Consider the following 114,037-nt stretch of genomic DNA (forward strand, 5'->3'; position numbering starts at 1 on the left):
GACATCTCGCAGCCCAACAACCTGGTCGGGCTCATCGCCGGCGCGGCGGTCGTCTTCCTCTTCTCCGGACTGGCCATCAACGCCGTGTCGCGGTCGGCGGGTTCGGTGGTCTTCGAGGTGCGGCGGCAGTTCCGCGAGCACCCCGGGATCATGGACTACACGGAGCAGCCCGAGTACGGCAAGGTCGTCGACATCTGCACCAAGGACGCCCTGCGCGAGCTGGCCACGCCGGGACTGCTTGCCGTGATGGCGCCCATCTTCATCGGGTTCACGCTCGGTGTCGGCGCCCTCGGTTCGTACCTCGCGGGCGCGATCGGCGCGGGCACCCTGATGGCCGTCTTCCTGGCCAACTCCGGCGGTGCCTGGGACAACGCCAAGAAACTCGTCGAGGACGGTCACCACGGCGGCAAGGGCAGCGAGGCCCACGCCGCCACGGTCATCGGCGACACGGTCGGCGACCCCTTCAAGGACACCGCAGGGCCCGCGATCAACCCGCTGCTCAAGGTCATGAACCTGGTCTCCCTGCTCATCGCGCCCGCGGTGATCAAGTTCTCCTACGGACATGACAAGAGCATCGGCATCCGGATCACCATCGCGGTCCTCGCGTTGATCGTGATCGTCGGCGCGGTCTACGTCTCCAAGCGTCGCGGTATCGCCGTCGGCGACGACGAGGACAGTGCCGAACGGGTGGCCAAGTCGGCCGATCCCGCGGTGGTTTCGTAGGCGGTCTTACGACGCCCACCGGCGCCCTCGCGAGAGGGGGCCGGTCAACGAGCGGGCGGACGGCGTGTGCTGACACGTCGTCCGCCCGTTTCGTACGCCGGGGGCGCCTGCGGCCTGTCGCGCGCCGGACGTGCGGTGTGTGGCGTGTGTCTGCGTGTGCCGGAGGGTGTCGGCATGCGCCGGAGAGTGCGCTCGGGACCGGGATGTGCGCGTCGTCTCGTCGTGAGCCTTCTCTCCTTGGCGCAAATGTACCCAAAAGCTTATTTAATGGGTGCTTCCATGGGGGTGCTGTCCGTCCGCCGTGTAAATTCCGGGGGCCGAGAGCCATGGAAGGGACCGATCCGGTGAACAAGAAGCTCGCGGCCGCACTGTCCGGCGGTGCGGTACTGGTAGTGGCGCTGTCCGGGTGCAGCAGCAACAACAAGGGCACCGACCCCAAGCTGATCGCCTGGGCCAAGACCGTGTGCGACGCGGTGCCGGCGCAGGACGCGAAGATCAAGGCGGCGAACGAGGCGATCTCCACGACGGCCTCGGACACCACGAGTTCGGCCGCGACCATCCAGAAGACCGACTCGAAGGCCTTCCAGGACATGTCCGACGGCTACAAGGCGCTCGCCGCGGCCATCAGCAGCGCCGGCGCGCCCCCCGGGGTGGACGACGGCGCCAAGCGCCAGCAGAACGTCGTCACGACCCTCAACAGCCTCTCCGCGTCCTACGCGGACCTGAAGAAGAAGGTCGACGCGCTCGACACCAAGAACCAGGCGAAGTTCGCCTCCGGTCTGCAGGACGTCGCCTCCCAGACGACGCAGCTGGAGGCGCAGAGCAAGAGCGGCACGGCGGCGCTGAACGCGCTGGAGCAGGGCGAGGTCAAGGACGCGATCGCCGAGCAGGCCAGCTGCAAGAAGGTCTCCTCGACGACGTCGACCGGTGCGTCGTCCCCGGCGTCGTCCCCGGCTTCGACCTCGACGTCGTCGACCGCGGGCTGAGGCAGGGGCAGAACCTCGGAGGCCGGGGCCCGGCCGGTGTCGGGGAGGGTACCGGCGCTGGGGCCGGGTCCGTGCGCCGGGCGGAGTTCTGCGGTCCGCGACCGTGTGCTGAGCCCGTGGCCGGGCCTGGCCGCGGGCCACAATGGAGGGCGTGACTGACTCCGGCCTCGCCACCCTGCCCGCCTCCGACCGCCCCGACGTCGCCGCCCGGCTGCGCACCGCCCTGCTGGGCTCCTCCTTCACCGCCGACGGCCTGCTCGACCTGCTCGGTGCCCCCGCGTACGCGGCGCTGGCCCGCAGCGAGACGGTGCCCGCGCTGCGCGCGACCCGCGGGGACACGCCCCTGGAGACGCTCGTCCGGCTGTTCCTCCTCCAGCAGCCCGTGCCGCATGCGCGCGTGGCCGGCGTCCTGCCCGTCGACGACCTCCTGGACAGCGGCTGGCTGACCCGCGCGGGGGGCGACGAGGTCGCGGCCACCGTGGACGTACGGCCGTACGGCGGGCCCGACGGCGAGGACTGGTTCATCGTCTCCGACCTCGGATGTGCCGTCGGCGGCGCGGGCGGCATCGGCCGACGGCACGAAGAAGTCGTCCTCGGGGTCGGCGGCGCGTCCACGACCCTCGCCGGTATCACCGTCCGCACGCCCGTCGCCGCCGCCCTCGACCTCGGCACCGGCTCCGGGATCCAGGCACTGCACGCCGCCCAGCACGCCACGCGGGTGACGGCGACCGACGTCAACCCGCGTGCGCTGCACATCACGGCGCTCACGCTGGCGCTCTCCGGCGCACCGGCGGCCGACCTGCGCGAGGGCTCGCTCTTCGAGCCGGTCAAGGAAGGGGAGACGTTCGATCTGATCGTCTCCAACCCGCCGTTCGTGATCTCTCCCGGCGCCCGGCTGACGTACCGGGACGGCGGGATGAGCGGGGACGATCTGTGCCGCTCGCTCGTTCAACAGGCCGGGGAGCGGCTGAACGAGGGCGGGTTCGCGCAGTTTCTCGCCAACTGGCAGCACGTCGCGGGGGAGGACTGGCAGGACAGGGTCAGGTCGTGGGTGCCGCGCGGCTGCGACGCGTGGGTCGTGCAGCGCGAGGTGCAGGACGTCAACCAGTACGCCGAGCTGTGGCTCAGGGACTCCGGTGACCACCGCGAGGATCAGGCGGAGTACCAGGCGCGGTACGACGCCTGGCTCGACGAGTTCGAGGCGCGCAAGGTGAAGGGGGTGGGATTCGGCTGGATCACGCTCCGGAAGACGGGCGCCGCCGTGCCCTCGGTCACCGTCGAGGAGTGGCCGCATCCGATCGAACAGCCGCTCGGCGAGACGATCCGCGCGCACTTCGACCGCCTCGACTACCTCCGTGACCACGACGACGCGGATCTTCTGGAAAGCCATTTCAGGCTCGCCGTCGAGGTGGTCCAGGAGCAGGTCGGACTGCCCGGCGCCGAGGACCCCGAGCACGTGGTGCTGCGCCAGCACCGCGGGATGCGCCGCGCGACCAAGGTGGACACGGTGGGTGCCGGCTTCGCAGGGGTGTGCGACGGCACGCTGAGCGCAGGGCGGATTCTCGACGCCATCGCGCAACTGACCGGCGAGGACCCGGTGTTGCTGCGTGACCGCACGCCAGCGCAGATCCGGCTGCTGGTGGAGCAGGGGTTCCTGGAGCCGGCCGTCTGACGGTCCGGAAGACGTGCCCGGCCGCCGCGCCGGGGGACGACCGTGGGCCGGCCTGCGTGACACGCCGGAGAAGAAAAAGGCCGGAAAAATCTGGCCGGAACGTTTGCTCCGTCTTCCAGCGGCGGGCCACTGACGATCCATCGGCGGTCCGCCGCTGGTCCGCCTCTCGTCCGCCGATCGGATGTTCGAGGGTGTTCCGGCCGCTCGTTCACCTCGATTTCGCCCGTCGGCCTCCCGCCCGCCGCCCGTACGTGCCAGTCTCCGGGCGCTGGGCAGTCACGGGCGGCAGGGAAGGGGAGCGCGGGCCATGGAGAGCGCACCGGTGATCTTCGCGGGGCTGGTGTTCGCCCTGTTCGGAGGCGCGCTGCTGGCGTGGACCGGCGTCCGGCTCCGGCGTGGCGAACCCGTCGCCCAGGGTGTGAGTCAGGTCGCATCGGCGACCCTCGCGAGCCTAGCCGCGGTGATCGCGCTGGGCCTCGCGGCGTACTGCCTGACCCGGCTCTGAAGGCGTCCCTCCGGTAATCGGAGCATCACGCTCCGGACAGGGCCCGGGGGGCCACCGGGGACTCCGGGCGGCAGGAATGGCGGTAGTCGGGTTACCGTTCGAGTGGCCGTTGTGGGCTTTTCCCGTTTGACACGGGGGCGGGATGTACCGTCACACTCCGCAGCGTCACCAAGTGAGCGGGCGTCCCTGCCCGTGCCACGACCCCGGGAGCAAGGCCTGGGGAGGCCCCAGCGTCGACCGGAGAGAAGAGCGAAGTTGTCCCCGACCAGCGAGACCGCACAGGGCGGCCGCCGACTCGTCATCGTCGAGTCCCCTGCCAAGGCGAAGACGATCAAGGGCTATCTGGGCCCCGGATACGTCGTCGAAGCGAGCGTCGGGCACATCCGTGACCTTCCCAACGGCGCCGCGGAGGTGCCCGAGCAGTACACCGGCGAGGTCCGGCGCCTCGGCGTGGACGTCGAGCACGACTTCCAGCCCATCTACGTGATCAACGCCGACAAAAGGGCGCAGGTCAAGAAGCTCAAGGACCTGCTGAAGGAGTCCGACGAGCTCTTCCTCGCCACCGATGAGGACCGCGAGGGCGAGGCCATCGCGTGGCACCTCCAGGAGGTCCTCAAGCCGAAGATCCCCGTCAAGCGGATGGTCTTCCACGAGATCACCAAGGACGCGATCCGGGCCGCCGTCGCCAACCCGCGCCAGCTCAACCAGAAGCTCGTCGACGCCCAGGAGACCCGCCGCATCCTCGACCGCCTCTACGGCTACGAGGTCTCGCCGGTCCTGTGGAAGAAGGTCATGCCGCGCCTGTCGGCCGGCCGAGTCCAGTCCGTGGCGACCCGGCTCGTGGTGGAGCGGGAGCGGGAGCGCATCGCGTTCCGGTCCGCCGAGTACTGGGACCTGACCGGCACCTTCGGGACCGGCCGGGCCGGTGACCCGAGCGACCCGTCGTCCCTGGTCGCCCGCCTGCAGGCCGTCGACGGCAAGCGGGTCGCCCAGGGCCGCGACTTCGACTCGCTCGGGCAGCTGAAGTCCGCGAACACCCTGCACCTCGACGAGGCGAACGCCCGCGCGCTCGCCGCCGCCCTGGAGAACACCCGGTTCTCGGTCCGCTCGGTCGAGTCCAAGCCGTACCGCCGCTCGCCCTACGCCCCGTTCCGTACGACGACCCTCCAGCAGGAGGCCTCGCGCAAGCTCGGCTTCGGCGCGAAGGCCACCATGCAGGTGGCCCAGAAGCTGTACGAGAACGGCTACATCACGTACATGCGTACCGACTCCACGACGCTGAGCGACACCGCGATCGCGGCCGCCCGCGCCCAGGTCACGCAGCTCTACGGCGCCGACTACCTGCCCCCGGCCCCGCGGACGTACGCCGCGAAGGTCAAGAACGCGCAGGAGGCGCACGAGGCGATCCGCCCCTCGGGTGATCGTTTCCGCACCCCCGCCGAGACCGGGCTCACCGGTGACCAGTTCAAGCTCTACGAGCTGATCTGGAAGCGGACCGTCGCCTCCCAGATGAAGGACGCGACCGGCAACAGCGTGACCGTCAAGATCGGTGGCGCCGCCGCCGACGGCCGGGACGTCGAGTTCAGCGCCTCCGGCAAGACGATCACCTTCCACGGCTTCCTCAAGGCCTACGTCGAGGGTGCCGACGACCCGAACGCCGAGCTGGACGACCGCGAGCGCCGGCTGCCCCAGGTCGCCGAGGGCGACCCGCTGTCCGCCGAGGAGATCACGGTCGACGGGCACGCCACCAAGCCCCCGGCCCGCTACACCGAGGCCTCGCTGGTCAAGGAGCTGGAAGAGCGCGAGATCGGCCGCCCGTCGACGTACGCGTCGATCATCGGCACGATCCTGGACCGCGGCTACGTCTTCAAGAAGGGCACGGCCCTCGTGCCGTCCTTCCTCTCCTTCGCCGTGGTCAACCTGCTGGAGAAGCACTTCGGCCGGCTGGTCGACTACGACTTCACCGCCCGCATGGAGGACGACCTCGACCGCATCGCCGCAGGTCAGGCGCAGGCCGTGCCGTGGCTGAAGCGCTTCTACTTCGGCGAGGGCGGCGAGGACACCGCCCCCGGCGGCGCGGCCGACGCCGGCAACGGCGACGGGGACCACCTCGGCGGCCTCAAGGAGCTGGTGACCGACCTGGGCGCGATCGACGCGCGCGAGGTGTCGTCGTTCCCGGTGGGCAACAACATCGTGCTGCGGGTCGGCCGCTACGGCCCGTACATCGAGCGCGGCGAGAAGGACTCCGAGGGCCACCAGCGCGCGGACGTGCCGGAGGACCTGGCCCCCGACGAGCTCTCCGTCGAGCTCGCGGAGGAGCTGCTCGCCAAGCCGAGCGGCGACTTCGAGCTGGGCGCCGACCCGGAGACCGGCCACCAGATCATCGCCCGGGACGGCCGCTACGGCCCGTACGTCACCGAGGTGCTCCCCGAGGGCACCCCGAAGACCGGCAAGAACGCGGTCAAGCCGCGCACGGCCTCGCTCTTCAAGACCATGTCCCTGGACACGGTCACCCTGGCGGACGCGCTGAAGCTGATGTCGCTGCCGCGGGTCGTCGGCACCGACGCCGAGGGCCAGGAGATCACCGCGCAGAACGGGCGCTACGGGCCGTACCTGAAGAAGGGCACGGACTCGCGCTCGCTCACCTCCGAGGACCAGCTCTTCACGATCACCCTCGAAGAGGCGCTGGCGATCTACGCCCAGCCCAAGCAGCGCGGCCGGGCCGCCGCCAAGCCGCCGCTGAAGGAGCTGGGCACCGACCCGGTCAGCGAGAAGCCGGTGGTGGTGAAGGACGGCCGCTTCGGCCCGTACGTCACCGACGGGGAGACCAACGCGACGCTGCGCTCCGGCGACAGCGTCGAGACGATCACCCCGGAGCGCGGCTACGAGCTGCTCGCCGAGAAGCGGGCCAAGGCGCCCGCCAAGAAGACGGCGAAGAAGGCGCCCGCGAAGAAGACCGCGGCCGCCAAGAAGGCCGCACCGGCGAAGAAGACGGCGGCGAAGAAGACCGCCGCGAAGAAGACGACGACGGCCGCGAAGAAGGCACCCGCCAAGAAGGCGACGGCCTCCAAGACGGCCGCGGAGGACTGAGCCGGGCTTCCCGGGACCGGCTTCGGGCTTCCCGGGGACGGCTTCGGGCTTCCCGAGAACGCTGAGGCGCCTTCAGGTCCTCACATCGGCTTCGCATTGTGCACGCCCCGGCATCAACTTGGTGTCGGGGTGTGCGTACCTGTGGACGGTCGCGGCGGGCTGTCGGCGGCTGCCGATAGGCTGAAAGCATGACGCGAGCCGAGCAGCCAACGGCCCCCCAGACAGACCCGGACGACGCGCTGGTAGCGGATTCCCGCGAGCGCGCCGTCCGCTCTCTGCTGCGCCGACCCGAACTGAGGCGGTTGTGGAGCGCCCAGCTAGTGAGCGGGATCGGCGACAGCCTGGCACTGCTGGTGCTTGTCGTGCTCACGCTCCAGGCAGCCGTGGCCCAGGGCTCCTTCGGCGGCGGCTACCGCGGGGCGGCGCTGGCGGTGACGGTCGTCTTCGGGGTACGCGTTCTCGCCACCCTGCTCTTCGGCGCGGTCCTGCTGGGCCCGCTCACCACGCTGACCGCACAGGACGGCCCGCTCGACCGCCGCTGGACCATGGTCGGCGCCGACGGCCTGCGCACGGTCCTGCTGATCATCGCGCCCCTGTGGATCGACTGGACCCCGGCGAACGCGCTGACGCTCGTCCTGGCGACGGCCTTCGTCACCGGGGTCGCCGAGCGCTTCTGGACCGTCTGCCGGGAGAGCGCGGCCCCCGCGCTGCTGCCCGCCCCGCCCCCGGAGGGCGCCACGGTACGACCGCTGCCCGACCACCTGGACGCCCTGCGCCGCCTCTCGCTGCGGACGACGTTCCTCACGGTCCCGCTCGCGGCCGCCGCCCTGGTCGGCGCGTCGCTGGTCAACAACTTGCTGGGCACGGGCATCGCCTGGTTCGCCCAGCACCAGGCGGCCCTCGGCTCGTACCTGGCGGCGGGCCTGTTCGCCGCCTCCCTCTCGGTGCTGGTCTCCCTGGAGGTGCCGGGCACCCGCACCCCCCGCGCGCGGTCGCCGCTGGAGGGCCTGCGCCGGCCCAAGACCGCCGACGGCACCGACACCGGCCGCACCGGTGCCATCCCGCTCCTCGTGCCGGCCTGCGCCGCGATCGCCGGTGCCATCTCCGCCGCCGTCGCCGTCTCGGTGCTGCACGCCAGGGACCTGGGCGGCGGGCCGGTCCTGTACGGCCTGCTGGTGCTGGCCCTGACCGGCGGGGTCGCCGTCGGCATCCGTACGGCGCCCGCGCTGCTCCCGACGCTCTCCCGCCGCCGCCTGCTGTCCCTGGCGATCGCCTTCACCGGCATCGCGCTGCTGGCCGCGGGCCTGGTTCCCGACGTCACCACCGTGCTCCTGATCGTCGCGCTGGCCGGCATCGGCGCGGGTGTGGCCGCCAACACCGGGCACACCCTGCTCGACCAGGAGACCGAGGACTCCCGCCGGATCCGGACGACCGAGCACCTGCACGCGGTGGTCCGGGTCGCCATGGCGCTCGGCGCGCTCGTCGCCCCCCTGGTGGCCGCGCTGATCGGACCGCACCGCCTGGAGAACGGCAAGTTCGTGTTCGCGCACGGCGGCGCCGCGTTCACGCTGATGCTGGTCGGCGCGCTGCTGCTGCCGGTGGCCGCGGTGGTGCTCGCCAAGGTCGACGACCGCGCGGGCGTACCGCTCCGCCACGACCTGCGGGACGCGCTGCTCGGCGGCGACGACCCGGCGCAGGCACCCACGGCCAACGGTTTCTTCATCGCCCTGGAGGGCGGCGACGGCGCCGGCAAGTCCACCCAGGCCGAGGCCCTCGCCGAGTGGATCCGGGCCAAGGGCCACGAGGTCGTCCTCACCCGTGAACCCGGCGCCACCCCGGTCGGCAAGCGGCTGCGCTCGATCCTCCTCGACGTCTCGTCCGCCGGTCTGTCGCACCGGGCCGAGGCCCTGCTGTACGCGGCCGACCGCGCGGAGCACGTCGACACCGTCGTCCGGCCCGCCCTGGAGCGCGGCGCGGTCGTCATCTCCGACCGGTACATCGACTCCTCCGTCGCCTACCAGGGCGCGGGCCGCGACCTCTCCCCGACCGAGGTCGCCCGCATCAACCGCTGGGCGACCGCAGGACTCGTCCCGCACCTGACCGTCCTGCTGGACGTGGAGCCCGAGACCGCCCGCGAGCGGTTCACCGAGGCGCCCGACCGGCTGGAGTCCGAGCCAGCCGAGTTCCACGCGCGCGTACGGGCCGGCTTCCTCACCCTCGCCGCCTCCGACCCCGGCCGCTACCTGGTGGTCGACGCCGGCCAGGAGCCCGAGTCGGTCACCACCGTCATCCGGGCCCGGCTCGACACCGTGCTGCCGCTCTCCGAGGCCGAGATCAAGGCCGCCGAGGAGGCCCGCAAGGCCGCCGAGGAGGAGGCCCGGCGCAAGGCGGAGCTGGAGGCCGCGCGCAAGGCCGAAGAGGAGCGCGTCGAACGCGAGCGTCAGGAACAGCTCGCCAAGCTCCGTGCCGAGGAGGAGGAGCGCAAGCGCCGCGAGCTGGAGGAGGCGCAGCGCCGCGAGGCCGAACGGCAGGCGGAGGAGGCCCGGCTGCGGGCGGAGGAGGCGCGCAGGCGGGCCGAGGAGGAGCAGGCCCGGCTGCTCGCCGAGGAGAAGGCCCGCGCGGAGGCCGAGGCCCGCCGCAAGGCCGAGGAGGAACAGCGCCGCAGGCAGGCCGAGGAAGAGGCCCGGCTGCGCGCCGAGGCCGAGGAACGGCGCCTGGAGAAGCAGCGCAAGGCCGAGGAGGCACTCCTCAAGGCCGAGCAGGCGCGGCGCGCCGCGACGGAGGCGGCGGCAGCGGCCGACGTGGCCGCCCGGCAGTCCGCCGCACGGCAGCCGACGGCTCCGGGCGTCACACCGGAGGCGACGACCATGCCGACGCCGGTGCTGAAGCCGGACGCCCGGGACGACGAGACGACGGTGCTGCGTCCGGTACGGGACGAGCAGGCACCCGCGGCCCACGAGTCCGACGCCGAGGTGACGGCACAGCTGCCGCAGCCGCCGGTGCGGCCCGCGGGCGCCGCGGACGAGACCGCCGTGCTGCCTCCCGTGGGCGCGGCCGACGAGACCGCCGTGCTGCCGCCGGTGCCGCCGGGCGCTGCGGACGAGACCGCCGTGCTGCCTCCCGTGGGCGCGGCCGACGAGACCGCCGTGCTGCCCCCGGTGCCGCCGGGTGCCGCGGACGAGACCGCCGTGCTGCCTCCCGTGCGGGACGACGCCGGGGCGCCCACCGACGGCCCGGCGGACCGGATGCCGCCCGGCTTCTTCCGGGACGAGCGTGCGGGCGCGAACCCCGACGGCTCCGAGGACCGCACCCGCGAGATGCCACAGGTCGATGCGGACGGCGCCGCCGACGGCCCGGCGCGGCGCCGGCGCCCCCGGCCCGACTGGGCCGAGGAGACCCCGCTGGACGACCTGCCGTCGCTGGCGGACGAGCTGCTGGGGTCGTACGAGGAGCCGGAGCACGACGACGAACGCGGCCGCCGAGGTCGCGGTCGGCGCGGCTGAAGGCGGGGCTGACAGCTCGGGTGCGGCGGGGGCGGTGCGGGTCGGGATGCCGGCCGGCGCCGCCCCTCGTTGTCAGTGGGCACCCGCACAATGGAGTCCGGACCGCAGAACCGGCGGACCTCGACAGCGGAAGCAGGAGCGCCGGGATCTCCGAACCGGCACGTACGGCGATCGCGACATGCCGAACATGACGCGTGACGAACATGACGCGTGACGAACATGACGAAAGGGCGGCGTGACCCATGACCGTGTGGGACGACCTCGTCGGGCAGGAGCGGGTGAGTGAGGTGCTCACCGCCGCCGCCCGGGACGCCGACGCCCTGGTCACCGCCGCCGCGACCGACCGGCCGCCGCCGGAGTCGTCGAAGATGACCCACGCCTGGCTGTTCACCGGCCCGCCCGGCGCCGGCCGCAACCAGACGGCGCGGGCCTTCGCCGCCGCCCTCCAGTGCGTGAGCCCCGACCGCGCCCTGGGCGGCGCCCCCGGCTGCGGCTTCTGCGACGGCTGCCACACCGCGCTGATCGGCACCCACGCGGACGTCACCACGGTCGCGGCCGTCGGCGCCGAGATCCTGGTCAGGGACATGCGCGACACGGTCCGCAAGTCGTACACCGCCCCGGCGACCGGACGCTGGCAGATCATCCTGGTCGAGGACGCCGAGCGGCTGAACGAGAAGTCGGCCAACGCCGTCCTCAAGGCCGTCGAGGAGCCCGCCCCCCGCACGGTCTGGCTGCTCTGTGCGCCCTCGTTGGAGGACGTGCTGCCCACGATCCGCTCCCGCTGCCGCCACCTGAACCTGCGCACGCCCTCGGTGGACGCGGTCGCGGACATGCTCGTCCGGCGCGAAGGCATCGAACCCCAGGTGGCCGCGGCCGCCGCCCGCGCCACCCAGGGGCACGTCGACCGGGCCCGCCGGCTGGCCACCGACCCGGCAGCCCGCGAGCGCCGCGCGGCCGTGCTGAAGCTTCCGCTGCGGCTGGACGAGATCGGCGCGTGCCTGAAGGCCGCCCAGGAGCTGGTGGACGCGGCGGCGGAGGACGCCAAGCAGCTCGCCGAGGAGATGGACGGCAAGGAGACCGAGGAGCTGAAGGCGGCGCTGGGCGCGGCCCAGGGCGGTCGTCTGCCGCGCGGCACGGCGGGGGTGATGAAGGACCTGGAGGACATGCAGAAGCGACGCCGCACCAGGACCCAGCGCGACAGCCTCGACGTCGCCCTCACCGACCTGACCGGCTTCTACCGCGACGTCCTCGCGCTCCAGCTGGGCTCCAGGGTCGCGATCGCCAACGCGGACGCCGAGGACTCCCTGGAGCGGCTGGCCCGCGCCGGTTCGCCCGAGGCCACGCTGCGCCGGATCGAGGCGATCGCGGCCTGCCGGGACGCCCTCGACCGGAACGTGGCGCCACTGTTGGCGGTGGAGGCGATGACGATGGCGCTCAGAGCGGGCTGACGGCGGCGTCCGGCGCCCTGGACGTGCATGGCGTTGACCGGGGTCACCCGTACGAGCCACAGTCGCCGTGCGCGGCACGGAGATCATTTCCCGGCGTTACGCTCGATTGATGCACATCAGGCGAATCACCCGCCGGACCTCAATTCGATCCCGTGCCCACACCCGGACGATGGCGGCCGCCCTGCTCTCGGCCGCCGCCCTGCTCGCCTCCGCGTGCTCCTCCGCGGGGAGCGCGTCGACGGCGACGTCGGCGTCCACGCCGGCCGGCACCGCCCAGCTGGCCGCGCTGCCCCGCTCGACACCGTCCGCGCTGGCGTCGTACTACGCCCAGAAGCTCACCTGGCGGGACTGCGGTGTTCCCGGTTTCCAGTGCACGACGATGAAGGCCCCACTGGACTACGCCGAGCCCGGCGCGGGTGACGTCCGGCTGGCGGTCGCCCGCAAGAAGGCCACCGGCAAGGCGAAGCCGCTCGGATCGCTGCTGGTCAACCCCGGCGGGCCGGGCGGCTCCGCGGTGGACTACCTCCAGCAGTACGCGGGCATCGGCTACCCCGCCGAGGTGCGGGCGCGCTACGACATGGTCGCCGTCGACCCGCGCGGAGTCGCCCGCAGCGAGCCCGTCGAGTGCCTGGACGGGCCGCAGATGGACACGTTCACCGAGACCGACATGACCCCCGACGACCAGCAGGAGACGGATCGCCTGGTCGCGGAGTTCAAGACGTTCGCGGAGGCCTGCGGGAAGCGTTCGGCGCAACTGCTGCGCCATGTCTCCACCGCCGACTCGGCTCGGGACATGGACATCCTGCGGGCGGCGCTCGGCGACCAGAGGCTGAACTATGTGGGGGCGTCCTACGGCACCTTCCTCGGCGCGACCTACGCCGGCCTGTTCCCGGCACGCGTGGGACGGATGGTCCTGGACGGCGCGATGAACCCGTCCCTGTCCGCGCGCGAGCTGAACCTGCAGCAGACGGCGGGGTTCGAGACGGCGTTCCAGTCCTTCGCGAGGGACTGCGCGAAGCGCACCGACTGCCCGCTCGGCGACAAGGGCAGCACGCGGACGCAGATCGCCGACAACCTCGGAACGTTCTTCAAGAAGCTGGACGCGCACCCCGTCCCGACCGGCGACCCGGACGGCCGCAAGCTGACCGAGTCCCTGGCGACGACCGGCGTGATCGCGGCGATGTACGACCAGGCCGAGTGGGAGCAACTGCGCGACGCCCTGCACACGGCGATGAAGGACAACGACGGCGCGGGCCTGCTCGCCCTCTCCGACAGCTACTACGAGCGGGACGCGGACGGCCGCTACTCGAACCTCATGTTCGCCAACGCCGCGGTGAACTGCCTGGACCTGCCGCCCGCCTTCACCAGCCCCGAGGGGGTCGAGAAGGCACTGCCCGAGTTCGAGAAGGCGTCCCCGGTGTTCGGCCCGAACCTGGCGTGGGCCTCGCTGAACTGCGCGTACTGGCCGGTGCGGGCCACCGGCGAGCCGCACCGCATCGAGGCGAAGGACGCCGCCCCCATCGTCGTGGTCGGCACCACCCGCGACCCGGCGACCCCCTACCCCTGGGCCCAGTCCCTGGCCGGCCAGCTCTCCTCGGGCCGCCTCCTCACCTACGTCGGCGACGGCCACACCGCCTACGGCCGGGGCAGCACCTGCATCGACTCCGCGATCGACACCTACCTCCTCAGCGGCACCCCACCGGCGAAGGGAAAGCGCTGCTCATAACCCCTGTGGCCGTCCCCGGAGCCCCCGCTCCGGGGCGTGTACGGAGCACCCCCGGAAACTGTGTAGACTTACCGAAGTCGCTGATCGCACCATAGTGCGGGTGACGCGCCGCTTTAGCTCAGATGGCCAGAGCAACGCACTCGTAATGCGTAGGTCTCGGGTTCGAATCCCGAAAGCGGCTCCGGCAGAGGCCAGGTCACATAGCCCGTGACCTGGCCTTTTTGCTGCTTCGAGGGGTCTGTGCGCCTGTCTCCGTCAGAAGCTCGGCCGTGACCCGCAAGGTAAGTCTGCAGGCCTTGACGGTCGGAGGCTGCGCTGCATGGCCGCGCAGGTGTCGGGCCCGAACCGGCTGTCCACGGCGAGCGGTGCGGCGGGTGCGACGAGGGCCCTGGGCTTGATGACATCGCTGCCGTCGGGAGGACGGCCGACGCGACGAGACCGTGCGCAGGGACGATCCGCGGTTGATCGAGAAAGCGAACGACGGGTGGTTCCGGCTGGCACTCGACCACGGGTTCCTGGGGGACGACCGGGAGTTCCTGCTGGGGGTGAACCATGCCGACGACGACTCGGTACCCGTACTGCGCTGGGCGCGCGTCCGGCTCGTCGAGGAGTGGGACATCATGGGGGCTGGTGTCGCGACCGGAATGCTGGGGTCGGCGGCCGGCTTTCCCGAGTTCGCCATGCTCTCGCTCGACGGCAGCGTCATCCTGCGCGGCACCACATGGCAGGAATTTATCGGCTCTCTGGTGGTTCCCGACCCGCATCGGGTGCAGATCATCCGTGACTACGTGGCGCGGCGCTCCGCCAGTCCGCGCACTCCCGCGGCGGAGCGCGCCGAGGGCGAGGCCTGGCTCAGGGCGTTCCCCCGGAGCAAGCACCCGAACAGGAGCGATACTTCCGTGGGTGCGTCGGCGGCGGCCCGCTCATGGATCCGCACACGGCGATCGACCCGTCCACCATCCGGTCCGGCGACTACCGGCCGTAGGCGAAGAGCAGAGGCATGACGGTGAAGGTCTTGCGCGGTGATTCGACCGGGGAACTGGAGCTCTCCGGAATCCGCTCCGAACTGCGGCCCTGGGGCGGCAGTTGCGGAGCGGGCGGGGAGAGATTCTCCTGGAGGTCTCTGATTCGTTTCCGTACAGCAGGTGGTTGTCACGGATGACATTCCGGCAGACGAGCGGGAAGATCACGATCTCGTCGTCCGGGGACAGTCCGTGGGTCTGCGGGGCGGCCCGGAGTTCTTTGCGCTCCTCGCCGGGAACATCGAGGGCTTCGCCGCGGCGGCGGATCAGGACGACCATCTGCACGTGGACTACTTTCCGGACCATGACTGTCTGGCCGAGGGATCGGGATCAGTGGTCGTCGCCCTCGACGGCGACGTGATTCCGACGTCCTGAGACAGAGAGCCCCCGGCCGAAGCACTGAGCCCACTTCGCCTCCGGGGATTCGCCGGGTATGTCTCCGTTGCGCTACAACCACCTCAGGGTCCTGGGTGGGCTTCCCGTTCGTTCGGTACAAGGAAAAATCACCGTAAAAGGGCTGCAAACTAAATCGACGTCAGGATCAGCGGCGCACCTGGGGCAACATCTTGGTGAACGACGAGTGTCGCGCGGCCAGGGCGTGGGCACCGCCGTCGGCCGGATGAGGTGAGGGACATGGCGGAGCCGAGGCTCGCGGTTGCCGTGGTGACCATGGGGAACCGGCCCGACGAAGTCGACGCCCTGCTCCGGTCCGTCGCCAAGCAGGACCTCGCCCCGGCCCGCATCGTGATCGTCGGCAACGGCTGCCGGCTGCCCGAGTTCGCCCGCCGACTCGACCTGCCCGGCGAGGTCACCACCGTCGACGTCGAGGACAACCTCGGCTGCCCCGGCGGCCGCAACGTCGCCCTCGCCACCCTGCGCGCGTTCGGCGACGTGGACGTCGTCGTCGAACTGGACGACGACGGCCTGCTCGTCGACGTCGAGGTGTTCCGGCAGGTACGGGACCTGTTCGCCGCCGACCCCCGCCTCGGCATCGTCGGCTTCCGCATCGCGGACGAGCACGGCGTGACCCAGCGCCGGCACGTGCCGCGCGTCGGCAACGCCGACCCCATGCGCGGGGGTTACGTCACCGGGTTCCTCGGCGGCGGGCACGCCCTGCGCATGGCCATGCTCGCCGAGACCGGCGACTGGCCCGCCGAGTTCTTCTTCGCGCACGAGGAGACCGACCTCGCCTGGCGCGCCGCCGACGCCGGCTGGCGGATCCTCTACGCGCCCGAGCTGCTCCTCCAGCACCCGCGGACCTCGCCCGCCCGGCATGCCGTCTACTTCAGGGTCACCGCCCGCAACCGCGTCTGGCTGACCCGCCGTCGACTGCCCCTGCCGCTCATCCCGGTCCACCTCGGCGTCTGGATACTGATCACGCTCCTGCGCACCCGTTCGACGGGCGGCCTGCGGGCCTGGTTCGCCGGCTTCGCCGAGGGGCTGCGCGAGCCGGCCGGGGAGCGCCGCCCGATGCGCTGGCGCACGGTCTGGCGGCTCACCCGGCTCGGGCGCCCGCCCGTCGTCTGAGGCAGAGGAGCGGAGGGAGCAGGGGAGCGGGGGAGCGGGTCGTAGTTCGGTCCGGTTGCGTCCGGTCCGGAAACGGGACGAGGGCCCCGGTCGATCACCTCCGCCGACCGGAACCCTCTCGCGTCCCCGGACCCTGGCCTGCGGCGACACTCCCCCGAGTCACGCGATTCACGCGTGCGCCGTCGGACCCGGTCCGATATGAAGATCACATCAGGGCTCGCCAACGGATCGCTAACATGTGGCCAGCGGTTCTCCCGGAGGTCGCCAACCGGTTGGCGCGAAGACGTCGTTCGGCTCGGGGAGCAGGCGGGAAACCCAGCGGATTCCGGCTCCGGCCGGCACAGAGAAGGTGGCGGGAAGTCATCCCCTATGGGATGCGATTCCGCCAGGATCCAGGACCGGCGGACACCTCCGCCGTGCGGGGAGGCGAAGGGTGGAGTGATGCAGCGGTACGAGCTGCGGTTCGGACTGCTGGGACCTCCGGTCCTCTACGACGCGGCCGACGTACGCCCCATCGGCAGCCCCAAGGTACGCGCGCTGCTCGCCGCGCTGCTCCTGGAGGCCGGGCGGGTCGTCTCCGTCGAGTCGCTGCGGGAGGCGCTGTGGGGCGGGGCGCCCCCGGCGTCGGCGCGCGCCTCGCTGCACAACCACGTCACCCGGCTGCGCCGGCTCCTCGACGACCCGGAGCGGCTGCGGGCCGTGCCGCCCGGGTATCTTCTGCGTGTCGACGACGGTGAACTGGACGTCGACGTGTTCGAGGTCCGGGTGTCCCAGGCGCGCGCGGCGCACGGGCGGCGGGAGTGGGACCGGGTGTTGCGCGCCTGCGCCGACGGGCTCGTGCTCTGGCGTGGCAGCCCGCTCGGCGGCCTCCCCGCCGAACTCGGCGGCTACGCCTTCGTGCAGCGCCTGGAGGAGGCCCGGCTGCTGCTCCTGGAGTGGCGCTACGACGCGGAACTCGCCCTCGGCGGGCCCCGGCTGGGGGGCCTCGTACCGGAACTGGCCGCGCTCGTCGCGGAGTACCCGCTCCGCGAGGCCTTTCACCGCCAGCTGATGCTCGCCCTCCATCGCGGCGGGCGGCAGGCCGAGGCCCTCGCCGTCCACCGCGACCTGCGCAACCGCCTGCGCGAGGAACTCGGCATCGAGCCCGGCCCGGCGGTACGCCGGGCCCATGTGGAGGTGCTGCGGGGCAGTGGCGTGGTGGGGGGAGAGCTGACGCGCGAGGGTGCCTCGGCCGGTGGGCCGGATGCGGGTGCGTTGTGGCCGGTCGCGCAGTTCCCCACGCTCCCGGACGGCGCGTCTCCCGACCGTCGGCCGGAAGCCGGAGGCGCTGATCCCTACCAGCCCCTTGGTGCTGATCCCGACCAGCCCCTGGGTCGTGATCCCGACCTGCCCCTTGGTGGTGATTCCGACCAGCCCCTTGACCCGGGTTCTACGCGCGACGACTCCCCGTCCCTCCGCCCCGCCCAACTTCCCCCGCCCCCGGCCCACTTCACGGGCCGCACCGCCACGCGCGAAGAACTGACTCTCGCCCTCACCCGTCCGCCTGCGGCTGCCCCTGTCCTCGTCGTCCTCAGCGGCATGGCCGGCGTCGGCAAGAGCGCGCTCGCCCTGCACGTGGCACACCAACTGCGGGATCGTTTCCCCGACGGCCAGCTCTACGTCAACCTGCACGGCGCCACCCCCGGCATGCCCCCGCTCACCCCCGGCCAGGCGCTCGCCGCGCTGCTGCGGGACCTCGGCGCCGATCCCCGGCACATCCCCGAACACCCGGACGCGGCCGCCGCGTTGCTGCGATCCCTGCTCGCGCCGACGCGCACCCTGCTGCTCCTCGACGACGCCGCGAACGCCGCGCAGGTGCGCCCGCTGCTCCCCGGCGGCCCCGGCTGCGCGGTGATCGTCACGAGCCGTTCGCCGCTCGCCGCGCTCGACGGCGCCCGCCGCTTCCCACTCGGGCCGCTGACCGGCGAGGACAGCGCCGCGCTGCTGCGCGCGGTCAGCGGGCGTGCGGAGATCGACGCCGGTCACCCGCTCGTCGGCCTCACCGGACGGCTCCCGCTCGCCCTGCGCGTGGTGGCCGCCCGGCTGGCCGCCCGCGGTGCCCTCACCCCCGAGGTGCTGGCCGGTCAACTGGCCGCCACCGAGGACAGGCTGCGCCACCTCGAATACGACGACCTCAGTGTCCGGCGTTCCCTCGCCGTGGCCCATGACGCCCTGGCCGGCTCCGACCGCGTCCCCGACCGCGACGCCGCCCTCGTCCTGCGCCGCCTCGGCGCCCTCGACCTCCCCACCTACGGCGCCCCCTTGATCGCCCGGCTCACCGGCACCGACGAGCGCCGCGCCGAGGTCGCCCTGGACCGGCTGGTCGACGTCGCCCTCCTGGAGGAGACGGCGTACGGCCGCTACACCCCGCACGACCTGGTACGGGACTTCGCCCGCGAGCTGGCCGACGGGAGCGATGGGAGCGAGGGGAGCGATGGGAGCGAGGGGAGCGAGGGGAGCGGTCGGGCCGGCGGCACCGATGGCACCGGCGGCACCGACGGCATCCATGGCGCCGACCGAACCGAGGCGGCTCTCACCGCCCTGCGCTGGTTCGCCGCCGTCGCCGAGCGTGCCCTCCTCGCGATCCTCGAACCGGGACGCGACCAGGGCGACCGCCGCCGGCCCACCACCGCCCAGCCGCCCGAACACCAGCAGTACGCCGCCGCCCTGCCGTCCTTCGAGTGCGCCGAGCAGGCCTTCGCCTGGGGCGACACGGAACTGGAGAACATCGTCGCCCTGGTGGAGCGCTACGCCGACACCGCCGACGCGCGGATCAGCGCCTACCTGTCCACGCTCGTCCGGCTCCTCTACCCCTACGTCCTGCGCAGCGGCCGGGTCGCCGAGATGGAGGTGCTCGGCACCGCCGCGCTGGCCGCCGCCCGGCGCCTCGGAGACGAGCCCGCCGAGGCCTACGCGCTGGGCGACCTCGCCGGCCTGCGCTTCCTCACCGGCCGCCAGCGGGAGGCCCTCGCCCTGACCGACGGGGCGCTGGCCCTGTGGCGGCGGCTTGGCATGGTCTCCTGGATCCGGCGCGCCCTGAACAACCGGGGGCTGCTGCTTGAGGGGCTCGGCCGGTACGAGGAGTCGGGCGAGGCGCTGCGGCAGAGCCTGGACTACTCCCGGCAGCTGAACGATCCCTACGGCGAGGCCGTCACCCACAGCCATCTCGGCAACCTGTACGAACACACCGACCCGCGCGCCGCCATCGAGCAGCACCGGCGCTCCCTCGCGATCGGAGACGCCATCGGCGCCGTGATCCTGCAGCACTCCGCGCACTGCAACATCGGCTACGCCCAGCTCCGCCTCGGTGAACCGGCGGCCGCCGCCGGGCACTTCGAGAAGAGCCTGCGCATTCTCGGCGGCCACGGCGACTGGCACGGGGAGTCCCAGACCCGGCTCGGTCTGGTCCGCGCGCTGCGCGCCCTCGGACGGACCGACCGCGCCCACCACGAGTGCGCCGAGCTCCTGCGCCGCGCCGACGCCCGCGCCGACCGCTACAGCGGCGGTCTCGCCCGCCACCAACTCGGTCTGCTCCTGCGCGAGCAGGGGCGCACCGAGGAGGCGTACGGCGTCTGGCGCGAGGCCCTCACGGCCCTGGACGGGACGGACGAGCCGGACGTCCTCGCGGAGCTGCGCACCCTGCTGGCGTCCGGCGGCTGACCGGACCGGTCACTTCGCGTCGGCATAGCACTCCACCACCGCCGTCGTGAACGGGAACCGTACCGGCGTCTGCCCGAACGTCAGCCGTCCGGCCAGGTCGGCCGCCTCCCGTATCGCCGCCACGACCGTGTCGGTCTCCTCCTCGGGGCAGTGCACGATCACCTCGTCGTGCTGGAAGAAGACCAGCTCGGCCGCCAGGTCCGCGCAGGTCCGGCGCAGCGCCGCGAGCATCAGCAGGGCCCAGTCGGCGGCGCTGCCCTGGACCACGAAGTTGCGTGCGAAGCGGCCTCTGGCCCGGGAGTTGCTGGAGGCGTAGCCCGGCACCCAGCCCTCGGCCGCCTGCTCCTCCGGCTCCTCCTGGGGCATCCCCGCCTCCTCGGTGCCGTCGCCCGCACCGGTCGCCGGCGGGCAGGTCCGGCCCAGCCAGGTGCGCACCAGCCGCCCCTCCTCGCCGGCCCGCGCCGCCTCGTCGACGTAGGCGACCGCCTTGGGGAAGCGGCGTCTGAGCGCGGCCAGGTTCTTCAGCCCGTCGCCCGAGGTCTGGCCGTAGACCGCGCCGAGGACGGCGAGCTTGGCCTGGGCGCGGTCGCCGGAGAAGGCGCGGTCGGAGACGGACTGGTAGAGGTCGGTCTCCCGCCCGGCGACCTCCATCAGCCCGGGGTCGCGGGAGATCGCCGCCAGCACGCGGGGTTCCATCTGGTCGGCGTCGGCCACGACCAGCCGCCAGCCGGGGTCGGCGACCGCGGCCCGCCGGATCACCTTGGGGATCTGCAGTGCGCCCCCGCCGTTGGTCACCCAGCGCCCGGTGACCGTGCCGCCCGCGTGGAACTCGGGCCGGAAGCGGCCGTCGCGCACCCAGTCCTGGAGCCAGGTCCAGCCGTGCGCCACCCAGATGCGGTACAGCTTCTTGTATTCGAGGAGCGGTTTCACGGCCGGATGATCGATGCCGGAGAGCTCCCAACGCCGGGTGGACTTCACCTTGATCCCGGCCTGGGCGAAGGCCTTGACCACGTCGGCCGGCAGGTCCGGGCGCACCCGCCTGCCGAACGCGGCCGACACGTCGTCTGCCAGCTCGGCCAGCCGGCGCGGCTCGCCGCCGCCCGCGTACCGCTCGCCGAGCAGTTCGCGCAGCAGCTCGCGGTGGACCTCGGCGCTCCAGGGCAGGCCCGCGCGGTTCATCTCGGCGGCGATCAGCATCCCGGCCGACTCGGCGGCGGTCAGCAGCCGCATCCGGTCCGGGTGTTCGGCCCGGTCGTGCCGGCGCTGCTGCTCGGCGTAGACCGCGAGGAGCTCGTCGAGCGTCAGGCGGGCGGCGCCCTGCGGCTCGAACAGCGGGGACTGCGCGCCCGGTTCGGCGGCGCGCTGCGGCGGGTCGGGCGGTACGGGGCCGCCGCGGAGGCGGGCCAGGGCGGCGGCGGCCGAATGCGGCTCGCCGGAGCGTCCCTCGTGGCCCAGCAGAAGTGTCTCGGCGTCCTCGATGTCGTAGCACCGCTCCACTCGCACCCCCGTGGCGAGCAGACGCGGGTAGACCTCGGCGGTCGACCGCCACACCCAGCGCGTCACCTCCGGGCGGCCCCTGACCGCCCCGGCGAGATCGGGCTCCCGCCGCACCGGCCCGGCGGGCAGCCCGTCCGGACCGAGGGGGGCGACGTCCACGCCACCGTCCTCGGCCGGAGCGAGAGCCCACCGGTCGGTCATGCTGCGAGTGTGGCATCCACCACTGACAATCGCTGTGAGCTGCGGATTCGCCGTTGCGGCGGGCCTTCAGCCCGCCCCCGTGCCTGCCCCGGTCCCCTCTCCGTCCGAGTCGCCCGCGGCCTCCGCCGCGCCCGCTGCCTCGGCCGCCGCGTTCTTCTGCTCCAGCAGCAGCGACAGCACCTTGGTCATGTACTCCTCGGTCGCCGGTTTGGTGATGCCCAGTCCGCTGAGGACGCCGTCGCCGTTCTCGTGTTCCAGGAGGGCCAGCAGCAGGTGTTCGGTGCCGATGTAGTTGTGGCCGAGGCGGAGCGCCTCGCGGAAGGTGAGTTCGAGGGCCTTCTTGGCCTCCGGGCCGTAGGGGACGAGGTCGGGGGCGTCGTCCGAGGCCGGCGGCAGCGCGGCCGTCGCCGCCTGGCGCACGGTGTCGAGCAGGACGCCTTGCGCGAGGATCGCCTTCGCCGCGATGCCGTCCGGTTCGGCCAGCAGGCCGAGGACCAGGTGCTCGGGGCGGCCCTCGGAGTTGCGGGCCGCGACCGCCTCGTTGTGGGCCGCCATCACCACGTTCCGTGCGCGCGGGGTGTAGCGGTCGAAGCCCTGACCGGGGTCGAGGGCGGCGGACTCCTTGGGTACGAAGCGCTTCTGTGCCGCCTGCCGGGTCACGCCCATGCTCTTGCCGATGTCGGACCAGGACGCGCCCGAGCGCCGGGCCTGGTCGACGAAGTGGCCGATCAGGTGGTCGGCCACGTCGCCCAGGTGGTCGGCGGCGATCACCGCGTCCTGGAGCTGGTCGAGGGGTTCGGGGTGAACCTTCTTGATCGCCGCGATGAGGTCGTCGAGGCGTACGGATGCCGTGATGTTCGGGTCGGTAGCCATGTGTCAACCGTAGGTTGACACCCTCAGCGTGTCAACCCTCGGTTGACACCGCATCGTCGGGCGGCGCCCCGCGACGGGGGATCGGAGCGTTGTCCACAGGGTGTGGACGGCCACCGCCCGCTGTCGTGGCCGCATGGCACGATCGACACGTGACCAGCAGCCAGCCCAGCACCGTCGACCGAGCTTTTCAGAGCGCCCTGTACGACGACACCGACACCGGCCTCGACACGGGCGCGTCCCTCCTCGCGGCCGACTCCGGCGCCGACGCGGAACTCGCGCGTCGGGGCCGGGAGTTCGCCGCCGCCGCCTGGCGGCGCGGCTGGCAGCCCGCCGATGTCGTACGGCTGGTGCGGCGCGAGCTGGACGACCCGCACGTCAGGCTCGCCGCCGGGCTGATCCGAGCGCAGGCACCGGACGACCGGCCGCGCGGCCCCCGCTGGCGGGCGCAGCTCGACGCTTTGCCGCAGGCGGACGGCCACGCACGCGTGGGTGACCGTTTCTCGCACGCCACCGCGGTCCTGGAGCTTTACCGCCTGCTGCTGCGGCTGCCCGCCCTGGAGCCCCTGGAAGAGCCCCGGCCCACCGCGACCGGGCACCGCCCGGAGTCCCGCATGCTCACCCGGATCCGCGCGCTGCTCGCCAAGGCGGAGGCGACCGGCTTTCCGGAGGAGGCGGAGGCGCTCAGCGCCAAGGCGCAGGAACTGATGGCCCGGCACAGCGTGGACGAGGCGCTGCTCGCCGCGGGGGCGCCGGCGCCGGACGCGCCGGGTGCCTGCCGGATCGGCGTCGAGCCGCCGTACGAGCAGGCCAAGGCGGTGCTGCTGGACGCGGTGGCCACGGCAAACCACTGCCGCGCGGTGTGGAACGAGCCGCTGGCCTTCTCCACGGTCGTCGGCTTCGAGGCGGACCTGGAAGTGGTGGAGCTGCTCCACACCTCGCTGCTGGTGCAGGCCACGCACGCGATGGCCAAGGCGGAGGCGGCGCAGCGGGCGGGCGGCCGCAAGCGTACGAAGACCTTCCGCCAGTCCTTCCTGGCGGCCTACGCCCACCGGGTCGGCGACCGCCTCAGGGCAGCGGCCCGGTCGGCCCTGGCGGACACCGAGCCGTCCCGGGACCTGCTCCCGGTCCTGGCCACGAGGGAGCTGGCCGTCACCGACCGCATGGCCCAGATGTTCCCGGAAACCACCACGACCCGCCTGCGCGGCATAACCGACGAAGCCGGCTGGACAGAGGGCACAAAAGCAGCCGACCAGGCCCAGGTCCACTCCCACACCCAACTCCCCTGACCCACAACACGCCCCCGTCAGGGGCGCGGGGAATCGCGCGAGAACCCCCACGGCGCGGCACGGAACCACGGCGCGGGCCCCCGTCAGGGGCGCGGGGAACTGCGCGAGCCACCCCCACCGGCGGTGGGCCGAAGCACGACCGTGAGTGCCCCGTCAGGGGCGCGGGGAACTGCGCGGGAACCCCCACGGCGCGGCACGGGACCACGGCGCGGGGCCCCGTCAGGGGCGCGGGAACCCCCCACCCACCGGTCGGCCGAAACGCGACCGCACCGCCCCGATTCAGTCACCCGCCTGCTGAAACGCCCCCACCGAGGCGTTCGGCTTCTCCGCCGTCCCCTTGCCCGCCACCGCCCCGTACTTCCACGGGAAGCTCTCCGTCGCGTCGCCCCCCGGCAGGGACACCGTCAGAGACGTGGCCGCGAGGCTCGCCTTGTCGCCGTCCTTGCCGCGCACGTAGCTGATGGAGAACGTCGCGGAGTCGCCCTTGGCGAGCTTGAGCTGCACGCTCTTCGCACCCGCCTGCGTGCCGACCGCCGCCGACGTACCGCCCGCCTTCAGCGTGACGCCGGCGAAGCCGTCCAGCGTGCACGGCGCGCTCTGGTTGGTGATGCTCACCGGCACCTCGCCGGTGTCCCCCGCGGCGGGCGCCACGCTCGCGGAGCCGACCTGGACGGAGACCTTGCCGATCTCGCAGGCCGAGCTGTTCTTGCCGCTGGAGCTGGAACCGCTGCCATTGCAGGCGGTCAGGGCCAGGGCGGCGGCGACGGCGGTGACGGTGAGCGGAATGGCGCGCATGTGCAGATCCCCATCGAGGTCGTGACGGTGTCCCAGCATCATCACGCCCCAGCCCGGGCCCCGCGCGCCCACCCCCACTTCCGACCGCTTCCCGGCGTGCCCCCGCCGCCGCTCCGGCCCACCGCGAACACGCCGAGCACCGGTCGGAAACGGCACTTCCGGGCCCTATTGCCCGAGGCCCGCCTTCGGCAGCCCCGAAGGCAGCTTGCCGCCCTCGGCCTTGGTGTAGGTCTCCTCGCCCGATTTTCCGGACCAGGTGACCTTCATGCCGCTCTTGCTGACCGCGTCCACCATTCCGGTGACCCGGTCCTTGCTGCCGTCCGTGCAGGTGAGATGGATCATCCGCATCCCGGCCTCCTCACCGGCGGACCCGGTGCACACGGCCCCGCCGGTCTCGAAGAGCCCGGCCTCCTTGCCGGTGACGACCAGCGCGACGATCTTGCCGCCGCTCGTGGTGATCCAGCTGCCCTGCAGCGCGTCGGAGGAGGCCGTGGAGCCGTCCGAACCGCCCGTGGCGGTGGCGCCGGCGGACGACGTGCCGGACGGGGTGGCCGAGGGGTCGCCGCCGGACCCGCCGCCCCCGCTGCACGCGGTCAGCGCGAGCGCACCCGCCAGCCCCGCTGCGGCGGCCACGATCCGCCGAGCCCGCCGCCGGGCCGCCGGCGGCCGCGAGCCGGCTCCAGCCGCCACCGCCGAAGCGGTCCGCCCCGCAACGTTCCGCCCCACAGCCGCGGGCGGGACCGAAGCCGTCGCCGTCTCCATGCCCGCCGTCTCCATACGCGTCGTAGTCGTACTCGCCGTAGCCGTGGTCACCGCAACGCTCCCGGGTTCTAGGGGGTCGGCCGCCCGGCCGCCCGGACGACAGCGGCAAGTTACCAGCACTCACCAGGAGGACTTGCGTACGCCGGGTAGGTATCCGCTGTGGGCCTGGTCCCGCAGATTCAGCAGGATCCGCAGCCGGCGCGTCACCCGCGTCTCCGCCCGGCAGCAGCGGCTGCCGGCCAAGGCGGATCAGGAACGCGCGGAAGATGGCACTGCCGGCGTACGGGACCACGCGACAGATCGTCCGGTCCTCCGGAAGATCGTCATGGTCCTCCGAAACCGTCGATGAGGCCGTGCGCGGGCAGTCGTACGACCGTGCACCGGCCTCGGTCGTGCCGCTTCCCCGGTGTCGTCGATGTGCCCGTCCTCGTCTACGGCAGGTGGCGGACGGCGTCCCTCCGGTGGTCCGGTTCCGATCCGGCCGAACTTGCTCACCGGACCGTCACACACGCACTGGAACACCAGGGCCGGGAGAAGCGTCTTTTCTTAGTGCATGAAGGATTCGATCCGGGCGATCCCGCGCAGATGGCGGCGCGCGATCATGGACGGGGGCTGGCGGTCGCATGTCCTGCGGAGTCTGGGGCAGACGCTGGAACGGGTTGAGTAAAGCGGACGTCAAAGCTGTAACCGCAGGAACACCCCTCGTGCACGTGCATCTGCTCATGCATCTGCACGTGAACAAGGTTATGATCCGGGTCAGTTGACCGCTGCATCAATGGTCACATCAGCCAGTTAGTGCACCACCGGGGAGCGACCTGTGGACCTCGACGTTGACGGCGTGTACGGGGGGTTTGACGTGTACAACGGCATGGCTGCCACGCAGCTGGACGGAGTGGCCTGGCAGAAGAGCAGGCACAGCAACTCGCAGGGTTCCTGCGTGGAGTTCGCCCGGCTGCCGGGCGGCGACGTGGCGGTCCGCAACTCGCGCTTCCCGGACGGGCCCGCGCTCGTCTACACGCGTGCCGAGATCGAGGCGATGCTGCTCGGCGTCAAGGACGGCGAGTTCGACCACCTGATCACGAGCTGACGGCGGCCGCATCCGGGGCAACCCGGTGCGTTCGGTGCACAACGCGCGGGTAACGCGCGTAGAAACCCGGCGTCCGAAGACGCCGGGTCCGTCATTCGACGGGCTGCAGCCGGAACAGCGCCCACACGACCTTGCCCCTGAGGGTGCCCGCCAGCGGGTGCCAGCCCCAGCCGTCGCTGAACGAGTCGACCAGGAACAGCCCGCGGCCGGACTCCGCGGAGAAGTCGTCGGAGTCGCGCGGGACGGGCGTCTCGTGGCTGGGGTCGCGCACCGCGCACACCAGCCGTCCGGTCCACCGCATCAGGTGCAGCCGCACCGCCGGCGCCTGGGGCGGGGCGAGGCAGTCGGTCTCACCGGGCACCGCGTGCCGCAGGGCGTTGGTGACGAGTTCCGAGACGACGAGACAGATGTCGTCGAAGCGGTCGCCGACGTCCCACTGGCCGAGCGTTCTGCGGGTGAACAGCCGGGCCTCGCGCACCGCTTCGAGGCGGGCGGGCAGGGCGCAGGAGGCGGCGTTGGACACGGCCGCGGGATCAAGCGGCGGAAGGCCCTGCCGTAATGGCTTGAGCATGGTCGATCCATTCGTCCCCATGCGAGGCACTCCCGGGAATTCGCGGTCGTTGCGATGCAGCGGTGGCGCGGGACCATGGTTTCGGATGCGTACAGCAGATGCAAGGGCAGATGCACGTGCACGCGACCGAATTGGACCCTCCCGTACCGCTTGTTGGCCATTTTTTCCGCCAACTTGCTGCGCTTGGCTTACTACCTGCTTGCAAGTTCCTGTGCTTAAACTTTGGCCGCTTGCCGTTTCCGTAACCGGACGAGTACTGCTCGAAGTGTTTTAGTGGCAGACTGCGGGCCCTGAAGACGGTTGGGGAGGCTGGCGAACGTGAGCGCGGGAGAGCCCGGATCGGTGGTGCGGCGAATGCTGCTCGGCTCGCAACTCAGGCGGCTGCGCGAGGCCCGGGGGATCACTCGCGAGGCCGCGGGGTACTCGATCCGCGCTTCCGAGTCGAAGATCAGTCGCATGGAGCTGGGCCGGGTGAGCTTCAAGACCAGGGACGTGGAAGACCTGCTGACGCTGTACGGCATCACCGACGAGGCCGAGCGCCAACAGCTGCTCTCCCTCGCCCGGGAGGCCAACGTGGCCGGCTGGTGGCACAGTTACTCCGACGTCCTGCCCACCTGGTTCCCCACCTATGTCGGCCTGGAGGGCGCGGCACACCTGATCCGCGCCTACGAGGTGCAGTTCATCCACGGCCTGCTGCAGACCGAGGAGTACGCGCGCGCGGTGGTGCGGCGCGGTATGCGGGGGGCCAGCGAGGCCGACGTAGAACGGCGCGTCACGCTGCGCCTGGAGCGGCAGAAGTACCTGGTGGCCGAAAACGCCCCCGACTTCCACATCGTTCTCGACGAGGCCGCCCTGCGCCGCCCCTACGGCGACCGCGAGGTGATGCGCGGCCAGCTCCAGCACCTCGTCGAGATCTCCGAACGGCCCAACGTACGGCTGCAGATCATGCCGTTCAGCTTCGGCGGGCACTCGGGGGAGGGCGGTTCGTTCACCATCCTGAGCTTCCCCGAGTCGGACCTGTCCGACGTGGTCTACCTGGAGCAGCTCACCAGCGCCCTCTACCTCGACAAGCGCGAGGACGTCGCCCAGTACGAGCAGGCGCTCAAGGAACTCCAGCAGGACAGCCCGGGACCGGACGAGAGCCGGGACCTGCTGCGCGGGCTGCTCCAGCTCTCGTAGGCCGGCCCCTCTCCCGAGGCTCTCCCCAGAAGTTCGCTCTCCGTCCCCAACTGGCGTGTCACACAAGTACGATGACGTGTGATCAGACCGTGATGTTGATCATGGCCGCTAGTGATTTGGGGATCACATGTCGTCGTACTTCACTGACCTGGCCCAGCAGTACATCGACGGTGAGTGGCGCCAGGGGACCGGATCCTGGGACATCATCGACTTCAACCCGTACGACGGTGAGAAGCTCGCGTCGATCACCATAGCCGCGGTCGAGGAGATAGATCAGGCCTACCAGGCCGCCGCGCGCGCCCAGAAGCAGTGGGCCGCCACCAACCCCTACGCCCGCCGTGCCGTGTTCGAGAAGGCCCTGCGCCTGATCGAGGAGCGCGAGGCGGAGATCACCGAGGCGATCATCGCCGAGCTCGGCGGCACGCATCTGAAGGCCGCCTTCGAGCTGCACCTCGCCAAGGAGTTCCTGCGCGAGTCGATCCAGTGGGCGCTGCGCCCCGAGGGCAGAATCCTGCCCTCCCCGGTGGACGGCAAGGAGAACCGCGTCTACCGGGTGCCGGTCGGCGTGGTGGGCGTGATCAGCCCCTTCAACTTCCCCTTCCTGCTCTCGATCAAGTCGGTCGCCCCGGCCCTCGCGCTCGGCAACGCCGTGGTCCTCAAGCCGCACCAGAACACCCCGATCGTCGGCGGCACCCTGGTCGCGAAGCTCTTCGAGGACGCGGGCCTGCCCGGCGGCCTGCTCAACGTCGTCGTCACCGACATCGCGGAGATCGGCGACGCCTTCATCGAGCACCCGGTCCCCAAGGTCATCTCCTTCACCGGCTCCGACAAGGTCGGCCGGCACGTGGCCACCGTCTGCGCCTCGCTCTTCAAGCGCTCGGTGCTCGAACTGGGCGGCAACAGCGCCATCGTGGTCCTCGACGACGCCGACATCGACTACGCGGTCGACGCGGCGGTCTTCAGCCGGTACGTCCACCAGGGCCAGGTCTGCATGGCCGCCAACCGCGTCCTGGTCGACCGCTCGATCGCGGACGAGTTCACCGAGAAGTTCGTCGCCAAGGTCAGGACCCTCAAGACCGGCGACCCGAACGACCCGGAGACCGTCATCGGCCCGCTGATCAACTCCCAGCAGGCGGAGTCGATCGCGGCCACCGTCGAGCAGGCCGTCGCCGAGGGCGCCACCGCCCTGGTGCGCGGCACGACCACCGACAACCTGGTCGAGCCCTCGGTTCTCACCGGCGTCCCCGCCGACTCCGACCTGCTCCGCCAGGAGGTCTTCGGCCCGGTCGCCTTCCTCATCCCGTTCGACGGCGAGGAGGAGGCCGTACGCCTGGTCAACGACACCCCCTACGGCCTCAGCGGCGCGGTCCACACCGGGAACGTCGAACGGGGCGTGGCCTTCGCCAAGCAGATCGACACCGGGATGTTCCACGTCAATGACGGCACCGTCCACGACGAGCCCGTCGTCCCCTTCGGCGGCGAGAAGCACTCCGGGATCGGCCGCCTGAACGGCGAGACGACCGTGGAGTCCTTCACCACCCTGAAGTGGATCTCGGTGCAGCACGGCCGGAGCGGCTTCCCGTTCTGAGAGGCGGTTCCGCGAGCCCGCTGAAACAGCTCGGCGCCCCGGGCCCTTTAGGACGCGACCTGTCCTAAAGGGCCCGTAGCTTCGGTCGGGTCAGGTCAGCACAACCCGAAAGGCGGCCGGTCATGGTCACTCACGTTCCCGCGGAAGCACAGGGCGACGAGCGCGGAGCACTGCTCTCCTTCCTCGAGGAGCAGCGCGGCGGCATCCGCCGGGCGCTGCTCGGCCTGACCGACGAGCAGGCCGCGAGCAGGCCGAGCGCGAGCGAACTGTCCCTCGCGGGCCTGCTCAAGCACTGCGCGGAGGTCGAGCAGAGCTGGATCGCCCGCGCCAAGCAGGAGCCCGCGGCGATCCAGCGCGACCAGTCGAACTGGCACGAGACCTTCCAGCTGGTCGGCGACGAGACGGTGGCCTCGCAGCTGGCGTACTGGGAGGAGGTCGCGGCCGAGACGGAGAAGTTCATCCGCTCCGTCCCGAGCCTCGACGACACCTTCCCGCTCCCCGAGGCCCCCTGGTTCCCGAAGGGGAGCGTCTCCATGCGCTGGGTCTGCCTCCACCTGATCCGCGAGACCGCCCGGCACGCGGGCCACGCCGACATCATCCGCGAGTCCCTGGACGGGAAGACGGCCTTCGAGCTGGTGGCGCTGGAACAGGGCGCCTAGCTCCTAGTGATGGAAGCTGGTGGCCGCGTCCTTGTCACGGGTCAGCGGATGCGGCTGCCGGCGCAGGCTGGGCAGCAGCCGGGACAGGTCGTCGACGAACAGGTCCGCCAGGTCCTTCGAGAAGCCGTTGCGGCACACCACCCGCAGCACGGACAGGTCCTCCCGGTTCGCCGGGAAGGTGTACGCGGGCACCAGCCAGCCGTTCTCGCGCAGCCGCCGGGACACGTCGAAGACGTCGTACGAGGTCACGTGGTCGGCCGTGGTGAACGCGAACACGGGCAGCTCGTCGCCCCGGGTGAGGAGGCGGAAGTCGCCGAGCGCCTCGATGCGTTCGGCGAGCCCGGTCGCCACGTCCCGGGACGCCTGCTGCACCGCGCGGTAGCCGTCCCGGCCCAGGCGCAGGAAGGTGTAGTACTGCGCGACCACCTGGGCACCGGGGCGGGAGAAGTTGAGGGCGAAGGTGGGCATGTCGCCGCCCAGGTAGTTGACCCGGAAGACCAGTTCCTCGGGCAGCGCCTCCTTGTCCCGCCACAGCGCCCAGCCGACGCCCGGGTAGACCAGCCCGTACTTGTGCCCCGAGGTGTTGATCGACGCCACGCGCGGGAGCCGGAAGTCCCACACCAGGTCCTCGTCGAGGAAGGGCGCCACCATCCCGCCGGACGCGCCGTCCACGTGGACCGGGACGTCGATCCCGGTGCGCTCCTGGAGGGCGTCGAGCGCCGCGCAGAGGTCGGCGACCGGCTCGTAGGACCCGTCGAAGGTGGAGCCGAGGATCGCGACGACCCCGATGGTGTTCTCGTCGCAGAGGTCGGCGGCGGCCTGCGCGTCCAGGTGGTAGCGGTCGCCCTCCATGGGCACGAACCGCGGCTCCACCTCCCAGAAGTTGCAGAACTTCTCCCAGCAGACCTGGACGTTGATGCCCATGATCAGGTTCGGCCGGGCGCTGCCCGGATAGCGGTCGGTGTTGCGCTGCATCCAGCGCCGCTTGAGCGCCATCCCGGCCAGCATGCAGGCCTCGCTGGAGCCGGTCGTCGAACAGCCGATGGTGTTCGCCGGATCCGGCGCGTTCCACAGGTCGGCGAGCATCGCCACACAGCGCCGCTCCAGCTCGGCGGTGCGCGGGTACTCGTCCTTGTCGATCATGTTCTTGTCGTCGCACTCCGCCATCAGGATCCCGGCCTGGGGCTCCATCCAGGTGGTGACGAAAGTGGCCAGGTTCAGCCGGGCGTTGCCGTCCAGCATCAGCTCGTCGTGCACCAGCTGGTAGGCGGTCGAGGGCGGCAGCGGTCCGTCCGGCAGCCGGTGCGTGGGCGGGGCCTCGGTCATGCCGGCCACCGGGTTCGCCTCACCGAAGAACGGGTTGACGGACATGGATCGCTCTTGGTGCTTCTGGGGACCTTTGTGCAACGCCATGCGGAGTGCCTCCTGGACGACATGAGCGATATGGGCGGTATCAACAAGGACGTGAACGGCGCGCGGGAACCCGCCGGGATCAGCGCAGGGCCGTACCGTCCGCCCGCAACTGCATTCTCGGCCGCCCGGTCACCAGCAGCCATGCGGGCAGCGACGCGATGCACAGCAGCGCGACGACGCTCGCCGAGGCCACCAGCACCGCGGCCGTGAACAGGCTCACCCAGCCCTGTCGGGTGATCGCCAACAACATGCCCAGCACACCCGCCGCCACGCCCACCGAGGGCTGGACCGCGGGCACCAGGGCGTGGGCGCACAGCCCGAGGGCGGCGCCGATGAACACCGACGGAAAGATCCGGCCACCGCGGAACCCGCAGGCGGCGGCCACCAGCAGCGCCGCCAGCTTGACGACCGCCATCACGGCGAACTGTCCCGCCGACCAGCCCCCCGGGTCCTTCGCGAGCTCCTCGACCTCGTCCAGCCCCTTGAAGAGCGTCAGATGGCCGCCCAGCGCCCCCAGCAGGCCCAGCACGAGCCCGCCGGCCGGAAGGGCCACCATGGGGTGCCCGAGACGCCGGAAGGCGCCGTGGACGGACGGGAAGGCATGGACGGCGCACATGCCGAGCAACGCGGCCGCGGGCGCGATCACCAGGGCCGCCGCCAGATCGGGCCAGCGCGGGTGGCCGAGCGCGGGCAGACCGAGGTCCAGGGTCGGACGGGCCACCAGGGCGGTCGTCATCGAACCCGCCCCCGCGGCCATCAGCGGCCCGAAGAGGTTGTCCCACAGCGCCCCCTTCAGCGGCTTCCCGGCCAGCGCCTCGGAGATCACCAGGGCCGCCGCCACCGGCGTCCCGAACAGCGCGCCCAGCGTCGCCGCGTCGGCCAGCGCGGGCCACAGCGAGCCCGGCAGCCGGGGCATCGCGAGCCGTCCCAGCCACAGCGCGAGCCCGACGTTGACGGCGATGAGGGGGTTCTCCGGGCCGAGGCTCGGGCCGCCCGCCAGCATCAGCACGGTCGCCAGCACCAGCCCCGGCAGCACGGCCGGCGGCAGTGCCACCGCCTCGAGGCCCAGGGTGGCCGGATCCGGCCCCGCGTGCCCAGGCACCAGCCACACCACCAGCCCCACCGCGATTCCGGTGGCCGTCAGCATCACCAGCATCCACGGCACCGAGTACCGTCCGATGCCCAGCGCGTCCGGCAGGTTGTTCCACAGCACGTGCTGCAGCCGTTCGGCCAGCGAGCTCACCAGCAGGAACAGCAGGCTGCTGCCGACGCCGACGACGAGAGCGGGCAGGATCAGCGGCAGCAGGGCATGCGCGGGGGCCGAGGGCGGGGTGGGGAGCGCCTGCCGCGCGGTGTCCTGGGCCACGGGCCCACGATAAGCGGGCGAAACGGACACAACATCCTGAACTTCGCGGGCGGGGGGCCGCGGAACGGGCTTGCACCTCACGTGACGTGAGGACCCAGGGTGGAGCACGGAAAGGAGCGGAAGTGAACTACTCCGTAGGACAGGCCGCCGGGTTCGCCGGCGTCACCGTGCGCACCCTGCACCACTACGACGAGATCGGCCTGCTGGTGCCGGGCGAGCGCAGCACCGCGGGGCACCGGCGCTACGGCGACGCCGACCTCGACCGGCTGCAGAAGATCCTGTTCTACCGGGAGCTCGGCTTCCCGCTCGACGAGGTCGCGGCCCTGCTCGACGACCCGGACGCGGACCCGCGCGCGCAGCTGCGCCGCCAGCACGACCTGCTGACCGCCCGGATCGAGAAGCTGCAGAAGATGGCCGCGGCCGTGGAGCACGCCATGGAGGCACGCAGGATGGGCATCGATCTCACCCCCGAGGAACGCTTCGAGGTCTTCGGGGACAAGGACCCCGAGCAGTACGCCGAGGAGGCCGAGCAGCGCTGGGGCGGTACGGCGGCCTACGCCGAGTCCCAGCGCCGCGCGGCCCGCTACACCAAGGCCGACTGGCAGCGCATGAAGGCCGAGAGTGACGACTGGAGCGCGCGTTACGCCACCCTGGTGACCGCCGCCGAGCCGCCGGCCGGTGAACGGGCCATGGACATGGCGGAGGAGCACCGGCAGCACATCTCGGCCTGGTTCTACGACTGCCCGCCCGAGATGCACCGCTGCCTCGCCGCCATGTACGTCTCCGACGAGCGGTTCAGGGCCTTCTACGACGCCATGGCCCCGGGCCTGGCCGAGCACCTGAAGCAGGCGATCGAAGCGAACGCGGACCGGCACACGGCCTGACCGGGCCCCGGGTCCACCTCCTGCCGGTCGCCCGGACCTACTCCCTGTCGATGACGACGGCCGTGCCGTACGCGCAGACCTCGGTCCCCGTGTCCGCCGCCTCGGTCACGTCGAACCGGAAGGCCAGCACGGCGTTGGCCCCACGCGCGCGTGCCTGCTCGATCAGCCGCTCCATGGCCTGGTTGCGGGTCTGGACGAGCGTCTTCGTCAGCCCCTTCAGCTCGCCGCCGATCATCGACTTCAGACCGGCGCCGATCTGACTGCCCAGGTGCCGGGAGCGCACGGTCAGCCCGAAGACCTCGCCGACGACCTCCCGCACCCGGTACCCGGGCACGTCGTTCGTGGTGACGACCAGCACATCGGCCTGCGGTCCCTGACCGCCGCCGTACTCTTCGATACCCATGTCCACAGCCATTCCCCGGGCCGGGCACAGTCCACCCACGTTCCATCGGTGGAACGTGGGGCGGACACTTTACGTTGATAGGTTTGTGCGCCCGCACGAGAAACCCGACGTGCCTTCCCCCTCAGGAGCCCGGAACCGTGACGACCGGAACCGCGATGACGCTCGCTCTCGGCCCGAGCTGGCTGGATCCGAACCAACTTCTCGACTCGTTCGGCATCTGGGGCCTGCTCCTGGTGGTCTTCGCCGAGTCCGGCCTCCTGATCGGCTTCTTCCTCCCGGGTGACTCACTCCTCTTCACCTGCGGCCTGCTGATCACCTCGAACCAGCTGAACTTCCCGCTCTGGGGCGCCATCGCCCTGATCTGCCTCGCCGCGATCCTCGGCGACCAGGCGGGCTACATGTTCGGCAAGAAGGTCGGCCCGTCGCTCTTCAACCGCCCGGACTCCCGCATCTTCAAGCAGGAGAACGTCACCAAGGCGCACGAGTTCTTCGAGAAGCACGGCCCCAAGTCCCTGATCCTGGCCCGCTTCGTGCCGGTGATCCGCACGTTCACGCCGATCATCGCCGGCGTCAGCGGCATGGCCTACCGCTCGTTCCTGACGTTCAACGTCATCGGCGGCGTCCTGTGGGGCGCCGGCGTCACCCTGCTCGGCTCCTGGCTCGGCAAGATCGACTTCGTCAAGAACAACATCGAGGCGATCCTGATCCTGATCGTCCTGGTCTCGGTGGTCCCGATCGTCATCGAGTTCCTGCGGGCCCGTGCGAAGGACAAGAAGGCCGCTGCCCGGCAGCCGGAGCCGGTCCAGCAGTACCCGGCACCTCCGGTGATGGACGACGCGACGACCCAGCTCCGCCGCATCGAGCCGACGTACACCCCGCAGCAGCAGTACGGGCAGCAGCCCCAGCCCCAGCAGCAGTACGGGCAGCAGCCCCAGCAGCAGTACGGGTACGGGCAGCAGGAGCAGCCGTACTACGACCAGCAGCAGCCGTACTATGACCAGCAGCAGCCCCACTACGACCAGAACGCCTACGGCCAGCAGCAGAACCCGTACACCGAGGACCACTACCGGGCTCCGTAAGCGGCAACGCCCTGTTTTTCGGGGGCGTCAGAACCCCCTGGTCCGCTTCGCGGCGCGCCGCTTACCGGCCGACCCCACCCGAAGGGTCAGCCGGGAGATCTCCGAGCCCAGATTGACCCCGATGGCGATGGCCATGGCGAGCGACGCCGCCTTGGCCAGCGACACCAGTCCCTTGTCGACCTCGTTCTGAGCCATCGACAGCAGCCCGAAATAGGTCGCCGACCCCGGCAGCAGCGGGCCGATCGCCGCCGTCGTGTACGGCAGCGCGGAGGCGAACCGGTATCGCGAGAGCAGCTGCCCGAACAACCCCACCAGGCCTGCCGCCACCGCCGTGGAGGCGACCGGCGAGATCCCCCCGGCGTAGTGCATCGCGCCGTAGACGCACCACGCGACACCGCCGTTGAGGGTCACCGCAAGCACGGTGGATCGTTCCTGCTGGAGCAGGACGGCGAAGGTCAGCGACAGCACCATCGACGCGGCGATCTGCAGCAGCGGCCGTTCGGAGCCGACCAGCGCCGCGTCGGGATTGAGCCGGCCGCCCAGCTTCACGCCGAAGTACAGGATGGTCAGCACCCCGATGACGATGCCGACGAAGAAGTACATGACCTCCAGCAGGCGAGCGGAGGCGGTGATGTAGAAGCCGGTGAGCCCGTCCTGGACGCCCGCGACCAGGGCCCGTCCGGGCAGCAGCGCGAAGAGTCCACCGGTGACGACGGCGGACGCCGCGACGTCGATGTGGGCGAGCGAGAAGGCGACCCCGATCGCGGCCGGCGGCATCGCGGCGATCATGAACTGGTAGAACTCCGGCAGCCCCCGCCCCGCGCACAGCCACGCCAGCCGGTCGCCGAGCATGGCACCGATCGCGGCCGCCACGAACACCAGCAGGTCACCGCCGACCAGCACGGAGGCGGCCCCGGCGAGCAGCCCGCTCGCGGCCGTCAGCGCCCAGCCGGGGTACGGGTGCCGGTTGCGGCGGATCTCCGCGAGCCGCCGGTAGGCCTCCTCGAGGGAGACATGGGTCTCGGGGTCGGTGAGGTCGTCCACGAGCCGGAAGACGGCGGACAGGCGCGTGTAGTCGGTCCCGCGCCGCCGCACCGTCCGGGACGCGGTCACCGGGTCGTCGACGAGCGAGGGCTGGTACGAGATCGCCAGCAGCGTGAAGGTGACACCCGGCTCGCACCGGTCCAGCCCGTACGACCGGCAGACCGCGAACATCGCGGCCTCCACGTCCTCCGCGCCCTCACCGCCCGCCAGCAGCAACTCCCCGATACGCAGGGTCAGGTCGAGCACACGCGGGACGGCGGGGGCGCCCTCCTCGGACTTCTGCACCGGCTCCACGGCCGGCCGCTCGGCCACCGGCATGCGCAGCATCGTGCGCATCCGGTCCTGCCAGGGCGCGTCCTTGACGAGGCTGACCGCGGGGAACCCGGAGGCGGGCGTGAAGACGGGCGGGGCGTCATGGGCGCTGTAGGTGCTCGGCAGGCTGAACGCCGACCCCTCCGGCTCGGCGGCCGCCGGCTGCGGCGCCGCGAGCCCCTCCGGTACCGCGAACTCGGACGTCGTCTCCGGCTCACCGCCGCCGCCCTCGGGAACCTCGATGCCCTGAGGGACGGCGAACTCGGACGTCAGTTCCGGGTCGTACCGCGCCTCGTCCGACCTGGGCTTGCGGTCCTCCGCCTCCGTCACCTTCGCAACGCTCCCTGAACGACAACCTCACCTGAGCCTCAGTATGCGCATGACCACTCTGCAGACACGAAAAACGGGCCCCACGCGTGCGTGCGGCCCGTTTCCCGGTGCTGGCCCGGGATGGTCTCAGTGACCGCCGGTCTCCTTGAAGCGCTTGTAGGACCGCTCGATCTCCGCCTCGGCGTCGGTGCGGCCGACCCAGTTGGCGCCCTCGACGGACTTGCCGGGCTCCAGGTCCTTGTAGACCTCGAAGAAGTGCTGGATCTCCAGGCGGTCGAACTCCGACACGTGGTGGATGTCGCGCAGGTGCTCCACGCGCGGGTCGGTCGCCGGGACGCACAGCAGCTTGTCGTCGCCGCCGGCCTCGTCCGTCATCCGGAACATGCCGATCGCGCGGCACTTGATCAGGCAGCCCGGGAAGGTCGGCTCGTCCAGGATGACCAGCGCGTCCAGCGGGTCGCCGTCCTCGCCGAGGGTGTTCTCGACGAAGCCGTAGTCGGTCGGGTAGGCGGTCGAGGTGAAGAGACGACGGTCGAGGCGGATCCGACCGGTCTCGTGGTCCACCTCGTACTTGTTCCGCGAACCCTTCGGGATCTCGATCGTGACGTCGAACTCCACCGGTGGCTCCTCCATGATCAACACATAGTTCTGATGGTTAAGTGTCCCCCACGCAGGTGTGTGATCGCGAAAGGGGCTGGTGGTCGTGCCAGAGCTGAGGCCTTGGCAGTCCGCGAAACCGCGTGTGCGGAAGATCGCGGCCGCCCTACGACCGCGCCTGGCACGCCTGGTGACCGCCACGAAACCGCAGGTCACGCGGTTGCGGCGAGCAGCGGGCCCACGGCTCGCCCGCGTCGCGCGCATGACGGGACCCCGGCTTGCCACCCTGGTCCGCCCCTCTCGACCTCGGTCCCGGACGCCCAGGACCTGGCAGTACACCGTGTTCGCCGCCACGGCGGGGCTCGCGCTGGCCGCCGGTGCGGTGACCGCGGCGGGCCCCTGGGACGCCGACGGTCAGCGTACGGCCGAGCGGGACCGGGCCGCCGCCCTGGAGCGGACGGGTGGCACAGATCACGGCTCCGGTGCGGACTCCGTCACAGCCGACGGGGTGCCGGGCCCCGCGCCCAGCGCCGGGCCCGTCCTGACGGGGCTGGACGGGGCCACGAACACCGTGAAGTCGGCGCCCGCCGGAAAGTCCGTCGGCATCTCCGGAACGGCCGTCACGAGCCTCCTGGGGCCCCTCCTGAAGGCTCCGGCGCTCGGCAGTACCCGTACCGCCGTGGTCGTCGACGTGGCCACCGGCAGCCGCCTGTACGGCTCCGGTGCCGACACCGCCCTCACCCCCGCCTCCACCACCAAGATCGCCACCGCCGTCGCCGCCCTCTCGGCCCTGGGCCCCGACCACCGCATCACCACGCGCGTGGTCCTGGAACCCGGCACCAGGGAGGTCGTCCTGGTCGGCGGCGGCGACCCCACCCTGACGGCACACAAGGACGCGGCCGGCTGGGCCAGCCTGCGCACCCTCGCCACCGAGACGGCGAAGTCGCTGACCGCGCGGGGCATCAAGCAGATCACCCTCTCGTACGACACCACGCTCTACTCCGGCCCCGACCTGCACGTCATCGGCGTCAACGAGAACCTCGCGCGCGTGAGTCCCCTGACGGCCGACGAGGGCCGCACCAACGACTCCGCCGAGGGCCCGGTGACCCGGGTGGGCGACCCGGCGGCGGACGCGGCACAGAAGTTCGCGGGTTTCCTCGCGGACGCCGGCATCAAGGCCTCGTCACCCGGCACCTCCAAGGCGAGCAGCCGGGCCGAGCCCCTCGCCGCCGTCTCCTCGCCGCCGCTGTCCTCGATCGTCGAGCGCATGCTGACCAACAGCGACAACGACATCGCCGAGGCCCTGGCCCGCCAGACGGCGCTCGCCGGCGGCAGGCCGGCCAGCTTCGACGGGGGAGCGGCCGCGATCGAGGCCCAGCTGACCAAGCTGGGCCTGCCGATGACCGGCGCCTCCTTCCACGACGGCAGCGGCCTGAACCGCGACGACCGGCTGACCGCGAACCTCCTCACGGCCCTGCTCGTCAAGGCCGCCGACGTGGACCAGCCTGGCCTGCGCGCGGTCCTCACGGGCCTCCCCGTCGCCCACTTCACCGGCACCCTCACCGGCCGCTACACGGACGGCGCGGCAGGCGCCGTACGCGCCAAGACCGGCACACTCACCGGCGTCAACACCCTCGCGGGCACGGTCGTCGACAAGGACGGCCGCCTCCTGGCCTTCGCCTTCCTCACCGCGAACACGACCAACCCGGTGGCGGCCCAGGCGGCCCTGGACAATACGGCGACAGCACTGGCGGGCCTGTAACCACAGCCCGCCGCCCGCCGCCGCAGCGCCGTGGCGCGGCACGCTTCAACCGCCGTGGGCAGGCGTTCCGCAGGGCGGAACGGGTGGGCACGGCCGACAGCGCCGGGCACCGTGAAACGAACCCCGCCCTGGCGACGCAAGCCCACAACCCCACCGCACCACACAAGTCACGCCAACCACACCAACCCCCACGGCCTGCCCCAAGCGGTAGCGCTAACGTACGGTTGACGCATGACGAGCATCGGTGGCGCTGCTTCTTCTGGGATGGTCGACTGGAATCTCGCGGTGGCGACCGCGACCCGGCTCGTGCGGCCGGGCCCCGAGGTGAGCCGCGACGAGGCCCGGGGCATCGTCGCGGAACTGCGGCGGCACGCGAAGGCCTCGGAGGAACACGTCCGGGGCTTCACTCGTATGGGGACCGACGCCATCCACGACACACCCGTTCTGGTGGTCGACAGGCCCGGCTGGGTGAAGGCGAACGTCGCCGGTTTCCGCGAACTCCTCAAGCCGCTGCTCGAGAAGATGCAGGAGCGGCGCGCGGGCACCCCCGGCGGCGCGGTCCTCGGCGCGGTCGGCGGCAAGGTCACCGGCGTGGAACTCGGCATGCTGCTGTCGTTCCTGTCGTCCCGGGTCCTCGGCCAGTACGAGACCTTCGCCCCCTCCTCCCGCGACCTCCCGGCGGACGAGAACGGCGGCGGCCGGCTGCTGCTCGTCGCCCCGAACATCGTCCACGTGGAGCGCGAACTCGACGTGCAGCCCCACGACTTCCGCCTGTGGGTGTGCCTGCACGAGGAGACGCACCGCACCCAGTTCACGGCGGTGCCCTGGCTGCGCGCCCATCTGGAGGGCGAGATCCAGTCGTTCCTGTCGGAGACCGACGTCGACCCGATGACCGTGCTCGAACGCATCAGGGACGCCGCCCAGTCCCTCGCCGGGAGCCGCCCCGAGGCCGAGGAGGACGACGGCGGACGCTCGTTCGTGGAACTGGTGCAGACCCCCGCCCAGCGCGAGATCCTCGGCCGCCTCACCGCCGTCATGTCCCTCCTGGAGGGCCACGCCGACTTCGTCATGGACGGCGTCGGGCCCGCGGTCGTGCCGACCGTTGCCGAGATCCGCGAGAAGTTCCAGCAGCGGCGCGCCAAGGGCGCCTCCCGGCTCGACACGACCCTGCGCAAACTGCTCGGCCTGGATGCCAAACTCCGTCAGTACCGGGACGGCGAACGGTTCGTGCGGGGCGTCGTCGAGCAGGTCGGCATGGACGGCTTCAACCGGGTGTGGACCTCCCCGAACACCCTGCCGACCAAGGCGGAGATCGCCAAACCGGCGGACTGGGTCGCGCGGGTGCACCGCAAGGCCGAGTCGTGAACCAGCGGACCCGTGGTGAACGGAAACCGGCCGACGGCAGGCGAACGCCCCTCCAATCACCCGTCCGAGGGACCGTGAGCGATGGGTAGGCGTGCGATGCTCGGGGAACGGCCCGTTTCTGTCACCATCTACACACTCTGAGTGACCGATCTCGGGTTCACCCCCCGAAAACTTCATGAAGGGAACCGGACATGGGTCCCCATCCTGCGGTCGCGGCGATACGCCTGGCGGTCCGCCGCGTCCTCCACGACATCCTCACCGACGACAGCCGCCACAGCCGCACCACCGGTGAGCGCACCGGCGGACGGATCGGCGTGCGCCTCGCGCGCCCCGCCGGCGGCCTCCCCGAGGCCCCGGAGATCCCGGAGCAGACCCCGAACGAGCGGCCCCCCTCCCCGCTCGTCCTCGTCGCGTGCTCCGGCGGCGCCGACTCCATGGCGCTCGCCTCCGCCCTCGCCTTCGAGGCCCCCAAACTCGGCATCCGCGCGGGCGGCATCACCGTCGACCACGGCCTGCAGCCCGGCTCCGACCTGCGCGCCGAGGAGGTCGTCCTGCGGCTGCGGGAACTCGGCCTCGACCCGGTCGAGTCCATCACCGTGACCGTCGGCCGCGACGGCGGACCCGAAGCCGCCGCCCGTGACGCCCGCTACGCCGCCCTGGACGCCGCGCTCGAACGGCACGGCGGCACCGCGATCCTGCTCGGCCACACCAGGGACGACCAGGCCGAAACCGTCCTGCTCGGCCTCGCCCGCGGCTCCGGCATCCGCTCCCTGTCCGGAATGGCCGCGGTCTCGGGGGCCGGCGGCCGTTACCGCCGCCCGTTCCTCCAGCTGGACCGGCAGACCGCCCGCAAGGCCTGCATGGTCCAGGCCCTGCCCGTCTGGGACGACCCGCACAACACGGACCCGGCCTACACCCGCTCCCGGCTCCGCCACGAGGGCCTGCCCGCCCTGGAGAAAGCCCTCGGCAAGGGCGTCGTCGAGGCGCTCGCCCGCACCGCCCAGCTCTCCCGCGACGACGCCGACGCCCTCGACACCTGGGCCAGCCAGGCCGAGGCCTCCGTACGGGACGCCGCGGGCCAGCTGGAGTGCGCCAAGCTCTACGCGCTGCCCCCCGCGGTCCGCCGCCGGATCCTGCGCCGCGCGGCCATCCAGGCGGGCGCACCGGCCGGGTCCCTGTTCGCCCGGCACATCGAGGAAGTCGACCGCCTCATCACCGGATGGCGAGGCCAGGGGGCCATCAATCTCCCCGGCAAAGTCGTCGCCCAGCGCCAGGGTGGCAGACTGGTGATTCGGCAAGGCTGAATCCCGACCTCACGGAGAGCTCCCCGGAGCTCCTCCCCGAGGCCGGGTAGGCCGGTGGGACGACCGACCGAAAGTGATGCGGTGGACGCGAAAGACATGGGTGCCGACCTCCAGCAGGTGCTCATCACCAAGGAAGAGATCGACGCGAAGCTGGCCGAGCTGGCCGCGAAGATCGACGCGGAGTACGCGGGCAAGGACCTGCTCATCGTCGGCGTCCTCAAGGGCGCCGTGATGGTCATGGCGGACCTCGCCCGGGCGCTGTCCACCCCCGTCACCATGGACTGGATGGCCGTGTCCTCGTACGGCGCGGGCACCCAGTCCTCCGGTGTGGTGCGGATCCTCAAGGACCTCGACACCGACATCAAGGGCCGGCACGTCCTGATCGTCGAGGACATCATCGACTCGGGCCTGACCCTCTCCTGGCTGATCAACAACCTCGGCTCCCGCGAGCCCGAGACGCTGAAGATCTGCACCCTGCTGCGCAAGCCGGACGCGGCCAAGGTCGCCATCGACGTCGAGTGGGTCGGCTTCGACATCCCCAACGAGTTCGTCGTCGGCTACGGCCTCGACTACGCCGAGAAGTACCGCAACCTCCCGTTCGTCGGTACGCTCGCGCCTCACGTCTACGGCGGCTGAACCCCGGCTGATACGCCGCAGGGTCCAGTTGCGTAAGACGATCGGGAACCCCAGCGGGTTTCGCGCCGTTGGAGCATGCAGAGACGGGTTTCACCAGTCGTCCGCGCAGCTTCGTGCGGCTTCGGGCCACAATGCTGGGGTACCGTCAGAAGAACTGTCTTATCAAACTCACTATGGCAGGAGGGACGGGGCGACACCGCTCCGTATGGATGGACGTGAAGCGATACTTCCGTGGGCCGGTCATGTGGATCGTGCTGGCCGTCCTTGCCGTGGTCGTGTTGATGCAGGTCGTCGGCTCGTCCGGCGGCTACAAGACGGTGGACACCGGCCAGGTCGTGGCGGCGATCAATGACAACAAGGTGCAATCGGCCAAGCTGACCACCGGCGACGAGCAGACCATCAAGGTCACGCTCAAGAACGGCGAGAAGGTCGACGGCAGCTCGAAGATCCAGGCGAGCTACATCGGCGACCAGGGCGTGGCCCTCGCCAACACGCTGCAGACCAAGTACCAGGACAAGCAGATCACCGACGGCTACACCGTCGCGCCGACCAAGCAGAACGCCTTCGTCAGCGTCCTGCTCTCCCTGCTGCCCTTCGTCCTCATCGTGGTCGTCTTCCTGTTCCTGATGAACCAGATGCAGGGCGGCGGCTCCCGGGTCATGAACTTCGGCAAGTCCAAGGCGAAGCTCATCACCAAGGACACCCCGAAGACGACCTTCGCGGACGTCGCGGGCTGCGACGAGGCCGTCGAGGAACTCCACGAGATCAAGGAGTTCCTGCAGGAGCCGGCCAAGTTCCAGGCCGTCGGCGCCAAGATCCCCAAGGGCGTGCTCCTCTACGGCCGTCCCGGCACCGGCAAGACGCTCCTCGCGCGTGCCGTCGCCGGCGAGGCAGGGGTCCCCTTCTACTCGATCTCCGGTTCCGACTTCGTCGAGATGTTCGTCGGTGTCGGTGCCTCCCGGGTCCGTGACCTCTTCGAGCAGGCCAAGGCGAACGCCCCGGCGATCGTCTTCGTCGACGAGATCGACGCGGTCGGCCGCCACCGCGGCGCCGGCCTCGGCGGCGGTCACGACGAGCGCGAGCAGACGCTGAACCAGCTGCTCGTCGAGATGGACGGCTTCGACGTCAAGGGCGGCGTGATCCTCATCGCCGCGACGAACCGGCCGGACATCCTCGACCCGGCGCTGCTGCGCCCCGGCCGCTTCGACCGCCAGATCGCGGTCGACCCGCCGGACCTGCAGGGCCGTCTGGAGATCCTCAAGGTCCACCAGAAGGGCAAGCCGGTCGCGCCCGACGTCGACCTCGCGGCGGTCGCCCGCCGCACCCCGGGCTTCACCGGCGCCGACCTGTCGAACGTGCTGAACGAGGCGGCGCTGCTCACGGCCCGCAGCGACCGCAAGCTCATCGACAACCAGATGCTCGACGAGGCGATCGACCGCGTGGTCGCGGGCCCGCAGAAGCGGACCCGGATCATGTCGGACAAGGAGAAGAAGATCACCGCGTACCACGAGGGCGGCCACGCCCTGGTCGCGGCGGCCTCCCCGAACTCCGACCCGGTCCACAAGATCACGATCCTGTCCCGCGGCCGCGCCCTCGGCTACACGATGGTCCTGCCGGACGAGGACAAGTACTCGACCACGCGCAACGAGATGCTCGACCAGCTCGCCTACATGCTGGGCGGCCGCGCGGCCGAGGAACTGGTCTTCCACGACCCGACCACCGGCGCCGCCAACGACATCGAGAAGGCCACGGCCACCGCCCGCGCGATGGTCACGCAGTACGGCATGACCGAGCGTCTCGGCGCGATCAAGTTCGGCGGCGACAACACCGAGCCCTTCCTCGGCCGTGAGATGTCCCACCAGCGCGACTACTCGGAAGAGGTCGCCGCCCTGGTGGACGAGGAAGTCAAGAAGCTGATCGAGAACGCGCACAACGAGGCCTGGGAGATCCTGGTCGAGAACCGCGACGTCCTCGACAACCTGGTCCTCCAGCTCCTGGAGAAGGAGACCCTGGGCAAGGAGGAGATCGCCGAGATCTTCTCCGCCATCGTCAAGCGCCCGGCCCGGCCCGCCTGGACCGGCTCCTCCCGCCGTACGCCGTCCACCCGCCCGCCGGTGCTCTCCCCGAAGGAGCTCGCACTGACCAACGGGGCCAACGGCGCCACCGCGGCGATCAGCACCGCCAAGGCCACGGCGGCCGAATCGGCCCCCGCGGTCGAGAAGGCTCCCGAGGACCGCCCCGAGAGCTGACTCACACCGGCCTCACCTGGCTCGGAATGGATGCCGCGCCCCCCAGGACCTAGCCTGGGGGGCGCGGCATTTCCGTAATGCCTGTACATGAGGCGCGTGATCCACATGTGCCCACCCTGAGGAACGAGGCACCCCAGATGACCGACCCCGTGACCCTGGACGGCGAAGGCACCATCGGCGAGTTCGACGAGAAGCGCGCCGAGAACGCCGTACGCGAACTCCTCATCGCGGTCGGCGAGGACCCGGACCGCGAGGGCCTGCGGGAGACTCCGGCGCGGGTGGCGCGGGCGTATCGCGAGCTTCTGGCGGGGAATCACCAGCTGCCTGAAGAGGTCCTGACGACGACGTTCGACCTTGGACATGACGAGATGGTCCTGGTCAAGGACATTGAAATCGTAAGTTTGTGCGAACATCACATGTTGCCATTTCATGGCGTGGCTCATGTCGGCTACATTCCGGCGGAGACCGGCAAGATCACAGGCCTGTCGAAGCTCGCCCGCCTGGTTGAGGTGTTCGCCCGTCGACTGCAGGTGCAGGAACGCCTCACCACGCAGGTCGCGGACTCGCTCATGCGGATCCTCGAGGCCCGGGGCGTGATCGTCGTCATCGAGGCCGAGCACATGTGTATGTCGGTGCGAGGGATCCGTAAGCCAGGTGCCAAGACGACGACATCGGCGGTCCGCGGTCAGCTCAGGGATGCTACGACCCGTGCTGAGGCAATGAGCCTGATACTGGCGCGCTGAGTCGATTGTCAGTGGTGCCCCTTAACCTCCTCGATCGGCGCGTTGTCTGCCGATCGGGAGGTCAGGGTGGGATACGGGTTACCGAGCAAGCAGACCGTGAACGGCGTAGGCCGTCGACTCTGCGCCCGGGACGTCGGGGCGGGTTGCCGTCTTTGGACGCTGGACGGAGATCGAACGGCCCACACCACCGTCACTCACGTAGAGACCATAAGGGTCCGAGAGGTCGTGGACGTGGTGACCGATCATCTGACGTTCACTGTCGCTCCCGATCAACTGCTCAGCACGCCTGACGGCTGGGTCCATGCGCGAGATGCGGAGGGCGCTGTCCTTGCCTGGACGCCTCCGCGGAAGCTGTGCCGTGAGCGATTGACCATCAAGCTGGGCTACGAGTTCGGCTACATGGCTGCGACCGGCCTGGCGGCGCGTCTGGAAGCCGTTTCACGCCCCTCCGGATATTTGCGGAAGGAAGCACCTGGCTTTCGGGTACGCGTCGTCTCGTCGTATCTCGCCGATCTGATGAGGCAGTACACAGGTGGGGACGCACACCACATGCGGCAGAGGTTTCCACGCGTCGTACTCCGGGACCTGGAGACGTTCGAAGGCTTTCTGGAGGGTTACACCGACGGCGACGGGTTCCGGTCCAAGACCTGGCGTGGGCGCCTCCTGGTCAGCGCGAACGTGCCCTTTCTCGCGGAACTGGCGGAAGTGATCGGCGCGCGATTCACGCCTCGGACGAACGGGACGGCCTCGCACCTTGTCGTAGCCGACAGCTGGCTCTCCCGTGGGGTCTTCCGGCCCGAGCGGCACCCGCTGCAGCTCAGCGAGTCCACATGGGTCGAGGTCCGCGGGCTTCGTCCGCGCACGGCCGGAAGTACCAAGCCGTTCACCTTGTACAGCTTTCGCCTCGATCCCCATCCCGGGTTTCTGGTCAACGGGCACTTGGCACGTCAGCCCTGGTGACCGCATTACGCGGCCGATGCCGCTCCATTGTCGTGTTCGTCGTCCTCCGGGAGCTTGCACACCCGTTCCAGGAACATGGCCGCCGCTATGACGGCGACGCCGGCGACGACCGAGAAGGCGGCGTAGAGGGCCTGGTCGCGGCGGGTGGGGAAGTCGAGGAGTTCGAGGAGGAAGACGCCGGTGCCGCCGTACATGCCGGCGACGAGGGCGGCGACGAGGGCACTGGCCTGGCCGAAGACGACGGCGCGGGCCGCCATCAGGGGATCGACACCCTTGGCCCCGGGGCGGCGCTCGCGCTGGGCCTTGAGGCGGGCGCGCAGCGAGAGCGCGGTGGAGAGCAGGACCACGGCGATCAGGGCGAGGACGATCGGGGCGGCCACCGGCACGCTCGGCAGCGTCCCCACCGCGTTCCAGAGGCGGGCGGCCGCCCAGGACAGCACTCCGGCCACGACGAAGACGCCGGCCAGCACCCTGATCCGCAGCTCTTTCACTGTTTTCCTTCAGCTCCCCCGCAGCGATGTGGTCGTCTCGACCTTAACGACTACTCGGGCAGTCGGAGTTCCAGGTCCCCGCGCGCTTCCACACCGTGCCGGGTGACGGCGGCCAGGAGGTCCGCGACCGTGCCGCGGCCGGGCAGCAGCGCCTCCGGGTCGACGTCGTACCAGGGCGCGAGCACGAAGGCGCGCTCGTGGGCGCGCGGGTGCGGGAGGGTGAGGTGCGGGTCGTCGGAGACGACGTCGGCGTAGGCGACGATGTCGACGTCGAGGGTGCGCGGGCCCCAGTGCTCGTCCCGTACCCGGTTGAACGCCTCCTCGACCGCGTGTGCCCGCTCCAGCAGGGAGGACGGCGGGAGGGTGGTCTTCAGCACCACGATCGCGTTGTAGTACGTCGGCTGGCTGCCGGGCTCGACGCCCCACGGCTCCGTCTCGTACACCGGCGACACGGCCTTGATGCGGACGCCGGGGGTGTCCTCCAGGGCGTCGACGGCGCCCTGGAGGGTCTCCAGGCGGTTGCCGAGGTTGGAGCCGAGGGCGACCACGGCGCGTTTGGGGTTGGACAGGGTCGTGTCGGCTGCGTCGACCTGCTCGACGACGGAGGCGGGCACCGGCTGGACGGTCGGGTCGCTCGGGCCCCGCAGGGAGGATGCGGTCATACTCGGCTCCGGGTGATGGTGACGGTGACGTCGTCGAAGGGGACGGCGATGGGCGCGTCCGGCTTGTGGACCTGGACCTCGACCTCTCTTACCCCTTCGTGCTTGAGGCAGACCTGGGCGATCCGCTCGGCGAGCGTCTCGATCAGGTTCACCGGTTCCCCCTCGACCACGGCGACGACCTCCTCGGCCACGATGCCGTAGTGCACGGTCTTCGTCAGGTCGTCGTCGGCCGCCGCCGGACGGGTGTCCAGCCCGAGGGTGAGGTCCACGATGAAGGTCTGGCCCTCCTCGCGCTCCTTCGGGAAGACACCGTGGTGCCCGCGGGCCCTGAGGCCGCGCAGCGCGACACGATCCACGCGAATCACTCCTGCAATCGTCGGTGTGCGGCCGGACCCCATCGCATGCGGGCGATGGACCGGCCTCACACGAATCTACCTGCGGGCAGCGACAGAGCCGGGGTACGGGGCGTGGGGGTCGCCGGGGCGCGGCAGGGTTCATCGGGTGTTTCCCCCGGAGAACCCGGTGGCTCACGGGCCGGTAGCCGTATCTACTCGTGAGTTCGTGATTCCAGCCACTTCTTGGTCCGCCAGGGGTGTCCCGCGCTCAGGAGGGCGTGTCGTCCTCTTCGTCCTCGTCGGTCTCGGAGAGCACCGGGGAGGCGTGGTGGGACCAGAGCTTCCAGCCGTCCCGGGTGCGCCGGAACACGTTCGTGGCGACGACCAGTTGTCCGACCAGCGGGCCGAGTTCCTGGCCGCCCTCGGGGGCGGGGCCGCCGCTGAGGATGTTCTCCGTGCAGGTCACCAGGGCGGTGTCGCCGGTGACGGAGACGTGCACGTCGGTGAGGAAGAACTGGATGTAGTCGGTGTTCGCCATGATCAGCGCGTACGACCGCAGGACCTCGCCGCGGCCGGTGAGGACCGGCCAGCCGGGATGCACGCAGGAGATCACGCCGCTGTCGGCGGGGTCGTGGTACTCCTCGTCGACGCCCAGGTCGGCGGGGGCGAGCCAGAGGCCGGAGACGGTTTCGAAGTCGCCGTTCTCCAGTGCCTCGTAGAAGGCGGTGTTGGCGGCCTCGACCTGCTCGACGTCGGTATGGGGGGCGCTCACCGGGCTCCTTCGCCCGGCGCGTCGGTTCCGGTGCGCGCTTCCTCTATTGCGCGCGCGACCCGTACCGCGTCGGCCGTGGCGCGTACCTCGTGCACGCGCACCGCCCACGCGCCGGCGTGCGCCGCGAGCGCGGAGACGGCGGCCGTCGCGGCGTCGCGCTCCCGGGCCGGCGGGGGAGCCGCTTCGGGTCCGGCCAGGACCCGGCCGAGGAACCTCTTGCGGGAGGCGGCGACGAGGAGGGGGTGGCCCAGGGCGTGCAGCCGGTCGAGGCGGGCGAGCAGGGCCAGGTCGTGCTCGGAGTTCTTGGAGAAGCCGAGGCCGGGGTCGACGACGATCCGGTCGGGGGAGATGCCGCCGGCCAGGACGGCGTCCACGCGCGCGTGGAGTTCGTCGAGGACCTCGCCGACGACGTCGTCGTACACGCCCTCGACGTTGCCGCCCGCCAGGAAGCCGCGCCAGTGCATGACGACGAAGGGGGCGCCGGAGTCGGCGACGACGGGGATCATGTCGGGGTCGGCGAGGCCGCCGCTGACGTCGTTGACAAGGGCGGCGCCGGCGGCGAGGGCCTGCCGGGCCACGGAGGCGCGCATGGTGTCGACGGAGACGACGACGCCTTCGGAGGCGAGGCCGCGGACGACGGGGACGACCCGGCGCAGTTCCTCGTCCTCGTCGACGCGGGTGGCGCCAGGGCGGGTGGACTCGCCGCCGACGTCGACCAGGTCGGCGCCCTGGGCGCCGAGGTCGAGGCCGTGCTTGACCGCGGCGGTCGTGTCGAACCAGCGGCCGCCGTCGGAGAAGGAGTCGGGGGTGACGTTCACGACCCCCATGACCGCGCACCGGTCCCATGCCGGAAGCCCTGCCACCTGGCCACGTCCGCTGTGGTTGCTCATACGTTCAGCGTAGGCCCAGGGCCCTGTGGCCAGCCCCGTGGCCCGAGCGGCGCCCTCAGGGCTGGAGGGGGGCGGGGCGTCCGCTCGGGCCGGTCAGGGGGTCAGGCCGCCCGTACACCCTGTTCGGCGATGCTGTGGGCGCAGGCACGGGGGGCGGGCGCCTGGCGGCGCAGGAAGCGGGGCAGCGGGAGGGCGAGGCTGACGAAGCCCTCGGCCTGCATGGCGGCGAGGCCGATGCGCGGGAGGTCGCCGGAGGCCCGGTAGACCACGAAACGCGGCTCCCAGCGGGGCTGGAACTTGGCGTTGAACTTGTACAGCGACTCGATCTGGAACCAGCGGGAGAGGAACACCAGCAGTCCGCGCCAGGCGCGCAGCACCGGTCCGGCGCCGATCTTCTCGCCGCGGGCGAGTGCCGAGCGGAACATCGCGAAGTTGAGCGAGATCCGGGTGATGCCGAGCTTCGGGGCCGCCTGCAGGGCGGCCACGATGAGCAGTTCGTTCATGCCGGGGTCGGCGGAGCGGTCGCGGCGCATCAGGTCGAGGGAGACGCCGTCGGTGCCCCACGGCACGAAGTGCAGGATCGCCTTGAGGTCGCCGTACTGGCCGGGCTGGTCGTCCGCCCACCCGTCTCCCGCCGCCGCCCTACCCGAGGCGCTTCGCGCCGCCCCTTCGATTCTGTGGGCGGTGGCGATCAGGCAGTCGCCGTCGGCGGGGTCGCCGATGCGGCCCAGCGCCATGGAGAAGCCGCGCTCGGTGTCGGTGCCGCGCCAGTCCTCGGCGGCCCGGCGGATGCGGTCGAGTTCGGCCTCGCCGAGGTCACGGATGCGCCGTACCCGGGTTTCGTAGCCGGCCCGCTCGATGCGCTTGACCATCTGGCGCACGTTGCGCATCGCGCGTCCGGCGAGCGAGAAATCCGCCACGTCCACCACCGCCTCGTCGCCCAGTTCGAGGGCGTCCAGGCCGGTCTCGCGGGTCCACACCTCGCCGCCCGTCTCCGAGCAGCCCATGACGGCGGGGGTCCAGGAGTGGGCCTTGGCCTCGTCCATGAAGCGTTCGATGGCGCCGGGCCACGCCTCGACGTCGCCGATCGGGTCGCCGCTGGCGAGCATCACGCCGGAGACGACGCGGTAGGTGACCGCCGCCTTGCCGCTGGGCGAGAAGACGACCGCCTTGTCGCGGCGGAGCGCGAAGTGGCCGAGGGAGTCGCGGGCGCCGTGCTTCTCCAGGAGGGCGCGCAGCTGGGCCTCGTTCTCCTCGGTGAGGTGGGCGGCGGGGTGTTCGGGGCGGAACGCGAGGTAGATGGTGGTGACCGCGGTGATCAGGCCGAGGGCGCCGAGGGAGAAGGCGACCGTCCAGGAGGTGGAGCCCTCGTAGTCGACGGGGCCCTCGAAGCCGAACAGGCCGTACAGGACGTGGGTGATGCGGTCGGCCAGGCTGGGGTCGCCGATGGTGCGCTTCGGGTGGGCGCTGACGATGACCAGGCCGAGCGCGAGCGAACCGGCGCTCATGAGGACGAAGTTCGCGAGCGCGCGCCACCGGCTGCGCGGGTCGGGCAGCGCCTTGAACTCGTCGCGGTGGATCACGAGTGGCACGAACAGGGCCAGCGAGATCAGCGCGCCGATGACCGAGTGCCGGTACACGAACTGCGAGACCGCGCCGGCGGGCAGCAGCGCGACCGCGGCCCGCCAGGCCCGGCGCTTGCGCCGCTTGAGCCCGTGCGCGAGCAGCAGCAACAGCACGCCGGCGCTGAGCGAGAGCGCGGCGGCGAACGGACCGAGCGACCCCGGCAGCACCTCGGCGATGGCGTGCATCCGGCTGTGACGGAAGCGCGGGAACACGCCCGCGGCAATGTCCAGGACGCCCACGACCGCGCACGCCCTGCCGACCAGGGCGGGGACGGTCTCGGGGCGCGGGCCACGGACTATGCGCCGCGCCCGGCTTGATCGGCTCGGAACCTCGCCCGACATTTCCCCATCTATCCTGACAGACATCGCATCCCGTAGTTCTGCGAGAGACCTTGGATCCGGGCCCGATTCGGGCATCCGGCGACATTGCGCCCTCTAGGACGGTGTCTCGGGGGGAAAGGTTCACTCCCCACCGGAAAGCCGGTTCAAAGGACAGGGAAAGCCCGGGGCAAGCCTCGCTGAAACCAGCGGAGGTCACGGGGGAAAGCGCAGGCAGGAAGCACCTCATGGGTCTCACAAGTAATAAACTGCTGGCATTGGCGATCTTGTCCGCCGTACTGCTGTTCGTAGGCACGGTGTGGCTGTGGCCCCGGCTCGCCCGCCGGAACTGGCGGGCGGTCAGCGGCCGTGTCGGTCTTCTGCTGGCCACCCAGCTGGCACTCTTCGCGTGCGTCGGGATAGCGGTCAACCAGGCTTTCGGTTTCTACGCGAGCTGGGCGGACCTGTTCGGCACGGAGACCGACCAGGGCGTCGTGGTCAACCACGCGTCCGGCCCGCTCCAAGTGATGTCCACGTCCCAGGTGCACGGCATGGGCGGCTCGCTGCCTGGGACGGCCGGTCAGATCCAGCAGGTCGGCATAGTCGGCCGTACGACGCACATCACCACGCCCGCGTACGTGTACCTGCCGCCGGAGTACTTCCAGCCGCAGTACCGCACGCGGACGTTCCCGGTCGTGGTCGTCCTCAGCGGCTATCCGGGCACCGCCAGCGCGCTGGTCGACAAGCTGCACTATCCGCGCACTGCGCAGCACCTGGTCAGGGACGGGAAGATGCGGCCGACGATCCTGGTGATGCTGCGGCCCACGGTCGCGCCGCCTCGGGACACCGAGTGCGTGGACATCCCGCACGGGCCGCAGACCGAGACCTTCTTCGCCAAGGACCTGCCCGACGCCGTGCGGGCGCACTACCGGGCCGCGGTGAAACCGGGAGGATGGGGGATCGTCGGCGACTCGACGGGCGGGTACTGCGCGCTCAAGCTCGCCGTGCACCACCCCGGCGTGTACGCGGCCGCGGCCGGGCTCTCCCCGTCGTACAAGGCGCCCCTCGACGCCACGACCGGCGACCTCTTCCACGGCGACCGGCATCTCCAGCACCGCGCGGACCTGTGGTGGTTCCTGAAGCACGAGCCGGCCCCGGCCACCTCCCTGCTGGTCACCAGCAGCAAAGTCGGGGAAACCAACTACAAGGCCACGCTGAAATTCATCGCGAGCGTGGAGGCCACCAAGCTGACCCGGATCTCGTCGATCATCCTCGACAGCGGCGGCCACAACTTCAACACCTGGCGCCGCGAGATCCCCGCGACCCTCCAGTGGCTCAGCGGCCGATTGAGCGGCGGCTGAGTCCGGGCCCTGCCGATACCGTGTGCAGACTTCGTTGTCGGTGTGTTTTTACGGCCCCGGGCACCACGATTCGCCTACGCGCGGTAAGTTTCTGGCCATGCCACGTGGACGCCACCGTCATTCCCCGCCTTTGCACAGGCTGTTGCCTCCTTCGGCGATCGCCGGTGTCTCCCTCGTCTGCGCCTTGGGCCCCTGGTTGTTCTCCCAACCCACGGTGCTGCGCACCCTGGCCGCGATAGCCGCGGCCACCGCGGCCGTCGGCGCCGCCGTCATGCGGCGCTGGGACAGCGAGGCGGGCAAGCAGGTGGCCGACCTCGCACGCGCGCGTGCGAGCGACGAGTGGCGCCACGAGGAGCGGATCGCCGAGCTGGAGACCGACCTGGAGGAGTCGCGGGAGCTGCGCGCCAAGCTGGAGCAGCGGCTGCGCGCGAAGCGGTCGGAGCTGGCGGGGCTGCGCAACGAGCACGCGTCCCTGCTGCGCCGTTACGCCACGGCCGAGACCGAGCGTGCGAGCGCCCTGGAGGGCCGCCGCCTGCTGGAGATCGAGGCCGCCGAGCCGTCGAACGCGCTCCCGGCGCCCCGCAAGGCGGAGGAGGCGGAGCAGTCCGCGGCTCCCGCCGAGGAGAAGACCGCGGAGAAGGGCGAGAAGCAGGCCGCGGAGAAGGCCGCGGACGAGTCCGAGGCGCTGACGGTCGAGGAGACGGCGCCCGCGATCTTCTCGCCGGAGGGCTCCAAGCTGTTCCTGCGGGCCAAGGTGGCATTGGCCCGGTTCGACGAGAAGGACGCCCCGAAGGACGGGACCGTCGCGGGCACCGAGGCCCAGGGCGCGGCTGAGACGGCCGCCGGGACCGAGGCCGCCCCGGCGGGCGAGAGCGCGCCGGAGGACGAGGCGCAGGGGCAGCCCGAGGCGGCCGACGGGCACGGGCGTGCGGCCGCCGCCACCACGGCCGGACCGGAGGCGGAGGACACCACCCCGGCGCCGGCGGAGCAGGACGCCCACCCCACCACGGCACCGTCCGCCCGTGCCGTGCAGCCCTCGGGCCACTTCACGGTGCCCACCGCGGTGGCGGTGCTGCCGGCCGCGCCGATCCCGCGCCCGCTGGTCACCGGCGGCTTCGACTTCTTCGGCACCCAGAAGGGTTCGCCCGCGGCCGGCCTGGACGCCATGCACAACGAGGACCTCGCGGACGTCGTCGGCCAGGAGGCGCTCGCGCTCCACAAGGCCGAGTCCGAGGCCGAGTTCAAGCCCGCGCAGGCGCGGGGCGTCAGCCAGGTCATCGACCTGACCGCGCACGACGAGACGGAACAGATCAACCTCGGCGGCCTGCGCAGCGCCGCGTCCTGACCACGCGGCGAGCCGCGCCGGGGACGGTCGGTGGCCGGGTGCGGGTGAGTGGGGGCTGGACGCGCAGTTCCCCGCGTTCCTAAAAGCAGGTCGCTGCGGTGAGCGCCCCGTCAGGGGCGCGGGGTGCGCGACCAGCCCCGATGGTGCCGCACCCGACCACGCACCGGACCGGCCGTCAGGCCATCCAGCGGTCCGGCCGCGCCGTCCGGCGGCCCGTCCGGGACCGCTCGGCCTGCTCCCGCAGCAGCGCCGCTGCCTCCTCTGCGGCCCGCAGCCGGGCCGTCACGGTCTTGTCGGCCCCCGTGTCCACATGAACGTCCGCGAGCCGCCACAGCCGCCGCCAGGGCCCCTGGGTCAGCCGTACGCTCTGGACCTTGGCGTGGGGGACGAGCGACAGCTTCCGGCGCAGCAGCCCGTGCCGCGCCGCGAACACCGCGTCCGTGACCGCGAACCCGTACCCGCGCCACCACAGCGGCACGCACCACCGGGCCCGCCCCGGCGGCCGCAGCAGCTCACCGGGCACGGTCACGCCGGGCAGCACGCGCGCGACGACCGACTCGGCGACCGCGCGCGGCGCGACCGGGACCAGCACCGAGTTCGCCGACCCGGCCACGTTCAGCTCGACCCGCACCCAGCGCAGCGGCCGCCACATCAGCGGCTCCACGATCCGCACGGTCTGCACTCGCCCCGGCGGCACCGTCTCGTGCGTGCGGTCGAGGAGCCCGTGGTCGATGCGCAGTCCGTCCGGGGACTCGCCGACCGTCCAGTCGTACTCCCCGACGAACCGCCCCACACTGGTCGTGGCCGCCGCGCCGAGCAGCGGCACGGCGGTCGCGAGCACCGTCCACACGCTGTGGGTGCCCAGCCAGAGGAGCGGCGGGGCCACGAGGGCGGCGGCCAGGGAGCCCCAGGTGGCGCCCGTCAGCACGATCGAGAGCGCGAGCTTCGCCGGGGGCACTCGCATCAGCTCGTGCGCCGGCGCCTCGCCGACCTCGTGCGCGGTCTCCGGCGCGAACCCGGCGGCGCGCGCGAGCAGTTCCGCGCGGAGCGCACGCGCCTCGCCCTGGCCGAGGAAGGCGAGCTCGTCCTTCTTGTCGGTACCGACGACGTCTATCCGCAGCTTGGCGACGCCCGCCACGCGCGCGAGGAGCGGCTGGGTGACGTCGACGGCCTGGATCCGCTCGAGGCGGATGTGCGCGGTGCGCCGGAACAACAGGCCGGTGCGTATGCGCAGTTCGCTGTCGGTCACCGAGAAGTAGGTGAACCACCAGGTGAGGAAGCCGTACAGGGCACCCGCCGTGACCAGGGCGGCGAGCCCGCCGAGGACCATGGTCGTGGTCAGCTTCGTCAGCTGCTCCTGCGCCTGGTTCGGGTCGTGCACCGCCCAGCCGGTGAGCACCGCGACCGGCGCCCAGGCCCGCCGGAACGGCGTCACCGGGTGCAGCCGCCGCTCGCCGGCGGCCTTGCCCGCGCGTATGGCGCCCTCGACGCCCGGCGCGGTCACAGCCCCGCCGATCGGGCCTCGCCGAGCTCGGTGAGCCGGTCGCGCAGCCGCTCCGCCTCGGCCGGGTCCAGGCCGGGGATCGTCGCGTCGGTGGCCGCGGCCGCGGTGTGCAGCTGCACGGTGGCGAGCCCGAAGTGCCGCTCGACGGGCCCCGAGGTCACCTCCACCAGCTGCATCCGCCCGTACGGCACCACGGTCTCCTCGCGCCACAGCACCCCGCGGGTGATCAGCAGGTCGTCGGCGCGCTCGGCGTACCGCCAGGAGCGCCAGTTGCGGCCCAGCAGCACCCAGCCCCAGGCCAGCGCGGCCAGCGGCAGCAGCGCGAAGGCCGCCCACACCGGGCCCGCGAGCAGGCCCGGCAGCAGTCCCAGGGCCAGGGCGAGCAGCCCCAGCCACACCACCAGCAGCAGCCGGCGCATCCGCAGCAGGCCGGGCGGCAGCCCCGTCCAGACCGGCTCGGTCCCCGTGGTCTCGGCGCCGGCGGCGCTCCCCGTCTCCATGGGGCCAGCGTACGTAGGGGAGACTGGGTCCATGACGCCTACGACGCAGACCACGGTCGGGATCGGCGGCGCCGCCGAGAGCACCGACATGGTGCTCAACATCGGCCCCCAGCATCCCTCCACGCACGGCGTGCTGCGGCTGCGGCTGGTGCTGGACGGCGAGCGGATCGTCTCCGCGGAGCCGGTGATCGGCTACATGCACCGGGGCGCGGAGAAGCTCTTCGAGGCACGCGACTACCGGCAGATCATCATGCTCGCCAACCGCCACGACTGGCTGTCGGCCTTCTCGAACGAGCTGGGCGTGGTCCTCGCCGTCGAGCGCATGCTCGGCATGGAGGTACCGGTCCGCGCGGTGTGGACCCGCACCCTGCTCGCCGAGCTGAACCGGGTCCTCAACCACCTGATGTTCCTCGGCTCCTACCCGCTGGAGCTGGGCGGCATCACCCCGGTCTTCTACGCGTTCCGCGAGCGCGAGGAGCTGCAGAACGTCATGGAGGAGGTCTCCGGCGGGCGCATGCACTACATGTTCAACCGCGTCGGCGGCCTCAAGGAGGACCTGCCGGCCGGCTGGACCGCACGCGCGCGTGCAGCCGTGGCCGACGTGCGTTCCCGCATGGACGTCTTCGACGACCTGGTCCTCGGCAACGAGATCTTCCGCGGCCGCACCCGCGGCGTGGGCGTCCTCGCGCCGGAGGCCGTGCACGCGTACGGCGTGAGCGGGCCCATCGCGCGCGCCTCGGGCGTCGACTTCGACCTGCGCCGGGACGAGCCCTACCTGGCCTACGGCGAGCTCCAGGAGACGCTGAAGGTCGTCACCCGGGCCGAGGGCGACTGCCTGGCCCGCTTCGAGTGCCTCCTGGAGCAGACCCACAACGCCCTGGACCTGGCCGACGCCTGCCTGGACCGGATCGCCGACCTGCCGCCGGGACCGATCAACCAGCGGCTCCCCAAGGTCCTCAAGGCACCCGAGGGCCACACCTACGCCTGGACCGAGAACCCCCTCGGCATCAACGGCTACTACCTCGTGAGCAAGGGCGAGAAGACCCCGTACCGGCTGAAACTGCGCTCGGCGTCCTACAACAACATCCAGGCCCTGACCGAACTGCTGCCGGGGACGCTGGTGGCGGACATGGTCGCGATCCTGGGGTCGCTGTTCTTCGTGGTGGGGGACATCGACAAGTAGGGGTGAGTGGGTGCGCGAAGTGAGCGGCTAGATCAGCGCGTCCTCGACGCCCACCGGCTGGAGCAGCCAGAGGAAGTCGCCGAGGCCGCCGGGGGCGGTGAGTTCGGCGGCCTCGCCCGCGGTCGCGAGGGCGCGCACGTATGCGGCGGGGTTCGTGGAAGCGAGGGTGAGCGGGGGGCGGGCGCCGACCAGGCCGAGGGCGCGCAGGGCGTCGCGCTGCGTGCACAGGAGCGCTTCGGGCAGCCTGAGCGCCGGGTCGAGCGCCGTGCACGCGTCCAGCGCCACGTGTGCCGTGATGTCGCACTCCCCGTCCGGCACGGGCGCCGTCGCGCGGCCCTCGCGGAAGCCGGTGAGCGTTCCGAACGGGGGGCGCGTGTCCACGGTGTGCGCGTAGTCCACGGCCACCGCGAGACCCCGCTGGAGGCTGCTGACGGCGGACGCCCACGCCCGGTCCCGGGGCAGCCCGATCTCCGCGCGCAGGCCCGGTTCGGCGCCCAGCGGCCACCACCGCGCGAGCCACTGCGCCTCCGCGCCTGACACGCGCTCGCCGAGCAGCTCGGTGCCGTCCCGCCGGACGTGCACCAGCCGGGGAACCCCGGCCGGGTCCACCTCGGCCACCTCGACCGGCACGTTGTCCAGCCATTCGTTGGCGAAGAGCAGGCCCCGGACGGTGCGCGGGAGCTCGGTCAGCCAGGTGATCCGGTCGGGCAGGCCCGGCGGGCGGTCGGCGAGTTCGACGGCGTACGCACGCGTGCGTGCCGCCACGCCCGCGGGCAGGGCCGCGAGCACGCCGGTGACCAGTTCGCCCCGGCCGGCGCCCATGTCGACGAAGTCCAGCTCCTCGGGGACGTCCAGGGCCTCGTCGACCCGGCACAGCAGTTCGGCCACGGCCTCGGCGAACAGCCGCGAGGCGTGCACCGACGTACGGAAGTGCCCGGCCGGGCCCTCCGGGCGGCGGTAGAAGCCGCCGGGGCCGTACAGGGCCGCCTCGGTGGCCGCACGCCAGCCACGGGCGTCGTCTGCCGTCTCTCGCGTCGCCTCATCCGTCACCGGGCCAGACTAGGCGCACAGGTGATCACCTTCTCCACCTTGCGGAGTACGCGTGCGGAACAGGGATCGGCCCTCCGGTTGACCCCTGCACCTATCACGCTTCCCTACTCTGGGTTACGTGCAGCGCCTCTATGACTTCCTCCGCAGGCACCCGACATGGGTCGACAGCTTCTGGGCCGTCGTCCTGCTCGGGATCTCCGGCGCGAGCATCTGGAAGCTCGGCGAGGCCCAGGCGCACCACGGATCCAGGCCCGCCATGCTGGCCGTGTCCGTCGTGATGAGTGTCGTCGTCGCGCTGCGCCGCCGTTTCCCGGAGCCGATGCTGCTGCTGGCCGCGGCCACCGGCCTGGCCCAGCTGGTGCTGGACGTGGAGACGATCCTCGCCGACTTCGCCATGCTGGTGATCGTCTGCACGAACGCCGCCGTCGGCGCCCGCTGGGCGTCCCGGTTCGGCCTCTACGCCGGGCTGGGCGCCGCGCCCCTGGCGGAGATCCGGTGGCCGCAGCACGAGGCGAGCTTCCCGGGGCACGTCGCGATCGTGCTGTTCCAGACCGTGCCGTTCGTGCTCGCCTGGGTGCTCGGCGACTCCATGCGCACCCGCCGCGCCTACTTCGCGCAGCTGGAGGAGCGCGCCGCCCGGCTGGAGAAGGAGCGCGAGGCGCAGGCCAAGGTCGCGGTCGCCGCGGAGCGCGCCCGGATCGCACGCGAGCTGCACGACGTGGTCGCGCACAACGTCTCGGTGATGGTGGTCCAGGCCGACGGCGCCGCCTACGTCCTGGACGCCGCCCCCGACCAGGCGAAGAAGGCTCTGGAGACGATCTCCTCCACCGGCCGCCAGGCCCTCGCCGAGATGCGCCGCCTGCTGGGCGTGCTGCGCACCGGCGAGCACAAGGAGGTCGGTGAGTACGTCCCCCAGCCCGATGTCGAGCAGATCGACGACCTCGTCGAGCAGTGCCGCACCTCGGGCCTGCCCGTCGACTTCAAGGTCGAGGGCACCCCGCGCCCGCTGCCCAGCGGCGTCGAGCTCACGGCGTACCGGATCGTGCAGGAGGCGCTGACCAACACCCGCAAGCACGGCGGCCCCAACGCGGGCGCCAGCGTGCGGCTGGTCTACTTCGACGACGGACTCGGCCTGCTGGTCGAGGACGACGGCAAGGGCGCCCCGCACGAGATGTACGAGGAGGGCGGCGTCGACGGCCAGGGGCACGGCCTGATCGGCATGCGCGAACGCGTCGGCATGGTGGGCGGCACCCTCGACGCGGGCCCTCGCCCGGGCGGAGGATTCCGCATCAGTGCCCTGCTGCCGCTCAAACCGGCGCATTGACGCAGACGCACGCCCCCGGTTGACACCTGTCACGCCCTCAGGTCGAGGGGCGGAACACGAACGAAGAACGAGAAACGGAAGAGGACCCGATGACGATCCGCGTGATGCTCGTCGACGACCAGGTGCTGCTGCGCACCGGGTTCCGGATGGTGCTCGCGGCCCAGCCGGACATGGAGGTCGTCGCCGAGGCGGGCGACGGCGTCGAGGCCCTCCAGGTGCTGACGTCCACCGCCGTGGACGTCGTCCTGATGGACGTGCGCATGCCCAAGCTGGACGGTGTGGAGGCCACCCGCCGCATCTGCGAGCAGCCGGACGCGCCCAAGGTGCTCATCCTGACCACCTTCGACCTCGACGAGTACGCCTTCTCGGGGCTGAAGGCGGGCGCCTCCGGCTTCATGCTCAAGGACGTGCCCCCGGGCGAACTGCTGGCCGCCATCCGTTCCGTGCACAGCGGCGACGCCGTCGTCGCGCCCTCCACCACCCGGCGCCTCCTCGACCGTTTCGCGCCGATGCTGCCCTCCGCCGGGGAGCCCCGGCACCAGGAACTGGACCGGCTCACCGAGCGCGAGCGCGAGGTGATGGTGCTGGTCGCGCAGGGCCTGTCGAACGGCGAGATCGCGAGCCGGCTGGTGCTGTCCGAGGCCACCGTGAAGACGCACGTGGGCCGCATCCTGACCAAGCTCGGCCTCCGCGACCGCGTGCAGGTGGTCGTGCTGGCCTACGAGACGGGGCTGGTGCGGGCGGGCGGCGGCCACGGCTGACGCCCGCCGGGCAGCGCGTCCCGTAGGGGCGCTGGGGGGTACCCCCGGCCGAAGGCTGGGGGAGGAACTGCGCGGCCGGCCACGACGGTGCCGCAGACTGCCGACTACCCGGCGCGCCCCTTCCCGCGCAGCGTTCAGCGGAGCATCCCCTCCAGGAAGTCGCTGCCGAGGCGGGCGACGACGGTGACGTCCAGCTGGTGCAGGACGTACCGGCCGCGGCGACGCGTCGTGACCAGGCCCGCCTTCTTGAGCACGCCCAGGTGCCGGGACACCTCCGGCGCCGACAGGCCGTGCATCTGTGCCAGCTCGCCGGTGGTGTACGCGCTGCGCGCCAGATGCCGGCACAGCCGCATCCGCACGGGATGGGACAGCGCCGCCATCCGCAGCGTCAGTTCCTCCACGGACGCGGGCGGGGCGAGCTCCGGCGGGCCGACCGGGTAGTGCAGCACCGGCTGCCAGCCGTAGCGGTGCAGGACCATCAGATGCGGCCGGCCCAGGCTGGTGGGCACCAGCAGCAGGCCGTCGGCCGCCACGCGCGCGTGGCCGTCGGTGAGCTTGTCCACGGTGATCCGCGCGCCCGTCCCGTCGAGCGTCACGGCGGGCGAGACCGCCGCCAGCGCCTCGGCCAGCCCCTTGCGGCGCAGCAGCTCCGTCTTGTGCCGGGCGTCGGCCTCCAGCTGGGGTCGCAGCCGCGACCAGGCGTCGTCGAAGAACGCCGCGGCGCAGTCCTCCAGGAACCGGCGCAGCCACGCGCGCACGCCCGGCGGGTCGTCCAGCAGCCGCCGGGCGAACCGGGCCTGCTGCGGGCCGCGCGAGGCGGCCGCCTCCAGCGCCCTGCGGCGCCCGGGGGGATCCGACAGGAGCGCCGGCGCCTGCGTGGAGTACGTGAGCACGCACGCGAACTCCAGGGCCGCGTCCACGAACTGTTCGTCCGTCAGTTTGTCCAGCTGGTCGAGCTCCGCCGCGAGCGTGCCGGCCGGGAGGGCGCCCGGCACGGCCGCGTACGGCAGGAACAGGTCCGAGAACGTCGTGCGCCACAGGAAGTCCGCCTCGCACATCCGGTCGGCCAGATGCGGTTCCAGGCGGGCGGCGAGGCCGGTCGCCCAGCCCTGCAGGCCGGGATGGTGGCCGGGTTCGGACAGGGCGTGCAGCGCCATGCCGAGCTCCGCGAGCGGCGAGGGCACGACGGTGACCCGCTCCGGTCGCAGCTCCGCGATGTCGATACGTACGCTCATATGCCCATCGTGCACGGTGCCGCGGCCTGGGTGGGCCGGGCGCCTACAGGGGTGGTGGGTGCGGTCGGGTGGCGGGGCGGGTTGTGCGGGGTCGCTCGCGCAGTTCCTCCCCCAGCCTTCGGCCGGGGACCCGGACCCCCCAGCGCCCCTACAGGGGCGCCTCAGTTCGCGGTGTTCCGGGCAGCCGTCCCACGAAGTCCGCGACCGCTGCTCTCACGCCCTCCGTCGTCCACTCCAGGCCCGCCTCCGTCACCGTCACCTCGGTCATCGACAGGCCCGGGCCCTTCTGCTCCCAGAAGCCGGGGAAGAGGTAGGTGCCGGTCTCCTCGGCCTGGCGCAGCGCCGTCTCCAGCAGTACGTCGGCGTCGTACGGCAGCCAGACCTGGAACTGGTGGGTGTGCGGTGGCTCGGGGTGGATGCGGGACCAGGGGACGCCCGCCTCGGTGAAGCCGTCCCGCAGGGCCGCGGCGACCACGCGCGCGTGGCGGACGTAGTCCGGGAGGCGGGGCAGCTCGCGGTCCAGGCCGGCCAGGGCCGCGAGGGCGGCAGGGAACTGCTGGAAGATCATGCCGCCGTAGCGGTGGCGCCAGGTCTTCGCCTCTTCGACCAGGAGTTTCGGGCCGGCCAGCGCGGCGCCGCCGAAGCCGTCGAGGGACTTGTAGAACGACACGTAGACGCTGTCCGCCAGGTCCGCGATCTCGGACAGGGGGCGCCCGAAGTGGACGGTGGCCTCCCACAGGCGCGCGCCGTCGAAGTGCACCACCGCGTCGCGCTCCCGCGCCGCCTCCACCAGCTCCGTGAGCTCCTCCCAGGAGGGCAGCACGAAACCGGCGTCCCTCAGGGGCAGCTCCAGCATCAGCGCCCCGAAGGGCTCCGCGAAGTCGCGTATCTCCTGGGCGGTGGGGAGCCTGGGCTCGCCGGTGAGGCGCACGGTGCGCAGGCCGGCCACCTCGCGGAAGGCGTTGCGCTCGTGCACCTCGGGGTGGGCGAGCGCGTGCAGGGCGACCGTGGGGTTGCCGGTACGGGCCGCCCAGCAGCGCAGGGCGACCTGCTGGGCCATCGTGCCGGTCGGGAAGAACGCGGCGGCCTCCGTGCCCAGCACGGACGCTACGCGCCGCTCCAGGGCCTCCACGACGCCGTTGCCGTAGACGTCCGACGGCTCGTCCAGGTCGTACACACCGGGAGCCGCCTCCTGGAGCCCCGCGAGCCGTTCCCGGAGCGAAGCCCGCGCGCCCACGCGCGCGAGGACGCGGGTGGCTCCCCGGTAGGCGGCGGTGCGCCGCTCCCGCATCCGGTCCTCCGCGGACAGGGGTGCCTTCGGCTGCTCGTCCTGGCCCGTGGCCGTATCGCTCATGCCGTGGATGATGCCGTGGCAGAGCGGCCGGGGGCCCGTCATTTTCCTCCGCGCCGCCGGTGTGATCCGTCACCCACAGCCTGTGGACGACCGATCGGCCCCGGACCGGATAGCGTTAACATGACGAGAAATCGTCCGGTACCCAGAGCGGACTGGAACGGGAAGGCCACCCTCGCGTGAGTACAGTCCAACAGCCAGACCCGAGTGACCGCCCCGCGCGGCTCACCGTCGGCGTGGTCGGCGCCGGCCGGGTGGGTCCCGCGCTGGCCGCGTCCCTGCAGCTCGCCGGGCACCGCCCGGTGGCCGTCTCCGGGGTCTCCGACGCCTCCCGGCGGCGCGCCGAGGCGATGCTGCCCGACGTCCCGCTGGTGCCCCCCGCCGAGGTCCTCCAGCGCGCCGACCTGGTCCTGCTGACCGTCCCGGACGACGCCCTGCCCGGCCTGGTCGCCGGTCTCGCCGAGACCGGCGCCGTGCGCCCTGGCCAGCTGCTCGTGCACACCTCCGGGCGATATGGCGCGAAGGTCCTGGACCCGGCCCTGCGCGCGGGCGCGCTGCCGCTGGCCCTGCACCCGGCGATGACCTTCACCGGGACGCCGGTGGACGTGCAGCGGCTGGCGGGCTGCTCGTTCGGGGTCACAGCGCCCGAGGAGCTGCGGCTGGCCGCCGAGGCCCTGGTCATCGAGATGGGCGGCGAACCGGAGTGGATCTTCGAGGAGAACCGCCCGCTCTACCACGCGGCCCTCGCCCTCGGCGCCAACCACCTTGTCACCCTGGTCGCGCAGGCCATGGAGCTGCTGCGCACCGCCGGCGTGGAGGCCCCCGACCGGATGCTCGGGCCGCTGCTCGGCGCCGCCCTGGACAACGCCCTGCGCTCCGGTGACGCGGCGCTGACCGGGCCGGTCGCGCGTGGGGACGCGGGCACCGTCGCCGCGCATGTCACGGAGTTGCGCAGACACGCCCCACAGGCCGTCGACGGCTACCTGGCGATGGCCCGCGCGACCGCCGACCGCGCGCTCGCGCACGGCCTGCTGAAGCCGGAGCTCGCCGAGGACCTGCTCGGCGTCCTCGCCAACGGCGACGGCGGCAACGGCACGACCGGTACCGACGGCACCGAGGGGAACTCCCGATGAGCACCGCCCTGCTGCGCACCGCCGACGAACTGCACGCGCGCGTCCGGCACGGCCGCCGTGCCGTCGTGATGACCATGGGCGCCCTGCACGAGGGCCACGCCACCCTGATCCGGGCCGCGCGCGAGATCGCGGGCCCGGACGGCGAGGTCGTCGTCACCGTCTTCGTCAACCCGCTCCAGTTCGGTGCCGGCGAGGACCTCGAGCGCTACCCGCGCACCCTGGACGCCGACCTGAAGATCGCCGAACAGGCCGGCGCGGACGTGGTGTTCGCCCCTTCCGTCGACGAGGTCTACCCGGGCGGGGAGCCCCAGGTGCGGGTCACCGCCGGTCCCATGGGCACGGTCCTGGAGGGCGCCTCCCGCCCCGGGCACTTCGACGGCGTCCTCACCGTCGTCGCCAAGCTGCTGCACCTCACCCGCCCCGACGCGGCCCTGTTCGGGCAGAAGGACGCCCAGCAGCTGGCCGTGATCCGGCGCATGGTGCGCGACCTGAACTTCGGCATCGAGATCGTCGGCGTGCCGACCGTCCGCGAGTCCGACGGGCTCGCGCTGTCCAGCCGCAACCGCTACCTGTCGGCCGACGACCGGCGCACGGCGCTCACGCTGTCCCGCGCGCTCTTCGCCGGGCGCGACCGGCACGCGGCACAGGAGGCGCTGCGCGCGCGGGCGCTCGAGGTGCCGTCCACGCGGGCGCGTGCCGAGGCGCTCAGCGCCATAGGCGAGTCCCGGGCGGCCGCCGACGCGCACGCCGTCGCCAAGGCCGTGCCGAACGCCGCCGCGGCGGTCCGCGCGGCCGCCCGCCAGGTCCTGGACGAGGCCGTCCACTTCGACCCGCCGCTCGAACTGGACTACCTCGCCCTGGTCGACCCGTCCGACTTCACCGAGATCGACGACGACTTCACCGGAGAGGCCGTCCTCGCCGTCGCCGCCCGGGTCGGGACGACCCGGCTGATCGACAACCTTCCGCTCACCTTCGGAACCCTCGGAGCCGCCTCGTGACCAGCACAGGCACCAGCAGCACCGGCACCAGCACCGGCATACGACTGCACGCGCCCGCCCCCGGGTGGAGCATCTCGGCGGACGTGGTCGTCGTCGGGTCCGGGGTGGCCGGCCTGACCGCGGCCCTGCGCTGCCAGGCCGCCGGGCTCACCACCGTCGTCGTCACCAAGGCCCGCCTGGACGACGGCTCCACCCGCTGGGCGCAGGGCGGCATCGCCGCGGCCCTGGGCGAAGGCGACACTCCCGAGCAGCACCTCGCGGACACCCTGGTGGCCGGCGTCGGCCTCTGCGACGAGGACGCCGTACGGATCCTCGTCACCGAGGGCCCTGGCGCGGTTCGGCGGCTCATCGACACCGGCGCGATCTTCGACGAGTCCTCGGGGGGCGGGCTCGACCTCACCCGCGAGGGCGGCCACCACCGGCGCCGGATCGCGCACGCGGGCGGCGACGCCACCGGCGCCGAGGTCTCCCGGGCCCTGGTGGAGGCGGTACGCGCGCGTGGGCTGCGCACCTTCGAGAACGCGCTCGTCCTGGACCTGCTGACGGACGCCGAGGGCCGTACGGCCGGCGTCACCCTGCACGTCATGGGCGAGGGCCAGCACGACGGCGTGGGCGCCGTGCACGCCCCCGCGGTCGTCCTCGCCACGGGCGGCATGGGCCAGGTTTTCTCCGCGACCACCAACCCGTCGGTGTCGACCGGCGACGGCGTGGCGCTCGCCCTGCGGGCCGGCGCGGAGGTCAGCGACCTCGAGTTCGTCCAGTTCCATCCGACCGTGCTCTTCCTCGGCCCGGACGCGGAGGGCCAGCAGCCGCTGGTCTCCGAGGCGGTGCGCGGTGAGGGCGCCCACCTGGTCGACGCGGACGGCACCCGCTTCATGGTGGGGCAGCACGAACTGGCCGAGCTGGCGCCCCGGGACATCGTCGCCAAGGGCATCATGCGGCACATGCAGGAGCGGGACGCCGAGCACATGTACCTCGACGCCCGGCACTTCGGCGCCGACATGTGGGAGCACCGCTTCCCCACCATCCTGGCCGCCTGCCGGGCCAACGGCATCGACCCGGTCACCGAGCCCATCCCGATAGCGCCCGCCGCCCACTACGCCTCCGGGGGCGTACGCACCGACGCGCGTGGGCGCACGACCGTCCCCGGGCTCTACGCGTGCGGCGAGGTCGCGTGCACCGGCGTGCACGGCGCGAACCGGCTCGCCTCCAACTCCCTCCTCGAAGGCCTCGTCTACGCCGAGCGCATCGCCGCCGACATCACGGCGGCCCGCGCGGAGCACGGCCTGCACGCGCGCGTGCCCGCACCGGTCGCGCACCCCGAGAAGCCCGCGCACCCGCTGCTCGCCCCCGAGACCCGCTTCGCCATCCAGCGGATCATGACCGAGGGCGCCGGCGTGCTGCGCTCCGAGGAGTCCCTGGCCAGGGCCGCCGCACAGCTCCAGCGGCTGCACGCGGACGCCCGCGACGCCCTGGACGAGAACGGCAAGACCGCCGAGCCCGGCGTCGACACCTGGGAGGCCACCAACCTCCTGTGCGTCGCGCGTGTGCTCGTCGAGGCGGCCCGCCGCCGCGAGGAGACCCGCGGCTGCCACTGGCGCGAGGACCACGCCGACCGCGACGACGCCCGCTGGGGGCGGCACATCGTCGTACGGCTGAATCCCGACCGGACGCTGGCCGTCGGCACCACCGACACCGCAGACTTCCCCCCTACCCGGCCGCACCAGCCACACCAGGAGCAGTGACAGACGTGAGCACCAACGACCTTCCCCTCGCCGACGGCGGCGGCTGCGGCGACGGCTGTGCCTGTGGCGCCGAGGGCGACGAGGAGTACCTGGAGTGCGGGCTCGACCCCGCGCTCGCCGAACTGCTGGCCGCCGCCGGGCTCGACCCCATCGAGGTCGAGGACGTCGCCAACGTGGCCGTCCAGGAGGACCTGGCGGGCGGCCTGGACGTGACGACCGTCGCGACCATCCCCGAGGAGGCGGTGGCGACCGGCGACTTCGTCGCGCGCGAGGCCGGTGTCGTGGCGGGCCTCAGGGTCGCCGAGGCCGTCGTCTCCGTGGTCTGCACCGACGAGTTCGAGGTCGAGCGGCACGTCGAGGACGGCGACCGGGTCGAGGCCGGGCAGCCGCTGCTGTCGATCACCACCCGCACCCGCGACCTGCTCACCGCCGAGCGCAGCGCGCTGAACATCCTGTGCCGGCTGTCCGGCATCGCGACCGCCACGCGCGCGTGGGCGGACGCCCTGGAGGGCACGCAGGCACGCGTGCGCGACACCCGGAAGACCACTCCGGGGCTCCGCTCCCTGGAGAAGTTCGCGGTGCGCAGCGGCGGCGGCGTCAACCACCGCATGTCGCTCTCCGACGCTGCCCTCGTCAAGGACAACCACGTGGTCGCCGCGGGCGGCGTCGGCCAGGCCTTCAAGGCCGTCCGGGAGGCCTTCCCGGACCTGGCGATCGAGGTCGAGGTCGACACCCTGCACCAGCTGCGCGAGGTCGTCGACGCGGGCGCCGACCTGATCCTGCTGGACAACTTCACGCCGATGGAGTGCGAGGAGGCCGTCGCGATCGTCGACGGGCGCGCGCTCCTGGAGGCGTCCGGGCGGCTCACGCTGGACAACGCGCGGGCGTACGCCGAGACGGGCGTGGACTTCCTGGCCGTCGGCGCCCTCACCCACTCCTCGCCGATCCTGGACATCGGCCTGGACCTGCGCGAGGCGGAGTGACCCCATGCTCCTCACGATCGACGTCGGCAACACGCATACCGTCCTCGGGCTCTTCGACGGCGAGGACATCGTCGAGCACTGGCGCATCTCCACGGACGCGCGCCGTACCGCGGACGAGCTGGCGGTGCTCCTCCAGGGTCTGATGGGCATGCACCCGCTGCTCGGCGACGAGCTGGGCGACGGCATCGACGGGATCGCGATCTGCGCGACCGTGCCGAGCGTGCTGCACGAGCTGCGCGAGGTCACGCGGCGCTACTACGGCGACGTGCCGGCGGTGCTGGTGGAGCCCGGGGTGAAGACCGGGGTGCCGATCCTCACCGACAACCCCAAGGAGGTCGGCGCGGACCGGATCATCAACGCGGTCGCCGCCGTCGAGCTGTTCGGGGGGCCGGCGATCGTCGTCGACTTCGGGACGGCGACGACCTTCGACGCGGTGTCCGCGCGCGGGGAGTACGTCGGGGGTGTGATCGCGCCCGGGATCGAGATCTCCGTGGAGGCGCTGGGCGTCAAGGGCGCGCAGCTGCGGAAGATCGAGGTGGCGCGGCCGCGGAGTGTGATCGGGAAGAACACGGTGGAGGCCATGCAGGCGGGCATCGTGTACGGGTTCGCCGGGCAGGTCGACGGGGTGGTCGGGCGGATGGCGCGGGAGCTGGCGGACGATCCGGACGATGTGACGGTGATCGCGACGGGTGGGTTGGCGCCGATGGTGCTGGGGGAGTCGTCGGTGATCGACGAGCATGAGCCGTGGCTGACGCTGGTGGGGTTGCGGCTGGTGTACGAGCGGAACGTGTCGCGGATGTGAGCGTGCGGGGGGTTTCTCGCCCCCGCCGCCCCTACCCGTCCCGTCCTTCCAGGGGGTGGGCCCCCTGCGACCGCCCGTTTCGGGGGCTGCCGCCCCCGGACCCCCGCATCGGCCTGCGGCCTCGTCCTCAAACGCCGGACGGGCTGTGACGTGGTGCCGGCCGGCCGTCGTCCTCAAACGCCGGACGGGCTGGAGAGTGGGGGTGCGGGCCGCTCGTCGTCCTCAAGCTTCGGACGGGCTGGGATGTGGGGCCGGCCCGGGCGCTGCCCTCAGGCGCCGGACGGGTTGGGATGTGGGGCCGGCCGGGCGTTGCCCTCAGGCGCCGGGCGGGCTGGCAAGTGGGGGGTGTGGGTCGGTCGTCGTTCTCGAACGCCGGGCGGGCTGAAAGTGGGGGGCTGAGCGGGTGGACGGTGTGCGCCACACCCCGGTCCCTATGTCGAGTTTGTCTGATTTACGCGTATCTTCGGTCCATGCCCACGCCATACGGATCCCGCGGCGGCATGGCGTTCGGTGCGGAGGAGCTGCGTGTGCTCCGCCGTGCTCTCGCCCTCGCCCTTCACCCCGGTCCCGTCTCCGCCGAGGACGTCAAGGACTGTCATCGGCTCGCCGAGTCGCTCGACGAGGCGATCGGCGAGGGGGCTCGGCTGCGCGCCTTCCTGGTGGCCGATCTGGCCCGGTACCGGGCCGCCCTGCCGGGGACCGTCGTCGGTTACCTCGCCCTTCTGGAGGAGGCGCTGGCGGCCGGGCACCGGCCCACCCCGGACGACCTCGCCGCGCTGCGGGCGCTGCGGGGGAATGCCGGCGCCGCCGCTCTGCTGGGCCGCTGCCAGGAGCTCGCCGAGCACGACGTGCGGGCCCGGCTCGCCCAGGGGGCGCGGAAGGTACCGGCACCGGCCGTTCCAGCCTCCAGGGTCCGGCTGACGGCTCTGCCGGGCGGAGTGGCCAAGGAACCGGAGAAGAAGCCCAAGGAGAAGCCCGCCGAGCGGCCCGCGCCGCGGCCCGCGGCTCCCGAGCCCACCGCGCCGAAGCGGCCCATCCCCACGCCGGGCGAGGTCTTTCCGCGGCGCCGGCCCGCCGCGCCGCCCGCCGGGCCCCCGCAGCAGCTCGCCGCGGGCTGAGAAAACGGCAGCTGGCGGGGGGTTGCGGCGTGGTTCGCCCACCCCGCCCCTTTCGCCCGGTCCGACGTGGCTAATCTGGTCCCATGGACTACGTCTCCGCGCTCGTGCCTCCGGTCGTCATGGCCATCTTCTTCATCGGGCTGGTCCGGGTGATCGTGAAGACCCAGGGCGGCGCCGCCAAGGCCAAGGAGGACGCCGCCGTCGACGCGGCCTTCGCGGAGAACGCCCGCCAGGCCGCGGTCTCCAAGGCCGACGGCGTCTGAGAGCCGGCCCGCGCCCGCCGGGCGTACCGCACTTTCCGAGCCGTACGCCCCTTTTGTTCGCCTCTGTCGGTGAAAGTGCACGTCCGGCACGCCATTGGCGGGATCTCCCACTATTGTTCTGAGTTGTGCCTCGCCCATTGGGAGAACTCGAAGACGCGGTCATGACGCGGGTGTGGAAGTGGAACCGCCCGGTGACCGTTCGAGAAGTCCTGGAAGACCTTCAGCAGGAACGGTCCATCGCCTACACCACGGTGATGACCGTCTTGGACAATCTCCATCAGAAGGGCTGGGTCCGGCGGGAGGCCGAAGGGCGCGCCTATCGATATGAGGCCGTCTCCACCCGGCCCGCCTACGCCGCCGCCCTGATGAACGAGGCCTGGTCGCAGAGCGACAACCCGGCCGCCGCGCTCGTCGCCTTCTTCGGGATGATGAGCGACGAACAGCGGCAGGCCCTCCGGGACGCCGTACGCATCGTGCAGGGTCCGGAACGCAGCGATAGGGAAGACCGGGAAGCCCCGCAAGGGGAGAACCCCGGCTCGGTGACGGACACCGGCGGGCGATAGCGTCCGCTCATGTCAGCGACGCGCCCCGAAGTCACCGCGAAAGCCATCACCGTCCGGCGGGCCCGGACCAGCGATGTCCCGGCCGTGCGCCGCCTCCTCGACGTGTACGTTCGCGACCGCATCCTGCTCGACAAAGCCATGGTGACGCTTTACGAGGACATCCAGGAGTTCTGGGTCGCGGAACGCGACGACAACGCCGAGGTGGTCGGCTGCGGCGCACTGCACGTGATGTGGGAAGACCTCGCGGAAGTGCGCACTCTCGCGGTGAACCGCAGCCTCAAGGGCGCCGGTGTCGGTCATCAGTTGCTGGAGAAGTTGCTGGAGACCGCACGTTGGCTTGGTGTTCGCCGCGTTTTCTGTCTGACCTTCGAAGTCGAGTTCTTCGGGAAGCACGGCTTCGTGGAGATCGGCGAGACACCCGTGGACACCGATGTCTACGCGGAGCTGCTGCGTTCCTATGACGAGGGTGTCGCGGAGTTCCTCGGACTCGAACGAGTGAAACCGAACACCTTGGGCAACAGTCGGATGCTTCTGCATCTGTGATCGCCGAGAGGGATCGCGGCGGACAAGGGCCGTCGAGGCAGAGATGGGCGGAGATGGGGCGGAGATCCGCCCGCTATTCCGGGCATCCCCCCTTGCCCCGGTTCCCTATGTCCGAAACGCGCATGTTTCCGGGTGGGAGCGGGCCCCTCGGCCTCTCCCAGGGGTTTGTGTTTTTCCCGCAAAAGCGGTTTGCTTTCCGACGTACTGCAGTACTGCATATAACAGGGGGCGGCGAAACGGCGGGCGCCGCACACCCCGGCCCTGAAGTTATCGATGAAAGGAAATCCGGTGGCACAGAAGGTTCAGGTCCTTCTTGTCGACGACCTCGACGGCGGCGAGGCGGACGAGACCGTGACGTTCGCGTTGGACGGCAAGACCTACGAGATCGACCTCACGACCGCCAATGCGGACAAGCTGCGCGGCCTTCTCGACCCCTATGTCAAGGGCGGCCGGCGTACCGGTGGCCGTGCTTCCGGCGGACGCGGAAAGGTCCGTGCGGCTTCCGGCGGCAGCCAGGACACCGCGCAGATTCGCGCGTGGGCCAAGGAGAACGGTTACGACGTCAACGACCGTGGCCGTGTTCCGGCGACGATTCGCCAGGCCTACGAGGACGCGAACGCCTGACTGTCCTGCGGCCCGCGGCCCGAGCGCCGCAGCCGGAGGCGGTGGCACTCCGTGGCCAGCGTGTTCACCAGTCGTACGAGATCGGGGGCGCCTCCGACGCCCCCCATGGCCGACAGTGTCGGCAGCGAGGCCTCGACCTCGCACCCCGACTCGGGGGGCCGCAACCAGACGGCGGCCCCCTGCACGGGCCCGGCCGGGTCCTCGGTGGATCCGGAAGGCGGCCGGATCCCGCCGACCGACGGCCCGGGCCGGACCGGGGCGTCCATCGCGCCCCCGGCGCCCAGCGCCCGCACGCCGGGATCGAGGGCCGGCGCGCCCCACTCCAGCCAGGCCAGCAGCCCAGGCAGCTCCTCCGCGCTGCCGGCGGCCACCAGCAGCCGCATCCGGCCGCCCTGAAGGGCCACCGGAGAGCCCGGCACCAGGTGCCCGAGCGCCCGCACACCCGCCCGCGCCGGCACCTCCAGCACGTCGAATCGCACGCCCGTGACCAGCCGCAGCGGCTCTCCGGGCACCTCGGGCACCGTCGGCCACCCCAGATCGTTCTCGTACCAGTGCCGGAAGGCGTCCGGACCGGAGCCGGCGCCGGAAGCGGAATTGAACGGACGGCGAGGGTGAGGGACCGTTGAAGCGGCCAGAGGTGCTGTGCCAGCCATGCCAGGCGCAACCGCCACGAAGCCGTGCGAGTTACGCTGGGTGCGCGTGCGGCTGCGCAGAGTTCCGCGAACGGGGGCGTCCGGGGGTCCGGAGAGACGCAAGGTTGTTCGCCCGTAGCGGAGGGACCGGGGGCCCACGGCATGGACTGTCAGTAGCAGCGGGTAAGACATCCCTAGTGGGAGGGGGCGACACGCAGGCGAGGCCGTCTCACGTTCGCCATCGGCGTACTGGAGGAAAGGGTAACTGCCTGGCCTGCGGGAACATCGTCTCGCACCATCGGGTTGGAGCAGATGTCGGCGTTCGGGGTCAGGAGGCCATCGACGGTGTCGGCAGTTGGAATGAGCGGTCCCCGCTTGCGGGACTAAGCTGCGGAAGGACAGAGAGGGGAAGTTCCCCCCACTGCCTGACCGCTCTGAGGAGCGATTAACGATGTTCGAGAGGTTCACCGACCGCGCGCGGCGGGTTGTCGTCCTGGCTCAGGAAGAAGCCCGGATGCTCAACCACAACTACATCGGCACCGAGCACATCCTCCTGGGCCTGATCCACGAGGGTGAGGGTGTCGCCGCCAAGGCCCTTGAGAGCCTCGGGATTTCGCTCGAGGCGGTCCGCCAGCAGGTGGAGGAGATCATCGGCCAGGGCCAGCAGGCCCCGTCCGGGCACATTCCCTTCACCCCCCGTGCCAAGAAGGTCCTGGAGCTGTCGCTCCGCGAGGCCCTTCAGCTGGGTCACAACTACATCGGCACGGAGCACATCCTGCTCGGCCTGATCCGTGAGGGCGAGGGCGTCGCCGCCCAGGTCCTGGTCAAGCTGGGCGCTGATCTCAACCGGGTGCGGCAGCAGGTCATCCAGCTGCTCTCCGGCTACCAGGGCAAGGAGACCGCCACCGCCGGCGGCCCTGCCGAGGGCACCCCCTCGACGTCCCTGGTCCTCGACCAGTTCGGCCGGAACCTCACCCAGGCCGCTCGTGAGTCCAAGCTCGACCCGGTCATCGGGCGCGAGAAGGAGATCGAGCGGGTCATGCAGGTGCTGTCCCGCCGTACCAAGAACAACCCGGTCCTGATCGGTGAGCCCGGCGTCGGCAAGACCGCCGTCGTCGAGGGCCTCGCCCAGGCCATCGTCAAGGGCGAGGTGCCCGAGACCCTCAAGGACAAGCACCTCTACACCCTGGACCTCGGCGCCCTGGTCGCCGGCTCCCGCTACCGCGGTGACTTCGAGGAGCGCCTGAAGAAGGTGCTCAAGGAGATCCGCACCCGCGGCGACATCATCCTGTTCATCGACGAGCTGCACACGCTGGTCGGTGCGGGTGCCGCCGAGGGCGCCATCGACGCGGCTTCCATCCTGAAGCCGATGCTGGCCCGCGGTGAGCTGCAGACCATCGGTGCCACCACCCTGGACGAGTACCGCAAGCACCTGGAGAAGGACGCGGCCCTGGAGCGCCGTTTCCAGCCCATCCAGGTCGCCGAGCCGTCCCTGCCGCACACGATCGAGATCCTCAAGGGTCTGCGTGACCGGTACGAGGCCCACCACCGGGTCTCCATCACGGACGAGGCGCTGGTCCAGGCCGCCACCCTGGCCGACCGGTACATCTCGGACCGCTTCCTGCCGGACAAGGCGATCGACCTGATCGACGAGGCCGGTTCCCGGATGCGCATCCGCCGGATGACCGCGCCGCCGGACCTGCGCGAGTTCGACGAGAAGATCGCCGCCGTCCGCCGGGACAAGGAGTCCGCGATCGACTCGCAGGACTTCGAGAAGGCCGCCTCCCTCCGCGACAAGGAGAAGCAGCTCCTGGCCGCCAAGGCCAAGCGGGAGAAGGAGTGGAAGGCCGGCGACATGGACGTCGTCGCCGAGGTCGACGGCGAACTGATCGCCGAGGTCCTCGCCACGGCCACCGGCATCCCGGTCTTCAAGCTGACCGAGGAGGAGTCCTCCCGTCTGCTGCGCATGGAGGACGAGCTCCACAAGCGGGTCATCGGCCAGGTCGACGCCGTCAAGGCGCTGTCGAAGGCGATCCGCCGTACGCGTGCCGGTCTGAAGGACCCGAAGCGCCCCGGTGGCTCGTTCATCTTCGCCGGCCCGTCCGGTGTCGGTAAGACCGAGCTGTCCAAGGCCCTCGCCGAGTTCCTCTTCGGTGACGAGGACGCGCTGATCTCCCTCGACATGTCGGAGTTCAGCGAGAAGCACACGGTGTCGCGGCTCTTCGGTTCGCCCCCCGGCTACGTGGGCTACGAGGAGGGCGGCCAGCTGACCGAGAAGGTCCGCCGCAAGCCGTTCTCCGTCGTCCTCTTCGACGAGGTGGAGAAGGCCCACCCGGACATCTTCAACAGCCTGCTGCAGATCCTGGAGGACGGTCGCCTGACCGACTCCCAGGGCCGGGTCGTGGACTTCAAGAACACGGTCATCATCATGACGACCAACCTCGGCACCCGGGACATCTCCAAGGGCTTCAACCTGGGCTTCGCGGCCACGGGTGACACCAAGTCCAACTACGAGCGCATGAAGAACAAGGTCCAGGACGAGCTCAAGCAGCACTTCCGGCCCGAGTTCCTCAACCGCGTCGACGACGTGGTCGTCTTCCCGCAGCTGACGCAGGAGGACATCCTGCGGATCGTCGACCTGATGATCAGCAAGGTGGACGAGCGCCTCAAGGACCGGGACATGGGCATCGAGCTCTCCCAGTCCGCCAAGGAGCTGCTGTCCAAGAAGGGCTACGACCCGGTGCTGGGCGCGCGTCCGCTGCGTCGCACGATCCAGCGCGAGATCGAGGACACGCTCTCGGAGAAGATCCTCTTCGGCGAGCTGCGCCCCGGTCACATCGTGGTCGTCGACACGGAGGGCGAGGGCGACACCAAGACCTTCACCTTCCGCGGCGAGGAGAAGTCGGCCCTCCCCGACGTCCCGCCGATCGAGCAGGCGGCCGGCGGTGCCGGGCCGAACCTGAGCAAGGAGGCGTAAGCCTCACGGCTTCGCCCTGAGGGGGCCGGTGCTTTTCGGAGCACCGGCCCCCTCAGCGTTTCACCAGGCTGACGTCCACTGCGGGGAAGCACCAGGAAAACCGGGACGTGGGAAAATCGTGCCCCGGCATGTTCTGCAGGATCACGGCGCGCACCGCGGGCAGCCGGCGTGCCAGGACGGAGAGGTCCTCGGTGCCGAGCAGCCCGGGGACGCGCAGTACCTTGACGCCGGAGAGCTCCGGCATGCGCTCGACGGACAGCGGCAGCTCCCGCAGGATCCGCGCGTTCAGATGCAGGGTCCGCAGCCCGGACAGCCCGGCCACCGCCTGCCAGTCGGCCGCCGTCAGCTCCGCGGTCAGTGGTCCGAGACTGAGATCGGTGAGGCTGCTCCAGTGCTCCAGGCCGCGCAGCCCGGTGCGGTTCGTGCTGTTCCGGCCGAGGAAGAGGAACTCCAGTGCCGCGTCGACGGGCAGCACCTCCTCGAGGCTGTCGCCCGGGAGCTCCTGTTCCACGGTGAGCCGGACGAGTGAGCCCAGCGACCTCAGGCCCGTGACGTCGGCGATCTGCCCGCAGATCAGCTCGGCGAGCGGAAGCTCCGAGAGCCGCTCCAGGCCGTGCGCCGCCGGACAGCGGGCCAGCAGCAGATCGTGCAGAGCCCCGAAGGGCGACAGATCGCCCAGGTCGGTGAGGAGCGGGTTGTCCCGCAGGTCGAGGAGGGTCACCGCCCCGGGCTCGCGGACCGCGTCCAGGATCTGGCCGACCGAGTGCCGGCCCAGGAACGCGAGACCGCGCCAAGGCCGCATCCTGGGCAGGGCGGCCCGCTGCTCAGCGGACTCACAGGTGAGATAGAGGCCGGTGCGAGGCAGCTCGTCCAGCACCTCCGACGCGTAGGCCGTGGCGTCGAAGCGGCTCCAGGTCCCCACCAGCTGCCGGCGCACGGTGAGGTCCGGGTGCTCGCGGAACCTGCGCAGCACTCCGAGGGCTCCCTCCGGCTCGTCGGCGCCGAGCAGGGAGGCGGTGACGGTGACGCTCCGTGCCTCCTGCCCCGTCAGCCCCTCGGGCCCGGGCAGCAGCTCCAGCACCAGGGGCCCGGCCTCCGCGAGCACCTTCGCGTCCTCCGTGGTCCGCGGCGGGATCAGCTCCGCGGCCCGCCGCTCCACCTCCGCCCGCACGCCCGCGTCCAGCGCCACCGCATGCTCCAGGCAGGCGAGCGCCAGCAGCGTCAGCCGGGGCGACCGAGCGGCGAGCAACCGCCGTAGCAGCGAGGCCCGTTCCCCGGGCCGGGCGTGGGCCACGGCCATGCGGATCACGTCCTCCCACTGGGTGTCCTCCGCGTGGCCGGCGAGGACGTCCAGATGGCCCTCCTCCACCGCGTACCGGGCGCCCAGGTAGTCCTGGAAGGTGCGGTGGACGAAGTCCAGGACGCCGTCGGCGGGCTGCCGGACCAGTCCGCTGCGCAGCAGCAGGGTGCGCAGCACGGTCCAGGCGTTCGGGTTGCCGGGCAGTGCGACGACCGGCAGGCTGCGGTCCACGATCGCCTCGGCCGTGTCCAGGTCCATCTCGGTACGGCCGCTCAGCACCAGCGCGTACGCGAGCCGTTGCAGCAGCTCCAGCTGGGCCTCCTCGCCCAGCTCCACCTCGTCCACCGCCGCCAGGCCCCGCTCCCGGTCCCGGCGCGTCAGCAGCATCGTGAGGGCGGCGTCGTACAACTCCTTGCGCCCGGTGGGGAGATAGCCGCGCCGCTCCCGGTGCAGGGCGCAGATCAGGCCGCACATCAAGGGGTTGGTGGCGAGGCGGGCCAGGTCGCGTTTGGTACGCAGAGAGTCGAGGAGCGGGCCCTCGAACTGCGGGGCGTCGGCCGCCGTGTGCCAGCGGTGGACGAAGGTCGTCACGTCCGCGCGGCGCATGGGGGCCAGGGTGAGCTCGCTGAAGCCCTGCGCGGCGAGCCAGTCGGGGCGGACCGCGGTGGGACGGGAGGTCAGCAGCCAGCGGTTGCCCGGGAAGGCGTGGACGAGGGAGAGCAGCCAGTCGCGGACGCGGTACCGGTCGTTGGCGGGGATCTCGTCCAGCCCGTCGACGAGGATCAGGCCGCGGCCCGCGGTGAGGACGCGTTCCGCCCAGCCCTCGGGCGCCGACAGCGGGCCGCCCACCGCCGTCAGGAAGGCCGCTGGGGCGGGGAAGGGGTCCGCGCCGCGGATCACGGTGCGCAGCGGAAGGACGTACGGGATGTGCGTGCCCTCGCGTGCCGCCGTCACCGCCAGCCACTGCACCAGCGTCGTCTTGCCGGAGCCCGCGTCGCCGCGCAGCAGGACGCGGTCGTGGGTGAGCAGGGCCTCCTCGGCGGGGAGCTGGACGGTGACCGGGGCCGCGCCGGGGCCGTCACCGGGGACGGCGCTGTCGTCGGCGGTCGTCGCCTCCAGGCTGAGATAGGCCACTTCGAGCGGCCAGCGGTCGGGGGAGTCCCGCAGGTCGATGCCGTAGATGGTGATGTGGTTGTGGCGTTCGGCGACGTGGGCGCGGTAGCGGCGCTCGAACGCGGTGTCGCGGGAGCCGGGGCGCGGCGAGCGGGCGAGCAGCTGGTCGACCTTGGCGATGAGTTCGGCATCGGCCCGGGCCTGTTCCACCAGGGTGCGGGCCACGAAGGTGGAGCGGCGGGTGAAGAACTCCAGGATCTGCAGGCAGGCCCACTCGGTCGCGGAGTCGAGGAAGTGGCAGGCGTCGGAGGAGAGGCCGTCGGGCGCGGGTGCCGCGCGCGTCAGCTTCGCGGCCAGTTCGACGTGGCCCAGCCGTACCGCCTGCACGTCGTCCATGTCGAGATCGCCGAACGCGAGCAGCCTGCGGGCCAGTGCGTCGGCGACGGCGATCTGTTCCCCGGTCCGGAAGGGCGGTTCACCGGGTGAGTCGACCGCCTGCCGGACCAGGTGTTCGGCGAGCTTGTGCACGTCCTTCTCGACCAGTGCGCGTTTCTCGCCGCGGAAGGACACCAGGCTCTTCAGCCGCACCGGCCGGTCCACCAGCCCCGCGCCCGGCCCGTCGGCCACGAACAGTTTCTTCAGCAGCGGGCCCATCAGGCTCGACGCCAGCTTGCCGCCCAGTACCGCCGGCTCCATCCGCCCACCCCCGTGATTTCCGTGAACGGATGGAGCCTAGCGGTGGGTCAGGACAACTGGCCGTTGTAGTCCGGCAGTTTGAACGTCTTGTCGGCGTGGCCGCCCGAGAGGTCGGTGGCGCTGTTGCCGATGTTCGCGATGATGTCGTAGCCCTTGTTCTCGATGTCGACGCGCTGGGCGGTCTTGTAGGCGGCGACGTCCTTGAAGAGGTCGAGGAAGCCGCGGACGTAGAGGCCGGAGACCTGGTAGCCGTCGTGTTCGAGGTTGTACTCGGTGGGCAGGTAGATGATGCCGGGGCGCGCGGTGACGAAGAACAGGGAGACGCCGTGCTCCTGGGCGTACCTGGCGACGTTCAGGACCGGCTTGTTGGCCGGCTGGGGGTAGCTGAAGCCGAAGTCGGTCTCCAGGGTGGTGTTGTCGATGTCGAAGACGATCGCCTGCTTCTCGCCCGGCTCGGCGGCGGCGATGCGCTGCTTCAGGTAGGGCAGGGCCTGGTCCATCACGGACTGGCAGTCCTGTTGCCAGGTGGCGTAGTCGACCGTGGTGGAGCTGCTCTCCGTCGCGGCCTGGGCCGGCGCGGCCAGTCCGGCGAGCGCGGCCACGGAGACGGCGGTGACGGCTGTGCGGCGGATCCAGGTGCCTGTGGTCATCGGTGTGGGGTGTCCTCTCACGTCCGTAGGCGTGCCGGATGGCAGGTACATGATCTGAGGCCCGGGTGGCGCGGGGGGAACTGCGGGGTTACCGGAGGGTAATCCGGGCTGAGAGGCCGATCACACGGTGCGGGCCGTGGACGTCACTCGTGGTTGCCGCGGCGGGCCGCCGCGGCAACCCGCACCGACACGCCGGGGAAGAGCTCGGTCAGCAGCCCGCTGTCCTTGCGGGGGTCGTAGCCCGGCCGCAGCAGGAGGCGCAGCACGCGCAGCGCCGGGAACGCGGCCGGCAGGGACCTCAACTGCCGCTCCGTGCCGAGGTCGTAGACGTGGAGAGTGGTGACCTGGGGGAGGACGAGCCCGGCCTGCGCGGAGACGGCGGCATGCTGGGCCGACAGTCCGGCCTTGGCGAGCAGCGGCAGCTCCGCCAGGCCGGCGAGGAAGACCTCGGGCGGGCACTCGGTGACGTACAGCGTCTCCAGCAGGCGGAAACGGGTCAGGACCGACAGGTCCCTGACGGTGCCGCGCAGGTCGAGCCGGGTCAGCTGGTCCCGGTCCAGATGGGCGGTCAGGTCCTCCGGGGCGAAGTCGCCCTCCAGTTGCATCCAGCGACGGCCGCCCATCGCACGTACGGCCGCGAGTTCGGCGGCGGAGTGCGCGACCAGGTACAGGTCGTCGTGGCGGAGCCGGGCGATCACCTCCCGTCCGTACACCTCCGTGTCGAACCGGTGCCAGGAGCCCGAGAGCTGCTTGCGGACCTGCCAGGAGGGGTGCTCGGCGAACTCCGCGAGGTACGGGATCGCCGTGTCGGTGCCGATCAGCGAGGCGGTGATGACGCAGAGGTGGGCCGCCTCGACGGCGCCGTCGGCCCCGCGGGCCTCCGCCCCGGAGGAGGCGAGCTGCTCCGGGGCCGGCAGGAAGTCGAGGATGAGAGGGCCGACGGCCGCCAGTTCGTAGGCGGCCTCCAGGTCGCGCGGGGGTACCAGCCCGGCGACACCGTTCTCGATGGCGGTGCGCACCGACGGGTCCAGTTCGGTGGCCTGCTCCAGGCAGGACGCGGCGAGCAGCAGGGCGCGCGGGGAGTCCGCGCGCAGCAGCTCGCCCAGGACCTGACCGCGCTCGCGCGGCCGGCCCTGGGCCACCGCCATGCGGATGACGTCCTCCCACTGGTCGTCGGCGGCATGTTTGTGGACCATCCCGAAGGTGCCCTCGTCGAGCAGGGCCCTGGCTCCCAGGAAGTCCTGGAAGGTGCGGTGGCAGAAGTCGATGGTGTCGGTGGACGGGGCGCGCAGCAGACCGCTGCGGTTCAGCAGATGGGCCAGCACCGTGTCGGCGTCGCCGAGCGCGGCCGCTTCGGGCAGGGCGGGCAGCGCCTTGTCGATCTCGGCGACGGCCCGTTCCCGGGCCATCTCCGTCCGGCCGTCCTTGATGAGCCAGTACGCCAGCCGCTGCAGGATCTGCAACTGCGGTTCCTCCCGCAGCTCCGGGCTCTGCATCCCGCGCTCCCGGTCGCGGCGGGCCAGCAGCATGGTGAGGGCGGCCTCGTACAACTCCTTGCGGCCGAGCGGGAGGAAGCCGCGGCGGTCGCGGTGCAGGGCGCAGATCAGCCCGCACATGAGGGGGTTGGTGGCGAGCCGGCCGAGATCGGGTTTCGTGCGTACGGCATGGATCAGCTGGGCCTGGTAGCGGTCGAGGTCGCTGTCGTCCCCCGGCGCGGCCGGCCGGGCGGCGGTGTGCCAGCGCCGGACGAAGGAGACCACGTCCTCCGGCCGCATCGGGGACAGCACCAGTTCGGTGAAGGCCTCGTCCGCCAGCCAGTCCTCCCGGACGGCGGACGGCCGGGAGGTGATCAGCCACCGGTTGCCCGGATACGCGTCGACCAGGTCCACGAGCCAGGCCCGGGCCAGTGCCCGCTCGGCCTCGGGCACCTCGTCGATTCCGTCGACGAGGACGAGCCCCCGGCCGGCGGCCAGGACCCGAGCCTCCCAGCCGGCCGGCTGCTCCCCGGCGATCGCCGCGCCCACGGCGTCGAGGAAGTGCTGCGGCGCGGGCAGCCGCCCCCCGTGCCGGGTCAGGGAGCGCAGCGGCAGGACGAACGGGATGCGGTCGCGCAGGTACGTCATGCGCCCGCTGTCTCCGGTGGGGCGGGCGGCGGAGACGGCCAGCCACTGGATGAGGGTGGTCTTGCCCGATCCGGCCTCCCCCCGCAGCATGATGCGCTCGTGGTCGGCCAGGGCCTCGTCCGCCGGGAGCGGGATGCGGGAGGTCTGATGCAGGGCGGCCAGGGAGGCGGTGCGGTAGACGGCGTGTTCGAGGGTGGCCCTGGCCTGGTGGACGCGTTCCCGGGCGGTCTGGCCCTGCCCCGCGGTCGCCGCCTGCCGTAACGCGTTCTCCGCCGCGATGAGGGTCCGTTCCGCGGTCCGCCGGGCCGTGTCGAAGTAGACGATCTCCTCGGCCAGGCCGCTGGGCGCGGTCGCCTGCAGGCTCAGGTACGCGGCGTCCAGCGGCCAGCGGCCGGGCGAGTTGATCAGGTCGATGCCGTAGATGAACAGCTTGCTGTGCTTCCTGGCGAGGTACGCGAGATAGCGGCGCTCGAACGCGCTGTCGTGCCCGTCCCGGCGGGGGGTGCGGGCGATCAGCTCGTCCACCCGGGCGATCAGTTCGGCCTGGCCACGGACCTGTTCCACCAAAGTGCGGGCGACAAAGGAGGAGCGCCGGGTGAAGAAGTCGACCACATGCACGCAGGCCCACTCGGTGGCCGAGTGCAGGAAGTGCCCGGCGTCGGCGGAGAGCTGCTGCGCCGGGCCCCGGCGCAGCAGCTCCCGGGCGAGTTCGCCGTGGCCCAGGCGGACCGCCTGGACGTCGTCCATGTCGAGGTCGCCGAGCGCGAGCAGGGTACGGGCGAGGGCGTCGGTGACGGCTGTCTCCTCGTCGGCCGGGAAGGGGAGCTCCCCCGGGGACCGGAGGGCCTGGCGGACGAGGACGCCGGCGATCTTGTACACGTCCGCTTCGGTCAGCGTGCGCTTCTCTCCCCGGAAGGACACCAGGGCGGACACCCGTACGGGCCGTTCCACCAGGCCGGCGCCGGCCGCGTCACGTACGAAGAGGCGCTTCACGAGCGGAGCGACAAGGCTCGACGCGAGCTTCGTGCCGAGTACCGCCGGATCCATCCGCGCCCACCCCCGCAGTCGTGCGAATGCCGGTCAGCGTAGTGCCCGTCACATTTCGGTGGGTGCGGATCACGGGGACCGGTGACATACCGCACGGGTGAAACGGCCCTTACCAAGAGGGATAGTAGAGCCCGATATCGGGTCGGAAGGAGCTTTTGCCCGGAAGGTGTCGGCGAGGAGCCGAGGTCGGGGCGGGGGTGGTGGCCCAAGCGGCATATGTCAAGAAACAGTCAGTTTTCGGTTTTCTTACTAGCAAGCCTCGTAGCTGCGGGGGCTTGGGCGAAGGCCTGCCTCCGGGTTACCAAGAGATGCCCCGTTCGGCGGCCACCCCTGTGGGCCGGTGCCGTCGGAGGGGGGTCCTGCTGCCTACTCCACGAGGTTCCGATGTCCCTGCGCGCCACTCTCCGCTCCCCCCGTACGTCCTCGCTCCGCAGGCGGGCCGCCGTTCTGGCCGCCGGTGCCGGGGTCACGGCCGTGGTGGGCTCGGGGGTCGCGTCGGCCGCCACCTCCAGCGCCGCCGCCTGGGTCGACCCGGTGAAGAAGTACACGCTCTCCGCGACCTTCAACCAGGCCGGCGGCATGTGGTCCGCCCGGCACAGCGGTCAGGACTTCGCGGTGCCGAGCGGCACCGAGGTCGTCGCGGCGCACGGCGGCACCGTCGTCAAGGCCGGCGGCAACGGCGCCGGCGACGGTCCCGCGTACGGCAACGCCATCGTCGTCAAGCACGGCAACGGCCAGTACTCGCAGTACGCCCACCTGTCCCGCATCGACGTCAGGGTCGGCCAGATCGTCAAGACCGGTCAGCACATCGCCCGCTCGGGCAACACCGGCAACTCCTCGGGCCCGCACCTGCACTTCGAGATCCGTACGACCCCGAACTACGGTTCCGCGGTCGACCCCGTCGCCTTCCTGCGCGCCAAGGGCCTGACCGTCTGAGCGGCGGTCACGCGGGGTGTGAGCCCCGGTGGGCCTGGGTCACCAGGTCCACGGCGACCTCCAGGACGGCCTCGCGCTTCTTCCTCGGGTCGCCCTCGATGTCCTGCATCACGAACATGCCGGCGTGCAGCGTGAAGAGCGCGCTGATGCAGCGGATCTGGTCGGTCAGCGCCGCGTCCGGGTCGATGATGATGTTCCGCAGGCCGCGCATCCGGTCCTTGAAGGTGTCGCCGATCTTCAGCTCGCGGACCGTCGCCTGGTTCTCCTGCATGAACCGGAACAGCGGCTCGGCGGCGCCCAGCGCCGCGTGGTAGCGCCGTACGATCTCCTGCTTGGTCTCCAGGGTGTGCGGCTGGCCCTTGCCCCACTCGATCAGGTCCTCGATCGGCCGCGTCAGGTCCTCGAAGACGCTGACCAGGATCTCTTCCTTGGTCTTGAAGTGGTAGTACAGGGCCGCCTTGGTCACGTCGAGGTGCTCGGCGATCTCCCGCAGGGAGGTCTTCTCGTAGCCCTGCTCGGCGAAGAGTTCGAGCGCCACGTCCTGGATGCGCTGGCGGGTGTTCCCGCGGCGCTGCTGCTTGGTGCCGTCCATGGTGACGCTCATCCTCTTACTCCTCGCACTCCCGCGAAAACTTGCTTGCCGCCCGGCTAGTAAACTTACTTGACGCCCGGCTAGTAACGGGTCTAACTTCCGAGTGTACTGAACTAGCCGGGCGGCAAGTAAGTAGCTGTCGCCAGGGGGAGTGGGAGAGATGGCGGACACCCAGGCGGCCGAGACCGGCCAGGAGACACCGGAGGCCCCGGCAGCGGCCGAGACGCCGCAGAAGGAGCCCAAGAGCGTACGGGTCGTGATGCTCGCGCTCATGGTCGCGATGATGCTCGCGATGCTCGACAACATGATCGTGGGCACCGCGATGCCGACCATCGTCGGCGAGCTGGGCGGTCTGGAGCACCTGTCGTGGGTCGTGACCGCGTACACCCTCGCGACCGCGGCGGCCACCCCCCTCTGGGGCAAGCTCGGTGACATGTACGGGCGCAAGGGCGCCTTCATGACCTCCATAGTCATCTTCCTGATCGGCTCCGCGCTCAGCGGCATGGCCCAGGACATGGGCCAGCTGATCGGGTTCCGGGCCGTCCAGGGCCTCGGCGCCGGCGGCCTGATGGTCGGCGTCATGGCGATCATCGGCGACCTCGTGCCGCCCCGCGAGCGCGGCAAGTACCAGGGCATGATGGCCGGCGTCATGGCGCTCGCCATGATCGGCGGCCCGCTGGTCGGCGGCACCATCACCGACAACTGGGGCTGGCGCTGGGCCTTCTACATCAACCTGCCGCTCGGCGTGGTCGCGCTGGCCGCCATCAGCGCCGTCCTGCACCTGCCGAAGAAGCGGAACAAGACGCGCATCGACTACCTGGGCGCCGCGCTGCTGACCCTCGGCATCACCTCGATCGTGCTGGTCACCACCTGGGGCGGCTCCCAGTACGCCTGGACGTCCGCGCGGATCATGGAACTGATCGCCATCGGCGTGGTCGCCCTGATCGGCTTCGTCTTCTGGCAGACCAAGGCCGCCGAGCCGGTCCTGCCGCTGCACATCTTCCGCAGCCGCAACTTCACCCTGATGTCGATCATCGGCTTCATCGTGGGCTTCGTGATGTTCGGCGCCACGCTGTTCCTGCCGCTCTACCAGCAGTCCGTGCAGGGCGCGTCCGCGACCAACTCCGGTCTGCTGCTGCTCCCGATGCTCGGCGCGATGCTCGTGACCTCGATGGTCGCCGGCCGGGTCACCACCAACACCGGCCGCTACAAGATCTTCCCCCTGGTGGGCGGCGTGCTGCTCGCCATCGGCCTGTACCTGCTGTCCACCATGGACACGGACACCACCCGGTTCATCTCCGGTGTGTACATGGCCGTCGTCGGCCTCGGCATGGGCTGCCTGATGCAGATCACCATGCTGGTCGCGCAGAACAGCGTGGAGATGAAGGACATGGGCGTCGCGTCCTCGTCCACCACCCTGTTCCGTACGCTCGGCTCGTCCTTCGGTGTCGCCATCATGGGCGCGATCTTCAACGACCGGGTCAAGGCGGTCATGGCCGAGCGGGCCGGCTCGCTGGGCTCGAAGATCACCGAGCAGTCGGCGCAGCTGGACGCGAAGAGCCTGGCGAAGCTGCCGGCGGCGGCGCGCGAGGCGTACCAGCACGCGGTGTCGGCCGGTACCCACTCGGCGTTCCTGCTCGGTTCCGTGATCGCCGTGCTGGTGCTGGTGGCGGCGGTCTTCGTGAAGGAGGTCCCGCTGCGGGGCGGGCCGCAGAAGGCGGACGAGGCGGCACCGATGCCGGCGGTCGAGGCGGTCTGAGACCGGGTGCGGGGGTTCTTGGGGCTGCTGCCCCGGGGCCCCCGCTTCGTCGTTCCCGGGCCGAGAATTGACGGCGTGGACAAACTGCGGCAGCTGCGCCTCGCCAAGGACGCCATGGACCGGGACTGGGCCGACCCGGCCCTGGACCTCGACGCGGTCGCCGCGCACGCCGGGTACTCGCGCTACCACTTCCTGCGGGCCTTCAAGGCGGCGTACGGCGAGACCCCCGGCCAGTACCTGACGCACCGCAGGATCGAGCGGGCGGAAGAGCTGCTCCGCAGCGCGGACCTCGGCGTCACCGAGATCTGCCACCTGGTCGGCTTCAGCAGCCTCGGCACCTTCTCGGCGAGGTTCAAGGCCCGCACCGGGCTGAGCCCCACCGAGTACCGGACCGAGCACGTCGGCCGCGGTGCCTCCCTCATCCCCGGCTGCTACGCCCTGCTCTGGGCCGGCGGGTTCCCGGCCAGAAGCGCAACTTCCGAGAAGCGCGCCCCGGACCCGGCTGCCTACGGTGACGGACAGGAACAGCGACCGTCCGGCGGCTGAAGCCGAGGCCGGGCAGGCAGGAGAGCGGACCCATGATCCAGGGCCTGGCCATCACCACGGTGTGGACCTTCGACCAGCAGCGCACCAAGGCCTTCTTCACCGAGAAGCTCGGCTTCGAGGTGCGCGACGACATCGCGATGGGCGACATGCGGTGGATCACCGTAGGCGCCAAGGATCAGCCCGGTGTCGAACTCGCCCTGATGCGCCTGGACGGACCGGGCCTCGACCCCGAGTCCGCCGAAGCGCTGCGCAGGCTGGTCGCCAAGGGGGTCATGGGAGCCGGCGCCTTCCGCACGGACGACTGCCGCGGCGACTACGAGACCTTCAGGGCGCGGGGCGTCGAGTTCGTCCAGGAGCCCAAGGAACGGCCGTACGGCATCGAGGCGATCTTCCGCGACGACAACGGCAACTGGTACTCGCTGACCGAGCGCAGCGAAGAGCTCGACTTCTCCAAGGAGTTCTGAGCATGCCGGCGGAGACCGGGCCCGACCACACCGCCGTCCGCACCGCGCTGTGGTGGGCGCTGCACCTGCGCGCCGACGCGCCGCCGCACGTCATCGAGGACGAGGCCGGGCTGCGGCTCGCCGGCCCGGACGCCCCGGACGGCCGGGGCTGGCGGGCCCGCCCGGACATGGACGTCGAGGCGACCCGGCGGACCCGGGCGCCGATCGTGGCCCGGGCGCGTTTCGTGGAGGATCTGGTGGTGACCCAGGCCGGGCGCGGGGTGCACGTGAGAGTCAGCGGTTCCCCGTCTGGGTCGGGCCCGGCAGTATCGGGTAGCTGCCGGTGGCCGTCGGGGCGTGCTCCGGGAGCCACAGGACGGCCACCGCGCCCTCCGCAGGGATGTGCGCGGGTGCCCCGGCCGGGCGGATGTTGCGGAAGGTCAGGCGGGCGCCCAGGACCCGGGCCTGGCCCGCCGCGATGGTCAGGCCGAGGCCGTGGCCCTGGCCTGCCCGGTCCTCGCTGCCGGTGCGGAAGCGGCTCGGCCCCTCCGCGAGGAGTTTCTCGGGGAAGCCGGGGCCGTGGTCGCGGACCCGGATGACCCGGCCCTCGACGGTCACCTCGATGGGCGGCCTGCCGTGCCGGGCCGCGTTGGCGAGCAGGTTGAACAGCACCCGCTCCAGCCGGCGCGGGTCGGTGGTCACCTCCGACTCGTGCACCACCCGCACCTCGATCTCCGGGTCCTTCGCGGCCACCCGCCGGGCCACGAACTCGCCCAGCATGATGTCCTGCAGCTCGGCCCGCTCGGAGGCGCTGTCGAGCCGGGCCACCTCCAGCACGTCCTCTACGAGGGTGCGCATCGCCTTCGCCCGGTCCAGGACCAGTTCGGTCGGACGGCCGGGCGGCAGCAGCTCGGCCGCCGTGAGCAGGCCGGTCACCGGCGTACGCAGCTCGTGCGCGATGTCGGCCGTCACCCGCCGTTCGGCCTCAAGACGCTTTTGCAACGCGTCCGCCATGGCGTCCACGGCCCGCGCCAGGTCGTCGGTCTCGTCCCGTACCACCCCGCCGATCGCCTCCCGCACCCGCACGTCCGGCTCGCCCTGGGCGACCTGGTTGGCCGCGGCCGCCGCCTTGCGCAGCCGGACCGACAGCTGGCCGCCGATCAGCACGCCGAGCGCACTGCCACCGAGGACGACCGCGATGGACCCGATCACCAGAGCCTGGTCGAGGTCCTTCAGCACATTGCTGCTGCGGTTGGCGAACGTGCTGTGCAGGGAAAGCACCCGCCCGTCCTTGGCCTGCACCGCGGCCCAGATGTCCGGCGCGCCGCTGCCGTGGTCGACCACGTCGGTCGCCCGGCGGCCCGCGTCGACCCGCTCGCGCAGGGCCCGCGGCAGCCGGGGGTCGTCGACCTTGACGTCGGGGAAGTTCGCCCTCCCGTACAGCTCGTAGTTGCGCTGGCCGATCTGCAGCCGCTCGTTGGCCAGCTCGCGCGCGTTGTCCAGCATCGAGACCCGGGCGGCGTTGTGCACCACCAGGCTCAACGCGATCGCGACCAGCGCGCCGACCAGCGCGATCGCCGCGCTCAGCTTCCATCTGAGTCCGGTGCGCAACCCCGGACCCCGGTACCGGCTGGAGAACCCCCGCATGACCGCCTCGCTCAGGCCTTCAACTTGTAGCCGAAACCGCGGACCGTCTCGATCCGGTCCTGGCCGATCTTGGTGCGCAGTCGCTGCACGTGGACGTCGACGACGCGGGTGTCCCCGCCCCAGCCGTAGTCCCAGACGCGTTCGAGCAGCTTGTCGCGGGAGAGCACGGTCCCCGGCGCCGAGGAGAACTCCAGGAGCAGCCGCATCTCGGTGGGCGTCAGCGCGACCGGCTGCCCGGCCCGGCGCACCTCCATGCCCTCGGTGTCGATCTCCAGGTCGCCGAAGGTGAGCAGGCCGCCCGTCGCCTCCGCCGCGTCCTCGTGCGGCTTCTCGCCGCCGCTCGCGTGCCCGAAGCGGCGCAGCACCGCCCGGATCCGGGCGACCAGGACGGCCCCGTCGAACGGCTTGGTGACGTAGTCGTCGGCGCCCGCCTCCAGGCCCAGCACCACGTCGATCGAGTCGGCCCGCGCCGACAGCATGATCACCGGGACGGTCGACTCGTCGCGGATGCGCCGGCACAGGCTCACCCCGTCCAGGCCCGGGACCATCACGTCCAGCAGGGCGATGTCGGGCCGGTCGGCGCGGAAGGCCTCCAGGCCCGACAGGCCGTCGGGCATGGCGGTGACCGCGAAGCCGTCCCGCTCCAGGGCGAGCTGGGTGGCCTCGCGGATGACGTCGTCGTCCTCGACGAACAGGACGTGGGTCTGGTCTGCCATCCCGGCTCTCTCGGTGGTCGGTGGTCGGTGGTCGGTGGGGGGATCAAGTGGGTACGGCCGGTACGGCCGGTGCGGCTGGTTCAGCCGGCCGCGGAGGGCACCGGCGTGGGCTCGTCGCCGCTGCCGGACGCGTTGCCGTAGTCGGTGTGGTGGAAGTCCTCCTGGACGAAGCGTCCCCCGGACCAGCCGTAGGTGATCACGTTCTCGCCGGAGGGGCTCGACACCGGGTCGCCCTTCTCGTACACCTGCTTGGTCACGCTCAGGTCGCCCCGGTCTATCTCCGCGTAGACCGGGGACTCCTCCGCCTTGAAGACGTTCTTGTACGCGCCGCTCTCCCTGCGGTAGACGTACGCCCCGACCCCGACCGCGTCCCCGCAGGTCAGGACGTTCACCACGATGTCCTCGACCGGGCCGCCGGTCAGATCGCCGTACGTCACGTCGACGGGGTACTCGTCGCCCGAGCACGGCTTCAGGTCCCGTTTGACCGTGCCCGAGACCGCCGGGTCGGCCTTCACCAGGGCGACCGCGTCGACCTTCTCGTACGTCTGCGACGGGTTGGGTGAGGGGGACTTGGCGGCCGGGGCGGGCGCGACCGAGCCGGCGTGCGCCGGGCCCTCGTCACGGGCTCCGGTGCCGCCGGTGCCGCACGCCGCGGCGAAAAGGGCGACGGCGGCGAGCACGACCGTCGCCGTGATCACCGCCTGTGCACTCGCCGGGCCCCTGCTGGACCCCGTGCCGGTCAGGCCGCGCAACGCTCCCGCTCCTCACGCTCCAGCGCGCGTGCGTCGAGGTCGCGTGACTCCAGCTCCTCGCGGAGCCGGGCGAGCGCCCGGTGCAGCGTGCTCTTGACCGTTCCGGCCGACATGCCGAGGGCGGCGGCCGTCTCCTCCGTGGACATCTGCTCCCAGTGTCGCAGCACCACGACACTGCGCTGCTTCGGAGCCAGCACCTTCATGATGTCCATGAGGAGAGCGCGGTCCGCGTGCTGCTCGGTGGAGTCCTCCACGCACGCGTCGGGCAGCTGCTCGGTCGGGACCTCCTCCAGCTTCCGGGCCCGCCACCACTCGGTGCGCGTGTTGATCATGACCCGGCGCAGGTAGGCGTCCGCGAGCTTCTTGTCCTCGATGGTCTCCCAGCGGCCGTACGTCCGGACCAGAGCCGTCTGCAGCAGATCCTGGGCGTCCGTCGGGTCGGGGACCAGCCGGCGGGCGCTGCGCAGCAGCGCGTCCTGTCGAGTGCGGACGTACTCCTCGAATTCGAGCACCTCGCCCTGCGCCATGATCAACCGCCTCCCGATCCCCGTTTTCCCCGGCCCTGTGCCTGAGTTACTGCCGTCCCGCGGTCCTGGCGGGCACAGAAACGAAGCTACGGACCCGTTGTCACGGGGCTGTGCGGAGCAGCCTGCGGGTAGCAATCAGCTGTCCGTCGGTTGTGTAACGGAAGTAGGTTCGGGGTAAGCGGGCGCAGTCTTATGCCCGAGTATGTAGGTATTTGCCGCACGGATGGGGCCGTAACAGAGCCCCGTCTCCTGTGATGTGCCTGTACGTCAGCTCAGCGGAAGCCGGTACAGGCCGCCCGCGAGCGGCTCCACCAGCCCGTCCGAGACCAGCCCGTCCAGCGCGCGGGCCCGCTGCACCGGCTCGTGCCACACCCGGTCGAGCGCCGTCTGCGGCACCGGCGCGTGCGCCTCCCGCAGGACGGCCAGCAGCTTGCCGCGCACCTGCCGGTCGGTACCGGCGTACGTCTGCCCGCGCCGTGGCGGCCCGTCGTGCTCGGGCTTGCCCGCCAGCCGCCAGGCACACTCCCCGGCGATCGGGCACCGCTGGCACGTCTCGTTCTTCGCCGTGCACACCAGCGCGCCCAGCTCCATCGAGGCGGCGGCCCAGCGGGCGGCGGTCTTCTCGTCCGGGGGCAGCAGCTCGCGGGCGAGCTTGCGCTCGGCGGCGGTGGTGGCGTTCGGCGGGTACTGCACACCGGTCACCGCCCGCGCGAACACCCGCCGCACATTGGTGTCCAGGACGGCGTGCCGCTGCCCGTACGCGAACGAGGCCACCGCGGCGGCGGTGTACTCGCCGATGCCCGGGAGCGCGAGCAGCTGCGCGTGATCCGTCGGTACGTCGCCGCCGTGCCGTTCCGTTATGGCGACGGCGGCGCCGTGCAGCCGCAGAGCGCGGCGCGGGTAGCCGAGCCGGCCCCAGGCGCGGACCGCCTCACCGGGTGCCTCCGCGGCGAGGTCAGCGGGGCGCGGCCAGCGGGCCAGCCACTGCTCGTACACGGGCAGGACCCGGTTCACCGGGGTCTGCTGCAGCATGAACTCGCTGACCATCACACCCCACGGGCCCGCCTCCGGGCGGCGCCAGGGGAGGTCGCGGGCGTGGGCGTCGAACCAGGCGATCACAGGGGTGTGAAGCTTCTCAGTCATGGCACTTCCGATCCTGCCACGTCCGGCGACGGGTGGGGTGGACGTGGTTCGCGGCGAGGGCGCGGCGGGGTCGGGTTGACACCGCGCCCGGCGAAGGGTGGCCGTGCCGACGGGAGTTGCCGAAATGATGATCCGGAAAAGTTGAGGTTTGGGCGGCGGGTGGGGCGAGGAACTGCACGGATCTCTCGTACAGTTTGCGCCGTGGGATCTCTGCGCAATCCGGTCGGGCCGCTTCCCTCCTCCATCTACTGGCGACGGAGGGTCGTCATGGTGTCCGTGGTCGCCGTGCTGGCGCTGCTGATCGTCTGGATCGTCACGTCCGGCGGCGGAGGCGGCAAGAAGGGCGACAACGGGGCGAACGGCAAGAATCCCGTGTCCACGATCACGCCGGGTCCGTCGGGCAGCGGTCCGGCGATCAGCCAGGCACCGGGCGGCCGGGACGGGTCGGGCGGCAGCGGTTCGGGGGGCGGTTCCGGTTCGAGCCCCGGTTCGACGTCCGGTTCCGGTGACGCCGGCGGGAGTTCGGCCGGCTCGGGCGGCGACACGTCCGGCAGTTCGGGCGGTTCGGGCGGTTCCTCCGGCTCGGGGAACGACGTGACGTCCGGGTCCGGCGGTACGGTCGCCTCGCTGCCGGGGACCTCCTCGCTGCCCAACTGCACCGCCGGTTCGGTGGCGTTGACGCTGCGGAGCCTGCACAACTCGTACTCGCCCGAGCAGACGCCGACCTTCGAGTTCACCGCGAAGAACACGTCGTCCAGCGACTGCAAGATCGACCTCGGGCCGAAGAGTGCGGTGCTGACCATCACGCAGGCCAGCGCGGACGACACCTACTGGTCGTCGGCGGACTGCCCGAAGGCGGCGGGGAGCCGGTGGTACCGGGTGCCGTCCGGGAGCAGCATCACGTACACCCTGAAGTGGGACCGGAAGCCGAGCGCCCCCCAGTGTGCGACGCCTCCGGCGGGGTCGGCCGGGGCGGGCACGTATCTCCTGGAGGCGACGGCCCCGGGGTACGCCAAGGCCCAGGCGTCCTTCGTGCTGGCGGCGGACTAGCGCCCCGTAAGGGGCGCTGGGGGCACCCCCGGCCGAAGGCTGGGGGAGGAACTGCGCGACCAGCCCCACGGCCCGCGGCCGACTGCGGCACGCCTGCCCGCAGCTGTGGAGGACACGGCTGGGGAACGCCCCAAGGGGGCGCGAGGCACTGCGCGACCAGCCCCATCCGGCCCGCAGTCGCCGCAGAACGCAGCGCCCCGAGCTAACCGGCGAACTCAGACATACCGCTCAAGAATCGACGACTCCGCCAGCCGCGACAGGCCCTCGCGGACGCTGCGGGCGCGGGCCTCGCCGACGCCGTCCACGGTCTGCAGGTCGTCCACGCTCGCGGCGAGCAGCTTCTGGAGGCCCCCGAAGTGCTCGACCAGCCGGTCGATGATCGCCCCCGGCAGCCGCGGCACCTTCGCCAGCAGCCGGAAGCCGCGCGGCGACACCGCCGAGTCCAGCGCCTCCGGCGATCCGGTGTACCCCAGCGCCCGCGCCACCGTGGGAAGTTCCAGCAGCTCCGCGTGGCTCAGAGCGTCCAGCTCATACAGCGCCTCGTCGACCGTGCGGGAGCGCTTCGCCGTCGGCTCGGGGACGTAGTCCCGGACCACCAGCTCACGCTCCGGCTCCACCCCGGCGATCAGCTCGTCCAGCTGGAGGGCGAGCAGCCGCCCGTCGGTGCCCAGTTCGACCACGTACTCGGCGATCTCCGTGGCGATCCGGCGGACCATCTCGAGGCGCTGGGCGACCGCCGACACGTCGCGGACCGTCACCAGGTCCTCGATCTCCAGCGCCGACAGCGTCCCCGCGACCTCGTCCAGGCGGAGCTTGTACCGCTCCAGGGTCGCCAGCGCCTGGTTCGCGCGGGACAGGATCGCCGCCGAGTCCTCCAGGACGCGGCGCTGCCCCTCGACGTACAGCGCGATCAGCCGCATCGACTGGGAGACCGAGACCACCGGGAACCCGACCTGTTTGGAGACGCGGTCCGCCGTGCGGTGGCGGGTGCCGGTCTCCTCCGTGGGGATCGTCGCGTCGGGCACGAACTGCACGCCCGCCCGGAGGATCTTCGACAGGTCGGAGGAGATCACGATGCCGCCGTCGAGCTTGCACAGCTCGCGCAGCCGGGTCGCCGTGAACTCGACATCCAGGACGAATCCGCCCGTGCACATCGACTCGACCGTCTTGTCGAAGCCGAGGACGATGAGTCCGCCCGTGTTGCCGCGGAGGACCCGCTCCAGGCCGTCCCGCATGGACGTGCCCGGAGCCACGGCGCTCAGCGAGGCGCGCATCAGGCCATCGGAACCGGCACTCCCACCGGACTTTCCGGGAGCTCCTGCCCGGTCGTTGGCTGCCACTGCACTCCTCCGGTCGCAGGTTCTGAGGCGCTGCCGTCCCCGCACTCGGTTCGTACGGACGGGCGAGACCAGGGCAAAGTCTACCGGCGCTCCTCCGCCTCCCGTGGGGCCTCTCGGCGACGGGAGCGCGGCAGCACCCGCAGCGCGTCCCCCATGTCGGCGACTTCCAGGACCTTCATGCCCGCCGGGATCTTGCCGGGATCACCCGGTACGAGCGCGTGCGTGAAGCCGAGCCGGTGCGCCTCCGCGAGCCTGCGCTGGACCCCGGTGACCCGTCTGACCTCGCCCGCGAGGCCGACCTCGCCGATGGCGACCAGGTTCTTCGGGAGCGGGGTGTCGCTGGCGGCGGAGGCCAGCGCGAGGGCGATGGCCAGGTCGGCGGCGGGCTCCGAGAGCTTCACCCCGCCGACCGTCGCGGAGTAGATGTCCCGCTTGCCGAGCGCGCTGATCCGCCCGCGCTGCTCCAGGACGGCCAGCATCATCGAGACGCGGGAGGTCTCCAGGCCGGACGTGGTCCGGCGGGGGGAGGGAATCTGAGTGTCCACGGTCAGCGCCTGGACCTCGGCGACCAGGGGGCGGCGGCCCTCCAGGGTGACGGTCAGGCAGGTGCCCGGAACCGGTTCGTCACGCCGGGTCAGGAAGAGTCCGCTCGGGTCGGTGAGGCCCGTGATGCCCTCGTCGTGCAGTTCGAAACAGCCGACCTCGTCGGTGGCGCCGTAGCGGTTCTTGACGCCCCGGACCAGGCGCAGCCGGGCGTGCCGGTCGCCCTCGAAGTGCAGGACGACGTCCACGAGGTGTTCGAGGAGCCGCGGACCCGCGATCGCGCCGTCCTTGGTGACGTGGCCCACGAGGAGCGTGGACATGCCCCGCTCCTTCGAGGCGCGGATGAGGGCGCCGGCCACCTCGCGGACCTGGGCCATGCCGCCCGGGGCGCCGTCGATCTCCGGGGAGGCGACCGTCTGGACGGAGTCCAGGATCAGCAGCGACGGCTTCACCGCGTCCAGGTGGCCGAGGACGGCGGCGAGGTCGGTCTCCGCGGCGAGGTAGAGGTGGTCGTCGATGGCGCCGATGCGGTCGGCGCGCAGCCGGACCTGGCTCGCCGACTCCTCGCCGGTGACGTAGAGCGTGCGGTGCTGGTCGCTGGCCGCCTTGGCGGCCACGTCGAGCAGGAGGGTGGACTTGCCGACGCCGGGCTCGCCGGCGAGCAGCACCACCGCGCCGGGGACCAGGCCGCCGCCGAGGACCCGGTCCAGCTCCGGCACGCCGGTGGTGCGGGCGGTTGCCTGCCGGCCGTCGACCTGGCCGATGGGCACGGCGGAGGTGGTGACGCGGCCGGGGGCCGTCGTGCGGACCGCGGGCGCGCCGTACTCCTCGACCGTCCCCCACGCCTGGCACTCGGCACACCGGCCGAGCCACTTGGCCGTCTGCCAGCCGCACTCGGTGCAGCGGTACGACGGACGGTCCTTCGCGGTCTTGGTACGGGCAGCCATGCGGAAACCGTAGCCCCCGCCACTGACAGTGGGGCCACGGTGGCCCGCGTGACGGGTGTGGGTGGACCGGTCTCGGCCAGCTGGGGACGGGTACGAGCCCGGGTGGAACAGGCTCCTGTCCCCGATTGAGGGATCGTTTCACCCGTACGGATTAAAAGAGCTCAAGCCGCCAGAAGGGGCCATACTGCGCCGCCTACGGTCGCACGGGTGATGAGCAGCAGTCCGGAGACCTCGGCCCGAACGATCGGCGCACACCGGGCGCACCGGGAGGCGCGCACGGCGCGTGACCGCGCGGCGGCGCGTGCGCTGGCGCAGCGACCGCCGACCCGCTACGAGCCGTACCTGGACGGGCTGTTCACCTACTGCCTCTCGGTGCTGTGCGACCACGACGCGGCCACCGCCGCGCTGGGCGACGTCCTCGCCCTCGCCGAGCGGCGCGGCCAGCGCGTTCCGGAGGCCGCCGGGGACCGCAGGGCCTGGCTGTACGCACTGGCCCGCTGGGCCTGTCTGCGCGGGCTCGCCCAGGCCAAGCAGAAACGTCAGGCCACCCACGCGGCGGGCCGGCACCCCGCCCCCGCCGCCGACCCCGTGGTCCCCGCCGACACCCAGGAGGAGCGGCGCCGCGAACTCGCCCTGCTCGCCTGGCCGGAAGCCGCCGGCACCACCCCCGAGCAGCGCGAGGCGCTCGAACTCGCGGTACGCCACCACCTGGCCGCCCACGAGGTCGCCGCCGTCCTCGGCATGGACCTGGCCGGTGCCCGGGAGCTGCTCGCCTCCGCCGCCTGCGAGGTCGAACGCACCCGCGCCGCCCTCGCCGTCGTCGAGACCGGCGGCTGCCCGAGCGTGTCCCACCTCACCGGCGACAGCCAGCTGGTCCTCAGCAGTGCCCTGCGCCGTGAACTGGTCCGGCACGTCGACGACTGCCCGCGCTGCCGCCGTACCGCCGAGCGCGCCGCCCCCGGCCGGTGGCCCGGCGCGATGACCACGCCCGCCGAGCTGCCCGTCCTGGAGGCGCCCCGCGCGGCCCTGCACGTGGCCATGGCGCACCAGCCACGCGCGCGTGGCGCCGCCGCCCCGCGCTTCGACCGGCGCGGCTTCCCGATGGACCCCAAGGACCACGCGGCCCGCCGCGACCGGCTACGCGCGCGTGCCGTCACGACGACCGTCGTCGCCACGGTGGTGGCCGCCCCGGTGCTGGCCCTGTGGGCGGCGTACCGGGGCTCGCCCGCGGGGGAGGGGCACGACGGGCCGTCCGTGACCGCGCGGGAGGCCGCAGGACCCGACGCGCTCGACGGCGACACGGGCGGGGGCTACCAGAACGCCGGCAACGCCAGCACCAGACCCGGGCCCCGCATCGGCAAGGACGGCAAGGCCGACGTGTCGGTGGAGGTGATCGGCGTCACGGGAGCCGACCGGAGGAAGGTCGGTGCCGCGCACCTCGCCGTGACCGCCGCGAACGACGGCGACACGACCCTGATCACGCTCACGGCGTCCGGGGGCGCGGCGATGCGGTGGTCGGTGTCCACCTCGGCGGACTGGCTGTACTTCTCCAGGCCGTCGGGAACGCTCCGGCCGGGCGAGACGTTCACGATCAAGGTGTACGTCGATCACCTGCGGGAGCCGGCCGGGCGCTGGAGCGCGCGGGTGGCGGTGGCGCCGGCGGGGGCGGTGGTGTCGATCGACGGCTACGGGATGGCCCCGCCGACGCGCCGGGGACCGAAACCGCCCCCTGCGGGGGGGCCGACACCGACACCGACGGCAACCGACCCGACGACCCAGCCGACAGCACCGCCCACCGACCCACCGACCTCACCTTCGCCCACACCGACCCCCACGGACTCCGACACCGCGAGCCCGACGCCACCGGCTTCACCGACAGACCCCGGCAGCCAAACCCCGCCACCGGCTTCGTGAGTGCCGCGGGGCCCGCTACGGACTGCGGGTCCGCGCAGTTCCCCGCGGGGCGTCAGCCCACCGGGTCGGCCGGGTGCGGTGCCACCAGTGGGAGCTGGGAGGCGAGGCGTGCCTCGCACAGCTCGGCCAGCCGGTCGTAGCCGGCCTTGCCCATCAGTTCGGTCAGTTCCGGGCGGTAGGACACATAGACCGGGTCGCCCGCGCCGTGTGCCGAGGTCGCCGAGGTGCACCACCAGTGCAGGTCGTGGCCGCCCGGACCCCAGCCCCGGCGGTCGTACTCGCCGATCGAGATCTGCAGGACCCGCGTGTCGTCGGGGCGGTCGATCCAGTCGTACGTCCGGCGGATCGGGAGCTGCCAGCAGACGTCCGGCTTGGTCTCCAGCGGCTCGCGGCCCTCCCGCAGCGCCAGGATGTGCAGCGAGCAGCCGGCGCCCGCGGCGAAACCGGGGCGGTTCTGGAAGATGCAGGAGCCCTGGAACGGGCGGGTCTGGCGGGAGCCCTCCTCGTCCTCCGCGATCCAGCCGCCCCGCGTGCCCTCGTCGTGGTGCTGCCAGATCTCCGGCGTGAGCCTCGCCACATGATCGGCGACCCGCTTCTCGTCGTCCTCGTCGGAGAAGTGCGCGCCCAGCGTGCAGCAGCCGTCGTCCGCGCGGCCCGCCTCGATGCCCTGGCAGCCGCTGCCGAAGATGCAGTTCCAGCGCGAGGTCAGCCAGGTCAGATCACAGCGGAACACCTGCTCGTCGTCGGCCGGATCCGGGAACTCCACCCAGGCCCGTGCGAAGTCGAGACCCTTCTCGTCCGCGGCGAGAGTGGTCTTCGGCGGCTTCGACTGCTTCGGTGGCTTCGCCCGCGAAGAACCGTCGGCTGATTTGGCGGCCTTGTGGTCCTTCGTCTTTTTCGTCTTTGGCACCCGTCCAGGGTAAGTCGCCGGCGGCCACTCCGGGGACTGCTCGGGGACCCCTGTCAGCAGTGTTCCGTACAGTTCCGTACATGAGACTCGGTGTCCTCGACGTGGGATCCAACACAGTGCATCTGCTGGTGGTGGATGCGCACCCCGGCGCGCGCCCGCTGCCGGCGCACTCGCACAAGGCGGAGTTGCGCCTTGCCCAACTCCTCGACGGCAACGGGGCGATCGGCCCCGACGGCATCGAGAAACTGGTCGGTGTCGTCAACGGCGCCCTCCAGGCCGCGGAGGACAAGGGCGTCGAGGACCTGCTGCCGTTCGCCACCTCCGCCGTGCGCGAGGCCACCAACGCGGACGAGGTCCTCGCGCGCGTGCAGGCCGAGACCGGTGTCGAGCTCCAGGTCCTCAGCGGTGCCGAGGAGGCCCGGCTGACCTTCCTCGCGGTCCGCCGCTGGTTCGGCTGGTCCGCCGGAAAGCTGCTGGTCCTTGACATCGGCGGCGGCTCCCTGGAGATCGCGTACGGCATCGACGAGGAACCCGACACGGCCGTCTCGCTGCCGCTCGGCGCCGGCCGGCTCACCGCCGGCTGGCTCCCCGGCGACCCGCCGTCCTCCGACGACATACGGGCACTGCGCCGCCACGTGCGCGCCGAGATCGCCCGTACGGTCGGCGAGTTCACCCGCTTCGGCGCCCCCGACCACGTGGTCGCCACGTCGAAGACCTTCAAGCAGCTGGCCCGCATCGCCGGCGCGGCCCGCTCCGCCGACGGCCTCTACGTCCAGCGGGAACTCAAGCGGGACTCCTTGGAGACCTGGGTCCCGAGGCTGGGGGCCATGACCACGGCCCAGCGCTCCGCACTCCCGGGAGTGTCCGAGGGGCGGTCGGGCCAGCTGGTGGCGGGTGCGCTGGTGGCGGAGGCCGCGATGGACCTCTTCGAGGTGGAGAGCGTGGAGGTGTGCCCGTGGGCGCTCAGGGAGGGCGTGATCCTGCGGCGCCTTGACCACATGGGTTCCGCTTGAGCGCCCCGAAAGGAGCGCGGGGCCGTATGCGGCATGCGGCTCCGCCGAGTGGGCGCGGCAAGCCGCGAAGGCGCCGCACGCGCCGACGCGACCCTCGTCACAACGGCGAGTAGGCGCCCCCTTCCCACTCCTCCTCACCCCGTAACCTGTCCCTCGTGGCAAACCCAAGGGACGTCGTCCGCATCCCGGATGCGAAGGTCGCGCTCTCCACGGCCTCCGTCTATCCGGAGTCGACGGCGACGGCCTTCGAGATCGCCGCGCGCCTCGGTTACGACGGCGTCGAGGTCATGGTCTGGACCGACCCGGTCAGCCAGGACATCGAGGCGCTGCGCCGGCTGAGCGACTACCACCGCATCCCCATCCTCGCCGTTCACGCCCCCTGTCTGCTGATCACCCAGCGGGTCTGGTCCACCGACCCCTGGGTCAAGCTCCAGCGGGCCCGGGCCGCCGCCGAGAAGCTGGGCGCGAGCACGGTCGTCGTGCACCCACCGTTCCGCTGGCAGCGCCAGTACGCCCGCGACTTCGTCGAGGGGATCTGGCGCATGGCGAACGAGACGGACGTGCGGTTCGCGGTGGAGAACATGTACCCGTGGCGCTACCGCGACCGCGAGATGCTCGCGTACGCCCCCGACTGGGACGTCACCAAGGACGACTACCGGCACTTCACGATCGACCTCAGCCATGCCGCGACGTCCCGCGTCGACGCGCTCGCCATGCTGGACCGCATGGGCGGCCGGCTCGGCCACGTCCACCTCGCCGACGGCCGCGGCTCCGCCAAGGACGAGCACCTGGTGCCAGGACGCGGCACCCAGCCCTGCGCCGAACTGCTGGAGCGGCTCGCGGTCACCGGCTTCGACGGCCATGTCGTCATCGAGGTCAACACCCGGCGCGCGATGTCCGGCGCGGAGCGCGAGGCCGACCTCGCGGAGGCCCTGGCCTTCACCCGGCTGCACCTGGCCTCGGCGGTGAAGGTGCCCCGCCGGTGAGCGACACCCCGGCCGGAGGCGGTGCGGGTACCCGGCGCCGCGGCCGCCCCCCGCGTGCCGAGTCGGCCGACACCCGGGAGCGTATCCTCGTCGCCGCCCGCGAGGAGTTCTCCGAACACGGCTACGAGAAGACGTCCGTACGTGGCATCGCCAAGGCCGCCGGGGTCGACTCCGCCCTGGTCCACCACTACTTCGGCACCAAGGAACAGATCTTCGAGGCCGCCATCGCGGTCGCCTTCGCCCCCACGCTCAACGCGCCCGCCGCCATCGCCGACGGCCCGCCGGACGGCGTCGGCGAGCGTCTGACTCGGTTCATCTTCGGCATCTGGGAGAACCCCACCACCCGTAAGCCGCTCCTCGCGATCGTCCGCTCCGCCGTCAACAACGAGACGGCCGCCGCCGTCTTCCGCCGGCTGGTCGCCGCCCAGCTGCTGCGCCGGCTCGCGGAGCAGCTGGGACACCCCGACGGAGAGCTGCGGGCCGAGCTGGCCGCGGCGCAGCTGGTGGGATGCGCGATGCTGCGCTACGTGATCAAGCTGGAGCCGCTGGCGTCCGCGGACCTGGAGCAGATCGTGGCCAGGATCGCCCCGGTGGTGCAGGGGCATCTGACCGGTCCGTGAGCCCGGCCGTGATCCTCGACTCGTCATCCCTGCGCGTGCGAGACCCTGCCCGTGCGAGACCCTGCCCGTGCGAGACGCGCGTCCCGCATTCCGGACACCTCGTCCCGAGGCCTGAACAACGGGCGTACGCTCGTTAGCAGCCCTATCTGTCTGAAGGAGCGAGCGACGATGCCCGAGCTGAGGTCCCGCACAGTCACCCACGGCCGCAACATGGCGGGCGCCCGCGCCCTTATGCGCGCCTCCGGTGTACCGGGTGCGGACATCGGCCGCAAGCCGATCATCGCCGTCGCGAACTCGTTCACGGAGTTCGTGCCGGGCCACACCCATCTCCAGCCGGTCGGCCGGATCGTCTCCGAGGCGATCAAGGAGGCCGGCGGCATCCCGCGCGAGTTCAACACGATCGCCGTGGACGACGGCATCGCGATGGGCCACGGCGGCATGCTGTACTCCCTGCCCTCCCGCGACCTGATCGCGGACAGTGTCGAGTACATGGTGGAGGCGCACTGCGCCGACGCCCTGGTCTGCATCTCCAACTGCGACAAGATCACCCCGGGCATGCTCATGGCCGCCCTGCGCCTGAACATCCCGACGGTCTTCGTCTCCGGCGGCCCCATGGAGGCCGGCCGCGCGACCCTCGTGGACGGCACGGTCCGCACCCTCGACCTGATCGACGCGATGGTCGAGGCGGCGAACGAGAACGTCTCCGACGAGGACGTCCTCAAGATCGAGGAGAACGCCTGCCCGACCTGCGGCTCCTGCTCCGGCATGTTCACCGCCAACTCGATGAACTGCCTGACGGAGGCGATCGGCCTCTCCCTCCCCGGCAACGGCTCGGTGCTGGCCACCCACACGGCCCGCAAGCAGCTCTACGTCGACGCGGCCCGCACGGTCATGGACCTGACCCGCCGCTATTACGAGCAGGACGACGAGACGGTCCTGCCGCTGAACATCGCGACCTTCGCCGCGTTCGAGAACGCGATGGCCCTGGACATCGCGATGGGCGGCTCCACGAACACGATCCTCCACCTGCTGGCCGCCGCCCAGGAGGCGGGCGTCCCCTTCGGCCTGGAGGAGATCAACGAGGTCTCGCGCCGGGTGCCCTGCCTGGCCAAGGTGGCCCCGAACGTCGCGAAGACCCGCACGTACTACATGGAGGACGTGCACCGCGCCGGCGGCATCCCCGCCCTCCTCGGCGAGCTGCACCGCGGCGGCCTCCTCAACGAGGACGTGCACTCCGTCCACAGCCCGTCCCTCGCGGACTGGCTGAAGACGTGGGACGTGCGCGGCGGCTCCCCGTCCCCCGAGGCGGTCGAGCTGTGGCACGCGGCCCCCGGCTGCGTCCGCTCCGCCGAGGCGTTCTCCCAGTCAGAGCGCTGGGAGGCGCTGGACGAGGACGGGGCGGAGGGCTGCATCCGCAACGTCGAGCACGCGTACTCCAAGGACGGCGGCCTCGCGGTCCTCAAGGGCAACCTCGCCGTCGACGGCTGCGTGGTCAAGACGGCCGGCGTCGACGAGTCGATCTGGACCTTCGAGGGCCCCGCGGTCGTCTGCGAATCGCAGGAAGAGGCCGTGGAGAAGATCCTCAACAAGCAGGTCACCGACGGCGACGTCGTCGTGATCCGCTACGAGGGTCCCAAGGGCGGCCCCGGCATGCAGGAGATGCTCTACCCGACGTCCTTCCTCAAGGGCCGCGGCCTCGGCAAGACCTGCGCGCTGATCACCGACGGCCGCTTCTCCGGCGGCACCTCGGGCCTCTCCATCGGCCACGCCTCCCCGGAGGCGGCCTCCGGCGGCACCATCGCCCTCGTCGAGGACGGCGACCGCATCCGCATCGACATCCCGAACCGCACGATCGAGCTCCTCGTCGACGAGGCCGAACTGTCCCGCCGCGAGCAGGCCCTGAACGGCGTGTACGCCCCGAAGAACCGCGACCGCAAGGTCTCCGCGGCCCTGCGCGCCTACGCCGCGATGGCCACCAGCGCCGACAAGGGCGCGGTCCGCGACGTGACGAAGCTGGGCTGAACCACACCGCAAGCAGGCAAGGGGCAAGGGGCCGCCTCCCGCACGGAGGCGGCCCCTTCTTTCCGGCGCCGCTACCAGTCGCCGGGATCCCCCGCGTCCACGGCGAAGACGGTGCCGTCGGGGGCGGTGGCGTAGACGTGGGAGTCGAGGAGCAGGGGGGCGGGCAGGGCGGCGGTGACCTGGCCCGCGTTCGTGCCGAGGCGCGCGGGGGTCTGGCCGACGAGGGTTCCCCTGCGTCTGTCGACGGCGAGCAGGCGTCCGTCGGCGGCGGTGAAGTAGACGTGCCGGTCGTCGGCCACGGGCGCCGATCCCCGGCTCACCGACGTCTGGAGCTCCCAGAGCTGTTTGCCGCTCTCCAGGTCGACGGCCTCCAGAGAGCCGCCGGCGGACAGCAGATAGACGACGTCGCCGCGGACCGTGGCACCCGGAGCCACCCGGGGAACGGGCAGCGCCACCCGGCGGGTCGCCTGCGCCTCCGGTGTGTAGCGCACCACCGCGTCCGTCTCCCCGGCGGTGGTGTCCACGGACAGCAGGAAGAGGGACCCGCCCGCGCTTCCGACCGGCCTCAGATCCCCCGCCATCCTGACTTTCCAGCGCTTGGCCCCGGTGACCGGATCCAGCGCGGTGACCTGGGTGCCCGTCCCGTCGGCGGCGGTGCCGGCCGCGTACACCAACGGGTCCCCGGCGAACGAACTCAGGGACGGCGTGCCGCCGCCCGAGACGGGCAGGGTCCACCTGCTCCGGCCGGACCTGCTGTCCATGCCGGTGATCACCCCGTTGGCCCCCACGGCCAGCAGCATGCTCTTGGTGAACTCCATGACCTGGTTCGCGGGCATGTCCTGCTTCCAGCGCGACGCACCCGAGGCGGGGTCGAGCGCCTCCACCTTCCGGCCGCCGTGTGTCGGCAGCAACAGGAGGCCGCCGGACAAGTACGGCGAGCCGCTCGTACGTTCGTCCGCGACCCTGTGCCGCCACAGCAGCCGGCCGTCCGCCGGATCGAAGGCGGAGGCCAGACCGGACCGGAAGCACAGCACCTTCCCCGCACCGGCGACGCACTGGGGCATCCCCGAACCGCCCTTGGCCACCCCCTCCGCTTGCCACGCCTCGAACGCGGCCGTGGAGCCGTGCACCGTGCTGCCCACCGGCGTCGGATCGCCGCCCCCGAGCCACAGTGCCGAGGCGACCACACCCCCAAGGACCAGGACGCCGGCCCCGACGGCGACGGCCATGCGCCGCATCGTGGTCTTCCGCGCCTTCCCCGCCTTCGCCTTCTGCTCGGGCACTGCGGCAGACGACTCCTCCTCCGGTGAGTCCCCGTCGCCGTCGTCGACCATGACCCGCTGTGCCGGTATGAACGCCTGCGTGTCGTACGACGCGGACAACGACCGCAGTTCCCGCATCAGTTCGTCGGGCGTCGGCCGGTCCTCGGGCTCCTTGGCGAGGCACCGCAGCACCACCGGAGCGAGTTCCTCCGGTACGCCGGTGAGGTCGGGCTCGTCGTGCACGACCTGGTAGGCGACGACGTACGGGCTGTCGGAGTCGAACGGCCCCCGCCCCGTCGCCGCGTGCACCAGCACCGACCCGAGCGCGAAGATGTCGGCGGCGAACCCCACTTCACGCGGCCGCCGGAACTGCTCCGGCGCCATGAACGGCGGAGTACCGATCAACTTCCCGGTCTCGGTCCGCAGTTCGCTGTCTTTCGGCCGGGAGATGCCGAAGTCGATCACCTTGGGACCGTCATCGGCGAGCAGCACGTTGCTCGGCTTCAGATCCCGGTGCACCACACCGACCCTGTGAATGTCGCGCAACGCCTCCGCCAGTCCGGCCATCAGCCGGCGCAACTGGGCAGGAGGCATCGGACCGCTCCGCTTCACGTGCTCGGAAAGGGTCGGGCCGGGGATGAAGAGGGTGGCCATCCAGGGCCGTTCGGCCTCGGGGTCGGCGTCCACGACGGGGGCGGTGAAGGCGCCGCTGACCTTGCGCGCGGCGGCCACCTCCTGCCGGAAACGGCCCCTGAACTCACGGTCCTTGGCGTACTGGGCATGCACGACCTTCACCGCGAGCTTCAGCCCCGAGGTGCTGCGGGCAAGGTGCACCACGCCCATACCACCGGAGCCGAGGCACGACTCCAGACGGTAGTGCCCGGCATACTCGGGAAGTTCCGCTTCCGCGCCCGCTCCGGTGTTGCGCTGTGGCGTCAAGGGACCACCCCCGTGCTGTTTCCGCGGAGCGCGACTCACGGAGCCTAGTCGATGACTCGTACGAGACAGAGGCGGCTTGCTAGCCTCCGCGTGCGAGTTACGGACATGTGTTTCGCGGCTCGAATGAGGGGAATCAACGGGACTCCATGGAACTCATGGGGCCAGTGGGGGGAGCGGTACATGTCTGTCGATCACGTGCAGGAAGCCGAGAACAGCGGCGAGGGGGAGGCCGTCTCGACGCTGGCCGCAGCCGTCAAGACGTACGCGGTCGCCCCGGGCGTCCGCCTCAACGTCCGCAGCGGTCCCGGCACGAGCTACGCCATCACGCGGACCCTTCCCGAGGGCACCCGCGTCCCGATCTTCTGCCAGACCCCCGGCACGACGGTGTCGGGCTACTACGGCACGTCCAAGATCTGGGACAACATCGACAACGGTGAATACGTCTCGGATGCCTACATCAACACCGGCAGCGACGGCTACGTGGCCGACCGCTGCGCCTGATCCTGTTTCGCGATCTGGTTTCGCGATCCGGTCTTCGGACTCCGGAGGACTCGTATGACATCGCTCAGACGCAGATCCATCCTCTTGTCGGCGGCAACCACCGGCAGTGCCTTCCTCATGCTCCTAGGCACCGCCGCCACGGCGAACGCTGCCGCGACCGTCCGCTACTACCCCATCGCCCCGGGCGTCCGCCTGAACGTCCATGACGGGCCGGGCACCAGCTACAGCATCACCCGCGCCCTGCCCGAGGGCGCCCAGGTGCCGATCTACTGCCAGACCCCGGGTTCGACCGTGTCCGGCTACTACGGCACCTCGAACATCTGGGACAACATCAGCAACGGCGAATTCGTCTCGGACACCTACGTCCACACGGGCAGCGACGGTTATGTAGCCGACCGCTGCGCCTGACCCGACCGGTCCGACCCGACCCGACCCGGAGCCCGCGGGCCCCCGGCGCCATAATCGTCCCGTGAGCGACGAACCAGGCACCCCGGACACCCCCGCGGGCTCCACCGGCGGGCCCCGCCCCGAGCCCCTCCGTTTCTTCGGTACGTCCTGGGTGAACCACGACGACGGCTACACCGCCCGCCGGATCGGCGTGGCCGTGGGCTCACTGGCCGCCGCCGTCGGCTCCTGCCTGGTCCTGCGCCTCGCCTACGAGGGCGTCCAGCTCGCCGACACCGGCGCCTTCGTGACCGTCCTCGTCGTCGCGATGTTCGCCATCTGCAGCGCCCTGGCCTTCCGCAACACCTGGGAGTCCTTCGGCAAGCGCCCCGACCCCGAACGCCAGGCCTCCCTGCGCGGCCTCCTGGCCATCGGCTTCGTCGGCTCGCTCCTCGCCTACTTCTTCCGCTCCCTCGCCGAGGCCCCCGGCGAGAAACTCCACCGCGCCGAGTACGACACCGCCGTCCGGGAACACGAACGCCGCACCACCCGCCGCTCGGGCAACCCGTCGAAGAAGAAGCGGAAGTCCTGAGGCCGGCGCACCGGATCCGGCCCACCTCTCGGACATCCCTGTCATCCCCGCCCCGCCCCCGGGGACCATGGCCGCATGACCACAGGCCAGTCGCAGTCGCACCCCCGGAACCCGGGCCCGAACCCGACCCCCGCCCCCTCCCACGCCGCACGCGCGCGCTCCTTCAACGCCGCCGCGGCCCAGTACGCCGCGAACCGCCCCTCCTACCCGCCCGCTCTCCTGGACGCCGTCGAGGAGGAGGCCGGCCGCTCCCTCACGGGCGCCCGGGTGGTCGACGTCGGCGCGGGCACCGGCATCGCGACCGCCCTCCTGCACACGCGCGGCGCCGAGGTGATCGCGGTGGAGCCGGGGGAGGGCATGGCGGCGCAGTTCCACGCCACCCGCCCCGGCATCCCGATCGTCCGCGGCAACGGCGACGCCCTTCCGCTCGCCGACGCCACCGCGGACTTCGTCACCTACGCCCAGGCCTGGCACTGGACCGACCCGGCCCGCTCCGTGCCGGAGGCGCTCCGCGTGCTGCGTCCCGGCGGGGCGCTGGCGCTGTGGTGGAACACCAGCGCCCTCGACGTCGGCTGGATCGCCGACGCCTCCGAACGCATCAGCCGGTTCTTCGGCATCGACAACGCGTTCGAGCAGCGCAAGGGGGCCGACCGCACCGAACTCGCCGACCCCAGCGGCAGGCTCCGCTTCACGCGCCGCGAGGTCCGCTGGAGCCGCCGGGTCCCGGTCGACACCCACCTCGCCAACATCGGCAGCCACTCGGCGTTCCTCGTCACCTCCGAGGCCCGCCGCACCGAGTTCCTCGCGGCGGAACGCGCCCACCTCCTGAAGATCTTCCCGGACGGCGTCGTCGAAGAGACGTACGACGTCCTCCTCCTCGTAGCGCTCAACGCCTGAGCGCTCCCGACGACACCGGCCCGCGGCAGCGACTCGGCCGTGGGCCGGTGGGGGTCGATCGCGCAGTTCCTACTCCAGCCTTCGGCCGGGGGTGCCACCAGCGCCCCTTGCGGAGCACGTCCCGGCCGCCCGCAGCGCCCCTTGCGGAGCACGTCCCGGCCGCCCCCAGCGCCCCTTAGGGGCACGTCCCAGCCCTCGGCAGTCGTGCCGTTGAGGGCTGCCCGGGCGGGCGCGGGCGGCACCCGGCCAGCGCCGGTAAAGCCTCCCTGCCTCCCCGCCACCGCCTTGCCCCGGCCCTGCCACGCCCTCCCCTTGACGACCCACTCCCTCCCGAGCATTATTCATCGCATGGTGAATTACTCGCCGGAGCCGCCCCAGGCCCCCGGTAACCCAGCCCTGCCCCCCGCCGTCCAGGCCGCCGGACTCACCGCGGTCCGCGGACCCCGCACCGTCCTGCGCGGACTCGACTTCACCGTCCCGCGCGGCCAGATCACCGGCCTCCTCGGCCCCTCCGGATGCGGCAAGTCCACCCTGATGCGCTCCATCGTCGGCACCCAGGCCAAGGTCACCGGCACCCTGAACGTCCTCGGCCGCCCGGCCGGACACCCCTCCCTGCGCACCCGCATCGGCTACGTCACCCAAGCCGCCTCCGTCTACGACGACCTGACCATCCGCCAGAACCTCGACTACTTCGGCGCGATCCTCGACCCCACCCGCCCCACCGCCGCCCGTCGCGCCGACGTCGACCGTGTCCTCGGCGAAGTCGACCTCGCCGACCACGCCGACGCCCTCGCCGGCAATCTCTCCGGCGGCCAGCGCAACCGTGTCTCCCTCGCCGTAGCCCTGCTCGGCAGCCCCGAACTCCTCGTCCTCGACGAACCCACCGTCGGCCTCGACCCCGTCCTGCGCCGCGACCTCTGGAACCTCTTCCACTCCATCGCCGCCAGCCGCGGCGCCACCCTCCTCATCTCCTCCCACGTCATGGACGAGGCCGAACGCTGCCACCGCCTCCTCCTCATGCGCGAGGGCGAGATCCTCGCTGGGGGCACCTCCCGGCCGGAGGCTGGGGGAGACACCCCCGAGGCCCTGCGCACCCGCACCGGCTCCGACACCGTCGAGGCCGCCTTCCTCCACCTCGTCGACGAAGCCGCCGCCAACTCCCGCACGAAGGAAACGGCACGATGACCACCCAGACCACGACCACCACCGCCGACACCATCCCCGTCGGCGCCCTGAACCTCTCCCGGACCACCGCAACCGCCGCCCGCGTCCTGCGCCAGCTCCGCCACGACCCCCGCACCATCGCGCTGCTGATCCTCATCCCCTGCCTGATGCTGGTCCTGCTCCGCTACGTCTTCGACGGCAGCCCGCACACCTTCGACAACATCGGCGCCTCACTCCTCGGCATCTTCCCGCTCATCACGATGTTCCTGGTGACCTCCATCGCCACCCTCCGCGAACGCACCTCGGGCACCCTCGAACGACTCCTCGCCATGCCCCTCGGCAAAGCCGACCTCATCGCCGGCTACGCCCTCGCCTTCGGCATCCTCGCGATCATCCAGTCGGCCCTCGCCACCGGCCTCGCCGTCTGGCTCCTCGGCCTCGACGTCACCGGCTCCCCCTGGCTCCTGCTCCTGGTCGCCCTGCTCGACGCCCTGCTCGGCACGGCCCTCGGTCTCTTCGTCTCGGCCTTCGCGGCCTCGGAATTCCAGGCGGTCCAGTTCATGCCCGCGGTGATCTTCCCCCAGCTCCTCCTCTGCGGCCTCTTCACCCCCCGCTCCGAGATGCACCCCGCCCTCGAAGCCATCTCCGACGTCCTGCCCATGTCCTACGCCGTCGACGGCATGAACGAGGTCCTCCACCACACCGACATGACCGCCACCTTCGTCAGGGACGTCCTGATCGTCGCCGGCTGCGCCCTGCTGGTCCTGGCCCTGGGAGCAGCCACCCTGCGGCGACGCACCGCGTAACCCGCCGCCGGCGTCCGTCCAGCGGACAACCGGCCCCCGCCCGCACCCCCGGTGCCAGACTGAACCGCATGAGTCAGAAAGTCGCAGTCCTCGGCACCGGCAAGATCGGCGAAGCCCTGCTCAGCGGAATGATCCGCGCCGGCTGGGCCCCTGCCGACCTCCTGGTCACCGCCCGCCGCCCCGAACGCGCCGAAGAACTCCGCGCCCGCCACGGAGTCACCCCGGTCACCAACCCCGAGGCCGCGAAGACCGCCGACACCCTGATCCTCACGGTCAAGCCCCAGGACATGGGCACCCTCCTCGACGAACTCGCCCCGCACCTCCCTGCCGACCGCCTGGTCATCAGCGGCGCCGCGGGCATCCCCACCTCCTTCTTCGAGGAACGCCTCGCCACCGGCACCCCGGTCGTCCGCGTCATGACGAACACCCCCGCCCTCGTCGACGAGGCGATGTCCGTCATCTCCGCCGGCACCCACGCCACCGAGGCCCATGTCGCCCACGCCGAGGAGATCTTCGGCGCCGTCGGCAAGACCCTCCGGGTACCCGAGTCCCAGCAGGACGCCTGCACCGCCCTCTCCGGCTCGGGCCCGGCGTACTTCTTCTACCTGGTCGAGGCCATGACCGACGCCGGCATCCTGCTCGGCCTGCCCCGCGACAAGGCCCACGACCTCATCGTCCAGTCCGCGATCGGCGCCGCCGTGATGCTCCGCGACAGCGGCGAACACCCCGTCAGACTCCGCGAGAACGTCACCTCGCCCGCCGGCACCACCATCAACGCCATCCGCGAACTGGAGAACCACGGCGTCCGCGCCGCCCTCATCGCCGCCCTCGAAGCCGCCCGCGACCGCAGCCGCGAACTCGCCTCCGGCAAGAAGGACTGACGGCCCCCCGGGGGTGGTCACCGCGCCGCCGCCACGATCTCCCTCGTGGTCAACACCCGCGCGAAGCCACCCCCGTGCAGGGACACCGCCGACGCCTGCGCCAGCTCCTCCGCACCGCGCCGCCAGCCGAACGGCCCCACCAGGTCGAAGGTGTACGTCGCGTCGTACGCCACCAGCACGTCGTACCCGAGGTTCCCGCCCATCCGGGCCGTCGTCTCGACACACATGTTGGTCTGGATCCCGGCCAGCACGATCTGCCCGACGCCCTGCCCAGTCAGCCAGGCCCCCAGATCCGGCGCCCCTAGAAACGCCGAGTTCACGGACTTCGTGACCAGCAGCTCGGCACCGCCCCCTCCGGCAGCCCCTTTCCCTCTCCTCTCCGCCACGTACTCCTTGAAGTCGTTCCCCTCCTGCCCCGGCCGCAGCGGGGACCCCGGCTTCGACGAGTCGTGCCGGACGAAGACCACCGGCCGCCCGGTCTCCTGCCACACGTCGATGAGCGCGGCGATGTTCCCATCGGCCCCGGGGTTGTTCCGCGGCCCCCAGAAGCCGAGCTCCTCGAAGCCCTTCTGCACGTCGACGACCACCAGAGCCGCGTCGGCGGCGACGGCAGGCACCGAGTTCCCCGCGGTTACCGAGTTCTCCGAGTTGAGCGAGTTCTCCGTGGTCTGCGTGCTTTCCATGTCGTTTCCCATGGGCACGATCCTGTCGCCGTGGGCCGCCACGCCCCAGAGCGGCAAAAGCCAGCGATCGATGGTTTACTGCCAGCCATGCCGACCACGGCCCCCGCACAGCGCATCGCCCTCGTCGCCTTCCCCGGCGTCCGAGCCTTCGACGTCTCCGTCATCACGGAGGTCTGGGGCGCCGACCGCACCGACCGCGGCGCCCCCGCCTTCGACCTGCGCAGAGTCGCCGTGGACAGCACCCCCATCCCGATGCGCGGCGGCCTGGCCCTGCACCCCGACCGCACCCTCGCCTGGCTCGACCGAGCCGATCTCGTCGTCGTCCCAGGCCTCGACGACGACCTCACCCCCGCACCCACCCCCGTTCTCGACGCACTCCGCCGCGCGCACGCCCGCGGCACCACCCTCGCCGCCCTCTGCGGCGGCGCCTTCACCCTCGCCCAGGCCGGCCTGCTCGACGGCCGCCGCGCCATCACCCACTGGAACCTGATCGACCTCCTCCGCACCCGGCACCCCCGCATCACCGTCGTCCCCGACGCCCTCTTCATCGAGGACGACAACATCTGGACCGCCGCCGGCACGGCCGCCGGCATCGACCTCTGCCTCCACCTCGTCCGCCGGACCCACGGCGCCGAAGCCGCTGCCACCATCGCCCGCTCGATGGTCACCGCCCCCTTCCGCACGGGCACCCAGGCACAGTTCATCGAGCACCCCACCCCACGCGCCGACCGTGACGCCGACACCCTTGCCGCCGTCCGTGAACACGCCTTGCGCCACCTGCACGAACCACTGACGGTCGCCGACCTGGCCGCGCACGCCGGCATGTCCCCGCGCAGCTTCGCCCGCCACTTCACGGCGGAGACCGGCACGACCCCGCTCCGCTGGCTCCTCGACCAGCGCCTCGCCGCGGCTCAGAAACTCCTCGAACGCACCGACCTGCCCATGCCCGAGATCGCCCGCCGGGCCGGGTTCGGCAGCGAGGTCACCATGCGTCAGCACTTCGCATCGCGCCTCGCCACCAGCCCCCGCGCCTACCGCGCGGCGTTCAACGCCGGCTCGGCCGTCACCGCGCCCGAGACGGTGCGCGAGTCCGAGACGGTGCCCGGCGGCAACAGCCCGATCGCCCGGTAAGCCGTATCGACGATCGGCCGGGCGATCGCCCGGGCCTTCTCCGCCCCATGCCGCAGCACCCCCTCCACATATCCAGGATCGGCACACAACTCCTTGTGCCTGGCCCGCACGGGCCTGAGCGTCTCCAGGACCGCCTCCGCGGTGGCCTGCTTCAGCGCGCCGTACGAATCGTGAACGGTAGCCAGTGACTCAGGGTTCCCACCCGTGCACGCAGCGAGGATCTCCAGCAGATTCGCGACCCCGGGCCGCTCCTCCCTGTCGTACACGACCTCCCGCCCGCTGTCCGTCACGGCCCGCATGACCTTCTTCCGGATCACGTCCGGCTCGTCGAGCAGATAGACGATCCCGGGACCGGAGTCGTCGCTCTTGCCCATCTTCGACGTCGGATCCTGCAGGTTCATCACCCGCGCCGCCACCGTCGGCACGGTCGCCTTCGGCACCACGAACGTGTGCCCGTACCGCTGGTTGAACCGCACCGCCAGATCCCGCGTCAGCTCCACGTGCTGCGCCTGGTCGTCCCCGACCGGCACCTCGTCCGCCCGGTACGCCAGGATGTCCGCCGCCATCAGCGCCGGGTACGTCAGCAGGGACAGCCGCACACCTCGCCCCCGCGCCCCCTCGCTGGCGACCTTCTCCTTGTACTGGATCATCCGCCGCATCTCACCGTCGGTCGCCACGCACTCCATGACGTACGACAGCCGGGTGTGCTCGTCGACATGGCTCTGCACGAACACGGTGCACAGCTCCGGATCCAGCCCCGCCGCCAGCAGCAGCGTCGCCGCCTGCCGGGTGAGCCTGCGCAGCCGGGCCGGATCGTGGTCCACGGTCATGCCGTGCAGATCGACGACGCAGAACAGCGCGTCGGACCGGTGCTGGTCCACGGCAGCCCACTGCCGCATCGCCCCCAGGTAGTTCCCCAGTGTCAGGTGCCCGGTCGGCTTGATCCCGCTGAAGACCCGTGTCATTCCCTCTCCACCTCCTGGTCGAGGCCGCCGTCCCCGGCGGCCGGCCCTCAGGGGTTCTGGAGGGAGATACACGAACGGCCGCCGAAGCGGCGGCCGTTGAATACGTACGTGAGGGCGGCCGCCGTCAGGCGGGCCACCACTGCTGGGAACACGTACGCGTAGTCATGGCGCCCACCATACGCCGCCGGGGTGCCGTCCCGCCGCGAGTTGACACGCCCCAACCGGATACGTACTGTTCTCCGAGTTGTCCGACGTGAGCGCCGACCCCGGTCGGTCCCCGGACAGCCACTCCGCAAGTACCTACCGGCAATCGGCGATACGTCGTCGACGGCTTCTGCGTGCGTATTTACGGAATGAGGAATCCACGTTCGAAAGGACGCGGCCCCCGATTAGCTCGGAGGCCGGGAATCCGCTAAAGTCTCACTCGTCGGAACGGCCCAACAGCCGCGAAGGCGACACCCGCTGACCGGGAATCAGACGCCGAAAGGATCTGATAGAGTCGGAACCGCCGGAAAGGGAAACGCGAGAGCGGGAACCTGGAAAGCACCGAGGAAATCGGGTCG

Annotated in this window: 97 protein-coding genes, 1 tRNA gene and 1 pseudogene (1 of these 99 running past the window's edge); 62 read left to right on the top strand and 37 right to left on the bottom strand. The window is 71.7% G+C overall.

The features are described from left to right. The 13 genes from ACFY0K_RS33710 to ACFY0K_RS33770 all read left to right on the top strand — a co-directional run. On the top strand, positions 1-723 hold the final stretch of the coding sequence (locus ACFY0K_RS33710) for a sodium-translocating pyrophosphatase (protein ID WP_351960880.1). Its footprint begins 1,689 nt before the window's first position; only the last 723 of its 2,412 coding nucleotides appear in the window; its start codon lies beyond the left edge, outside the window; the stop codon is at positions 721-723. A 326-nt stretch (positions 724-1,049) separates the two neighbouring features. Next, a complete protein-coding gene (locus ACFY0K_RS33715; protein WP_390642991.1) occupies positions 1,050-1,709 on the top strand; it encodes a small secreted protein in 660 nt (219 codons plus the stop codon). 142 nt (positions 1,710-1,851) lie between these two features. After that, entirely contained in the window at positions 1,852-3,381 is a 1,530-nt protein-coding gene (locus tag ACFY0K_RS33720) for a methyltransferase (RefSeq protein ID WP_390642992.1), read from the top strand. Positions 3,382-3,688: 307 nt separating this feature from the next. After that, the gene (locus ACFY0K_RS33725) at positions 3,689-3,886 is read left to right on the top strand and encodes a hypothetical protein (RefSeq protein WP_390642993.1); all 198 of its coding nucleotides are present in this window, start codon (positions 3,689-3,691) and stop codon (positions 3,884-3,886) included. 255 nt (positions 3,887-4,141) lie between these two features. Beyond that, positions 4,142-6,976: a type I DNA topoisomerase gene (topA, locus tag ACFY0K_RS33730; protein WP_390642994.1), complete on the top strand. Its 2,835-nt coding sequence runs from the start codon at positions 4,142-4,144 to the stop codon at positions 6,974-6,976. Positions 6,977-7,164: 188 nt separating this feature from the next. Next, positions 7,165-10,479 (top strand): dTMP kinase, encoded by a 3,315-nt coding sequence (gene tmk, locus ACFY0K_RS33735; RefSeq protein ID WP_390642995.1) that lies wholly within the window; start codon positions 7,165-7,167, stop codon positions 10,477-10,479. 242 nt (positions 10,480-10,721) lie between these two features. Then, positions 10,722-11,927, top strand: coding sequence for a DNA polymerase III subunit delta' (locus tag ACFY0K_RS33740; protein WP_390642996.1), 1,206 nt, complete (start codon positions 10,722-10,724; stop codon positions 11,925-11,927). A gap of 109 nt (positions 11,928-12,036) precedes the next feature. Continuing rightward, on the top strand, positions 12,037-13,653 hold the full coding sequence (locus tag ACFY0K_RS33745) for an alpha/beta hydrolase (RefSeq protein WP_390642997.1): 1,617 nt from the start codon (positions 12,037-12,039) through the stop codon (positions 13,651-13,653). Between the two features lie 107 nt (positions 13,654-13,760). Next, a tRNA-Thr gene (locus tag ACFY0K_RS33750) sits at positions 13,761-13,834 on the top strand. Between the two features lie 280 nt (positions 13,835-14,114). Next, positions 14,115-14,657, top strand: coding sequence for a hypothetical protein (locus tag ACFY0K_RS33755; RefSeq protein ID WP_390642998.1), 543 nt, complete (start codon positions 14,115-14,117; stop codon positions 14,655-14,657). Between the two features lie 210 nt (positions 14,658-14,867). Further along, positions 14,868-15,050, top strand: a complete 183-nt coding sequence (locus ACFY0K_RS33760) for a hypothetical protein (RefSeq protein WP_390642999.1) — start codon at positions 14,868-14,870, stop codon at positions 15,048-15,050. A gap of 258 nt (positions 15,051-15,308) precedes the next feature. Beyond that, positions 15,309-16,202, top strand: coding sequence for a glycosyltransferase family 2 protein (locus ACFY0K_RS33765; protein ID WP_390643000.1), 894 nt, complete (start codon positions 15,309-15,311; stop codon positions 16,200-16,202). Between the two features lie 441 nt (positions 16,203-16,643). After that, positions 16,644-19,901, top strand: a complete 3,258-nt coding sequence (locus ACFY0K_RS33770) for a BTAD domain-containing putative transcriptional regulator (protein WP_390643001.1) — start codon at positions 16,644-16,646, stop codon at positions 19,899-19,901. 9 nt (positions 19,902-19,910) lie between these two features. Here the strand turns inward: ACFY0K_RS33770 and ACFY0K_RS33775 are convergent, their stop codons facing one another. Both ACFY0K_RS33775 and ACFY0K_RS33780 read right to left on the bottom strand, forming a co-directional pair. Next, positions 19,911-21,599, bottom strand: a complete 1,689-nt coding sequence (locus ACFY0K_RS33775) for a bifunctional 3'-5' exonuclease/DNA polymerase (protein ID WP_390643002.1) — start codon at positions 21,597-21,599, stop codon at positions 19,911-19,913. Between the two features lie 66 nt (positions 21,600-21,665). Further along, a complete protein-coding gene (locus tag ACFY0K_RS33780; protein ID WP_390643003.1) occupies positions 21,666-22,472 on the bottom strand; it encodes a Clp protease N-terminal domain-containing protein in 807 nt (268 codons plus the stop codon). Between the two features lie 149 nt (positions 22,473-22,621). Here ACFY0K_RS33780 and ACFY0K_RS33785 point away from each other — a divergent pair, with 149 nt between their 5' ends. Then, positions 22,622-23,758, top strand: coding sequence for a DUF2786 domain-containing protein (locus tag ACFY0K_RS33785; RefSeq protein WP_390643004.1), 1,137 nt, complete (start codon positions 22,622-22,624; stop codon positions 23,756-23,758). A gap of 279 nt (positions 23,759-24,037) precedes the next feature. On the opposite strand, the gene ACFY0K_RS33790 is transcribed toward ACFY0K_RS33785, so the two are convergent. Both ACFY0K_RS33790 and ACFY0K_RS33795 read right to left on the bottom strand, forming a co-directional pair. Continuing rightward, positions 24,038-24,553 (bottom strand): DUF4232 domain-containing protein, encoded by a 516-nt coding sequence (locus tag ACFY0K_RS33790; protein ID WP_390643005.1) that lies wholly within the window; start codon positions 24,551-24,553, stop codon positions 24,038-24,040. A 165-nt stretch (positions 24,554-24,718) separates the two neighbouring features. Beyond that, complete coding sequence (locus tag ACFY0K_RS33795) at positions 24,719-25,243, bottom strand: hypothetical protein (RefSeq protein WP_390643006.1); 525 nt, start codon at positions 25,241-25,243, stop codon at positions 24,719-24,721. An 889-nt stretch (positions 25,244-26,132) separates the two neighbouring features. Here ACFY0K_RS33795 and ACFY0K_RS33800 point away from each other — a divergent pair. Then, a complete protein-coding gene (locus ACFY0K_RS33800) occupies positions 26,133-26,402 on the top strand; it encodes a DUF397 domain-containing protein (RefSeq protein WP_177232996.1) in 270 nt (89 codons plus the stop codon). Positions 26,403-26,493: 91 nt separating this feature from the next. Here the strand turns inward: ACFY0K_RS33800 and ACFY0K_RS33805 are convergent, their stop codons facing one another. Then, on the bottom strand, positions 26,494-26,994 hold the full coding sequence (locus tag ACFY0K_RS33805; RefSeq protein WP_388718506.1) for an ATP-binding protein: 501 nt from the start codon (positions 26,992-26,994) through the stop codon (positions 26,494-26,496). Between the two features lie 333 nt (positions 26,995-27,327). On the opposite strand from ACFY0K_RS33805, the gene ACFY0K_RS33810 reads away from it, so the two are divergent. The 3 genes from ACFY0K_RS33810 to ACFY0K_RS33820 all read left to right on the top strand — a co-directional run bounded on the left by ACFY0K_RS33810 (position 27,328) and on the right by ACFY0K_RS33820 (position 30,399). Then, positions 27,328-28,152 (top strand): helix-turn-helix domain-containing protein, encoded by an 825-nt coding sequence (locus ACFY0K_RS33810; protein WP_390643069.1) that lies wholly within the window; start codon positions 27,328-27,330, stop codon positions 28,150-28,152. 127 nt (positions 28,153-28,279) lie between these two features. Continuing rightward, entirely contained in the window at positions 28,280-29,740 is a 1,461-nt protein-coding gene (locus ACFY0K_RS33815; RefSeq protein WP_382729296.1) for an aldehyde dehydrogenase family protein, read from the top strand. 122 nt (positions 29,741-29,862) lie between these two features. Continuing rightward, the gene (locus ACFY0K_RS33820; protein WP_390643007.1) at positions 29,863-30,399 is read left to right on the top strand and encodes a DinB family protein; all 537 of its coding nucleotides are present in this window, start codon (positions 29,863-29,865) and stop codon (positions 30,397-30,399) included. A gap of 3 nt (positions 30,400-30,402) precedes the next feature. Here the strand turns inward: ACFY0K_RS33820 and ACFY0K_RS33825 are convergent, their stop codons facing one another. Beyond that, on the bottom strand, positions 30,403-31,812 hold the full coding sequence (locus ACFY0K_RS33825; protein ID WP_390643008.1) for a glutamate decarboxylase: 1,410 nt from the start codon (positions 31,810-31,812) through the stop codon (positions 30,403-30,405). Positions 31,813-31,891: 79 nt separating this feature from the next. Continuing rightward, positions 31,892-33,178, bottom strand: coding sequence for an ion channel protein (locus tag ACFY0K_RS33830; RefSeq protein ID WP_390643009.1), 1,287 nt, complete (start codon positions 33,176-33,178; stop codon positions 31,892-31,894). A 122-nt stretch (positions 33,179-33,300) separates the two neighbouring features. On the opposite strand from ACFY0K_RS33830, the gene ACFY0K_RS33835 reads away from it, so the two are divergent. Continuing rightward, positions 33,301-34,062: a MerR family transcriptional regulator gene (locus ACFY0K_RS33835; RefSeq protein ID WP_390643010.1), complete on the top strand. Its 762-nt coding sequence runs from the start codon at positions 33,301-33,303 to the stop codon at positions 34,060-34,062. Positions 34,063-34,099: 37 nt separating this feature from the next. Here the strand turns inward: ACFY0K_RS33835 and ACFY0K_RS33840 are convergent, their stop codons facing one another. Then, positions 34,100-34,465, bottom strand: coding sequence for a YbjQ family protein (locus tag ACFY0K_RS33840; RefSeq protein WP_093508133.1), 366 nt, complete (start codon positions 34,463-34,465; stop codon positions 34,100-34,102). 155 nt (positions 34,466-34,620) lie between these two features. On the opposite strand from ACFY0K_RS33840, the gene ACFY0K_RS33845 reads away from it, so the two are divergent. Next, positions 34,621-35,544 (top strand): DedA family protein, encoded by a 924-nt coding sequence (locus tag ACFY0K_RS33845; RefSeq protein WP_390643070.1) that lies wholly within the window; start codon positions 34,621-34,623, stop codon positions 35,542-35,544. 27 nt (positions 35,545-35,571) lie between these two features. On the opposite strand, the gene ACFY0K_RS33850 is transcribed toward ACFY0K_RS33845, so the two are convergent. Next, complete coding sequence (locus ACFY0K_RS33850) at positions 35,572-37,230, bottom strand: threonine/serine exporter ThrE family protein (RefSeq protein ID WP_390643011.1); 1,659 nt, start codon at positions 37,228-37,230, stop codon at positions 35,572-35,574. A 126-nt stretch (positions 37,231-37,356) separates the two neighbouring features. Beyond that, positions 37,357-37,848 (bottom strand): inorganic diphosphatase, encoded by a 492-nt coding sequence (locus tag ACFY0K_RS33855; RefSeq protein WP_018547987.1) that lies wholly within the window; start codon positions 37,846-37,848, stop codon positions 37,357-37,359. A 79-nt stretch (positions 37,849-37,927) separates the two neighbouring features. Here ACFY0K_RS33855 and dacB point away from each other — a divergent pair, with 79 nt between their 5' ends. The 7 genes from dacB to ACFY0K_RS33890 all read left to right on the top strand — a co-directional run bounded on the left by dacB (position 37,928) and on the right by ACFY0K_RS33890 (position 46,846). Next, a complete protein-coding gene (gene dacB, locus ACFY0K_RS33860; RefSeq protein WP_390643012.1) occupies positions 37,928-39,589 on the top strand; it encodes a D-alanyl-D-alanine carboxypeptidase/D-alanyl-D-alanine-endopeptidase in 1,662 nt (553 codons plus the stop codon). Positions 39,590-39,820: 231 nt separating this feature from the next. Continuing rightward, positions 39,821-40,954, top strand: a complete 1,134-nt coding sequence (locus tag ACFY0K_RS33865; RefSeq protein WP_390643013.1) for a zinc-dependent metalloprotease — start codon at positions 39,821-39,823, stop codon at positions 40,952-40,954. 191 nt (positions 40,955-41,145) lie between these two features. Then, positions 41,146-42,258 (top strand): tRNA lysidine(34) synthetase TilS, encoded by a 1,113-nt coding sequence (tilS, locus tag ACFY0K_RS33870; RefSeq protein ID WP_390643014.1) that lies wholly within the window; start codon positions 41,146-41,148, stop codon positions 42,256-42,258. Between the two features lie 96 nt (positions 42,259-42,354). Beyond that, positions 42,355-42,894, top strand: a complete 540-nt coding sequence (hpt, locus tag ACFY0K_RS33875) for a hypoxanthine phosphoribosyltransferase (RefSeq protein ID WP_352091067.1) — start codon at positions 42,355-42,357, stop codon at positions 42,892-42,894. Between the two features lie 209 nt (positions 42,895-43,103). Then, positions 43,104-45,143 carry an ATP-dependent zinc metalloprotease FtsH gene (ftsH, locus tag ACFY0K_RS33880; RefSeq protein WP_390643015.1) on the top strand — a complete coding sequence of 680 codons (2,040 nt, stop codon included), beginning with the start codon at positions 43,104-43,106 and terminating at the stop codon, positions 45,141-45,143. Positions 45,144-45,280: 137 nt separating this feature from the next. Then, entirely contained in the window at positions 45,281-45,886 is a 606-nt protein-coding gene (folE, locus tag ACFY0K_RS33885; RefSeq protein WP_352363515.1) for a GTP cyclohydrolase I FolE, read from the top strand. A gap of 225 nt (positions 45,887-46,111) precedes the next feature. Then, positions 46,112-46,846 (top strand): hypothetical protein, encoded by a 735-nt coding sequence (locus tag ACFY0K_RS33890; RefSeq protein WP_390643016.1) that lies wholly within the window; start codon positions 46,112-46,114, stop codon positions 46,844-46,846. 5 nt (positions 46,847-46,851) lie between these two features. Here the strand turns inward: ACFY0K_RS33890 and ACFY0K_RS33895 are convergent, their stop codons facing one another. From ACFY0K_RS33895 to ACFY0K_RS33920, 6 genes are all read right to left on the bottom strand, one after another. Next, on the bottom strand, positions 46,852-47,337 hold the full coding sequence (locus tag ACFY0K_RS33895; RefSeq protein WP_390643017.1) for a DUF3180 domain-containing protein: 486 nt from the start codon (positions 47,335-47,337) through the stop codon (positions 46,852-46,854). 50 nt (positions 47,338-47,387) lie between these two features. Then, positions 47,388-47,999, bottom strand: coding sequence for a 2-amino-4-hydroxy-6-hydroxymethyldihydropteridine diphosphokinase (folK, locus tag ACFY0K_RS33900; RefSeq protein ID WP_382729317.1), 612 nt, complete (start codon positions 47,997-47,999; stop codon positions 47,388-47,390). After that, positions 47,996-48,355, bottom strand: a complete 360-nt coding sequence (folB, locus tag ACFY0K_RS33905) for a dihydroneopterin aldolase (protein ID WP_390643018.1) — start codon at positions 48,353-48,355, stop codon at positions 47,996-47,998. Before folB ends, folK begins: the two co-directional genes overlap by 4 nt. A 247-nt stretch (positions 48,356-48,602) precedes the next feature. Beyond that, positions 48,603-49,106 carry a nuclear transport factor 2 family protein gene (locus ACFY0K_RS33910; RefSeq protein ID WP_093500048.1) on the bottom strand — a complete coding sequence of 168 codons (504 nt, stop codon included), beginning with the start codon at positions 49,104-49,106 and terminating at the stop codon, positions 48,603-48,605. Then, complete coding sequence (gene folP / locus ACFY0K_RS33915; RefSeq protein ID WP_390643019.1) at positions 49,103-49,996, bottom strand: dihydropteroate synthase; 894 nt, start codon at positions 49,994-49,996, stop codon at positions 49,103-49,105. Before folP ends, ACFY0K_RS33910 begins: the two co-directional genes overlap by 4 nt. 101 nt (positions 49,997-50,097) lie before the next feature. Continuing rightward, the gene (locus ACFY0K_RS33920; RefSeq protein ID WP_390643020.1) at positions 50,098-51,963 is read right to left on the bottom strand and encodes a phosphatidylglycerol lysyltransferase domain-containing protein; all 1,866 of its coding nucleotides are present in this window, start codon (positions 51,961-51,963) and stop codon (positions 50,098-50,100) included. A gap of 224 nt (positions 51,964-52,187) precedes the next feature. On the opposite strand from ACFY0K_RS33920, the gene ACFY0K_RS33925 reads away from it, so the two are divergent. Continuing rightward, a complete protein-coding gene (locus ACFY0K_RS33925; protein WP_390643021.1) occupies positions 52,188-53,300 on the top strand; it encodes an alpha/beta hydrolase in 1,113 nt (370 codons plus the stop codon). A 97-nt stretch (positions 53,301-53,397) separates the two neighbouring features. Further along, the gene (locus ACFY0K_RS33930; RefSeq protein WP_390643022.1) at positions 53,398-54,645 is read left to right on the top strand and encodes a hypothetical protein; all 1,248 of its coding nucleotides are present in this window, start codon (positions 53,398-53,400) and stop codon (positions 54,643-54,645) included. Positions 54,646-54,820: 175 nt separating this feature from the next. On the opposite strand, the gene ACFY0K_RS33935 is transcribed toward ACFY0K_RS33930, so the two are convergent. Then, positions 54,821-56,149 (bottom strand): PH domain-containing protein, encoded by a 1,329-nt coding sequence (locus ACFY0K_RS33935; RefSeq protein WP_390643023.1) that lies wholly within the window; start codon positions 56,147-56,149, stop codon positions 54,821-54,823. Beyond that, the gene (locus ACFY0K_RS33940) at positions 56,146-56,649 is read right to left on the bottom strand and encodes a PH domain-containing protein (protein ID WP_351960919.1); all 504 of its coding nucleotides are present in this window, start codon (positions 56,647-56,649) and stop codon (positions 56,146-56,148) included. The genes ACFY0K_RS33935 and ACFY0K_RS33940 overlap by 4 nt, the downstream gene beginning before the upstream one ends. 31 nt (positions 56,650-56,680) lie before the next feature. Here ACFY0K_RS33940 and ACFY0K_RS33945 point away from each other — a divergent pair, with 31 nt between their 5' ends. After that, positions 56,681-57,832, top strand: coding sequence for an NADH-quinone oxidoreductase subunit D (locus ACFY0K_RS33945; protein ID WP_390643024.1), 1,152 nt, complete (start codon positions 56,681-56,683; stop codon positions 57,830-57,832). A 27-nt stretch (positions 57,833-57,859) separates the two neighbouring features. On the opposite strand, the gene ACFY0K_RS33950 is transcribed toward ACFY0K_RS33945, so the two are convergent. Beyond that, the gene (locus tag ACFY0K_RS33950; protein ID WP_390643025.1) at positions 57,860-58,882 is read right to left on the bottom strand and encodes an SAM-dependent methyltransferase; all 1,023 of its coding nucleotides are present in this window, start codon (positions 58,880-58,882) and stop codon (positions 57,860-57,862) included. Positions 58,883-59,000: 118 nt separating this feature from the next. Between ACFY0K_RS33950 and ACFY0K_RS33955 the strand changes: the two genes are divergently transcribed. Next, a complete protein-coding gene (locus ACFY0K_RS33955) occupies positions 59,001-60,206 on the top strand; it encodes a sensor histidine kinase (protein ID WP_390643026.1) in 1,206 nt (401 codons plus the stop codon). Between the two features lie 89 nt (positions 60,207-60,295). Next, positions 60,296-60,967 carry a response regulator transcription factor gene (locus tag ACFY0K_RS33960; protein ID WP_351960923.1) on the top strand — a complete coding sequence of 224 codons (672 nt, stop codon included), beginning with the start codon at positions 60,296-60,298 and terminating at the stop codon, positions 60,965-60,967. 134 nt (positions 60,968-61,101) lie between these two features. On the opposite strand, the gene ACFY0K_RS33965 is transcribed toward ACFY0K_RS33960, so the two are convergent. Both ACFY0K_RS33965 and ACFY0K_RS33970 read right to left on the bottom strand, forming a co-directional pair. Then, the gene (locus ACFY0K_RS33965) at positions 61,102-62,202 is read right to left on the bottom strand and encodes a DUF5937 family protein (protein ID WP_351960924.1); all 1,101 of its coding nucleotides are present in this window, start codon (positions 62,200-62,202) and stop codon (positions 61,102-61,104) included. Between the two features lie 148 nt (positions 62,203-62,350). Continuing rightward, positions 62,351-63,556 (bottom strand): threonine aldolase family protein, encoded by a 1,206-nt coding sequence (locus ACFY0K_RS33970; protein ID WP_390643027.1) that lies wholly within the window; start codon positions 63,554-63,556, stop codon positions 62,351-62,353. A 176-nt stretch (positions 63,557-63,732) separates the two neighbouring features. Between ACFY0K_RS33970 and ACFY0K_RS33975 the strand changes: the two genes are divergently transcribed. The 10 genes from ACFY0K_RS33975 to ACFY0K_RS34020 all read left to right on the top strand — a co-directional run bounded on the left by ACFY0K_RS33975 (position 63,733) and on the right by ACFY0K_RS34020 (position 72,325). Continuing rightward, positions 63,733-64,686 (top strand): Rossmann-like and DUF2520 domain-containing protein, encoded by a 954-nt coding sequence (locus ACFY0K_RS33975; RefSeq protein ID WP_382729344.1) that lies wholly within the window; start codon positions 63,733-63,735, stop codon positions 64,684-64,686. Next, entirely contained in the window at positions 64,683-65,684 is a 1,002-nt protein-coding gene (panC, locus tag ACFY0K_RS33980; RefSeq protein ID WP_390643028.1) for a pantoate--beta-alanine ligase, read from the top strand. The genes ACFY0K_RS33975 and panC overlap by 4 nt, the downstream gene beginning before the upstream one ends. Then, the gene (locus tag ACFY0K_RS33985; RefSeq protein ID WP_390643029.1) at positions 65,681-67,429 is read left to right on the top strand and encodes an L-aspartate oxidase; all 1,749 of its coding nucleotides are present in this window, start codon (positions 65,681-65,683) and stop codon (positions 67,427-67,429) included. The genes panC and ACFY0K_RS33985 overlap by 4 nt, the downstream gene beginning before the upstream one ends. 5 nt (positions 67,430-67,434) lie before the next feature. Next, positions 67,435-68,412 (top strand): carboxylating nicotinate-nucleotide diphosphorylase, encoded by a 978-nt coding sequence (nadC, locus tag ACFY0K_RS33990; protein ID WP_390643030.1) that lies wholly within the window; start codon positions 67,435-67,437, stop codon positions 68,410-68,412. 4 nt (positions 68,413-68,416) lie between these two features. After that, positions 68,417-69,214: a type III pantothenate kinase gene (locus tag ACFY0K_RS33995; protein ID WP_089099902.1), complete on the top strand. Its 798-nt coding sequence runs from the start codon at positions 68,417-68,419 to the stop codon at positions 69,212-69,214. 500 nt (positions 69,215-69,714) lie between these two features. Then, on the top strand, positions 69,715-70,332 hold the full coding sequence (locus ACFY0K_RS34000; RefSeq protein ID WP_351960966.1) for a hypothetical protein: 618 nt from the start codon (positions 69,715-69,717) through the stop codon (positions 70,330-70,332). An 83-nt stretch (positions 70,333-70,415) separates the two neighbouring features. Next, positions 70,416-70,595 carry a hypothetical protein gene (locus ACFY0K_RS34005; protein ID WP_351960930.1) on the top strand — a complete coding sequence of 60 codons (180 nt, stop codon included), beginning with the start codon at positions 70,416-70,418 and terminating at the stop codon, positions 70,593-70,595. Positions 70,596-70,732: 137 nt separating this feature from the next. Next, positions 70,733-71,158, top strand: a complete 426-nt coding sequence (locus tag ACFY0K_RS34010; RefSeq protein WP_390643031.1) for a BlaI/MecI/CopY family transcriptional regulator — start codon at positions 70,733-70,735, stop codon at positions 71,156-71,158. A gap of 9 nt (positions 71,159-71,167) precedes the next feature. Further along, a complete protein-coding gene (locus ACFY0K_RS34015; protein WP_351960932.1) occupies positions 71,168-71,701 on the top strand; it encodes an amino-acid N-acetyltransferase in 534 nt (177 codons plus the stop codon). Between the two features lie 288 nt (positions 71,702-71,989). Then, entirely contained in the window at positions 71,990-72,325 is a 336-nt protein-coding gene (locus tag ACFY0K_RS34020; protein WP_351960933.1) for an Lsr2 family protein, read from the top strand. Here ACFY0K_RS34020 and ACFY0K_RS34025 read toward each other — a convergent pair. Next, positions 72,304-72,978, bottom strand: a complete 675-nt coding sequence (locus tag ACFY0K_RS34025) for an SCO3374 family protein (protein ID WP_390643032.1) — start codon at positions 72,976-72,978, stop codon at positions 72,304-72,306. The genes ACFY0K_RS34020 and ACFY0K_RS34025 overlap by 22 nt on opposite strands. A 430-nt stretch (positions 72,979-73,408) precedes the next feature. Between ACFY0K_RS34025 and ACFY0K_RS34030 the strand changes: the two genes are divergently transcribed. Further along, positions 73,409-75,934: an ATP-dependent Clp protease ATP-binding subunit gene (locus ACFY0K_RS34030; RefSeq protein ID WP_351960935.1), complete on the top strand. Its 2,526-nt coding sequence runs from the start codon at positions 73,409-73,411 to the stop codon at positions 75,932-75,934. A gap of 52 nt (positions 75,935-75,986) precedes the next feature. Here the strand turns inward: ACFY0K_RS34030 and ACFY0K_RS34035 are convergent, their stop codons facing one another. The 3 genes from ACFY0K_RS34035 to ACFY0K_RS34045 form a co-directional block, all read right to left on the bottom strand. Then, positions 75,987-79,043, bottom strand: coding sequence for an NACHT domain-containing protein (locus ACFY0K_RS34035; RefSeq protein WP_390643033.1), 3,057 nt, complete (start codon positions 79,041-79,043; stop codon positions 75,987-75,989). Between the two features lie 47 nt (positions 79,044-79,090). Continuing rightward, complete coding sequence (locus ACFY0K_RS34040; RefSeq protein ID WP_390643034.1) at positions 79,091-79,693, bottom strand: HAD family acid phosphatase; 603 nt, start codon at positions 79,691-79,693, stop codon at positions 79,091-79,093. Positions 79,694-79,836: 143 nt separating this feature from the next. Next, positions 79,837-82,863 carry an NACHT domain-containing protein gene (locus ACFY0K_RS34045; RefSeq protein WP_390643035.1) on the bottom strand — a complete coding sequence of 1,009 codons (3,027 nt, stop codon included), beginning with the start codon at positions 82,861-82,863 and terminating at the stop codon, positions 79,837-79,839. A 384-nt stretch (positions 82,864-83,247) separates the two neighbouring features. Here ACFY0K_RS34045 and ACFY0K_RS34050 point away from each other — a divergent pair, with 384 nt between their 5' ends. Next, positions 83,248-83,799, top strand: coding sequence for a M23 family metallopeptidase (locus ACFY0K_RS34050; protein ID WP_390643036.1), 552 nt, complete (start codon positions 83,248-83,250; stop codon positions 83,797-83,799). Between the two features lie 7 nt (positions 83,800-83,806). Here ACFY0K_RS34050 and ACFY0K_RS34055 read toward each other — a convergent pair whose 3' ends face one another. Beyond that, complete coding sequence (locus ACFY0K_RS34055; RefSeq protein ID WP_388604648.1) at positions 83,807-84,403, bottom strand: TetR/AcrR family transcriptional regulator; 597 nt, start codon at positions 84,401-84,403, stop codon at positions 83,807-83,809. 148 nt (positions 84,404-84,551) lie between these two features. Here ACFY0K_RS34055 and ACFY0K_RS34060 point away from each other — a divergent pair, with 148 nt between their 5' ends. From ACFY0K_RS34060 to ACFY0K_RS34075, 4 genes and pseudogenes are all read left to right on the top strand, one after another. Then, positions 84,552-86,150, top strand: a complete 1,599-nt coding sequence (locus ACFY0K_RS34060; RefSeq protein WP_390643037.1) for an MDR family MFS transporter — start codon at positions 84,552-84,554, stop codon at positions 86,148-86,150. A gap of 84 nt (positions 86,151-86,234) precedes the next feature. After that, positions 86,235-86,696: a helix-turn-helix transcriptional regulator gene (locus ACFY0K_RS34065; RefSeq protein WP_390643071.1), complete on the top strand. Its 462-nt coding sequence runs from the start codon at positions 86,235-86,237 to the stop codon at positions 86,694-86,696. A 32-nt stretch (positions 86,697-86,728) separates the two neighbouring features. After that, positions 86,729-87,160, top strand: coding sequence for a VOC family protein (locus tag ACFY0K_RS34070; RefSeq protein WP_351960941.1), 432 nt, complete (start codon positions 86,729-86,731; stop codon positions 87,158-87,160). A 2-nt stretch (positions 87,161-87,162) separates the two neighbouring features. Continuing rightward, positions 87,163-87,423: pseudogene (locus ACFY0K_RS34075) on the top strand (class I SAM-dependent methyltransferase); the annotation flags it as partial. Positions 87,424-87,433: 10 nt separating this feature from the next. Here the strand turns inward: ACFY0K_RS34075 and cseC are convergent. The 5 genes from cseC to ACFY0K_RS34100 all read right to left on the bottom strand — a co-directional run bounded on the left by cseC (position 87,434) and on the right by ACFY0K_RS34100 (position 91,924). Next, positions 87,434-88,786, bottom strand: coding sequence for a two-component system sensor histidine kinase CseC (gene cseC, locus ACFY0K_RS34080; RefSeq protein ID WP_390643038.1), 1,353 nt, complete (start codon positions 88,784-88,786; stop codon positions 87,434-87,436). 11 nt (positions 88,787-88,797) lie between these two features. Beyond that, positions 88,798-89,502: a two-component system response regulator CseB gene (gene cseB, locus ACFY0K_RS34085; protein WP_351960943.1), complete on the bottom strand. Its 705-nt coding sequence runs from the start codon at positions 89,500-89,502 to the stop codon at positions 88,798-88,800. An 80-nt stretch (positions 89,503-89,582) separates the two neighbouring features. Then, positions 89,583-90,254, bottom strand: a complete 672-nt coding sequence (locus ACFY0K_RS34090; protein ID WP_390643039.1) for a hypothetical protein — start codon at positions 90,252-90,254, stop codon at positions 89,583-89,585. Continuing rightward, positions 90,242-90,781 carry a SigE family RNA polymerase sigma factor gene (locus ACFY0K_RS34095; RefSeq protein WP_217559609.1) on the bottom strand — a complete coding sequence of 180 codons (540 nt, stop codon included), beginning with the start codon at positions 90,779-90,781 and terminating at the stop codon, positions 90,242-90,244. Before ACFY0K_RS34095 ends, ACFY0K_RS34090 begins: the two co-directional genes overlap by 13 nt. A gap of 267 nt (positions 90,782-91,048) precedes the next feature. Continuing rightward, entirely contained in the window at positions 91,049-91,924 is an 876-nt protein-coding gene (locus tag ACFY0K_RS34100) for an A/G-specific adenine glycosylase (protein WP_390643040.1), read from the bottom strand. Between the two features lie 201 nt (positions 91,925-92,125). On the opposite strand from ACFY0K_RS34100, the gene ACFY0K_RS34105 reads away from it, so the two are divergent. Then, complete coding sequence (locus ACFY0K_RS34105; RefSeq protein ID WP_390643041.1) at positions 92,126-92,974, top strand: hypothetical protein; 849 nt, start codon at positions 92,126-92,128, stop codon at positions 92,972-92,974. Positions 92,975-93,189: 215 nt separating this feature from the next. Here the strand turns inward: ACFY0K_RS34105 and disA are convergent, their stop codons facing one another. Continuing rightward, a complete protein-coding gene (gene disA / locus ACFY0K_RS34110) occupies positions 93,190-94,314 on the bottom strand; it encodes a DNA integrity scanning diadenylate cyclase DisA (RefSeq protein ID WP_351960947.1) in 1,125 nt (374 codons plus the stop codon). 80 nt (positions 94,315-94,394) lie between these two features. Further along, on the bottom strand, positions 94,395-95,804 hold the full coding sequence (gene radA, locus ACFY0K_RS34115) for a DNA repair protein RadA (protein WP_351960948.1): 1,410 nt from the start codon (positions 95,802-95,804) through the stop codon (positions 94,395-94,397). 210 nt (positions 95,805-96,014) lie between these two features. Here radA and ACFY0K_RS34120 point away from each other — a divergent pair, with 210 nt between their 5' ends. Next, entirely contained in the window at positions 96,015-97,718 is a 1,704-nt protein-coding gene (locus ACFY0K_RS34120; RefSeq protein WP_390643042.1) for a hypothetical protein, read from the top strand. 52 nt (positions 97,719-97,770) lie between these two features. On the opposite strand, the gene ACFY0K_RS34125 is transcribed toward ACFY0K_RS34120, so the two are convergent. Next, positions 97,771-98,628 (bottom strand): hypothetical protein, encoded by an 858-nt coding sequence (locus ACFY0K_RS34125; protein WP_390643043.1) that lies wholly within the window; start codon positions 98,626-98,628, stop codon positions 97,771-97,773. An 80-nt stretch (positions 98,629-98,708) separates the two neighbouring features. Between ACFY0K_RS34125 and ACFY0K_RS34130 the strand changes: the two genes are divergently transcribed. The 4 genes from ACFY0K_RS34130 to ilvD all read left to right on the top strand — a co-directional run bounded on the left by ACFY0K_RS34130 (position 98,709) and on the right by ilvD (position 103,269). After that, positions 98,709-99,641 carry a Ppx/GppA family phosphatase gene (locus ACFY0K_RS34130; protein ID WP_390643044.1) on the top strand — a complete coding sequence of 311 codons (933 nt, stop codon included), beginning with the start codon at positions 98,709-98,711 and terminating at the stop codon, positions 99,639-99,641. A 155-nt stretch (positions 99,642-99,796) separates the two neighbouring features. Further along, positions 99,797-100,627: a sugar phosphate isomerase/epimerase gene (locus tag ACFY0K_RS34135; protein ID WP_351496963.1), complete on the top strand. Its 831-nt coding sequence runs from the start codon at positions 99,797-99,799 to the stop codon at positions 100,625-100,627. After that, complete coding sequence (locus tag ACFY0K_RS34140; protein ID WP_390643045.1) at positions 100,624-101,247, top strand: TetR family transcriptional regulator; 624 nt, start codon at positions 100,624-100,626, stop codon at positions 101,245-101,247. The genes ACFY0K_RS34135 and ACFY0K_RS34140 overlap by 4 nt, the downstream gene beginning before the upstream one ends. A 168-nt stretch (positions 101,248-101,415) precedes the next feature. Next, positions 101,416-103,269, top strand: a complete 1,854-nt coding sequence (gene ilvD / locus ACFY0K_RS34145; RefSeq protein WP_351960953.1) for a dihydroxy-acid dehydratase — start codon at positions 101,416-101,418, stop codon at positions 103,267-103,269. A gap of 71 nt (positions 103,270-103,340) precedes the next feature. Here ilvD and ACFY0K_RS34150 read toward each other — a convergent pair whose 3' ends face one another. Next, positions 103,341-105,470, bottom strand: coding sequence for a PQQ-binding-like beta-propeller repeat protein (locus ACFY0K_RS34150; RefSeq protein ID WP_390643046.1), 2,130 nt, complete (start codon positions 105,468-105,470; stop codon positions 103,341-103,343). 180 nt (positions 105,471-105,650) lie between these two features. On the opposite strand from ACFY0K_RS34150, the gene ACFY0K_RS34155 reads away from it, so the two are divergent. From ACFY0K_RS34155 to proC, 7 genes are all read left to right on the top strand, one after another. Further along, positions 105,651-105,971 carry an SH3 domain-containing protein gene (locus ACFY0K_RS34155; protein ID WP_390643047.1) on the top strand — a complete coding sequence of 107 codons (321 nt, stop codon included), beginning with the start codon at positions 105,651-105,653 and terminating at the stop codon, positions 105,969-105,971. A gap of 54 nt (positions 105,972-106,025) precedes the next feature. Next, the gene (locus ACFY0K_RS34160; RefSeq protein WP_390643048.1) at positions 106,026-106,379 is read left to right on the top strand and encodes a hypothetical protein; all 354 of its coding nucleotides are present in this window, start codon (positions 106,026-106,028) and stop codon (positions 106,377-106,379) included. A gap of 61 nt (positions 106,380-106,440) precedes the next feature. After that, positions 106,441-106,947: an EamA/RhaT family transporter gene (locus tag ACFY0K_RS34165; RefSeq protein WP_351960957.1), complete on the top strand. Its 507-nt coding sequence runs from the start codon at positions 106,441-106,443 to the stop codon at positions 106,945-106,947. A 75-nt stretch (positions 106,948-107,022) separates the two neighbouring features. Then, positions 107,023-107,844 (top strand): class I SAM-dependent methyltransferase, encoded by an 822-nt coding sequence (locus ACFY0K_RS34170; RefSeq protein WP_390643049.1) that lies wholly within the window; start codon positions 107,023-107,025, stop codon positions 107,842-107,844. Positions 107,845-108,192: 348 nt separating this feature from the next. Continuing rightward, positions 108,193-109,029, top strand: a complete 837-nt coding sequence (locus ACFY0K_RS34175) for an ABC transporter ATP-binding protein (RefSeq protein ID WP_390643050.1) — start codon at positions 108,193-108,195, stop codon at positions 109,027-109,029. Then, positions 109,026-109,814, top strand: coding sequence for an ABC transporter permease (locus ACFY0K_RS34180; RefSeq protein WP_390643051.1), 789 nt, complete (start codon positions 109,026-109,028; stop codon positions 109,812-109,814). Before ACFY0K_RS34175 ends, ACFY0K_RS34180 begins: the two co-directional genes overlap by 4 nt. Before the next feature lie 68 nt (positions 109,815-109,882). Then, positions 109,883-110,695 (top strand): pyrroline-5-carboxylate reductase, encoded by an 813-nt coding sequence (proC, locus tag ACFY0K_RS34185; RefSeq protein WP_390643052.1) that lies wholly within the window; start codon positions 109,883-109,885, stop codon positions 110,693-110,695. A gap of 17 nt (positions 110,696-110,712) precedes the next feature. Here the strand turns inward: proC and ACFY0K_RS34190 are convergent, their stop codons facing one another. Beyond that, a complete protein-coding gene (locus tag ACFY0K_RS34190) occupies positions 110,713-111,378 on the bottom strand; it encodes a cysteine hydrolase family protein (protein ID WP_390643053.1) in 666 nt (221 codons plus the stop codon). An 87-nt stretch (positions 111,379-111,465) separates the two neighbouring features. Between ACFY0K_RS34190 and ACFY0K_RS34195 the strand changes: the two genes are divergently transcribed. Next, a complete protein-coding gene (locus ACFY0K_RS34195; protein ID WP_390643054.1) occupies positions 111,466-112,509 on the top strand; it encodes a GlxA family transcriptional regulator in 1,044 nt (347 codons plus the stop codon). Here ACFY0K_RS34195 and trpS read toward each other — a convergent pair. Beyond that, positions 112,410-113,474: a tryptophan--tRNA ligase gene (trpS, locus tag ACFY0K_RS34200; RefSeq protein WP_390643055.1), complete on the bottom strand. Its 1,065-nt coding sequence runs from the start codon at positions 113,472-113,474 to the stop codon at positions 112,410-112,412. The two genes, ACFY0K_RS34195 and trpS, sit on opposite strands and share 100 nt — an antisense overlap. Positions 113,475-114,037: the final 563 nt, after the last annotated feature.

The organism is Streptomyces sp. NPDC001507 (genome assembly GCF_042894765.1).
Classification (GTDB): domain Bacteria; phylum Actinomycetota; class Actinomycetes; order Streptomycetales; family Streptomycetaceae; genus Streptomyces.

Bases quoted from the DNA above. Each gene is read 5' to 3' on its own strand.
- ACFY0K_RS33715 (WP_390642991.1), top strand. From the start codon at position 1,050: ATGGAAGGGACCGATCCGGTGAACAAGAAGCTCGCGGCCGCACTGTCC.
- ACFY0K_RS33720 (WP_390642992.1), top strand. From the start codon at position 1,852: ATGGAGGGCGTGACTGACTCCGGCCTCGCCACCCTGCCCGCCTCCGAC.
- ACFY0K_RS33725 (WP_390642993.1), top strand. From the start codon at position 3,689: ATGGAGAGCGCACCGGTGATCTTCGCGGGGCTGGTGTTCGCCCTGTTC.
- tmk (WP_390642995.1), top strand. From the start codon at position 7,165: ATGACGCGAGCCGAGCAGCCAACGGCCCCCCAGACAGACCCGGACGAC.
- ACFY0K_RS33740 (WP_390642996.1), top strand. From the start codon at position 10,722: ATGACCGTGTGGGACGACCTCGTCGGGCAGGAGCGGGTGAGTGAGGTG.
- ACFY0K_RS33745 (WP_390642997.1), top strand. From the start codon at position 12,037: ATGCACATCAGGCGAATCACCCGCCGGACCTCAATTCGATCCCGTGCC.
- ACFY0K_RS33765 (WP_390643000.1), top strand. From the start codon at position 15,309: ATGGCGGAGCCGAGGCTCGCGGTTGCCGTGGTGACCATGGGGAACCGG.
- ACFY0K_RS33770 (WP_390643001.1), top strand. From the start codon at position 16,644: ATGCAGCGGTACGAGCTGCGGTTCGGACTGCTGGGACCTCCGGTCCTC.
- ACFY0K_RS33775 (WP_390643002.1), bottom strand. From the start codon at position 21,599: ATGACCGACCGGTGGGCTCTCGCTCCGGCCGAGGACGGTGGCGTGGAC.
- ACFY0K_RS33780 (WP_390643003.1), bottom strand. From the start codon at position 22,472: ATGGCTACCGACCCGAACATCACGGCATCCGTACGCCTCGACGACCTC.
- ACFY0K_RS33790 (WP_390643005.1), bottom strand. From the start codon at position 24,553: ATGCGCGCCATTCCGCTCACCGTCACCGCCGTCGCCGCCGCCCTGGCC.
- ACFY0K_RS33805 (WP_388718506.1), bottom strand. From the start codon at position 26,994: ATGGGGACGAATGGATCGACCATGCTCAAGCCATTACGGCAGGGCCTT.
- ACFY0K_RS33810 (WP_390643069.1), top strand. From the start codon at position 27,328: ATGCTGCTCGGCTCGCAACTCAGGCGGCTGCGCGAGGCCCGGGGGATC.
- ACFY0K_RS33815 (WP_382729296.1), top strand. From the start codon at position 28,280: ATGTCGTCGTACTTCACTGACCTGGCCCAGCAGTACATCGACGGTGAG.
- ACFY0K_RS33820 (WP_390643007.1), top strand. From the start codon at position 29,863: ATGGTCACTCACGTTCCCGCGGAAGCACAGGGCGACGAGCGCGGAGCA.
- ACFY0K_RS33825 (WP_390643008.1), bottom strand. From the start codon at position 31,812: ATGGCGTTGCACAAAGGTCCCCAGAAGCACCAAGAGCGATCCATGTCC.
- ACFY0K_RS33840 (WP_093508133.1), bottom strand. From the start codon at position 34,465: ATGGGTATCGAAGAGTACGGCGGCGGTCAGGGACCGCAGGCCGATGTG.
- ACFY0K_RS33845 (WP_390643070.1), top strand. From the start codon at position 34,621: ATGACGCTCGCTCTCGGCCCGAGCTGGCTGGATCCGAACCAACTTCTC.
- ACFY0K_RS33865 (WP_390643013.1), top strand. From the start codon at position 39,821: ATGACGAGCATCGGTGGCGCTGCTTCTTCTGGGATGGTCGACTGGAAT.
- tilS (WP_390643014.1), top strand. From the start codon at position 41,146: ATGGGTCCCCATCCTGCGGTCGCGGCGATACGCCTGGCGGTCCGCCGC.
- hpt (WP_352091067.1), top strand. From the start codon at position 42,355: ATGGGTGCCGACCTCCAGCAGGTGCTCATCACCAAGGAAGAGATCGAC.
- ftsH (WP_390643015.1), top strand. From the start codon at position 43,104: ATGGACGTGAAGCGATACTTCCGTGGGCCGGTCATGTGGATCGTGCTG.
- folE (WP_352363515.1), top strand. From the start codon at position 45,281: ATGACCGACCCCGTGACCCTGGACGGCGAAGGCACCATCGGCGAGTTC.
- folK (WP_382729317.1), bottom strand. From the start codon at position 47,999: ATGACCGCATCCTCCCTGCGGGGCCCGAGCGACCCGACCGTCCAGCCG.
- folP (WP_390643019.1), bottom strand. From the start codon at position 49,996: ATGAGCAACCACAGCGGACGTGGCCAGGTGGCAGGGCTTCCGGCATGG.
- ACFY0K_RS33920 (WP_390643020.1), bottom strand. From the start codon at position 51,963: ATGTCGGGCGAGGTTCCGAGCCGATCAAGCCGGGCGCGGCGCATAGTC.
- ACFY0K_RS33925 (WP_390643021.1), top strand. From the start codon at position 52,188: ATGGGTCTCACAAGTAATAAACTGCTGGCATTGGCGATCTTGTCCGCC.
- ACFY0K_RS33930 (WP_390643022.1), top strand. From the start codon at position 53,398: ATGCCACGTGGACGCCACCGTCATTCCCCGCCTTTGCACAGGCTGTTG.
- ACFY0K_RS33940 (WP_351960919.1), bottom strand. From the start codon at position 56,649: ATGGAGACGGGGAGCGCCGCCGGCGCCGAGACCACGGGGACCGAGCCG.
- ACFY0K_RS33945 (WP_390643024.1), top strand. From the start codon at position 56,681: ATGACGCCTACGACGCAGACCACGGTCGGGATCGGCGGCGCCGCCGAG.
- ACFY0K_RS33960 (WP_351960923.1), top strand. From the start codon at position 60,296: ATGACGATCCGCGTGATGCTCGTCGACGACCAGGTGCTGCTGCGCACC.
- ACFY0K_RS33965 (WP_351960924.1), bottom strand. From the start codon at position 62,202: ATGAGCGTACGTATCGACATCGCGGAGCTGCGACCGGAGCGGGTCACC.
- ACFY0K_RS33970 (WP_390643027.1), bottom strand. From the start codon at position 63,556: ATGAGCGATACGGCCACGGGCCAGGACGAGCAGCCGAAGGCACCCCTG.
- panC (WP_390643028.1), top strand. From the start codon at position 64,683: ATGAGCACCGCCCTGCTGCGCACCGCCGACGAACTGCACGCGCGCGTC.
- ACFY0K_RS33995 (WP_089099902.1), top strand. From the start codon at position 68,417: ATGCTCCTCACGATCGACGTCGGCAACACGCATACCGTCCTCGGGCTC.
- ACFY0K_RS34000 (WP_351960966.1), top strand. From the start codon at position 69,715: ATGGCGTTCGGTGCGGAGGAGCTGCGTGTGCTCCGCCGTGCTCTCGCC.
- ACFY0K_RS34005 (WP_351960930.1), top strand. From the start codon at position 70,416: ATGGACTACGTCTCCGCGCTCGTGCCTCCGGTCGTCATGGCCATCTTC.
- ACFY0K_RS34015 (WP_351960932.1), top strand. From the start codon at position 71,168: ATGTCAGCGACGCGCCCCGAAGTCACCGCGAAAGCCATCACCGTCCGG.
- ACFY0K_RS34025 (WP_390643032.1), bottom strand. From the start codon at position 72,978: ATGGCTGGCACAGCACCTCTGGCCGCTTCAACGGTCCCTCACCCTCGC.
- ACFY0K_RS34030 (WP_351960935.1), top strand. From the start codon at position 73,409: ATGTTCGAGAGGTTCACCGACCGCGCGCGGCGGGTTGTCGTCCTGGCT.
- ACFY0K_RS34035 (WP_390643033.1), bottom strand. From the start codon at position 79,043: ATGGAGCCGGCGGTACTGGGCGGCAAGCTGGCGTCGAGCCTGATGGGC.
- ACFY0K_RS34040 (WP_390643034.1), bottom strand. From the start codon at position 79,693: ATGACCACAGGCACCTGGATCCGCCGCACAGCCGTCACCGCCGTCTCC.
- ACFY0K_RS34045 (WP_390643035.1), bottom strand. From the start codon at position 82,863: ATGGATCCGGCGGTACTCGGCACGAAGCTCGCGTCGAGCCTTGTCGCT.
- ACFY0K_RS34050 (WP_390643036.1), top strand. From the start codon at position 83,248: ATGTCCCTGCGCGCCACTCTCCGCTCCCCCCGTACGTCCTCGCTCCGC.
- ACFY0K_RS34055 (WP_388604648.1), bottom strand. From the start codon at position 84,403: ATGAGCGTCACCATGGACGGCACCAAGCAGCAGCGCCGCGGGAACACC.
- ACFY0K_RS34060 (WP_390643037.1), top strand. From the start codon at position 84,552: ATGGCGGACACCCAGGCGGCCGAGACCGGCCAGGAGACACCGGAGGCC.
- ACFY0K_RS34070 (WP_351960941.1), top strand. From the start codon at position 86,729: ATGATCCAGGGCCTGGCCATCACCACGGTGTGGACCTTCGACCAGCAG.
- cseC (WP_390643038.1), bottom strand. From the start codon at position 88,786: ATGCGGGGGTTCTCCAGCCGGTACCGGGGTCCGGGGTTGCGCACCGGA.
- cseB (WP_351960943.1), bottom strand. From the start codon at position 89,502: ATGGCAGACCAGACCCACGTCCTGTTCGTCGAGGACGACGACGTCATC.
- ACFY0K_RS34095 (WP_217559609.1), bottom strand. From the start codon at position 90,781: ATGGCGCAGGGCGAGGTGCTCGAATTCGAGGAGTACGTCCGCACTCGA.
- ACFY0K_RS34100 (WP_390643040.1), bottom strand. From the start codon at position 91,924: ATGACTGAGAAGCTTCACACCCCTGTGATCGCCTGGTTCGACGCCCAC.
- radA (WP_351960948.1), bottom strand. From the start codon at position 95,804: ATGGCTGCCCGTACCAAGACCGCGAAGGACCGTCCGTCGTACCGCTGC.
- ACFY0K_RS34120 (WP_390643042.1), top strand. From the start codon at position 96,015: ATGAGCAGCAGTCCGGAGACCTCGGCCCGAACGATCGGCGCACACCGG.
- ACFY0K_RS34130 (WP_390643044.1), top strand. From the start codon at position 98,709: ATGAGACTCGGTGTCCTCGACGTGGGATCCAACACAGTGCATCTGCTG.
- ilvD (WP_351960953.1), top strand. From the start codon at position 101,416: ATGCCCGAGCTGAGGTCCCGCACAGTCACCCACGGCCGCAACATGGCG.
- ACFY0K_RS34155 (WP_390643047.1), top strand. From the start codon at position 105,651: ATGTCTGTCGATCACGTGCAGGAAGCCGAGAACAGCGGCGAGGGGGAG.
- ACFY0K_RS34160 (WP_390643048.1), top strand. From the start codon at position 106,026: ATGACATCGCTCAGACGCAGATCCATCCTCTTGTCGGCGGCAACCACC.
- ACFY0K_RS34170 (WP_390643049.1), top strand. From the start codon at position 107,023: ATGACCACAGGCCAGTCGCAGTCGCACCCCCGGAACCCGGGCCCGAAC.
- ACFY0K_RS34175 (WP_390643050.1), top strand. From the start codon at position 108,193: ATGGTGAATTACTCGCCGGAGCCGCCCCAGGCCCCCGGTAACCCAGCC.
- ACFY0K_RS34180 (WP_390643051.1), top strand. From the start codon at position 109,026: ATGACCACCCAGACCACGACCACCACCGCCGACACCATCCCCGTCGGC.
- proC (WP_390643052.1), top strand. From the start codon at position 109,883: ATGAGTCAGAAAGTCGCAGTCCTCGGCACCGGCAAGATCGGCGAAGCC.
- ACFY0K_RS34190 (WP_390643053.1), bottom strand. From the start codon at position 111,378: ATGGAAAGCACGCAGACCACGGAGAACTCGCTCAACTCGGAGAACTCG.
- ACFY0K_RS34195 (WP_390643054.1), top strand. From the start codon at position 111,466: ATGCCGACCACGGCCCCCGCACAGCGCATCGCCCTCGTCGCCTTCCCC.
- trpS (WP_390643055.1), bottom strand. From the start codon at position 113,474: ATGACACGGGTCTTCAGCGGGATCAAGCCGACCGGGCACCTGACACTG.